This is a genomic window from Pseudoalteromonas lipolytica (assembly GCF_900116435.1).
In the GTDB taxonomy this organism is placed as follows: Bacteria; Pseudomonadota; Gammaproteobacteria; order Enterobacterales; family Alteromonadaceae; genus Pseudoalteromonas; species Pseudoalteromonas lipolytica.
The window spans coordinates 115,344-230,686 of sequence record NZ_FPAZ01000009.1 but is presented as its reverse complement, the minus strand read 5'-3'; the positions used below and the strand labels follow the sequence as shown (position 1 = coordinate 230,686).

Sequence of the window (115,343 nt, the reverse complement as noted above, 5' to 3'; positions counted from 1 at the left end):
TCAAAATGGTTTTCAATGGCATTTTTAGAACTATGTGTTACTAATACAATTTCTTTAATACCCGCAGCAACACATTCATTTACTATGTATTGAATAAGTGGCTTATCAACCAAAGGGAGCATTTCTTTAGGAATCGCTTTGGTCATTGGGAGCATTCTAGTACCAAGGCCCGCTACGGGGATAACTGCTTTCATATTTAGTCCGTTATGTATCTACTTAATCAACAATAATACCAAACTAACAGTACTAATGTAGATACAAGCTGAACACTTAACTTTCAAATGCTTAAAAATAAATCCAAAAATGCTGAATTTTTATACTGTGTTAATTAAATGCTTAATACGTCATTTAAATAAACATAATATTCACATTATAGATTTAAAAAGCATACTCAGCTTTAATTGGTATAGTAAAGAAAGGTTATTAATAGTAATGCCTTAACTGACGATTGCTAAAGAGTTTAATGAAGGTATTAAAGAAGGGGGATTTAGAATGTTTTATATTAATGCCTAACGCTAATTGAGCGCTAGGCATAGTTATGAGCGATTAGTTATTTAAGTTAATCACTTTAGCCGTAGTTTCTGGCTCACGCTTTTGTTGCTTCGCATTCCATACTAAGTCACAAATACCATCGGTTGGGTTAAAGCCGGTTGGCGCGTCTAACAACAACTGGCGAATAGTTTGGTGATCAAAATTATGGCAGGCGATGTCTAATGCTTCTAAAAACACATTTAACTCAGGTAGCGGTAGCATAACCTCGTTCGCTGTCATTATACGCTCGTGTGATGTTTTGCCAACATTATCGCCAATTAATAGCTCTTCAAATAGCTTTTCGCCAGGGCGAAGGCCAGTGCATAAAATTTCAATATCGCCATGCGGATTAGCGTCGTCTTTTACTTCGTAACCCGATAAGCGGACCATTTTAGTAGCAAGGTCTTTAATTTTAACTGACTCACCCATATCGAGAACAAATACATCGCCACCACGCCCCATAGAACCAGCCTGAATAACAAGCTGCGCGGCCTCGGGAATGGTCATAAAAAAGCGTGTTATATCAGGATGAGTTAAGGTTATTGGCCCACCCTCTTTAATTTGCCTGCGAAATAGTGGAACAACAGAGCCGCTTGAGCCAAGCACATTACCAAAGCGCACCATACAAAAACGCGTATTATGTTGCTTACCTTTGTTTTGTGCTAACCCCTGCAATACAAGCTCAGCCATACGCTTAGTTGCCCCCATTACATTGGTAGGGCGTACCGCTTTGTCGGTAGAAATTAACACAAAGGTTTCGACCTTCGCGTTGACCGCTGCTTTTGCAGCATAATAAGTGCCAAATACATTATTACGCACGCCTTCAACCACATTGTGCTCAACTAAAGGTACATGCTTATAAGCAGCTGCGTGATAAACCGTTTGTACACCAAATGCCATCATTACTGTTTCAATACGGTTTATACGTTGTACAGAACCCATAATTGGCACTAGTTTTACATCGAGTTGATTATGATTTATGTATTCAGAAAGCTCTTTTTCAATCGAATATAAACCAAATTCACTAAGTTCAAACAGCACAAGTTTTTTAGGCTGCTGTTTAACTATTTGCCTACATAACTCAGATCCAATAGAGCCACCTGCACCAGTAACCATAACTACTTTACCAGTAATATTGGCTGCCATAAGCTCTGGCTTAGGTGACACTGGGTCGCGGCCAAGTAAGTCTTCTATTTCGACATCTCTGAATTCAGACAGTTTGGCTTTGCCCTCTACTACATCGGCCATACCAGGGATCGACAATACCGTGACAGTTAAAGGCTCTAGCTGGGCTAAAATTTGTTTACGGCGGGCGCGGCTTTCGCTGGGTAACGCAAGCAATACCTTACTTACATTACCTTTATTAACTAGATCGTAAATGCCTTTAAAACATAAAACCGGAATACCCTGAATAATAGAGCCCTGTTTAGATTCGTCGTCGTCTATAAAAGCGCGAACATAATACTCTGGCCCTGTATTAAGTGCTGTAGCTAATTGGCGGCCAGCAGAGCCTGCACCGTAAATAATAATTGATTCTTTACTTGCTGTTGTTAATTTACCGATCATCGCGCGCACTAAAATTCGTGCCCCCCCTACAGTGAGTAAGCATAACCAGGCAAAAATAAACGGCATGGTACGGGGTATGGTAATACCAACAAAAAACGAAATTAACACTAAGGCCGTGGTAGTTATTAAAGTGCCTAACACTATGGCCCATACCGCTTGCGCATTCATGTAGCGTAAAACAGCGCGGTATAAACCTAGATTAATAAAAGCAAATAAAGAGGTTGGTAGTAATAGAGCTAACAGTAGCCAGTTATCGGTGTTATAAAAAGGCGATATGCTGTCAAGGCGCACAATAAGCGCAAGCCAAAAAGCCGAAATAATAAAGAATGAATCAATAAAAAGCGTAATCAAGCGCTTTTTTGCACGCGGTGCATTTAAAACAGAACGAATAAATTTATCCACAACAAGTTCCCTTTTTCGTTTTACTAACACAAGCATACCGCAGTATTGTTAAAACTAACTGACGCGCAGCTTAACAGCTGTTTAAAGATTGTAAATTATACTGAAAAAAAACAGCCAACACCAGAAACTAATACAATATCACTAGTCATTGATTTTTATAAAAATTTGATTTAGACCTTGGGCAAAAAGCCACTTGCACGACATTTATAGTCTAAGCTCTGATTACTATTTAACACGATCACCACTACCACTCCCCGTTACTGTCATTAAAATATATTTAAAATAGTTCGCTATTGTGAGGGTGTCGATCATTTCACGATCCGTTTTTGCGAGCAGTTCGGGTGTAGACATATCAATTTCGTTTACTTGAGCAAGACCTGTAATACCAGGGCGAACAGCATACACATTTTTAGCTTCACGTGCTGCTGTTAGCTCTTCTTGGTTAAATAAACCTGGACGCGGGCCAACCAAGCTCATTTCCCCTTTAAGTACATTCCAAAGTTGTGGTAATTCGTCTAACTTTGTTTTACGTAAAAAACCACCAAAAGGAGTAATAGATGCCGTACTTGCTAAGTGGCTAGCTACAGAGGCTGTATCAACCTTCATTGTTCTAAATTTTACCAGTGTGAATGGTTTTTTATTACGGCCTACACGCTCTTGCATAAAAATAGGTGAGCCGGTATCAAACAGACCAATAACGAATAAAACAATTAAAAAAGGTAATGCAAATAATAAACCAAATAAGGCAAATAAAAAGTCGAGTAAACGTATCATTTATATATCCATTAAGTATTTTTTAAGGCTTTTTCGCGGCAAGTTTAAAGCCATGTTCAACAGAGTATGGCGGAGACCAGTCAAGTGTATTTTTTGTATGTGTTATATCAAGCTGTAATGAGCCAGTGAGTCTATCTATTACATCCTGCTTACCTAACAATTTACCTACTAATTTAAAGCACCAAACTGGCACTGGTAGCGCCAAGTTTGGCTTGCATTGAACCTTTGCCATTAGCGCGACCATTTCTGCCGTTGATAAATCGTGGTCATCACTTACTAAAAACACTTGGTTAGCAGCTCTAGGGTGACTAATACACACTTGTATTAAATCAACTAAATTATAAACCGATACTAAGCTTCGTTTATTATTAATTAACCTAAATGGTAGTGGAAACCCTTTGTTTACCAACTTCATTAATGAAGCAAAATTTGCTTTAACCCCTTCACCATAAACAAGTGGTGGGCGAATTATAACAATCTCCATTCCTGTAAGTTTACCCAGCTCTAACAATTGCTGTTCAGCCTCAGCCTTTGATATACCATAAGGATCCTCAGGAGCAGGCCTATCACCTGCACAAAATGGTGAGCTATTTGTCGTACTTTCACCATTAACTTTTATTGAACTAACAAAAATAAAGCGCTTAACCCCTTCTTTTGCAGCTTGCTTAGCTAAGTTAAGTGTACCTACAGTATTAACTGCTCTAAACTCAATTAAGGGATCCGCTGAAGCATCATTCATTATATGCACACGAGCAGCTATATGGATAACACAATTAACATTTAGAAGTGCTTCGCTATAGTTTGCATTAGTATCAATGTCATGTTTGTAGAAATGACCTAACTCAGATACTTTCCTTCCTACTAAACTAAGTTCATGGTTACTATGTAATTGCATTATTAAATTGCTACCAACAAAGCCTGTATAACCAGTGATAAGTAACTTCAACGCCCACCTCTATAGATTGCAATATGTGTAGCAATAACATCATCGATATTAAAGCTTTCTTCTGCTAACTTTCGACCCGCTTGACCAAGCTTTTCTCTTAAAATATCATCATCTAATAGCTTGAATATTGCCTCCGCAAGATTATTGGAATCTTTAACTTTTACCAATAACCCCGTTTCATTTGGTTCAATAGCATCTCTGCAACCAGGAACATCTGTTGTAATAACAGCTCGGCCACATGCAGCAGCCTCAAGCAAGCTTTTTGGTAATCCTTCTCGATAAGATGGTAAAACCATGATATGTGCCTGAGGTATTACAGATTCAACGTTTTGCGAATATCCCCAATGTTCAATTATTCCACTATCAGTATAAGAAGCTAATTCATCTTCAGTTATTGAATTAGGATTATCAGGATCTAGATCACCAACTAGAACAAACCTCACATCTGCTGATTTTTTTATTATATGTGCAGCTCTGCAAAACTCTATAAGCCCCTTATCTTTAAGCAATCGAGCTAAAAACATAACTGTTTTTATGGTTTTTGGTTCGGGTATATATTTAAACTTATCTAAATCAACCCCTGAGCCTCTTATTAATAAGCTTTGTGAAGGCTGAATAATATTCCCATCAACAAAGATAGACTTATCATTCTCATTTTGAAAAATAACTAGCGTATCTTTTCCTAAAGCAAAACCATATAATTTTTTAATTATAAGCTTTAATAATTTAACTCTCGCAGAATTATCAATAAACACATAACCTAAACCTGAGATCGAAGCTATACGTGATTTTACTTTTAAGAGTCTAGTTATAATACCACCATACACTACACCTTTAATTGTAACTACATGACTAATGTCAGGGTTGACTTCTTTAACTATGTTCCACAACTTTTTAATAGTTGCTAGCTCAGTTAATATACTAGTTCCACTTCTTGATAGAGGAATAGGATGGACATGAATCCCAAGAGACTCTAAATAACTTTGTTTATTAGTGATCCCACATGCTATATGTACTTCATACCCTTTTTTAATGGCTTCAAGAGCTATTGGTAAGCGATGAGATACAAAGAACCAATCAACGTTTACTATATATAATAACCTCATTAAGCGTCCTAGAACTTATCCTGTTAGTTTAGCTATCAAGCTTGTAAAGTAATTTACAAACTAAAACCTCTTATCAATTTAAACATTTATATTGCTATAAACTGCGAGCCACTTTTTAGCAACCGTTCGTAAACTGTACTTTTCTTTTACTCTTAGTCGAGCCATAACGCCTAATTTCTGTCGTTCTTCAACTTCTAAATTTAATGCTTTTTTCAACGATATAGCAAAAAGTTCTGGATCTTCGGTCGGGACTAAAAAACCACACTCACCAATAACCTCCTTAACACCGCCACAATCAGTAGCAACAACTACACGCTCTGTAGCCATAGCTTCAGCAACTACTAGACCAAATCCTTCCCAAGCTGAGGATAAAGCATATACATCCGAAGCATTCATTAAATCAGGGATATCATTTCTAATGCCTAATAGCTTCACATAGCCTGTTAAGTTTAATTTAAAAATTAATTGTTCTATATCTTTTTTAAGGTCACCATCACCAACAATCCAAAGCTCTACATCACTTCTTTCATTACAGATCAATGAAAATGCATGCAAAAGATTGGGGTAATCTTTTGCTTTGTGAAAGCGACCTACTGAAAGTATTAACTTCTTATTCGTTTGCAAAGGCACCCGCGCTGCAGACCTTCTTTCATACGAAAAATAGAACTTATTTATATCAATGCCATTTAAAACAGTAAGCATAGTTCCTTTTTTCGCAGCACCGCGTGCTTCAAAATTATTTACAGCTTTATGGCTTACATTAGTAAATACATCACCCAAAAATGAAGTCGCTCTATAAGCAAACATTCGAGCCTTCCCACCATCGTAACTGCTATGAGATGTGCATACTAATTTTGATTGCTTGGCAAAAATCCTGCTTAATCTACTAAGTATAATTGAATGAAACATATGAGCATGTATAACATCAGGTTTCATTTTTTTGATTAGTTTTATTAAACTAAAAAAACCAAAAATAAATGCGAAGGCATTATTTTTATTGTTTCCTAAATCGATAACATCAAAATTTGGGCTTTTTAGGACAGTTGTTTTTTCGGATAGAAAGTATGCTAATTTTACTGAATGACCTAATTTTGTTAACTCATCTGCAAGATCTACAACCTGCCTCTCAGCTCCTCCAACACCTAACCCTGTAATTATAAATAAAATATTCAAGACAAACCCTTTATGATATTAAATATTAGCTTTAAAATGTAATTTACTGATTCTTGTACATAAAATTAAACATTAACTCTAATTGATTTTCAATTGTGTTTTGTTTTGCGTATTTATAACCTTCGTCTATAAGCTCTTTATAGTTAGTAGGGTTAGCATCAATCCTGAGGATGTTTTCGACAGCAGCCTCGGTATCGTCAACAGGAATTAAAATTCCTGCCTCTTTTAAAATTTCGTTGTTTCCACCGACTCCATCAAAAGCAATAGGTACAATCGAACGACACATCATTTCAGGTAGTGTTTTAGATGTACCTTCCGTATAACTCGGCAAAACAAAATACTTACAAGAACTAACTATATGATTAAACAAATTTCTATCCTTTATATGGCCATGAACTCGAATGTTATCAAGCCCTTTTTCCTTAACCATTAGAGTAAGTTCTTCCATTTTTGGACCATCGCCTAAAAAATGGAAAGTATAATGCTTAAGTTTCTTAGATTCTGCTAAAGAAACTACAAATGAAAAATTTTTAAGCGGCTCTATACGCCCTATAAAACATATTCCTAAATTATCAGATTTATCATAGCTAATTTGAACATCTGAAAAAGAGTGGGTCGTAGAATAAAAAGGGTGACCATTAAAAATAAGATTACTATACTTCCTCATTAAAGCATGACCAGTAAAAACAACTTTCTTATTTTTTATAAGAATACGTTGTATTTTATCTAGATGTTTCAATAAGAAAAACTTACTTGCATGGTTAAATCTAAGGCTTTCAACCCAATCACCTGCCATATAAAAACTATAAGAACCGTCACGTAACAAGTCCTTTACTATAAAATAAATTTGCAAAGTAAATATTGAAGGTATTCTAAATTGTATGTGATAATTATCACCACATAGAAAATATTTCTTAAAAGTTTCTCTAATCTTCTTACTATTTTTTAATATAAGCCTATTGTTTTTACTGTAAACAGGAAAGCCTTGATATTTAACACCATTCAATTCATAATCTTCTGGACTTGATGCTGATGAATAATAAGTTACACTATCATTATATAGCGTATACTTTTTCAGTATTTCATTAAGAGCGTTATTTCTACACCCAGCAAAAGGAACAACCTCAGGCTCTCCAACGACTACAAGTTTAGTTTTCATAAATAAAATCCGGCAAATCCAATACCATTTGTAATATTACAATTCAAAGTTATAAAAAATCATATAAACGTTAACAATATAAACTAAGCGCCATCCCGCTTAAAAAAGAGTTCCTTGAGCCTAAATATACTTTTTCTAGCCATAAAAATAACCAAGAGCATAAGAGCACAGTATAATATAAAGCTAGCATATTGGGAATACATTCTATTTACAAAGAGGAAGTAAAAAACAACAAAGACTTCTAAAAAAATACTTTTCTTTAAGTCAATAACTAAGAACCTCTCAATATAAAGTTCAAAAATAACAACTCTAAAAGCTGTAACAAATAAAATTCCATATAATGCCACTTCTAAGTCACCAATAACGAATACACTAATACTTGTAACAACTAAACTTACAATCACTGTTAAAAAGTTAACTTTTAATAGAACCTTTTCTTTTCTTAAAACTTTCAAATATGTATTAACAAGTAATGACATTTTCCCTTCAAATACCACTATTGGAAAAATAATATAAAGATAAATAAGAACATCTTTATAATCGACAAGCCAATATTTTAAAAAACTGGAAACAGGATAATAAAAAAACAAAAAGAATAACAAAAAAACACTCAAAGCATTACGCAAAACTTTATAAATAGCATTTAATTTTGAGCTATCTACTCTTCTTAAGAATGGAAAAAGCACTAACCCGATCGAATTTATAAAAATCATTACAAAGCCAGTAATGCTCAACATTAATGATATTTTACCAAAAACTACAACAGACCAAGCTACCTCTATAGCTAACCTGACATTCCCAATAATCATCTTGCTGGCTATGTTAGATAACATAAGCTTCACACCTACTTTTGCGTTCAATACCAATTGACCTAAAGCATGCTTTAAATCAAAATCATTGAAGCCTCTAAAGACTATATCTTTACAGTAATAAGATGCCAAAAATAAAGACAAAAACTTAGAAGTTAAATCAGCATAAATGAAAAACTGAAAGTTCTCGAAATTAAAAATTAATAATAAAAATACTGAAATAAGGAATGAAGTTCTATCAAAAATAGTAATTACTGAGTACTCTTTAATTCTGTAAGTGGCCTGTAGCGTAAAAAGAAGCATATATCTAGTATTAACAACAACCATACAAATTAAGGTCATATATATAATGAATTTCTTTTCATGCTCAAAATCGCTGAAAGTAAAAAAAATTAAAGATAAAAAAGCTAATATCAATTGAAACACAAACAACAAATAATATTGAGAAAAAAATGATTTTTTATCTATGGAACAATAATCAACTCCTCCTACTCGCAGATATAGCCCATCATTAATTCCGAAGTGCATAAAACCGACAAACATTGTGTAAAAAATATAAAGCTGAAAATAACCATAATCAGCCACCCCAATATATTTTGGTATTACCAATATTACAAAAACAGAAATCAACAAAGATATTAAATTTGAAAAAATAACAAAAGCAAAATTCTTCATTAATTGAGCATATTTATAAAACACGTTCTAAGGCCTTAACCGTATGTATCAATTATATTTTTTACATTAAAGAAAGGAACAATGATATCTTCAACGTGTTCCCCAACAAAAAATGTGTAGTAAAAAAGAAGGAACTGAATAAGAAAAGACCCAAAAATCAAAAAATAAAACCTGTGACTTTTAAGGCTGGAATTCACTATTAAATAAGATAAAAAAACAAAATTTATCATCATAATCCCTCGCCCCAATCTAAAAAATTGTAAATTAAACATATAAAGAGGGAAATATATAAACGATATTAGATTAACTATTAACATTAATTCAACCGTATTCTTAAAGTGAATACTATCAGATTCTTTTCTCATATTATTTAGATACAGCACAATAGACAAACTTAATACATGAGCCATAACTGGATATAAAAAGCCAAACCTAACCTTACTGGCACCATACTGACTTAATCTATCGCTGTTTTCCGTTGCAAGCTCCATCAAAGACTTAATAAAACCTAAATTATTTCCAAACATAAAGATAAATATACAACTGAACAAAGTAACTACTGCAACACATTTAACTATTAGTCTTTTATTCTTGAAGGATATTAGTAACAAAGGAAGATACGCAAACATACTCACATGTATAGTTGAAGCAGCCAGTACAAAACATACAAAAACTATCTTTCGGGTTTTGATTTCTGAAAAAGCCAAATAATAAAAACCAGTTATAACAAGACAAAAGGCCAGATAACTTCTTATTTGCTCTGTATCTATAAAAATAAAAAACAAACAATAAAAAAGAAGAAAAAGATAGCTAGCTCTAACAGAAAGCTTATTTACAACTTTATCCACAAGGAAAATAGCTAAAAATGAAGTTATATAGCGAAACTCTATATAATCAAGACTAAATACATGGCCTATTCTTTGCAGTAGGTCATACCCTTCCTCGTAACTTCCTTCCCCAACTAAAAATGGGGCATTTATATACCTAAAGTAATAATTATAAGTATCGGGAGTCTCAGGAGCCCGCCCTATTAAGTATGCGATTAAAACTAGCAAAAGTATTTTAAATAGTGGAATCTGCTTTTCAATAACAGAACCAATTATGCACATAAAAATACATATAAAATATATAAATTCAATCATAAATCATAAATCAAGCCGTATTGAAATATATTAAAAATCATCTGTTTCACATGAAAAACCTTGCTAGCCAAGCATCAAAATCATATTTATTAACAAGCTCTTTTGGTAGAGGCTTATAAGGAGAATTAATAAACTCGTTTATATTAGAAACTTCATCGTGTTCAAGGATAAATATATTCTCTTTCCTATAAAAATCCCTTTCTATAATACTCTTGTCATTCGTTATTAACTTACGCTCATAAAAAATAGATTCTAAAGGCCTCAAGGTCAAACCTGACTGGTTCTGAGAAACAACATCCAGTATCGCTCTTGACTGCAATATCTTATGAACAACGTCATCATAACTCATCCTATCCTGATAGATATCGTTTTTAACTTTAACTTTAGCTGTATTAGTAATATTAAAAAAAACTCTAGCCCCAGCTGAAATAAACGATTCTTTTGCTTTTATTAAGTAATCAAGCCTACCCTTGTCACCTCCTACAAAGAAGATATCGTTATCAAGCCTTTTATTTAGCGCAGCAAAATGACAGTTAGAAAAATAATATTGAGTATTATGGGGAATATTATATTCTTCAGAGTCTTTTTCATCAAAAGTCCATACTTCGCAATTCAAATGACTGAAAGCATCAAGAGCAATTGTTTTTATAATAGGGTTCCAATACCAGACTATTACCCTAGCATCAGGATGCTCTTTGTTAATAAAAGCAACAACTGGGGGAGTCAACTTCGATGCATGTATTATAATTGTATTATATTTTTTTAACTTTTTGACCCATTTCGAATTAAGCCATGGCCTGATAGTTATTACAGGAAACTTTATAATTAAACGTCGAAAGGCTTTTAGTATTTTTGAGTGATTCTTATAAACCTGACTTACATCAACTCCTCTCTTTTCTGCATTTTGTGCATGAAACTCTCTATCATTTAACCACAAAAAAAGAATTTTGCTTTTTTCCACTTTGACCTCAGCGCGTTATGCTTTCAAAAAAACTTTATACCAAGGCATCGCTTTACTGATTCCTTTAAGGATTGGATACTCAGGCGAGTAGCCTAATTTATTTTCTGCTTTTTTTATGTCTGCCTGAGAGTGCCGTACGTCTCCAGCCCTAAAATCGCGATATATTGGTTCTTTCGTCGAGTCAAAATCACACTCTTTTAGTGCATTCTGTATAGCTACATATAAATCATTAAGGGTGGTTCGGTCACCCACTGCGACATTATAAACGTCATCTTTTGCTCCATCCGGAGCTGTTGCAGCCAAAATATTCATTTGCACTGTATTTTCGATAAAACAAAAGTCGCGGCTTGTTTCACCATCACCATTAATATATACATCATCGCCTTTAATCATCGCTGCAGTCCACTTAGGTATAACCGCTGCATAGGCACCATCAGGATCTTGACGCTGACCAAATACATTAAAATAGCGTAATCCTATTGTTTTAAAACCATAAGTGCGGGCATATACACCGGCATAAAGCTCATTTACATATTTAGTTACTGCGTATGGTGATAAAGGGTTACCAATATTTTCTTCAACCTTTGGTAACGCTGGGTGGTCACCATAAGTAGAGCTACTTGCTGCATAGGTAAAGCTTTTAACATTCGCTTCTTTTGCTGCTTGCAGCATATTTAAAAAGCCTGTGATATTTGCTGCATTAGTTGTAATTGGGTCTGCAATCGATCGCGGAACAGAACCTAACGCAGCTTGATGCAATACATAGTCAACATTATGAGCTAAGGCTCTTTCGCAATCTTGATAGTTACGAATATCACCTTCAATAAATTTGAAATTTGCCCAGTGTTCAGCTGAAACTAAACCTTGCACTTCATCCAAGTTATGCTGATGGCCCGTTGCAAAGTTATCTAGCCCTATTACTGTTTGGTTTAGTTTTAGTAAATGTTCTAATAAGTTTGAGCCAATAAAACCTGCAACACCAGTTACTAGCCATATTTTTGGTGAAGTGCGTAATTCTGTTTTGATTTGTTCGTAACGAGTCATAAAAATCCTTTGAAAACTGGCATTTAAATTCAGGTAAAACTGGGGCTAACGCCCCAGAAATTAGATTATAAATTAAATAGCTTTTATAAACGCATATCTACACTTTGCTTAGGAAGTACATATTTCAAGTCGTAAAGCACATGTTGCTCTTTACCTAACGCTCTAATTTTTTCTGCACCCATCTCTTTAAATTCGTTATGCCCAACAGCCAGCACTATTGCATCATAATAATTTTGCTTATGCTCAGCGGTAAGCGATAAGCTATATTCGTGCTCAGCTTCTTCGTTAGAGCACCAAGGGTCTACAATATCTACATTAATGTTGTACTCTTTAAGCTCGCTTACAATATCTACGACCTTTGTATTACGTAGGTCTGGGCAGTTCTCTTTAAATGTTAAGCCCATAACTAATACGTTAGCGCCTTCTACTTGAATACGCTTCTTAAGCATTTTTTTAACGAGTTCTGATACTACATGTTTGCCCATGCCATCATTTAAACGACGGCCTGCTAAAATCATTTCTGGGTGATAACCTACACTTTGCGCTTTATGGGTTAAGTAATACGGGTCTACTCCGATGCAGTGCCCCCCCACTAAACCAGGGCGGAAAGGTAAAAAGTTCCATTTAGTACCAGCTGCTTCTAATACTTCGAGTGTATCAATGCCAAGCTTATTAAAAATAATTGATAACTCATTAATTAAAGCAATGTTTACATCGCGCTGAGTATTTTCAATAACTTTAGCCGCTTCAGCCACTTTAATTGAACTAGCTTTATGTGTGCCCGCTGTAATTATTGATTTATAAAGCTGATCAACCAACTCAGCAATTTCAGGAGTTGAGCCACTTGTAACTTTTAAAATATTTGTAACACGGTGCTCTTTATCACCCGGGTTTATGCGCTCTGGTGAGTAACCTGCAAAAAAGTCTGTATTAAAAGCTAAACCAGATACTTGCTCTACCACAGGTAAACATACTTCTTCTGTGGCTCCAGGGTAAACAGTAGACTCATAAATGATAATGTCGCCTTTTTTAACTACTTTACCCAACATTTCACTTGCTTTAATAAGCGGAGTTAAATCTGGCTGTTTATGTTCATCAATAGGTGTTGGTACTGTAACAATATACACATTGCACGATTCTAAATCGGATACAGTATATGAATACTTTAAATTTTTAGACTCTTTTAACTCTGTGTCACTTACTTCAAGCGTAGCATCATGCCCTGCCACTAATTGTGCAACGCGATTTTGATTAATATCAAAACCTAATGTTTGGTATTTTTTACCGAACTCTACCGCTAAAGGTAGACCAACATACCCTAAACCTATTATGCCAATTTTTAGGTCCGTTAATGAATCGTGCATTTAAAAACTCTCTTTAATCTATTTAAAATTAGAAATATTATTAAGTTAGAAAAATAACTAAGACAACATTGAGCTCAAATACTCACGCCAATGTACTCCATTATCACCTTTCAACATCAAACTAAACACCGGTCGCTTGGCAGGGGTTGGGTAATTACTTGCTGGGATCGGCTTTATTGGTATTTTTTTCTCTAATTTACCTGCATCATAGGCTATTTCTTGTATTGCCACAGCAAAGTCATACCAACTTGCTACACCTAAATCACTATAGTGATAAATCGGCTCCAAGCTTTCCAGCACAGCGAGCTGCCATAAAAATCGCGCAAGGCCTCTCGCGTTTGTAGGGCACCCTATTTGGTCGCTCACTACATTTAACTCATCCTTTTCTGCCATTAAACGCAGCATTGTTTTTACAAAGTTATTACCGTGACTCGAATAAACCCAAGATGTACGAACAATTGCTGAATTTTCAGGGCAATACTTCGCAATAGCTTGCTCACCTGCCAATTTAGATGCACCATAAACATTGATCGGGTTTGCTTTATCGCTCACTGTATATGGCTTGTTTTTACTACCATCAAACACAAAGTCCGTCGATATATGAATGAAACGGATGCTATGTTTATGTGCTGCTTTTGCTAAATACTCAACAGCTGTCGCATTTATTAGATAGGCGTTATCTTTATCTGATTCTGCTTTATCTACCGCTGTATACGCCGCGGCATTTATAATAACCGCAGGTTGAAACGTACTTATTACCGCTTCAATGCTATTTGGGTTAGTAATATCAATATTTTCGCGGCCAAAAGCCTTCGCATGTATATGACTAGGGCAAGTTTGCTGTAGCTCCCATGCAACTTGCCCATTTTTACCAATAATAAGTACTTTCATTAATTATTGCCTAAACGCTCACGCTGGTAAGAGCCATCTTGCACATTTTGACACCATGCTTGGTTCTCTAAATACCATTTAATGGTTTTTAAAATACCGGATTCAAACGTTTCTTCTGGTTGCCAGCCTAACTCTTTATTAATTTTAGTTGCATCAATTGCGTAACGAACATCATGTCCTGGGCGGTCTTTTACAAATGAAATGAGTTCTTTAAAGTCATTTAAATTTGCAGGCTTTTCTTGGATTAATTCATTAAGGTGATTACAAATAGTCGTGACTACCTCAATATTTTGTTTTTCATTAAAACCACCTATGTTATAAGTTTCACCCAACTTACCTTCAGTAACCACTTTATAAAGTGCACGGGCATGGTCTTCAACATATAACCAATCGCGTACTTGCTTACCATCGCCATATACAGGCAATTGCTTACCTTCTAAAGCATTCAAAATAATTAATGGAATCAACTTTTCAGGAAAGTGGTATGGACCATAGTTATTTGAACAGTTAGTTATAACAACCGGTAATTGATAGGTTCGATGCCAGGCTCTAACTAAATGATCCGAAGCAGCTTTTGAAGCCGAATAAGGCGAGCTTGGTTCATAAGATGTTTCTTCTGTGAAAAGGCCTGTTTCACCTAGGTCACCATAAACTTCATCTGTCGAGATGTGGTGAAAGCGAAATTGTGCCTTCTTGTCATTTCCTAATCCAGCGTAATAACTGCGAGCAGCTTCAAGCAATTCGTATGTTCCTACTACATTCGTTTGGATAAACTCACCCGGACCATCTATAGAACGGTCTACATGACTTTCTGCTGCCAAGTGCATTATAAAGTCAGGCTGGTATTTCGCAAAAATAGAGTTAACATGTTCGCGATCACAAATATCACCTTGTATGAAATTATAACGAGTACTACTTTCTATTGAGTTTAAAGATTCGAGATTGCCCGCATACGTTAACTTATCGAAATTAACGACTGTATGTTCGGTTTCTTCAATTAAAAAGCGCACTAGCGCTGAACCAATGAAGCCAGCACCACCTGTGACAAAAATTGTTTTATTCATTTTACGATTTCTCTTATAAGGCTGGGGCATTCGCGAGTAATAAACCAGCTTGATCTTTTGCCGACAATAAAGGCGCTTTACCATCAACCAATGGCCACTCAATATTCAAGGCTGGATCACTCCAAATAACACTCTGTTCAAATTGGGGAGCGTAATAATCGGTGCATTTATACACAAACTCAGCACTTTCACTGGTTACATAAAAACCATGCGCAAACCCTGCTGGCACCCATAATTGGCGTTTATTATCACTGTTCAATAAAACACCAATGTGATGCCCAAATGTTGGGCTATTTTTACGCATATCAACTGCAACGTCATAAACCTCACCTTGAGTCACTCGAACTAACTTACCTTGGGTTTGCTCTGTTTGGTAATGCAAGCCACGCAATATGCCTTGCGCTGATTTACTGTGGTTATCTTGTACAAATGTGACATCAGCGACTGATTCTCTAAACCAATCCTCTCGGAACGTTTCTAAAAAAAAACCACGCTCATCACCAAAAACTTTAGGCTCTAAAATTTTCACATCGGGAATAGCTGTATCAATAATATTCATTAAAACACCTTTTGCGAAAGTAAATTTAGCAAATACTCACCATAACCACTTTTGCGCAAGGGTTCTGCTAACTCACGTAATTGTTCAGCACTTATATACCCCATACGATAAGCAACTTCTTCTGGACAATTCACTTTTAGACCCTGCCGTTTTTCGATAGTTTCGATGAATTGAGCTGCTTGAAGGAGGCTGTCATGTGTACCCGTATCAAGCCACGCAGTACCACGGCCCATAATCTCAACATTTAATGTTCCTGCTTTTAAATACTGCTCGATAACATCTGTAATTTCTAATTCACCACGAAGCGAGGGCTTAACATTCTTTGCATATTCAACTACTTTATTGTCAAAAAAATACAAACCAGGCACAGCGTAGTTCGATTTAGGTTGCGTGGGTTTCTCTTCAATAGAAATAGCTTTACCTTCGTCGTTGAATTCAACAACACCATAAGCTGTAGGGTTAGCAACATGGTAGCCAAATACAGTACCACCAACTTCTCGAGAGGCTGCATTTGTTAGTGACTTAACTAAATCATGGCCATAAAAAAGGTTATCACCTAAGACTAGAGCAACATTGCTATCACCAATAAACTCTTCGCCCAATAAAAATGCTTGAGCAAGACCATCAGGTGAAGGCTGTGCTACATATTCAATATTAATACCCCACTCTCGGCCATCACCTAGTAACTCTTTAAAACGACTTTGCTCTGCAGGTGTGGTAATTATCAAAACATCTTGAACACCTGCATTCATAAGTGTAGCGATTGGATAGTACACCATGGGTTTGTCATAAACAGGCATTAACTGTTTACTTACTACTTTTGTTAGTGGGTATAAGCGGGTGCCGCTTCCACCCGCCAAGATAATTCCTTTAGTCATTTAAATACCATACTTTTCAATTTATATTAGAGGGCGAAAATACTATTAATCAACAAACCTAAAGCCTACCCTCTAATAAACTTTATATATTAAAAAACTTTTAAGCATTAGCTAAACTAGCATTTATATATTTCGCTTCAGAAATTCCGTTCAAGTATTTTCATCCAAATCAGAAAATGCTGTTTAACTATTGTATCGCGACATAAAACGCTATTACTTAGTTACCCGACTTATACTCATAGTTGTAATAACCATAGTAACCGTAGGCATTACTGGCTTTACGTAATACGCCGTTAAATACTACGCCTTTTACGTCGATACCATTTTGCTCAAAGCGGTTACGGGTTAGCTCTATTTCGCGCAAGTGGTTTTGGCCAAAACGAGTCACCAATAAAGTACTGCCTGCATGAGCACTGACTATTGCAGGGTCTGTTACCGCTAAAATAGGTGGCGTGTCTATAATTACAATGTCGTATTTACTACTTACCTCTGCCACCAGCTTACTAAAGTTAGTGTGCATTAACAGCTCAGATGGGTTAGGCGGTATTTGCCCACGGGTTATTACATCTAGCCCCTCAACCTGTGACTGCTTTGTTACTTGGTCTAAATTTAAACGGCCCGATAAGTAATCGCTTAAACCGTTATCCCATTGCATATCAAACTGTGTTTGTAAGTAACCTTTACGCATATCGGCATCAATAATGAGTACCTTTTTATTGCTTTGTGCCAATACTGTTGCCAAGTTAACCGATATAAACGATTTACCTACACCTGGGCTCGGGCCCGAAATTGCAATAATATTGTTTTTAGCTTCCATCATCGCAAAGTGTAAGCTGGTGCGTAAGCTACGCAGTGCCTCTATCGAGAGGTCGGCTGGGTTATCTACCGCCAAAATCGACTTCGCTTTTGCTCGGCCTTTACGCGCGCGGCTAAAGCCAGTAAGTTTATCTTGATAGTCTGAGTAAGGTACGCTTGCATACACAGGCAGGCCTATGCTTTCTATTTCGCTTGGGTCTTCGACCCCTTTATTAATCGCTTTTTGTATTAATACAATTGCAACGGCCAGCATGCCGCCTAGCATGGTTGCCATAACGACAATAAGCGCTTTTTTAGGTTTTACTGGCTTAGAGCGATTAACCTCAGCCGTGTCGATTATTCTTACATTACCCACAGTGCCTGCACGTACAATATCGAGCTCTTGCGTTTTGCCCAGTAGCATGGTGTAAATTTGGTTGCTTACTTCAACATCGCGCTTTAAACGTAATAACTCTTGCTGGGTTGAAGGTAGGTTTGTTACTTCGCCAGTTAGGCTTTGTTTCTGTTTTTCTACCGCAGCAATTTGCTCTATTACGCCTTGGTAGGTTGGGTGGTCTTTTTTAAACTTACGGCCAAGTTCTAAACGCTTAAGCTCGAGCTCTTGCAGTTTTGTTTCAAGCTCAACTATTTGCTCAAGTACACCTTGGGTCTCTAGGGTAATATTGACTGACTTTTGCTTTATTTGGTAATCGTTAAAGCGTTGTTCTGCAAACTCAAGCTGCTTTTTAACCTCAGGCAGTTGTACCTCTAAAAACTCCAGTGATTTTTGTGCCTCGGCGCTGTTTCGGTCGATATTGCGGCGAACATAAATAGCCGCTACTTTATCGAGTACTCTTTCGGCATAACTTGCATTTTCACTTTGTAAACTAAGGTTAATAATGCCCGAGTCTTTGCCTTTTTCGCTTGCGCCAATCGCTGCTTGTAAATCTAAAATGGTATTTAAACGGTCGCGTTTAGTAATTAAAAACTCCGTACCCGGGCGTGCATTAATGCTGCGTATTGTTAGGCTAACAATACCATTACTTAGCTCTTTACCTACAGCACCTGTTAGCAATGTGTCGCCATCGGCATTTTGTAGCTCAACTCGGTTATTTTGTGTTGCAACAATAATAAACTCTTGCCCAATATTATAGCTGGGTACATCGAACCTAAATACATCGATACTTTCGCCGCCCCATGCGTAACTGCTGGCACCAAAGCTTGGCTCGGCTAATTGGCCTGGGGTCTGTGGCTTAAAGCTTCTAAATGCTTTATTACCAATAAACGGGAAAAGCTTTGGTTCAACCACTACATCAAGATTTAGCGAGTCAACCGCCTCACCAATCACCGAGCGCGATTTAAGTAGCTCTATTTCGGTTACTGCTGCCGAGGTGCTTTCGAACATACCGCTCATGTCGTCAAAGCCCGGTACCGAGGCACTGCTGTCTTCAACTTGTATCATTGCACTTGCTTGGTAAACAGGCGCGGCATACAACGCATAAATAACTCCAGCTACCATAAATAGTGTGGTTATTAATACAATGAAATATTTACGATCGATTAATGCGCCTAACAGCGCCATTAAATCTATTTCTTGCGAATTTTGTGTGTTAGTACTACCTGATTTATTACTACCAGACAGAGTTGTAGGCTGAGCATTCATTAATGCAGGTTTCCTTATAAATACTTTTGCCAAGCGCTGCAGGCGCTATCGATTAGGTCATACACATGTTTAAATGCTTCTTCGCTTTGGCGATAAGGATCTGGGATCTCTTTATCACCAATCCATTTACCTAGCAAAAAGGTTTTGCCTCTGGCTTGTGGATAACGTGAACATAAATCATCTAGGTGGCGTTGTTCCATGACTAAAATAACACTGTTTTGCATAACCAGCGACGAGCTAATTTGTCTGCCAGCATGAGCCGCCATATTAATACCGTGCTCAAGCGTTATTTTTTGTGCCATTGCATCGGCTGGTTTACCTTCAAGTGCAGTTAAGCCAGCCGAACAAACAGCAATATTTTTACCGTGTAACTTACTTTTAAGTACATACTCTGCGGTTGGGCTACGGCAAATATTGCCTGCACACACCACTAAAACTGAGTCAAACATACTTATTAATACCTTTATTAATTTGCTGTAATGTCATCAAACTGTTCAACCGTTGAGATTGATGGTAACAACAAGCTTATTACGCGGTTCCAACGAGCTAATGGTGCAGCTGTAACGTATACAATGTCGTGTGGTTGCAGCTCAAATTGCTCGGCAAGCACTAACGCAGCAACATTTTTTGCATGAAGCTGGTATACATCAGCAATAATGCCGTCGGTTTCGAGGTTACGTTTACGAAGTACAAAAATACCGTTTGCATCGGCTGTTGCTTCGCGTATGCCGCCTGTGTCACTTAATGCTTGGGCTAAATTTAAGCCATAGCGATCAACATTAACAGTGCCCGCTTTTTGTACATCGCCCATTACGTATACTTTTTGTTTGTCGTCGCGTGCAACATGCACAATGTCGCCATGCTGTAACAAGCGATTTTGAGAAATATCACCGTGCGCATAAAAGTCGTCTAGCTGAATTTCTTCGGTTTTATTACCACGAGTAAACGTTACAGTGCGCCAGTCGGCACGCTCAGTTAAACCACCCGCTTGGTTTAGCGCATCGACTAATGTAAGCGGTATTTCGGTTACTGGGTATACGCCTGGTTTTGCAACTTCACCGGTTACATAGGCTTTTTGGCTTCTAAAGCCCACTATTTTCACGTCGACTTGAGGGTCTTCGATTACGCGGCTTAAACGCTTAACGAGGTCTTCACGTACTTGCGAAACCGTGCGACCAGCGGCTTGAATATTTGGTGCATAGGCATAGGTAATCGTGCCATCGGCTTGAACTCTAAAGCCATCGAATTCAGCAGTACGTTGCACTGCAGCAGGTATTGTAAGCTCAGGGTGATCCCACACACCAATTGTAAGCACATCGCCCACACCTAGCTTGTACTCATAATCATTTAAATCAACACCGGCTAAACTGTTTGGTTGTTTAACTTTTTTATGATTTGCTTTTTGTTGATTTATTAATGAAGAATCAATAATTTGAATATTGACCTTTTCGAGATCTTTTTCTAAATTTTCAACTTGGTCACCAGACTCTATTCCTTCATAGTGACTACCTGGAATAATCGTACAACCACTCACTGTGATGATAGACAAAGTTGCTACCAATACTTTTATATTGAACGCCATTCTTCTTCCCAAAAGATTGTTGTATTAGATTAACACTTGCTAATTTAAGCTGGCTAATTAAAGCATGACGGCTTGTTATGCGCAAGTTAACAGCTCTTTAAAACAGTGCTGTTTACGTATTTTTACTCGTTCACATGTGAATATGAATGCACCATGAATAATAAATAATCCAAAGTCATTTCTTTGTCTTACTTTTAACAAAAAACGTACTAAATTTTATTTATTTGAAATCATTCGAGATAACATTTTCATGTCGCAACGATTTAATTTATGAGGGCGTATTGCATGGTATAGTTTTTGTAATTCAGTGCTTTTACACTGTCCATTTACTGCGGTACATCCTTTAAACAGGCGAGATTATACATACAAAAGTATGGAAATCAACCCCGTTCCACGGGCTACGTCATGTTGGTAGGGCCATTAAAGAGGCCGCCACTTAATTACTGCATTTAAATTATGACTGTTATTAAGGTCAGCCCGCGCATACCTTTGTGCGGAGAATAAACTTGTAAAGTGTGGTTTATTGATTAAAATGAAGTTAGTACAAAGTGTTATGCATAGATGAGTCAAGGATGACCGCACTAAATTGCTCTTTAAAGTAAGAGCAATTTTCCCCTTACCCTTTTCAAACACCAACAAAACCGCTGTTTGAGTTATTTCTTAATTTTGAAAAAATTTTTTAGCGTGCTCTTTTAAGTTTACTTTTTACTCGTCTCATAAAGGTAAGTACTTTCCATATGTGTGTAAGTAAGTAGGTATAAATTAAAAAAGTGGCAATAAACACAATAAAACTTACTGTTTCGCTAATGTGCTCTAAAAATATACCTAAACAGGTCATCCCAAGAGACATCATCGCAATAAGTAACAGTGTTTGTTTTGGTGAGGCACCGGCACGCATAAAAATATGGTGTAAGTGCTCGCGGTCTGGTTTAAACGGAGAGTCGCCCTTTTTAACTCGACGAATCATAATCGCAGCCATGTCGATTAAGGGTAATGCTATTATCCAAAGAGCAGTTACGGGCGCTAAAGCTGGCGTTTCTGATTGCGTGCCAATACATAACAGCCAAATAATTGTAAAACCGATTAGCATACTGCCTGCATCGCCCATAAATATTTTTTTATATTTTTTAAATGGCCAACTTAAATTAAACATTAAGTATGCCACTATAGCGCCTACATAAAATACACACAGTATGTACCAGTCTACATTGGCTCTATACAGTAATATGGCCAAAGCCGAAAACGCGATAAGTGATAAAAGCCCAACTAAACCATCGATTCCATCAACCATATTAAATGCATTAATACACCCAACAACCGCAATTACCGTAAATACCACTGAAAAGTTACCAAGGCTAACCCCCGTATCACTAAATAAGTGGCCAAGTGATACCAGTTTATAGTCAAGCAAAAAGATCATTGCTAATGCAATGCCTACTTGCACTATAAGCCTAGGCTTTACCGGAATGTCTTTGTAATCATCAATTACGCCAACAAACACCATAAGGCCGGCAAGTACGATATAAGTAAATGTTTCTACTGTTATAGGTAGCAACCAAACGGCACTAATACTGATCCCTAAAAATACGCACACGCCGCCTACTAGCGGAATAGAACCTTCGTGCAATTTACGATGATTGGGTTGGTCAACTAGGCCACATTTAAAGGCAATTGGTTTGGCCAACCAAATAAGTGCGTAGGTCAACAAAAATGCATTAAAAGAAAACAGCAAAAAATCAAATGACATTACTAAAAAAATCCCTTCTGGGTATGGCTATAGCTAAATTTTTACGGCCGAGAATTATATGACAAATTATGTCCCTAAACCAGCTCGACCGTTACTTTTAACACTCTATACGCTTTAATACGAATACTTGAGTTTAGTCACTACCAAATAAGTCTCGTGTGTACACCTTAGGGAGTACATCTTTAAGTTCACTAACAAGTCGATTAGTTATAATTACATCAGACAGCGCTTTAAATTCTGTTAAGTCATTAATAACTTTAGAGTTAAAAAAGTCACTACTGTGCAAAGTAGGTTCAAAAACAATTACCTCAATTCCTTTTGCTTTTATTCGTTTCATTACCCCTTGAATCGCAGAAGCCCTAAAGTTATCTGAGCCCGACTTCATCACCAGTCTATAAATACCCACCACTTTAGGGTTACGCTTTAAAATTGATTCTGCGATGAAGTCTTTACGTGTTGTATTGGCATCCACAATTGCGCGAATCATATTATTTGGCACATTTTTATAATTAGCCAGTAATTGCTTCGTATCTTTAGGTAAGCAATATCCGCCGTAACCAAATGAAGGATTATTGTAATGCGTGCCTATACGAGGGTCTAACCCTACACCTTCAATTATCTGTTTAGAGTCAAGTCCATGACTTTCAGCGTAGCTGTCTAATTCATTAAAATAAGCCACACGCATAGCGAGGTAAGTGTTAGAGAACAATTTGATTGCTTCGGCTTCTGTTGAATTTGTAAAAAGCATATCTATATTTTCCTTTTCTGCACCTTGTGCTAACAAATTAGCGAATACTTTTGCTCTTTCGCTCTGTTCACCCACAATAATACGTGATGGAAATAAGTTGTCGTGCAAGGCTTTGCCTTCTCGCAAAAATTCGGGCGAGAACAGTATATTGTCTGTTTTAAACTTTTCTTTTACCGAGCAGGTATACCCTACAGGTACTGTCGATTTAATAATGATTGTCGCAGTAGGATTAATGTTTAATACATCGCCAATCACTGACTCTACTGTGCTGGTATTAAAGTAGTTTGTTTCGGGGTCGTAGTCAGTGGGGGTTGCAATAATTATAAACTCAGCTTCGTTTAAAGCTTCGTACTTGTCTGTGGTCGCTATAAAATGAAGCTCTTTATGCTGTAAAAATTCTGAAATTTCAGAATCTACAATAGGTGACTGCCTGTTATTTAATAGTCTTACTTTATCTTCATCTATATCTAATGCAACAACGTGATTGTGTTGAGCTAATAACATAGCGTTTGATAAACCAACATATCCCGTACCTACTACAGCAATTTTCATGTAACCCCTTTAATATTAAAATACACCAACATTTTACAAATAGTTTCAAACACCCCAGCAAACACAGTATTAAAAGTTCGCTTTTCAGCGGGTCTTAATAAGTTATTATGACTAAGGTTTGTGCATCAACATACTCAACAGCAAAGGCCATCTGTATCTGTACCTTTAGCAACGCAGCGCACTTTTTATCACATAGCCATAGAAGGTTCTATGATCAAAATGAAAAAACAGCGATATAAGAGTCACTGCGCTTCTTTTTTAGCCACTTAAGTGATTAGTTGCTACTTTTTATATTTAGCCTCTGACTAACTTTTGGCATCGCTTGCGTTTTAAATTTTTTAATTTTATTAACTTTAGTGGTCTTTTAAGGCGAGAACTATCTGAAAGCACTAGGTTATAAAGCATGAAAAATAATAAAAAACTGACAAACATTACACTTTCATTGAACTCTAACCACTCAGTAAGCACACCGATTAAAGAACAGCTTACACTTAGAGCAACAATAATTATTAATGTTTGTAATTTAGAGAAACCGGCTTTTAAAAGTAAATGATGTATATGTTCTCTGTCAGCTTTAAAAGGTGAGCTGCCTTTTTTAATGCGCCTTATAATTATAGAACCCATGTCTATTAATGGAACCGCTACAATCCATAAGGCCGTTACGGGTCTAAAAGTTGCGCTAGGTCCTTGGGTGTTATCAATTAAAAGCCATACGACTGTAAAACCAATAAACATACTGCCAGCATCGCCCATAAATATCTTTCGATACTGTGTTCCAAAAACACCTAAGTTAAAAATTAAATAAGGAAGAATAGCGACAATAACAAGTACAGTGAAAAGATTTTCTTGTTGCTTTAATAATAGTAGAAGTGCAATGGATGACAGCGTACTTATTGCCATACTCCCTAGTAAACCATCAATACCATCAACCATGTTAAACGCATTAATAATCGCGACAATCGCCAAGTATGTTAGTAATATGCCAAATTTACCCAGCTCAACATTGCCAAAAAAAAGTAAATCGCCTAAATCGATGATGTAGTTATCCATTGCTACAATCATAAATGTTGCGACAAGTACCTGAAAGGCCACTCTGGAACGAACGCTTATATCGTGCTTATCATCTACAACACCTAAACAAACCATTAATCCGGCAGAAAACAAATATACAAATAGCTCACTGTCTATTGTTAGCCACATACTGCTAGAGGTTAATACACTGCAAAAAATAGCAACACCACCAATAAGAGGCACATGGCCTATGTGGTTTTTTCTTTCTGACGGTTTGTCGACAAGATCTATTTTTATAGCAACTGGTCGCAATAAGTTTATTGCAAAAAACGAAAAAACAAATGACGAAATTACTGCTAAGAAAAAATCCATATTTCCCCCGCGCTAAGCTAAGTGCTCAGCACTTTACTGTAAACTGACTGAATAGGAACGAACAGGTGCGTATTACGATTTATTATTTTTGTAATTACCTTGAAGTAATATCCCACATACTCCCTTACAAAATTGTTACCTCTTATTGCAAACATGTTTTATTTTGTAAAAAACACAATAGCAATTCAGAGATACATAAAAACTAGCACAATTTGGTTAATAAACCAGCAAAAACATTGCTAATTAGTAAGTTGAAATCGTATGGTTTTATAAATTACTGTTTTTATGATGACTTTACTTTTTATGACATATTTTCTCTCATTAGGTATAATTCTGTCTTTTTATTATTTGGCTTTATAGGCAATGAGCTTAAGCTGCATATCGCCGTCAATTTTGAGCAGAGATCACTGATGTCAAAACCCCTTATCACTATTTACATGCCAACGCATAACCGTGTAGCCAACCTTCAACGCGCTGTAAATAGCGTATTGAAGCAAGATTATAGTAATTGGGAACTCATCATTGTTAATGATGGCTCTAAGGACACCACGAAAGAGTATTTAGATTCTCTGGTAAATTCTGATTCTAGAATTACTGTTTTTCATAATGAATCTGCGCAAGGAGCCTGCGCCGCAAGAAATGTAGCTATCAAGGCTGCAAAAGGTGAGTTTATTACAGGCTTAGATGACGACGATGAATTTACGGCTAACCGCTTATCTTACTTTTTAGAAAATTGGCAAAACGAATATTCGTCACTTTGTACTCCGGTTACTATTTGTAAAGGCCAAGAGAAAACTGATCATAATTATTTTGTTGGCTCTTTATCACTTGATGATCTTCTTGTCGTAAATAAAGTGGGAAATCAGCTATTTTGTGAAACAGAAAAATTACAAGCAATAGGTGGTTTTGATGCTGATTTTAAAGCGTGGCAAGACTACGATACCTGGGTTCGATTCTTTAAAGAATTTGGTAAAGGCCTAAAGCTTCCTAAACCGACTTATTTGCAATACGAAGAGCAAGCAGAGCTAAGTATTACTCGCTCACCTAATCGCCTTATTGGCTTTAAACAGTTTTTAGCGAAACACTCTGCCCTGCTCAGTTCCAAACAAAAAAATGCGATGCGCTGCTGGGAAGCGATTATTGAAGGTCGCTGGGTACCACTTAACTTACTTATACGTTCTCATAAAGATATTTATAAGTATTCAATTTTTCATAACATCAAGAAGATTCTAGGAAAGTAAACTATCATGCACTTAGCTTTCGTACTCGAAGACTTCTCATTAGGTGGCGTGGAGCGCGTTACAGAGCAATTGATTATTGGCTTAAAACACTATCATCAATGCTCTATATCAATAATATGTTTAAGCAAAGATGGGGATTTACTCTCGCGTTACCAATCGCTTGGAGAAATTGCATTGCTTAGCGGCCCCAGAGACTTTGCGGGTTATAAAAAGCTCATAACACAGCTTAATCCTGATTTAGTTATTTTTACTAAAGGTGGTTTATCTCGATTTTCTTTTTTGACCCCCAATCATATTAAGACGGTTGCGGTACAACATGTGCCCATTAACTTACCTCAAGAAAGTAAGCTAAAGAACCTACTACGCAGATTAGCCGCTACTTTTTTATATAGGAATGTTGATAAAGTTGTCTGTGTTTCTGAAGGGATTAAAGAAAACCTAATCGCTTTTAACGTTATAAATGCAAAAGATGCTGTCCGTATTTATAATCCTGTGCTTGATGCAAGTTTACAAACGCGCGCGAAAGAGGCGGTTGAATATCATGACTACTATGTTTGTGTAGGCCGATTGCATTATCAAAAAGGTTATGACTTTTTAGTAAAGATTGTGCTTGAAGCTAAACAACAGTGCCCAGACATTAAAGTCGTTATTTTAGGGGATGGACCCGATAAGCTTTCCTTAACTCATTTAATTGAGAAACATCAACTTAGCGATAATATTATTCTCCACGGCACAACTGATAATCCTTATAAGTATATTGAGCACGCTAAAGCTATTTTACTTCCATCAAGATGGGAGGGACTACCAACCGTGCTCGTTGAAGCTGCTTACTTAAACACACCTATAATTGCTTTCGATTGTCGTTATGGTCCAAAAGAATTGACGAAACACGGCCAAGCAGGTGATCTAATTTCATTTGCTAATACTAGCGAATTCGCTCAGCAGGTGGTTAAATTTGATAAATTTGGCTCTGACAAACCTAGCCCTGATATAAATGATTTTTTCTTGGCCTCTTCAACCGCACATTACTACCGATTATTTGAAGCACTACTATGAATTTAGAACTAAATAAAAAACTGATATCAGGCACCCACTTTACTTCAGTCCAAGATGCTTGTTTCCAGTCAAACCACTCTTCAGTGATCTCATTTTTAAACCCGTTTTCTTACTATGAGGTTGCCAAAGATCACACGTTGATAGAGCAGGTAGATTACTATTTTTCTGATGGCTCGCTTTTATGTAAGTTACATAATTTATTTTTAGATAAAATCACGCGAGCAAGTTTTGACTATAGCTCTATTGCCGCTGACTTTTTACATGCTGTTGAAGCAAGTGGCAAACGTATCGCAGTCATAGGCGCTACCGAACAAGAAAACGCAAAGGCGGTCGAAGTTCTTCAGCAACAATACCCAAAGTTAAATATTGTATTTAATCGCAACGGCTATATTGAAGATAAAGACGCGGTTGTTAATGACTTAAATGAGGCTGGCGCTGAAGTAGTGCTCGTTGGTATGGGAACCCCCTATCAAGAAGCGTTTTCAACTTACATAAAAAACCGTTTATTGGCTCCCGCTGTTATCATTACCTGTGGAGGCTTTTTAACTCAAACATCTATTAAGCCCGACTATTACCATCCACTGGTCAAAAAATTAGGTTTACGATGGTTACAACGCATGGTGATGCATAAACATGTTCGTGAACGTGTTTTAAAACAATACCCAAAGTTTGTATTTAAGTATTTTTTTACAATGCTTGGCTTTAAGCTAAAAAAACAAATATAAAAATAGATAGGTTATATGCGCACTGACAAATGTAACTAAGTGCGCATTTTTATTTTAACTCACTACGAACCCATAAACGGCATTGACAACTAAGTAAAGCAACACATTCAACCCGAACATAAGAAGGTAGCTTTTTTTAGGCAGGCCACTATCACCTCTTCTAAAGAAAAACAGTGCACTTGCCGTCATACAGATTTGCAATGCTGCAACACCAAAAGCAAAAAGACTAATACTGTGTAACTGAGTAAGCAGTAACAATACGCAAATACTTATAGATGAAGATAGGATATTCCACTGAAACTCTATTTTTGTGTTGCCTCTAGCCTGAGCGGTCATGCCTAAAATTGAACCAAACGGGGCTATACAACCAATTATAAACAATGCATATAACAGCGGTATTGATTGCAGGTATTGCTCAAAGAATAATTGGATCGCTACTGTCAGCCCAACTAAAAAGAACAAATAAACCGCACTATTCATGGCCGTAAGCAGACGTACAGAGTTGTTAAAGGTTGAATAAAACGCTTTGCTATCATCCTGTAACTTAGCTAACTTAGGAAAAACTAATCGCGCGATAAGAATTCTAATGAATTTAATCGGTTGCATAAGAAGCTCTTTAGCAAACGAATATAACCCAAGTACCTCTACCCCCATTAACTTACCAATAATTAACTGATCAAGTTGAGCTCTGACTTGATTCAAGATTTGCGATCCCATTTGGAAACTTCCAAATGCAAGCGCTGGCTTAATTATTGTAAAGTCGAGTTGAAACGAAGGGTGCCATGTCTTTTCTGCAAGTATTAAAAACAGTAAATATCGAACAGCATTAACCACTAAGAATGCATACAAATAGGGAAAAATACTCGCAACACCTAGCTTAATAAAAATAAACGTGAACAATAACAAACAGATCTTTGTAAAAATGTCTATTTTTGCCAGTGCTACATTCTTTTCAGATTTAATGAAGTTAGCTTGATATTGTGCGCTCAACCCTAACAAAATAAAATTGAATGCCATTATATATAAGCTTTCAGCTATTTCATGTGCCTCATAAAAGCTTGCCAATGGCGCGGCTAATAAAGCAATTAAGCCGCCCGCGACACCGCCCAAAAACACATTTGTAAAATACAAGGCCGAACTTTCAGAGCGGGTTAAACTTTGCTTATAAATAAAGTAATTAGACAAACCCATGTCTTGAACAAGATAGGCTATCGCTAAAAATACATTGATAATTGCAAGTACACCAATCACTTCAGGATTGGTGTAATATGCCAGCATTGCGAAAACACTAAACTGCACTGCACCCGCAACTGCTGAAGATGCAAGTAACCACACACCTTGCTTTTTAGTGCTCATTTAACTCGACCAAGATATCCAATAAGTCTGTATATAGTTTGGCTTGATCAAAATGCTCTTCAACCTTTGCTTTCGCGGCTGCTCTCATTTTCACAATATCAACTTGACCATTAACGAGGCTTTCTATCGAATCTGTTAACTGGGCTGGTGAGTGCTCTTGAGCCAGTAAGCCACTTTCGTTATGCGTAATTAATTCTGGTATGCCACTATGATATGTAGACACCGTTATTAACCCCATTGCCATCGCTTCCATGAGTGCAACAGGAATGCCTTCCATATCACCATTTTTTGCAACGACTGAAGGTAATAAAAAGACATCTGCTTCATTTAATAACGCAGCAATTTTTTCTTGAGGCTGAAAACCAAGCAATTTAACGCATTCCGACAAGCCTAATGAATCAATTTGACTTACGAGTTGCTCTTTAAGATCGCCATCTCCGACGATTTTATATTCAAAGTCAACACCACGCTGCTTTAGATGATGCATTGCGTCGAGCGCATCTGACAATCCCTTTTTTTCTATAAAGCGCGCAACACTAATTATTTTTAAAGGAGTTGAAATAGGTGTAGCGAGTTCGCGACATTTAAATTGCTCATTATTAATCCCCATACGGTTAACAATGATTTTCTCTGGTGCACACCCCTGCTCAATAAGCCTATTTTTCCAAAGGTCACTGATGGGTAGCATTAACTCACCATTTTTAAAAAGCATTTGGTAATCTTGCTTAAACACATCCAAGATTGCTTTCACTGAAATGTCGGCACCATGAAATACGGTAACTAACTTGCCTTTTAATAAGCCTAACTCGCGCATTTTATTGGCAACAACCCCAGCTGTTCCAAAGTGAGCAATAAATACATCGGAGTCGAGCGTACTTGTTGCGCGTGTAACGATACTAGGCAACAGTAATGATTTACTGTGTATTCCAAATCTCGCTACATTCAACGAAGCTAATTTACGACCAATCCGTTTTGGCCACAGTACATTCGCAATTCTTTTTAAACGCGTTTTTAGAGTGCTATCAGTGACTGACTCATTAGTTAAATAAGTGGTCTTATCAAGTAAATTATAGTCACTTACTGCTTTATGGCTGTTGGTTAAATCGCCTTGACAAATTGCCACCACGCGAACGTCTGCACCACGATTAATCAAACCTATAATTTGATTAATGACGAAGGTTTCTGATGCGACAGGAAACTGATTGAGAAAAAATGTTACTTTAAGCATCGATTTTACTCAAAACTCGGCTAATCATGTCACTTACAACCGCTCTTTCTTTTGCTACTTGTACGTTCATTTTTTCTGTAACGTTGGGCAGATCGAGTAAGATTGCTCTCGCAGTTGATTCTAGTTCGCCATCAAATAACGTTGTCACGTCTTTAGAAAGTTCATGCATTCCAAGTTGAGCCATTATTCCCTTTGACTTATGCTCGTAGTTTAATGCAATAGCTGGTGTTCCAAAGTTCATCGAAATTATTGCGCTATGAAGACGAGTACCAATGGTTAAATCACATAAGCTTAAAAAGCTACCAAGCTCAACATCATTTAACTCATCCATTATTACATGACATTTAGACTGATCTTTGACTCGTTTTTGCACTTTTAGAGCCGTCATACGGTCATCTCGTTGATAACCATCGATACCTGTGCATGTAGAACACAACACTACGTTGTATCCATCTTGAATTAAGTTATCAATTAAATTTGCAAAGTGTTGCTCATACTGTTCTTGAGTGACGCCTAGGCGCTTATCAAATGGTGCTAGCTCTCTTAAAGTAATTGCAATTGTAGGTGCTGACGATGCTAATGCTTTTAAATGCTCAGGAATATTAACAATTTCATTAGGTACAACCCATGCTGTATCAGCCCCTAATGAAACTTTACTCTCTGAGATGCCTGCTTTTTTCATGTATTCTGAACTTAGTGTTTCTCGTAAGGCAAGTTCATCAACGACTGAAAAAACATGATCAGCTAATTTTGAATACTTTTTACTATTGAAGGGCCCTACTGAGTGCCCAATCATAAATAATTTTTTCTTTGCTAATAAAGTGCATAGCGCATGCTCGAATTGTGCAGGGCCATAGAGATCAACAAAGAATGACCCACCAACTTGGATAACCGCATCATATTGCGCTAAAAAGTTAATCTGAGCTTTAATGTGAGCAGGTAAATTTTTATCATCCGCTTTTTTTAATTTATTAGCCAAATGATAACCCAAAAGTCGTCGGCTAAACTTTTTCCATAACTTATCAAAAAAGCCATTGCTCGTTTCATGGTACTGATCGAGTGGATCCATCATTAATGATTGACCCAATAAATAGCTAGAGCTGATAGGGAATCGGCTATAGCTATCTATTTGAATCGTAGGCTTCTGTGAAACTAACTCTGCTATCAGGCCCCTTAAAATTGCCGCATCGCCGCGATTACCACAAGTGTGGTTACCCACGATTAAAACTTTCATTTACTACTCACTTAATTGTTATTGGTGCACTGTATAGCTCTGTCATTGCTTCACTAAACTCATCGACCTCCGATGAGCTATTCACAATTTTAGTTGTGATTAACATTACTAATTCAGTGCGATCCATACTGTCTACTTGGCTTTTGAATAAATTGCCAAGTAATGGAATTTCTTTTAAACCCGGGACCCCATTGTCATAGTTGCTCTTTCTTTCTTGGATTAAACCACCCAAGGCGATAGTTTGCCCATCGGCAGAGAGTACTTCCGTTGAGATAGCCCGGTTTGTAATTTTTGGCGAACTACTTCCACCTAATTCATTTGGTTTAGCGTCACTCACCGACATAGCAACACTCAACGAAATCACACCTCGCGAATTTATCACTGGCGTAATTGCAACATTAACCCCTGTTGAGCGGTACTGTACCGAGTTTGACACTGCATTATTCGAATCTCCAATACTTTCAACTGTCTGAGTTATAATTGGGATCTGATCACCAGACGTTATTGTCGCTGACTCACCATCGCGAACAATAAAGTAAGGACGCGAAAGTACTCGAGCATCATCTCGGCTATCATTCCATTGTAAATCGACTTGCCAGTTACCCGTAATAACTTGCGCAACTAAACTACCTGAGCTACTCAGTGTTGCCGTTGCTCCCTCTGCTTTTGCTGAGGTATTATCATATATCCAGTCAATTCCTGAAGACATTGAATCTCCTAGAGTCACTTCTAAAATTGTGACATCTAGAATCACTTGACCAGGTAATACATCCATTTTCTTTAATAATGACTCAACTAGCCTATATTCATCATTTGTCGTATAAAAAATAAGCGCATTTTGCTGTTTATCAATACTGAATTTAATGGGCCCAGAAGAGGCTGACGTACTCTTATTGCCTTCGGCACTGCTACGCTCTCCTCCATTAGGTTTCTGGCCTAAGAGTAATGTACTAATAGACTCCAGCATATCTTCAGCTTTGGCGTATTTGGGTTTATAAATGAAATATTGACTCTCATCACCTGCTATTGGCACATCTATCTTATTGGCCCAATAGGTGATTCTATCAATTATTTTTTCACTTGCAGCATACGCAACAAACGCATTTATTCGCGGGATTGGAACGAATGATGCGTCACCTTCTTTAGAAATCTGCATCCCATCTTGTTCTAGAAGTTTTTCTATTTGCTCAATGCCTTCTATTGGCGAAATATTTGCAAATTCAATTAATCTAATTTCTCGGCCATATGCTCTTGGTACATCAAGCATATTAACAATTTTTATAGCGCGAATAATTTCTGCACGATCACCTTCTAGAATGATCAGCTTTTGTAGCGAGTTAACAGTTACCTTTGCGGTAGATAACTTACTCATGATACTGGTAATATTTCTGCTACCACTATAAACATACGGCACTATTTGAGTTATAGCCCCACTTGTTTCTGGTATATCAGACTCTTTTGTACCGATACCAATTGCAATAGAGTTTTTTTGCTCGTTCGTCCCCGCGCGTGACAAATATAAAATATTGTCTTTTCTAAGCGTTCTAACGCCACTTTCTTCAAGTGCTTTAATAACGGTTTTATAAAATTCAGTTCGCTCAATTGGCGATGAAATATTAAGGGTTATTCTATCATTAGATGCAGCTAATTGCGGAGAAATTACATAATTTATTGCCAATAGCTCATCAAATACTCGACTAGTAAATTCTTTGATTGAAATTTCATCAGCTGCAAAGGTTACTGGTTCACCTTTTAAACTGGGTGGCTGTTTAGCGTTCTCCATTAGCTTTGTAATGCCACCTAAATCCTGAACTCGAACATTGCTATAACGTGTATCTTCTTGCTGTTCTAGCGGCGTTTGTTCTTGATCTAGTTTTTGTCCAACTGATGACTTTAAAACTGACTTGGTTACGGTTAGCTCTTTGTCTCTTAATTGTTCATTTGTCTGCGCACAACCATATAATAAAGACATACATAGCACTAAATTCAATCCTTTATAGTATTTCGCTATCATTGTGTAACATCCTCTTCATTATTTTGTTTTGTTATAGTCACTAAATGGGGTTTAAACATTTTCAAGCTTATTGTCTGCTCTTGGTTTTTAAGTACAACGCTTGATGAGTGTATTTGTGTTATTTGATATGAATAAAACTGTTCACCCTCAGTGAGATCAACATACGATATTTCATTATCTTCTTGGTATTTCAATCTTACCTTCGCAAGCTCTCCTGATGTGAAAATAGAAATCAAAGATAACGTTATATCGACACTTGAACTTACATCAGCACTATGCTCACTTTTAATTAATTCGTAATCTACACCTAATAATTTGGCAAGATTCTTAACTTCAAACTGCTGAAAATTTGTATCATCAATACTCAAAGAAAAGCTCTCTAAAGGTTTGTTTTCCTCGGGTTTAATATCATCACTTATAAAATTGAATGACCATATCAAGAGTAAAAAAGCACTCGAAGCTAATATATATATATTTCTCATAACTGCTTATACACCCTTAAAAACTCAATATTAGCTCTTACTTTGTTTGGGAGTGCGGGGTCTTGTAATAAAGATACCTGCCTTACTCTATTCCCTACTTTTATATTTTCTAATTCATTAAGTAAGTTCAAAACCGTATTAAGCTCACCAGATACACTTAGCTGACCAGTAAAAACCGAAAAAGTATCATTAATTGCTACTTCCCTGAGAGGTGCTTTGTTATGAACTTCAAGCTCATATCGTGCTATGGCTGTGTCTACAACATTTAACCAAAGCAATGATGGCGCCTGTTTCTCTGTTTGCTTCGGTAAATTTGAGAAAAGAGCAGCCTGATTAGTTAACTTTGCTTGCTCCTCTGTTAGTAATGATTTTGAATCTAGTAACGCTTCTTGCTTGTAAACAAACTTTTTCAAGTTCGAAAGCTCTGCTTTTGATTCTTTTAACCAATCAAACCAAGGAAACAATATAAATTCGAGGAATAATAGAATTCCTATCGCGATTAAGCCAAATTTCTTAATTGAAAATGTTTTCGTTGTCATCGCCATACTACCTCTATGGTAAAGACATCATAGCCTTTATTATTTTTTACCACTGGGCGAGAAAATTTTGCTTCTTTAACTGATGGGGAAGCAATAATTTGCTGTAAAAGGTTTGTTGCAGAGCTTTCTGAATTTCCATACAACTCAACGCCCTGAGTCGTCACTTTTATTCGTTCAAACAGTATCCCTTCAGAATCGATTCCTAAAAGGCTTAATTTGCTAAGTACATTTGGGTTTTTTATCAAAAATTCATTGATATCAGAAAATTCTTTAAACTCGTTATTGAGTGCTTGTCGCTGGTTAATAACTTTATTCACAGCTTCGACATTGTTAACTTTTTTATCTTCGAAATGTTTTAAAGCAACAGCAAAGTAACCACTTATCATCACCGCTAAAACTAATGAAAATGCGAATAACGAAATAAGTAAATTACGGGTCGATAAACGCTCTTTTACTTTTTGCTTAGTCTGCTTTTTAACGAATAAACCCAGCAGGTTAAACCAATTTAGCTCGTCTAACTGAGAAGTGGGACTCGCATGGTTAAGTTTAGCTTGATCTAGTGTCAAAGGAAGCTGCTCTTCTTCATTCTCCTGTAGGGGGAGGATCATTTTTACCTGCTTAGGTATTTGCGACATAACTTCTAATGGCACAACAAAGTAATCAACACTTAGCGAATTGGCTGTTACCTGTTTTAATGACCAAAAAAATTCCCCTTCCATAGGTGGCAGCTGTTTTTTTTCTGCTCTAATAATATTTTTAAGCTGCAATAAGCTTGTATTAGAATAATGACGACTCGCCTTCCAAAATAAGCTTCTATCTAACAAACATACCGAAGCAAGTTTAAGAAAAGGCTTATTTACCGGCAAAGTTTCTAATGTGTGATCACCCTTCAAATAATATTCAAAGTGAAAAAACAAAGAGCTTAAACTTTTACTATTTTCAGTTTTATTATTCATTATTGTAAAATCATCTCGTCTACTATAAAAAATGGACGAAATGAATCCTGCCCTCTCAATATGGTAAATCTTTTCCTTAATGAAACCTGTTCAGCTTTAATATCAACCAAATAGCGGCCACTTGGGTAAGGTGAAGCTTCAGCTCCCTGCTGTGCTGTCGGTTGTGTTGTACTAAACAAAGCATGCAGTGAATTAGGTACATAGTAAGGAACTAGATACTCCTGCCCATAAAAGCTTAAATAGGGCGCAATGCGCTCATAAAGTTGTGTGTCATCCAGAATATAGGCAAGCTCTCTTTTACTTTGTAACACTGAATTAGACGGTAAAAATGGCAGCTCATAATCTCCACGTTCTGCACCCGAAAGGTGTGTTAGGCTGTCTTTATCTTGCCAGTCTATTAACCTATCTAAAATAGCCAATTGCCGATCGTTTGAAACGCCATTTTTTACTAGTAACTGCTTGAAGTCTCGTTCATTAAATGGCATCAATGAGACTAGCCCACTAATATCCTGAACCTGCACAGTATAATTTTCTTGTTTATTGATTTGCCCTGTAAAATTATCTGTAAACTTGTTTTCTGATGCCTGCCCTTGATAAGTTTTATTAGGCCCTAATATAGAAAATTGACTGGTTGTAAAGCTAAATACAAGCTCTGCCTGCGCTGATTCAATAGCTAGCATCGCGTTATTATTATTTTTAACTAAGGCTGCGAGCCTTGCTTTATTTTGACCTTTTCCAGTCATATAGATCATAACAACAGCCATTATTGCAGCCATCATTAGCACCATGATTAACGCGACACCTTGTTGTTTTTTACCCTTGAAAGCCACTCGTCACTCCTTGTTGAAAAGAGGTAGTCTGCGGGATCTTTAGCATTATATTAGACTGATCTTGCAAAATTACCTTGATAAAAAGAGGCATAACTTTCCTTGTTTCGCCATTAAAATTGCTATACCAATTTGGTTTTGGTTTAACATTTATATTTAAGTATTGTGAGTAATAGTTATCGAGCTCTAAATTATCTTTCCAACCAAAATAACTAAATTTAGAGACTTCTCGCGCTGTATAATGAATGCTTTTTTCACATACTGTACTTCGCGGAATGTTTTCTAATGAAAAGCTTCCATAAGCGAACTCACAATACTTCAGCGTTTTATCTATGATAAACAGCTTGGCTATTGCCATTGGCTCGTTGATCAAGATCGGCTGCTCTGTGATAAACATAATTTCTTTTTCAGTGCCTATAAAAAAAGGTTTTAGCTCATTGTTATAGGAAACAAAAAAAGGTTTCATTGTCCTTACTTGATTATTGACTAACTTAATTATAGTTAGCTCTTCAAGTGAACCAGCATCATCAGAATCACCTAACTGTAATAGTGAAAAACGATAAGCCATTACTGACAGCGACATAACCAATGAAAAAATTACCATTGCTATTAGCACTTCAATTAAAGTGAATGCTTTTTGTGACTTACTACCCTTGCCAGAAAACATCTTTAACTCTCAGTAATTCACGATCATTATCCAGTATTACAACGCTATATAAAATGACACGGCCATTTTGCTGATTCTCATTACTTTCTGACTCTGAAGATATAAACCGTACTGGTGGTTTTTCATCTAACACATCAACACGCCACTGATATTCGTGATCATCAAGTGTATAGGTTCCCGTATTTTGTTTTTCATACTGATAACGGTAACTTACTTCATCTTTTATGAGCTCTGCTAGTAATGCACGATCTATCGCTCTTTCTAAACGGCTTTCATGTAATAACATTGAGCGAGATACAAAACTTAATGCACTGATTGCAATGAACAAAATAATTGAAGCTATTAAAACCTCAATTAGAGTCATTCCTTTATTAAACTTCAAGGACTTCATGCTCAGCCTTATCCTTGCCTTTAAACTTAACCGTTATCACATCGAAGTAGGTACTTACATTCACTAAAACCTTTTGATCTTCGAACTTTAATGATGAAAAATCAACTCGCTTCAACGTCTCGACTTGCTCAGTATTTTCTTGTGTTTCAGGGTCTGCTTTCACACTATTCTGTTTTACAATTTCCAAGTGATTTTCGTAAAACCTGAGCTCAAGCGTTTCCCCTTTATAAACACTGTAGTATTTTGCGAATTTGATACTCTCAGCTAATTGGTTTTTCTCACTATAATATTTTGTCTGATCAAATTGTTTCCACATGTCAGGCAGTACAAACGCACTCGCCAGGCCAATTAATACAAGCACGATTAATAGTTCAATCAGAGTAAAACCAGCTTGCTTAGAATGAAACATCATTTATTGACACAATACTTAACAACATAGTGATCACGACAGATCCTACAACTCCACCCATTACTAAAATTAATAATGGCTCTAACATGGCCGTAAACTTACTAAGCCATTGCTCAAAACTAACGCGAGAACGTGTGGCTATCTCTGAAAATGATTCAGCCAATGTTCCACTTTCTTCACCTACAGAAATTAGAGAAATACCGATATCATCAAATAAGTTTAACTTTGCAAGCTCAATACTTAGCTCACTACCAGCTGACACCGCGTCTACTTTACTTTTTAAGCGCTGCCTTAAGACGGGGTTAATAACAGTTTGTGAAGCAAGCGTTAAACCAGCTGATAAACTCACCCCACTTTCTAAAGTTAGTTGTAACGCGGTAGCAAAACGAATCCGATCAGCTTGTTTTATTATCGTTTTAACTAGTGGGAATGACGTCACTTTTTCGATTAACTTTACTTTAAACTCATGTTTTTTTAGTGCTGATAAAATCACTACAATACCAATAAATAAAATTAAAAAGACATAATATTGGTAATTCTGAATCCACTCTGATGCTGAAATTAAAAACTGAGTGTAGCTGGGTATATCTTCTACCGATTCAAACATGGAAGACATACTGGGAATAACAAAATTAAAAATAGCCCAAATGGCGAGTAAACAAACAATAAGAATAAAGCAAGGATAGGTAATCGCTTGTATAACTTTACTTTTCAACTCACTCTGAAAACGCAAGTTTTGAGATAACCTATTAAAAACGATAGGTAAGTTGCCGGTACTTTCACCTATTTTAACCATTTCGACGTACAGCGTTGAGAATGTCTCCGGTCGCTTAGCAAGCGCCAAACTTAATAACTCTCCCTGCTTGATATCGCTGAGCACTAAAGACCAAAGCTTACCCATGGCAGACTTATTGTTAGATTTTGCTAACACGATAAGTGCTTTATCGATCTTCAAGCCATTTCTTAATAAGGTCGCCAATTGACTGGTCGATTGCTCGAGGTCTGAGGTGGTTATTTTGCCTTTTTGAAAACTATTACGCTGCTCGGCAATTTTAACTATCACTCGGTAGTCTTTTTTAAGAGTCTGCATGGCAGACTCTTCGCTATCAGCATACAACTCGCCTTTTACGAGTTCGCCACTTTCAGAATAAGCATGGTACTGATAAAGCTGACTCACCCAGCTACCCTCATAACTTCTTCAATGGTCGTTACGCCTTGCAGTGCTTTTAGCAGACCATCCTGTTTAAGCGAACGCAATTGCTTTTCTGTCATCAACGCATATAAGTTATCGAGTAATTGTTCATTTTTAGCTAAGCGTTTAACGTCATTATCGCATGGTAAATATTCTAAAAAGGCAACGCGACCACTATAACCTGTATGCTCACATTTTTCGCATCCCACGGCTTTATGTAAACCAATAAAGCTTGGTTGATTAATGTCTGCTAAATGATATTTTTCAAACTGGAGAGCTTGCTCATCGTCTGATAATGGTTGCTTACACTCATGGCATAACGTGCGTGCTAAACGTTGCGCCATAATCGAAATCAGGCCTGCATTTAACAGGTACTCTTCAATACCTAAATCCATTAACCTCGTGTATGCCGTTGGTGCATCGTTTGTATGCACAGTGCTAAAAACTAAATGCCCTGTTAGTGCTGATTGAAGTGCAATTTTTGCTGTTTCATTATCACGGATTTCACCAACCATAATAATATCGGGATCTTGGCGAACAATACTGCGTAAACCAGCAGAAAAATCAAAACCGATTTCTGAGTTTACTTGTACTTGGTTTATACCTGGAAGGTGGTATTCAACAGGATCTTCTAAGGTTACTATTTTAACATCCGACTTATTCATTTTATTTAAAAACGAATAAAGTGATGTTGTTTTACCGGAGCCTGTTGGCCCAGTCATTAAAATAACACCCGAAGTACGTTTTAAGTCTTCATTAATAAAATTAATTAGATCTTGTGAGTAGCCCAGTTTGTCTAAATCAAACTTAACGGCATTCTTAATCAGAAATCGCATTACTACGCTTTCGCCAAACCCCAAAGGTAATGTTGAGCAACGTATATCTAGATCCGTTGCTCCTGCTTTCATTTCAATTTTGCCATCTTGAGGTCGGCGTTTTTCCGCAATATCCATTCCTGATAGAATTTTAACTCTTGATATTACAGCTAATTGTAAACTCAGGGGGATAGGATCAGCTTCCTTTAAAATACCATCAATTCTATATCGTGCCCGATAACGGCCATCTATAGGCTCAATATGTAAGTCTGATGCGCCAAGCTTTACACCTTTATTTATTAAACTATTTACAAGGTTGACTGTGGGTGCACCTAACGCGAGTTCTTTAAGCATGGCTACATTATCAGATGAAACGATAAGGTCAGTTTGTTCTGAAGACAGCGCTTTAAACTGCTCTTTTAAAAGCTCAAACTCTTTCTTTGTAATATTGAAGAACTCAACTTCATGCTTTATGAAACGTAAATAGTCAACGCCTTCATTTGAATGAGGGGATGCAAAACCTAACTTTAATTTTTTTTCATTAACTTCAAGCGGTAGCAAGCCACATTCCAATAGAAAGTCACAATTAATAGCTTTCAGGATATCTTGGTCACTTTGTGTTATGGCCAAGGGCCCTTGCCACTTTGTACAGTTCAATAAATGACAGTACAGATCACTCAATTGGTCTTCATCGATCCAACCTGAATTCAATAATAATATGTCTAACTTATCGTTCGTTGTAGTTTGATACTCAAGAGCTTGAGAAAGCCTTTTATTATCAATTAATTGGTTAGCTAAGACATACTCATGAACTTTAGAATTCCACATCTGCATCTTCACCTTCTCCACCTGGCTTACCATCACGTCCATAACTTTTTAAAGTGAACATTTGAGAGTTTTCATCAGCTGATTTTGGTGAATAATAATAATCATTTCCCCAAGGATCTTGAGGTATTTTTTGCGGAAAATATGGACCATCCCACATTTTTTTTGAACTAGATAACAATTCGTTAAGAGTATCTGGATAGTAACCTATATCTAGACGATAAGAATCTAACGCGGTTGCAATAACCTGCATTTGAGCTTTAGCGGTTCCTTCTCTTGCAGAATCAACCTTGCTAAACATTCTAGGAGCAACTATTGACGCTAGTAACCCTAAAATAACCATAACAATCAATAACTCAACAAGTGTAAAACCATAATTTTTGTATTTATACTTCATTCTCAAATCCTTGATAAGAATATAAAAATAATACTTCTTACTTAATCAATCTAGCATAGCTAAAGCTCAATGCAAGTAACTTATTACTGTTCAACTACTTGCTTTACTGCAATCTCAAATTGCTCGATACTTGCTGCACCAGAGACAATTTGGTAGTTCTCTATAACGTCATTTTTACGTTGTCCAATAATGAACGACGGAGTAGATGATAGGCCTAGTTGAGCAGCTTCATTAATAGACTTAGTCACAATACTATGAACATTTTGATCTTTTACGCATCGATCAAAGGCTTCCTGATCCATACTGTTATTGGTGACAATTTCAGTGATGTCGCTTTGCTGCAAAGAGTTCCCTAATTCAAACAATGTTTCTTTTACAGGCTCATATTTGCCTTGCTGATTAGCACACCTGAGCATCACTGCAGCAAAAGGGGCTTTCGGGTGCAAACTTGCTAATGGAAGCTCTCTTGCAAGTACAGCAACTTGATTCGTGTCTACGAATTTTTCTTTAAATGACGGCCAGGTTTCTTGTTGGAATTTTTTACAGAATGGACAATTTAAATCGGTATATTCAATCATAACCAAAGGTGCATCCTGAGAGCCAATCCATATACCATCCGCTGATAATGATATTTGTTCAGGCCTTACTAGCTCACCTAAACCAACTTGAATTGCAATTTGTCTTTGATTTTTTTTAAGTTTTTCGATTTCTGATTTTAAAGAACTTACTTCAGTATTATTTGTTGTTTGACAACCCGTTAATATTGCGGCTGTAAAGAGAAGGGATACAACTTTTTTCATTTAAACTCCTTTTAACTGTAAAAAACCCTCGCCAAGGCGAGGGTTTTTATAACGTACTAACGAATTAGATTATTGGTTCCATTCGTTTTTATCTAGTACAGGCATTACACGGTCGCTACCACCTAATACACGTTGTACAGACACACCGTGAACTAGGTCACGAGGAGCTGTTACAGTGAATGTTAGTGTATGACGACGCTCATTAGATGCAGCATTTGAACCTAATGCACTTTCAGCGTAACCACCATCAGCACCTTCATAGCTCTTCTGGCTAACTGCTTCTTCAATTAGCTTAGGAACAAAGTAAACCACTGAAGATTTAGCCGCTACAGTACCAAGCTTAACAGCAGTTACTTTACGAGTACCATCGTTACCGTCTGCTGACTCACCAAATACATCAACAGTGATTTCAGCTGATTCGTCATGCTCGTTAGTGATACGTACAAAGTTACCATCAGCGTTTACTACGTAAGGTACTTTAAGAACCGCACCATTTACACCGATGTCATGTGTATTTTTGCTTGCTTCACAGTGATCGATATACGCTGTTGTACCAAAATCTAATGTATAGAATGTGTTTACATTGTAGTTGAAGTTCATAACACCAGAAGTAGATGTGTTAGTAACTGCATAGTACAGTTCGTTGTATGCTGCACCATTTAGATTACTTGTTGCTGCTGCTGGATTACTTTCCCCATCAAGAGAAGTTGCAGGAGTGAATACGTCTAGTGCTTCTGTGTTGTAAACAGGAGCAGCTGCTTTAGTTAAACCAAACGAACCAAAAGTAGTACCTGTTTGTACATTTACTTGGTCAGCTAGAGTACCATCTGAAGCTTGACGTGAGTTGTAAATACCCATTTTAACTGTAGAACCAGGCTCAGAATCAGCAACGAATTGTGTTTCTAAGTGATCGTTTGCAGTTAGTGTGATCTTACGATCAAGTGTCGCGCCACGGTTGTAGAAAGCAGTTTTGTAGATTGCTTGAGTTTTAGTTGCAACTAAGCGTTTAGTTGCGTCTGCATCATATACAAACTCTGTACGTGCAACGATAGCTTGGTTTTCTGAGTTTGAACTTTCAGCATTTACATCTACTGCAGCAGTTGTGCCGCCATTAAACGAGTAGAACTGAGATGAAATATCTGCAATTTTTTGCGCTTTTGCTACAGCACCAATGATGTTGTAACCGTTACCACCATCCGTGATAGCTTCGATTGCTGCGATTGTAACAGACTTCGATGTTGAGTCAGTTGTACAATCAGTGTTTGAAATCTTAATACCTACTGGGTCGATTGCTGTTGAATCTGCACCTGTTGAGATTCTAGAGAAAGCTAGACGAGTACCAGCACCAATTGTGATACCTGCTTTAGTTAAGAAAGTAATTGTGCTTTGTCCATCAACCGCACCATCTGATGAAGCAACAGCTTCAAAGTTAGTGTTAGCGCCTGAACCGTCTGCGTCCTTAACTAAGTGAATTTGGTTAGAGTTACCATCGAACATAGCACCCGTTAGAGTTACTTTAAGTTTAGTACCACCAGGGATGTCAGTAGTTGGAATGTATACGATGTGTTGGTCTGTATCAACACCATCAATCGCGTCAAAGTCGATTGATAAATTACCTGTTAATTCATATGCAATGCTTGTTTCATCAATTGCCGCTAACGTAGTATTGCTTGCTCCTGTTCGAGCACCACAAGAGGCACCCTCATAAATAGTATCAAACGCTGAAACAGCTAAGGCATCTGCACCTTTGTAAACCTCAAAGCAGGCTTCTGTACCAGCATAAGCATTACCAGCTAAAACTGCTGTGATAGCAGCAGGGATTAGAGCGATCTTAGAAATACGCTTCATTTTTTGAACTCCTTGTATCCGAAGGACACTTTTAATTTCAGATTAATCTTGCTTTTAGTCCAACGTACTAACAAACAAGTGAATAATTTTTAAAGTAGCCATTCGACACTCCTAATAAAGTAGCATCAACTGCAGGCCTAATCAGTATGATTAGTAAACAAAATTTATTCAAGGTAAATGCAAAAAAAAATTTCACCTTTATTATGAACTTAAAGTGAATAGTAACAAAAAACCAAATATTACACAGAAAAAATCATATAAAACAATAAGTTAAATGAATTGCAACTTTTTCAAGTTGTTAATGGACACTGTCATTTTAAGGATAATGGTGAAAAAGTCACCAGAAAAAACTGGTTATAAACCAACCAAGGAGAGACTAAAAAAAGAACAGAAAATGAAGCTATTTTGAACTTTCAACTGTATGTTTTTTATGCATAATTGTATATTCATATAAAACATATCCAAGTAATAAATAAAATGTAGGTAGGGTTTTAAAGCGATCACTTATTGCCGATGAGAGGCCGAATAGAAGCACTTCGGATGCAATTAAACAAGCAACTGAAAAAGCCATAGGAAAAAGAGGTTTTTGGGCCTTTTTTGACTCTTTGTACACATAAACGCAAATATACAAGGCAGCTAACTTGACCAATAATATTGCCAATAAGCCAACAATCCCCCATTTGATTAAATGGAAACCATAAAACGATTCAATTACTTCAATTTGGGTTGCTAATTCGTCCCGATTTGAGCCTGATGAAAAAGGTGGATTTGCAGCCATATAATCATAAGCTAACTGCATTTCTTTCAATCTATGGCTTGTTGAATCATCAACATTTCCATCTTCACCACCAAATGTGTCCAAAATATAAGATACTTGAACAAATTCTTCGCTAAAAGTGATAACGACAGCAGTTAAAATAATGAATACTGAAGCAATCAAAACGTATGCACTCTTACGCTTTCTTGCGCCAGTTAACCAAAAAGCGAGCCCTAAAATACCAAATGTTGAAAACAATCCGCCACGACTAAAACTTAAAAACATAGCGATAAAAGCAGCAGCAATGATCACCCACTCTTTCATTGAAATTCGCATACGATTTGCAAAAAAACAAAAATAGTAAAATATAAAAATGGATAAATAGAATGAAAAATCAGAAGGGTAACCGTATGTACCAGACCATCGATAGAAGTGTAAAGCCATATCATCGCTTGGACGCCCTTTAAATAGATCAACCAATGGCCACAGAGCAGGTAAATAAACTAATGCTGAAATTAAGATTTGAAAAATAAAAAGCTTTTTAAAAAAAGAAAAAAAGTCTGACCAATCATCTGATTCTAAAGGGTATAAGAAAGGAATCATGATATAGAGTAGGTAGATTATTGGTCTTAAATAATCAGGTAAGTCTTTAAAAGTAAGCTTTTCTGTGAATATTAGCGATAAGCCCGCATAATATAAAATTAATGAGCCTACAATGATAACTGTGTATTTAATTACTCTCTTATCAAACCTAACAGGTTTAACTATAAGTGTTGCTACAACGAATAGAAAAGCAAAAATATGGAGTACTTTCTGCGCATTAGGCGCTCCGAGTGTGTGGGGCAAAACTGGGAATAATGTGATGAATAACCAAATTATTTTATTAATTAATAAATTATTAAATTTCAAGACACTAACCCCAGCGAAGCTACAGATTAATTTTTATTTCGTAATGCAGAAACAATCACTATCATGCATATCAATACTCCACCGATTAAACCACTCACGACTACAATAAGGGCGCGATTAGGTGAAAACTTGCGTTCTGGTACTATTGCAGGATCGACAACTTTAAAAGCAAACTCTTCTTTAACGGTTGCAAGCATTTTTGTTCTATGTTGCTGTTCAATTAGTTGATAGAACATCTTTTTTGTCTCTAACACATTTGTATTAGCCAATGCTTTCTCTAAGTAATTGATACTTTTAACCGCATCAGAGATTTCTTCTGTTCTAATCGCATAATTAATATCTTTAACTATTAGCTCAGTCACTTTTTTAGTAAATTTCGGTGAAAAATGACGAATTGATAGTGTAATTAGCCCCGTTTTTTTATTTACTTCTAATATAAAGTTATCATCAATAAATTTTTCATAAATAAAATTAATAGTCACCGGATTAGGTGAATTTGCATCAAGTCTTTGTAGCTTCTCTTCGTCATAGATAAGTTGATCTTTAACTGGATCATACCCTTGTGCAGCAAACAGTTCTTTCTGTAGAGAGTGTTTTTCAATAAACATGGTAAGAAACTTTCTACTTTGAAAAACCTCTAGATAAAATAAAGACTTGTCGTTTGCAGCTCCACCTAAGCTAACACCTGCTAATGCAGCTAAACCGCCTAGTTGGCTTGTTGCGCCTCCCCCCATCTCTCCTGAGTTTGACGCTGGCGACAGGACGGCTTGCGCTTGATAAATATTAGGCTTTGAAATTGCGATAGCAACACCTAATGCCACAAAAGCAAAACTAACGAATATGATTAGAAGCTTTCGTTTAAATAAATAACTAATCACTTCACCAAGCGTAACGGCTTCATCTTGATTCATCACTTTTTCCATAATAGCAGCTCCTTTAAATACTACTTATCGCTGCCATAGCAACACCAATTTGATAAATAATTTGTGTGCTTGTGCTCCACAATGTAAGTGTGTCAAGTGATGTTGAATCTAGCGGTACAACAATGGTATCGCCAGGTTCTAATAAATTGTTCCGTTCAACCGCAAACCAACTAGATTTAGGTATAACTACAGAGCCATTCGCCTTAATAATATACAGACGGTCTTCATCAGCAAACTCTTTAAAGCCGCCACTTTTTGATACATATTGAGATAAATCTAGTGTTCCTTCATATAAATGTGATGATGGGTAATTAACTTCACCTATCACACTAATTGAGTCTCTTTGTGGCGGTATAATCAATGCGTCACCATCTTGCAGAATCAAGTTTTGTTCACCATTCAATATTTTAGGTAAATCAATAACTAGTCTACCTTTAGCTTCAACCTTTGATAGATCGGCTAATAGCTGTTTTACTTCAGAGTAAGCAACATCATTCCCACCTGGGCGTAAACTCTTTGTTGCTATTTCTCTTTGTAGACTCTCTGTTAATTTTTTTATTTGCAACTGCTCTTGCTTTTTAATCTCATCACGAGTGAATACAGCACCATTGATAGCCGCAAACTCAGTAAATCCACCAGCCCTTTCAATAACACTGATCAAAGATTCACCTCTGGCTATTGTATACAAACCAGGAAATTTAACTTCCCCTCTTAGTGAAACTTGATTTTCTTCACTCCACTTTGGTGTTGCAAGAATGTTTAAAGTATCCTTGCTTGACAAATAGATTGTCGGGGCGTTTAGTTCTGTCTGTAAATTGAAGCTTGCATGTTCAACATCTAATTCAGCGCCTCTTTTATATGACGTTAACTCAGCTTGAGCCATATAAGCAGATTCAACTAATCCCCCAGCAGCATTGACGGCATCGGCGACAGTAAAGTTATCGCCAATTGGGTAGTTTCCAGGGTAACGTACCTTCCCTTTAACTGTAATAATCTTCACTGGCTTGCTTGGTGATGCTTGATAATTTAACTTTTTCAAAATTGCTTGTAACAAGTTAGCACGAGAAAAAGGACTCAAAACCTTATCATTAAGTTCTCTTACTCCACCTATTTGTGACAACCATTTCATATTTTCTTCAGCTATAAACGCCTTGCTTTCTTCTTCTCCATTTAGCTGGCCTAATGCATCAACATTTACAAACGCTTCGAACAGTTGTTGCTCATATAAATGCCAAAGTTTAGATCTGTTCTGAAGCTCTAATTCCTTTTCAGTTAAATCTAGCGAAGCCAGCATTTTATCCTCTTCATCTTTGTATTCATAACGACTAAATACAAAAACTTCATCGCCCGCTTTTAAAGGAATATTGCTTTCTAATAGCTCAGTGAGGCTAAATTGAATAATTGAAATATCACTAAACGCTCCACCACGTAAAATTAAGCCATAATGCTTATCTGCTTGTGGTAGTAAACTAGTTCTAGGATTACCAATAAGTGATAATAAGTCTGGGGCTTTCGATAAGCTGTATTTACCAGGACGAACAACAGCCCCGATAAGAGTCACTTCATTTCTAAATTCATTACTTGACTCTTGAACCGATATTTCATCACCGTCATGTAGCCTAAAATTTGCCAATTCAGTTGGCGAAATTGAAATTAACTTACGGGCCTCATTCGAATACCGAACAATTTTCACTTCATCTTTATATGCTGAGGCTTTTACACCACCAGCCATATCTAAAACATCACTGACAGTCTCGTTTTCTTTAAACTCAAAATAGGCTGGTCTTCTAACAGCACCAACAACTTTCACACGGTTAGTTATGCTAGGAACAAAAACGGTATCACCTGATTTTAGCTCAATGTTACCAACGGTATTCCCTTGCAATAGTAATTCATAAAGATCTAATGTCTGTATCAATTTACCTTTTCTACGCAGTTGAATGTTGCGCAATGACGCTATATCAGTTAAACCTCCACTTTTGTAGAGACTATGAGTAATGGTTGAAAGTGAGTTCAAAGAGTAACTACCCGGAGTAGAAACTTCTCCTAATACCAAGACATTAATACTTTTTAACTCTGCGATAGAGACATAGATCGATGTCCCTATCAGTTCTCTAGAAACCTTTTCTTTCAATAAACCAACTAGATCTGCGAATGTCAGCCCAATAACATCAATTGGTTGTAGTTCAGGAATAGCAATACGACCACTACTATCGACCTCTACTATTTGCTCACTACTTTGTTGACCAAATAAGGTAATTTTAAGCTTATCGCCAATTCCTAATAAATAGTCATCAGGTACTAGGCTTACCTCGGCTTGATTGAATGATGATGTTTGTTGAGAAAAAATATCGTAGCCAAATGGCTGTACTTTATCTACTTTCGGTTTGAAACGCTTTTCCTCATCAGAAAAATAATTTTCTTCAGATTGCGTTTTTTGATTCTTATTAATCGAAGAACCTAACTCACCTTGCTGCTTGGTGGCTTGAGTATTATTGTCAGAACTAGAAATACTGCCTAAGTCAATACCATACTGCTTAGCTAAAAGTACTTGTTGGCTTTTCGGTAGCTTTTTAAATTGTTCTATTTGTTCTTTACTAGGTGTAATTGCAAATGCAGTACTCACACAAAAAAGAGTAAAAAGCATAAACAGGTGTCTAATCGCCATTTTACAATATGTCCTATAAATTCTAATTCTGAGTAAGGGCGGCTATTGTACACTATGTTTATAAATATAAATATAACGGTATGAAGGACTTTTGAAGGGTAAATTGTAAAAAAGTTATAAGAGCCAGAAGCTCTTATAACTACTTAAAACAAAGATTAAAAACTGTAAACCAACGTTAATGACGTTTCAGTATCTGTATTTTCTTTGTCGTCAGCGACATCAGAGTTGTGGGTAATATTGTACGCCACTTTCATTTGCAGTGAACCATTAATTTTAGCAAGAATGGCTGACTCAGAACGTGTTTTGGTGTTGGTATCACCGTACTCCACAGAAACGAGCTGAGTGAAACGCGCACTGTCTGAAATTTGCCAATTGTAGTCAAGTTTACCTAACGCAATTGCTTCACCTTCACGCTCACCCGCAAGTGAGTTACCGTTTTCGTCAACTTCTGTGCTTGTGTCTGGGTATTGGAAGTATTTATAACCTGGACCCACTTCTGCATTTAACCACATATCAGAACGGTCGATTAATCGTAAACCATAACCCGCTGAAACTACGGTCTCATTACGGTAAGCACCAAAGTAATCAGATACGTGCGAACCGTAAATGAATAGGTGTGAGTGCTTTTCGTTTAGCTTGTAGTTACCCTGTGCAGAAAAAGAGTACTTTTCGTTAGTACGCTGTGTTTCTTTAACACCGGCATCATTTTCGATCTCGTCTTCTTTATAAAGACCATCAAGCTTATATTCGTTATTCCAGCTCTCAAGGTTATGTAATACCTTTATGCCACCTTTTAGAGTGGTTGTTTCTGTATTACCGCTGGTTATGATGGCACCTAACTCACTCGTAACGTCCCACGTTTTCGTTTCATCGGCTGCGAATGCGCTAGTTGCAGCAGATGCTGCAACTAGAATTGATAAAGCTTTTAATTTCATTAAAAAATAACCTTTACTACTTTTAATTAGACAATTTAGTCTTCTTTGTGCAAATGAACGTCCATTTGCGGGAATGGAATAGTGATGTTTGCATCATCAAGTGCAATCTTAATGTTTTCCATTAAGTCGAAATATGTTGGCCAATAGTCAGCAGAGTTAACCCATGGACGAACCACAAAGTTTACGCTTGAATCGGCAAGTTCAGATACAGCTACTGTGTATGCAGGATCTTTTAATAAACGCGTTTCTTTGTCTAGTACTGACTTAAGCACTGCTTTTGCTTCTTTAAGATCAGCGTCGTAACCAACACCAATTACTAAGTCGATACGACGTGTAGACTCACGTGAATAGTTAACAATTGCATCGCCCATGATTTTTGAGTTAGGCATTACAATTACTTTATTGTCTGGTGTGCGCATTTCTGTAGAGAAAATTTCAATTTTCTTAACCGTACCCGCTTTACCGCCAGCTTCAACATAGTCACCTGATTTGAACGGACGAAGTAAAATAATTAATACGCCAGAAGCAAAGTTAGATAATGAACCCTGAAGTGCTAAACCAACAGCTAAGCCCGCAGCACCTAAGATAGCAATGAATGATGTTGTCTCGATACCTAGTTGAGATAGAGCCATTAAGATTGTTGCAGCAAAAACGATTGCATAAACAATGCTCGCTACAAATGAACCTACCGCTTTATCTACTTTTTTCTTATCAAATGCTTTTTCAGTTAACCCTTCGCAGAATTTGGCGATGCGGCTACCAATAAAGAAGATAATTAGCGCCAGAACAGCCTGAACGGCGTAATGTATTATTAAATCTGAATTCTCATTGATCCAGTTCATTATTGTATCCATGTTCTCTCCTGAAGTTCATTTTTAGCGTAACGCTGTTGAAATTATATATGATCTTTGGTTAAAAAATCATTAAATAACATGCAGATTAATCAATGAGTGATTGCTTAATTGCAAAAGCGAGAGTCTAGCCCCCGAAACTGAACGCCAGCTGACCAGTGTTAAGTTTCTGAAATTTCTTACTCTTTCAACTTTTTTATCTTTTTTTATATTTAGGGGTTCACAAGCCCACGTTAATTATGTAATATGCGCGCCACACCAAACATGGTGTATCTCAGTGGCGGCTGTAGCTCAGTTGGTAGAGCCCCGGATTGTGATTCCGGTTGTCGTGGGTTCAAGCCCCATCAGTCGCCCCACTCCCCCCTTTTGTATTTCTTTTGTTGTTCCTTTATAGATTTATTCTTAGCCTAGTTATCCTAGCATTATTTTATTTCAATTTTTAGCCTTTGTTTTTAACTCTCTGTTTTTATTCAGCACATCTTATATATTTCACCTTGCTTATTTTTTAACCACAAAGCTATTTAAAAAGTTGCTGCGCAAACGCGCCATGCAAGCATAACGCCTACGGTTTAATCTAAGCGTGAAATTTATCTCGCGCGAATAGGTTATAAGCAACGAGCATCGAAAAGCGAGATGCGAGATGCGAGATGCGAGCTAGTACAGCTAAACCGAGATGGTTGTTTAATGTTGCTGAACAGGTGTGCTTTTTCGGCGTTAAAACGCCTCCTACGTATGTCGTGTGCATCTTTTGTAGGAAGGGCTTTAGCCGTGAAAGGGTTTTAAGCTACGAAGTACGAGCAGCGAGATGCGAGCTAAACCGAGATGGGTGTTTAATGCCGCCGAAAAGGTTTGCTTTTCGGCGTTAAAAACGCCTCCTACGTGTGTCGTGTGCATCTTTGTAGGAGGGGCTATAGTCGTGAATTTTAAAAGACAGGTTGCTGCGCAAACGCGCCATGCAAGCATAACGCCTACGGTTTAATGTAGGCGTGAAATTAGGTTATAAGCGACGAGGTTGTAAGCAACGAGGTACGAGATGCGAATTGCGAGATGCGAGCTAAATCGAGATAGTTGTTTAATGTCGCTGAATAGGTTTGCTTTTCGGCGTTAAAACGCCTCCTACGTGGGTCGTGTGCATTTTTTGTAGGAAGGGCTTTAGTCGTGAAAGGGTTTTAAGCTACGAAGTACGAGCAGCGAGGTGCGAGCTAAATCGAGGTGGGTGTTTAATGTTGCTGAACAGGTTTGCTTTTTCGGCGTTAAAACGCCTCCTACGTGTGTCGTGTGCATCTTTTGTAGGAAGGGCTTTAGCCGTGAATTTTATAAAGAGACGTTGCTGCGCAAACGCGCGATGCAAGCATAACGCCTACGGTTTAAATAAGACAAAAAAATGCCACCTTTCGGTGGCATTACACACGGGATTATTTCTATTTACTAGAAATGCTTTACATCAGTGCAAGGCCGACGATTTACTCGTCTTTACCTCACGCTTTTTAATTACTTCCAACTTTTCATTTTATGCCCTTTTACAGCATAGAAAAGTATGAATAAATAACAAGGCAACATCACAATATAAGCCATTTGTTGCGCCTCGGCACTTTTAACGCCGCCACTTGCAAGGCCCCAAAATAACGGACCAAATGCACCGCCAGCAATACCCATAACAAGCAAGCCCGACCCCACACTGGTAAGCTTACCTAAGCCCGAAAGCGCTAGCGGCCAAACTGCTGGCCAAACAATTGCATTGGCAAAGCCTAGCACAGCAATCAGCAATAAGGTATCAGGAAGTACCGATTTTAGGCCAAGCAATGTAGAAATAACGACCGACTCATTACTGCCTGTTACTATCGCAAGCGTTAACACACACCCTAACAGCGCTGAAATAGTCAGTGCTGCCTGCTGAGACAACACACGTGGAATCAATAAGATACCTAAAAAGTAACCAAGTACCATACAACCCATGGTGTACGATGTCATCACACTGTATTGCTCGACACCCAATGACAGAGCAAAGCTACCAATGGTGTCACCAGCTATTACCTCGACAGCCACATACACAAACAACGCTACAATCCCTAACGCAAGGCTCGGATGTGCCAATGCTTTTTTAACTTGCCCAGGCTGCTGTTCATCAGCATCATCAATTAGTTCAGGTAACGGCATTTTGGTCACTGCGAAGCCAAGTATACCAATAAAAAGTGCCATCCCTAAATACGGTAATATTAAGCCATTGGCCATGGCATCGATGTCAGCTTGGCTGAGCTCTTTACCTATAAACCCTTTAAAATCACTCAGTATGAGTGCGGTAAACACAATCGGGGCTACAACCCCAGCACCTTTATTTAAAATACCCATAACACTTACACGGGCTGCGGCTGATTCCTCGGGGCCAATTCTTACCACATACGGGTTCACCGCTGTTTGTAGTAATGTTTGACCCGCGCCCATAACGAGTTGCGCAAATAAAAACAGTGCAAACACTTGTGTTTTTGCAGCAGGAATAAATAACAATCCTGCAACCATCATGGTTGCCATGCCAAGGGCCATACCATTTTTGTAACCCACTTTACGAATAATCATCGCTGATGGAATCGCAGTGAATGTTACCGCGATATAAAACGAGAAAATAATCAACGACGCCTGAAACGGCGAAAGCTGCAAAACTTGCTGCAGGAAAGGCATTAAAGAGCCATTTAACCAAGTAGCAAAGCCTAAGATAAAAAACAGCGTGGCAACGATAGCCATAGGTATTAGGCTGCTTTGTTTATTCGTTTCTGACATGGTAATTCCCATTCATAGCATTGACTCAATTTATCAACGCCATTTGTTCAAGATGATTATAAATACGTTTGATGAAATATTTATAACACTAACGCAACAAAAATGACAGCGCTGCCATTAAACTGACATCAAATTGTAGTCATAATACGATGCCTTTAGTTAAAAGCAAGATAATAAAAAAGGGCCAAAGGCCCTTTTAGTTTGCTTGTAATCTATTAATTTACATAGGTTATTCGGCTTGTTTGCTGCGAATTTAAACGGCTGCGCAAGGCTACATTCGCACCATTTTCAACACTGATCGGATCAGTATAAAGCTGCCAATTTTTTCCATTATCTAGGCTGTATTCAATGCTTAAATAGTTAAACGCTGTGTTGGCTTTTAACGTCCCATTTTCAATAACAGCTCCCGGCACAGGTAAATGCAAATTGATACCATCTTGCGCCAGCTTTTCGAGCTCTTTTAAACCCACAGCGCTTGAGAATTCAGCCCAGTCTTTCGCTTGCTTTTTGGTATCGACATTTTCGCCTTCCCACTCTGCTTTGTGCCACGCACGTTCTGCAACTGACAAAATACGCGGAAAAATCATCGCTAACACCTGATCTTCAGTGCGGATAGTTTCAGACCACACCTGACCTTGCATACCCAGAATATTTTCAGGTTTCTCAAGCTTAGGTAACGGGCGACCAACCAAGGCTTCTAAATTAACAATTGGCTCGCGAGTACGGGTATAGTCTGCGTTCGCGTATACATCGTCTGGCATGTAGTTAAAGGTTTTTTTAGTATCGGTGTAACGGGTTGCCCAATAATAACCACGCTCTTCTGGGCTGGCTTCATAGGGATGATCGAAATATAAGTGCGTGCCATGTGATAACACCACTTGGTAGCCCGCATTTGCTAACCGATATGCTCTGTCTGCAACGCCCCACTCCCAAATATTATCCCATGTATTAACCGTAAAGGTTTTATTTGGGAATTCATCACGTTTAAATGAATTCTCACGGTCATACATAATGCCGTCTTCCCAAATTCCTGGGGAAATACCGCGCTTTTCTAATAGTGTCGCGACGCGTTGCGTGAAGTATGGTTTAAGATCAGCGGGGCCCGACACGCCATTACTCGGCTCGGCAAATAACGCCTGACAAACAGGTGAGCCAATCCATGAACCAGCCCCCACTTCATCACCACCAATGTGTAGGTTTTTCAGCTGTACGCCCGCTTCGCGGTACATTTGTTGTAATTCATACGTTACTTTATCTAAAAATGCATAGGTTGAATCCATACAGACATTCATCGAATTATCTTTGTAATTTTGTACCGTCATATACACTGAGGTATCTTTCGGATCGGTCAGTAGATACTGTGTTGCAGGACCCATATCCACTTGTTGTATTTCTTGCTTGGCCGAGCCAGTTTTTATATTGTTTTTAGCTGCTTTTTCGGCTTGTTCGAGCATATTATGATAACGTGCCTCCATCGCTTTTATTGATGCACGCGCATGCCCGGGTCCCTCTACTTCAGGGATGATCTGAATATGGCGATCTTTTGCGTATTTTAACAGTTCAACAAATTCTTCGCGTTTTAAGTAACCATTGCCCGAACCTGTTTTAAATGGTCCCGTACCTAGCTGCGTTAATAAACAGGTGCGCTCTTCTAAATCAAAACAACGGTATCCACCTACCTCGGTAAGCTCCGGTAGGCCAGGTATTTCGAGTCGCCAGCCTTCATCTTCAGAAAAATGCCAATGTAGCTTATTCATTTTATAGCGCGCCATTTGCTCAACGAGCTTAAACATGGCTTCTTTACCGTGAAAGTTACGGCCATTATCGTAATGCATACCACGCCAGCCATAGCGAGGTGAGTCTTCTAATTCAAGCTGAGGTAAGCTTGCTGAGCCTTGGGTTGCTGCTGGCATCAAATTAAGCACACTTTGCATCGCATAAAACACACCAGCATTATCACTGCCGACGATGTTAATGACTTCATCATCAATTTCGAGGGTGTAGCTTTCAGCTTTACCGGCATTCAGTGCAGGGTCGACTTTAAGACGAATAAGTTTCTCTTTACCAAGGTTAATATGGTCAGGCTGCGCTTTAAGGCTAATACCATAGTCATCTTGTAAGTCTTGCATAAACACCATTACTTCGTGCTTGAGCTGACCTTGATAACTAATTTGCCAATCATTATTGATAGTTGTTGTACCCCGGTTAAAGTCAACTTTGCGTGGTTTTGGAATAATGCGTTTTAGTGCTTCTTCTTTACTTACAGCAACGTTATCGGCATTGTTTCTTTCAAAGCGTACTTTAGGCGTTGCAAGCACAGATAAATCTTTCGGCTCGTTATAGCGGTATAATTGGTTATCGCGCGTAAACGGCATTACAAATTGTTTAAAGTCTTCGGTATCTGTGTTTGCAAATACCGCTGGCTTATTTTTTCCTGAAACAAAAAATGCACGCGGCATAAAATCGCTGTAAGCAACAACCCATACTTGTGCATCAAAAGGCAGTTCTAGGCTTTCACCCGCTGCTAACCCTTTAAAGCTGCTCGTTGGCACTATACGGTGTAAGTCACCATTAACATGTTCAATATTTAAGCCTGCGACATGTTCGGTCGAAATTTTACGAACAGAATGAATATAAAGCTGCCAATCACTTTCACCCGCAGGCAAAGCCACGTCAGAGCGATTATTAAGCGTAATTTGACCTAAGAACCCCGCGTCTTTATTACGGAAATTATCTTCTACCGAAAATAGTAATTCAGTGTCTTTAGCAAAGTGATTAACCTGTGATTGCGTCAGTGTCGCATGTGCGACTACAGGTGATGCTACCAGTATCGCGGCGAGTATTGACCTCTTAAAATCCATTACTTTCTCCTCGTTTAAGCCCTGAGTTTACGGTATTTATTCCGTAATATTTGTCATTTTTGTTTATTATTCATACCTATCATATAAAAACTAAAATGACAGCGCTATCATTTTATTAAAAATAAGCGGGTAGCTTCATCGTAGGAAGCGTTTTAACGCTAATTTTATTAAATAGATGTTGCTGCGCAAACGCGCCATGCAAGCATAACGCCTACGGTTTGTTGTAGGCGTGAAATTTATTTCGCGCGAAGAGGTTATAAGCGACGAGATGCGAGATAAATAAGCTTCGAGATACGAGTTGCGAGGTGCGAGCTAAATCGAGATGGCTGTTTAATGCCAGTTAATAGGTTTGCTTTTCGGCGTTAAAACGCCTCCTACGTGTATCGTGTGCATCTTTTGTATGAGTGGCTTTAGCCGTGAAAGGGTTATAAGCAACGAGCATCGAAAAGCGAGATACGAGCTAGTACAGCTAAATCGAGATGGTTGTTTAATGCCGCTGAAAAGGTTTGCTTTTCGGCGTTAAAACGCCTCCTACGTGTGTGATGTGCATCTTTTTTAGGAGGGCTTTAGCCGCGAAAGGGTTATAAGCAACGAGCATCGAAAAGCGAGATACGAGCTAATACAGTTATACTGAGAAGGTTGTTTAATGCCAGTTAATAGGTTTGCTTTTCGGCGTTAAAACGCCTCCTACGTGTGTGATGTATGTCACTTGTAGGAGTGGCTTTAGCCGCGAAAGAGTTATAGCAACGAGCATCGAAAAACGAGATGCGAGCTAATACAGTTATACTGAGAAGGCTTTTAATACCGCTGAATAGGTTTGCTTTTCGGCGTTAAAACGCCTCCTACGTGTGTGATGTGCATCTTTTGTAGGAGGGCTTTTTGTAGGAGTGGCTTTAGCCGTGAATTTTAAAAGAGATGTTGCTGCCTAAATGCGCCATGAAAACATAACGCCTACAGTTTGTTGTAGGCGTGAAATTTATTTCGCGCGAAGAGGTTGTAAGCAACGAGGTGCGAGCTAAATCGAGATGGCTGTTTAATACCGCTGAATAGGTTTGCTTTTCGGCGTTAAAACGCCTCCTACGTGTATCGTGTGCATCTTTTGTAGGAGTGGCTTTAGCCGTGAAAGGGTTATAAGCAACGAGCATCGAAAAGCGAGATACGAGCTAATACAGTTATACTGAGAAGGCTGTTTAATACCGCTGAATAGGTTTGCTTTTCGGCGTTAAAACGCCTCCTACGTGTGTGATGTGTATCTTTTGTAGGAGGGGCTTTTTGTAGGAGGGGCTTTAGCCGTGAATGTTATAAAAGAGATGTTGCTGCCTAAATGCGCCATGCAAGCATAACGCCTACAGTTTGTTGTAGGCGTTAAATTTATTTCGCGCGCAGAGGTTAAAGCGGCTTTTAAATCTTCATACAAAGATACTTCTCTTCTAGATACTCATCTAAGCCTTGATGACCACCTTCACGACCCAGGCCCGACTGTTTCACACCACCAAATGGGGCAACTGGGTTTGAGATAAGCCCTTCGTTGATGCCTATCATGCCGTATTCAAGTGCTTCACTTACGCGATAAATTTGCTTGATGTTGTCACTGTAAAAATAAGCAGCTAAGCCATAAGGCACATCATTGGCAAGTTTCAGTACTTCTTGTTCGTTATCAAAGGCAATAATGCTGATTACAGGACCAAACACTTCATCATGGTAAATATCCATCTCTGGGGTGACATCAGTCAAAATGAGTGGCGCTTGAAAACTGCCCTCAAGCTCCTTATTATCGCCAATTAAAGAAGCCCCTTTGTTCACCGCATCTTCGACTAAGCTTTGTACCTTCTCTTTTGCTTTTGGGTAAATTAATGGGCCAATATCCACCCCTTCATCAAGGCCATTGCCTACTTTTAACTCTGCTACTTTGTCAGTGAGTTTTTCAAGCACGGTTTCAAGCACTGAGCGCTCTACAAAAATACGGTTTGCGGCGACACAGGTTTGCCCTGCGTTTCTAAACTTCGCGCCCATGAGCCCTGTAACGGCGTCATCTAAATTGGCATTTTCAAAAATAATAAAGGGAGCATTACCACCGAGCTCCATCGATGTGTTCTTAATTGTAGAAGCACACTGAGCGAGTAATTGCTTACCGACTCCAGTTGAACCTGTGAAAGTAAATTTACGTACGCGCTCAGACTCGGTCATGATTTCGCCGACCATTTTTGCGTTTTCAGAGACCACCACATTTAAGGCACCTTTCACGAAACCGGCTTTATCAGCGAGATATGCAAGTGCAATTGCACACAATGGCGTATGCTCAGAAGGTTTAATAACAAAGCTACAGCCTGCCGCATATGCGGGGGCAACTTTACGCGTGATCATGGCAATCGGGAAATTCCACGGTGTAATACCTGCCACCACACCCACGGGCTGCTTTATTGTTGATAAACGATGCTGACTATCCGTCGCAGGAATACTATCGCCGTAACTGCGTTTGGCTTCTTCGCTAAACCATTTAATAAACCCGGCGCCGTACTCCACTTCACCCAATGCTTCTTTTAAAGGTTTACCTTGCTCTTTGGTCATTAACTCAGCAAGTTGTTGTTTATGCTCAATGACTAAGTCGTACCAACGTCGCAACGTTTCACTGCGCTCAGTCGCCGTTGTTTGCTTTAGTTTGCTAAAGGCTTCGTCGGCACTTTTTATAGCCAGTTCAACCCCGGCTTTATCAATATTAGAGACATGGGTAATAGCCTCTGCGGTTGCGGGATTATCGACACTAAAACGCTGGCTTGTAGAATAAAAGTCACCGTCGATAAATGAATCAGAAAAAACCAAATCAGACATAGAACCTCCAAGTTAAAGACACTAGAAATCAGAAATCTGACGACTATCATCTGAAATCTACTATCTGACAGCTAAAAAACAAAAAACCGCTGTAGAGACCAAGCAACTACAGCGGTTTTTAGGTATTCAAAGCCGTTAAGAATTAATGCTCTTCATTAACGATATTGAGATTATACTTTGGAATTTCAACCACAAGATCTTCATCTTTAATGATTGCTTGGCAACCAAGACGTGACTCTGGTTCAAGTCCCCATGCTTTATCTAACATGTCGTCTTCTAGCTCATCACTTTCGTCTAAAGAGTCAAACCCTTCGCGAATAATTAAATGACATGTCGTACACGCGCATGATTTTTCACAGGCATGTGGGATGCTAATGCCATTTTTAAGCGCAACATCTAATACAGTTTCGCCTGCAGGTGCTTCAATTGCTGCGCCTTCTGGGCATAACTCTTCGTGTGGAAGAAAAATAATTTGTGGCATACCTTACCTCGTTAAACTTCGTCTACTGACTGCCCTTGCAGCGCTTTTTTAATTGATGCGTCCATTCTACGCGCAGCAAACTCGCTACTTGCATTATCTACAGCTTCAATCGCTGCTTTAATTTCTGCCGGTGTTGTGGCACTTTCGCGTACCGCAATAAGTTTAGCAATTTCTGCTTTTAACACACTTAATTCTTGTTCATCAAGCAATTGGCTATCGGTTGCGAGTGAAGCTTCAAGTGCTTCAACAACACGTAATGCTTCAACTTGCTGCTCTTTGAGCATTCGCGCTTCCATGTCGTCTTTGGCATTTGTCATCGACTCTTTCAGCATATTAGCAACTTGGTCATCCGATAAGCCAAATGAAGGTTTTACCTGTATTTCAGCTTGCACACCAGTTGATTTTTCCATTGCTGATACGCTCAATAGACCATCGGCATCAACTTTAAAAGTAACACGAATATGCGCTGCACCTGCCGCCATAGCCGGAATGCCCTTTAAGCTAAATTTAGCCAGCGATCGACAATCATCTACTAATTCACGCTCGCCTTGCAGCACGTGTAATGACATCGCCGTTTGACCATCTTTAAAGGTGGTGAACTCTTGTGCACGTGCCACCGGGATTGTGGTGTTACGTGGAATGATTTTCTCGACCAAACCGCCCATGGTTTCAAGACCAAGCGAAAGTGGTAGTACATCGAGCAATAACATGTCTGAATCGGGCTTATTACCCACTAACACATCTGCTTGCAGTGCAGCACCAAGGGCCACAACACGATCGGGGTCAATTGAGGTCAGTGGTTCTTTATCAAAAAATGCCGCAACTTGAGAGCGTACAATCGGCATGCGGGTAGACCCACCCACCATAACAACTTGCAGTACTTCTTGGTTTTCGATGCCGGCATCTTTTACCGCACGTCGGCACGAGCGAAGCGTTTTCTTTACAAGTCCTAGCGCCAATTCATCAAAGGTTTCGCGCGTTACTTCAACTGTGTAGCTTTGGCCATCAAACTCTAAGCCAACGTTCACTGTTTGGTATTGGCTTAATGCTTCTTTACAGGCTTTTGCTTTATTGATGAATAAACGTAAAACCGATGCCGATAACTCGTTAACACCCGTTTGCTGCTTAAAGTAGTCAACCAGTAATGAGTCGAAATCGTCACCACCTAGGCTCGAATCACCGCCTGTCGCCATGACTTCGAATACCCCTTGATGCAGGCGTAAAATAGAGATATCGAAAGTACCGCCACCCAAGTCATAAACGGCAATAATGCCTTCTTGACCTGAGTCTAGGCCGTAGGCAACTGCCGCCGCTGTTGGCTCGTTGAGTAAGCGTAAAACATTAATACCCGCAAGTTCAGCCGCGTCTTTAGTGCTTTGACGCTGTGCATCATCAAAGTACGCTGGCACAGTGATCACGGCGCCCATAATATCTTGGCCGGCAAAGCTTTCTTCAGCACGTTGTTTTAAGGTTTTTAATATTTCACTTGATGCCGACACCGGGCTGATTGCGCCAGCAACAGTGCTAATGGCAAGTGAGCCATTATGTTCACAAAACTGATACGGTAATTGACCGTAACTTTGCTCAATTTCGGTTTGTGTTTTGCCTAAGAAGCGCTTCACTGAAATGAGTGTATTTGCTGGGTCTTGTGTGGCCGCTGCAGCCGCTTGTTCACCCACTAATATGCTGTCTGCTTGGTACTGAACAACCGACGGCAGCATTGCATTACCTGCAAGGTCTGTTAGTGTGCGAGCTTCGCCACTTTGGACAGTCGCAACAAGTGAATTTGTTGTACCTAGGTCAATACCCACTGCCAATTTGTGCTCATGTGGTGCCGCGCTTTGCCCCGGCTCAGCAATTTGCAATAATGCCATAATGCTCTTTTAAACTCTTAAATAGCTGTTAAGTTACAACTAACGATTAATCATCAAATAAACTGTCTTCAATTCGCTCAAGTTCTTCGCGTAGCTTATAAACAAACTTTAACTTACGAATATTATCCGCCGCTGCCTGCCATTGCTGTTCATCATTGCTTGCTAGCTGATCAGCCAGTTCGCTGCTGTATTGCGTGTCTAACTGTTTAATTTGCGTTTCAAACTGGGCAATTGCTGCATCAGGATCTGCGGCATTTTCAAGCTCTTCGAACTCTTCTCGAAGCTCCATTTGCTGCATTAAGAATAGCGGATCTTGTAATGTTTGTTGTTCAGCACGAATATCAACGCCCAACTCACTAAGCATGTATTCAGCACGCTTTACCGGGTGCTTTAACGTTTGTAATGCATCATTGATTTCAGCCGCGTTTTGCACAGCAAGTAGTTTGTCGCGGCTACTAGCACTGGCATGACGATCTGGATGAACTGCACGTTGCAGCTCGAGGTAGTGTTTATTAATAGTCGCTAAATCAATGTTATAGTCTACTGGAATCGCAAATAACTCAAAGTAACGCATTACATAATCCAACTCGGTAAACAGAAAAAGAACAAAGCCCTACACAGGTAGGGCTTCAAGCAAGGAAAACGTGCTAGCTTAAACGGTAAAGCTTTCGCCGCAACCACACTCATCGGCCTGATTCGGGTTATTAAACTTAAACCCTTCGTTCAAACCTTCTTTAGTGTAATCAAGTTCAGTGCCGTCTATGTACACTAAGCTTTTTGCATCAACGATTACTTTCACACCGCGACATTCAAAAACTTCGTCGCCATCTGCTAACTCATCAACAAATTCAAGAACATAAGCAAGACCTGAACAGCCCGTCGTTTTAATGCCTACGCGAAGGCCAATGCCTTTACCGCGATTTGCTAAAAATGATTCTACGCGGTTTGCTGCCGCATCTGTCAATGTCACTGCCATGAATTTATCTCTTACTTCGCTTGTTTGCTTTTGTAATCAGCAATCGCTGCTTGAATCGCGTCTTCTGCTAAAATTGAACAGTGAATTTTCACTGGTGGTAATTCAAGCTCTGCACTGATATCAGTGTTTTTGATTGTTGAAGCTTCGTCTAATGTTTTACCTTTCACCCACTCTGTTACAAGTGAAGAAGAGGCGATTGCGCTACCACAACCATATGTTTTAAATTTTGCATCTTCAATAACACCTTCTGGTGATACTTTAATTTGCAATTTCATTACGTCACCACACGCAGGTGCACCCACCATACCTGTTGCAACAGATGGATCATTTTTGTCTAAAGAACCCACGTTACGTGGATTTTCAACATGATCGATTACTTTATCACTATAAGCCATAATACTATCCTCACTACCTGCTAGCGGCGGCGATCACTGATTAGTGATGCGCCCACTCAACTGAATCTAAATCAATACCTTCTTGATGCATTTCCCATAAAGGAGACATCTCACGTAAACGGCCAATCGAGTTTTTGATTAGTTCGACGGTATAATCAATCTCTTCTTCAGTCGTAAAGCGGCCAATGCTGAAACGAATTGAGCTGTGTGCTAATTCGTCGTTACGGCCTAACGCACGTAGTACATAAGAAGGCTCTAAGCTTGCTGAGGTACAGGCTGAACCTGATGAAACAGCAATGTCTTTAACAGCCATTAATAACGACTCACCTTCAACAAAGTTGAAGCTGATGTTTACAATACCCGGAACTGACTGACTTGGTTCACCATTGAAGTAAACTTCGTCCATATCAGCCATAATGCCATCAACCAAACGCTTACGAAGTGCGCTGATATGTGCATGGTCTTTTTCGAAATCTTCTTTTGCGATTCTAAATGCCGCACCCATACCCACTAATTGGTGAGTAGCCAGTGTGCCTGAACGCATGCCACGCTCATGACCACCACCGTGCATTTGTGCTTCTAAACGAGCACGTGGCTTACGACGAACATACAATGCGCCAACACCTTTCGGGCCATATACTTTGTGGCCAGAGAACGACATAAAATCAACTTTTAACTGTTGCACGTCGATAAGTACTTTACCTGCACTTTGTGCCGCATCAACGTGGAACATAATTTTGCGCTCACGGCACATTTCGCCGATGGTCGCGATATCTTGGATAACACCTAGCTCGTTGTTAACGTGCATGACACTAACAAGTACCGTGTCATCACGCATAGCGGCTTCAAGCTTTTTAAGGTCAAGTAAACCGTTTTCTTCAACGTCCATGTAGGTTACTTCAAAACCTTGACGCTCTAATTCACGACATGTATCAAGCACTGCTTTGTGCTCTGTTTTAACCGTGATGACGTGCTTGCCTTTCTTTTTATAGAACTGTGCAGCACCTTTAATGGCGAGGTTATTTGATTCTGTAGCACCTGAAGTGAAAACAATTTCACGTGGATCAGCGTTAATCAGATCAGCAATGTCTGTACGCGCTTGATCAACCGCTTCTTCTGCTTGCCAACCAAAACGGTGTGAGCGTGATGCAGGATTACCAAAATTACCGTCCATAGTCAGGCATTGCATCATTTCTTTTGCCACACGTTCATCAACAGGCGTGGTTGCTGCGTAATCTAAATAAATCGGTAACTTCATTTCTCTCTCCGCTTTCGTCAAGCTACAGTTGACAGCTTACTTGAATGTTTTCCAGTTGCTTAATTGCAGTGTTGATGCTGTTATCTTGGCGCGATGCGACTTCTTTCACATCTGATTTTTCTACCAATTCAGCAAGGGTAATACTATTTAAAAAATCTTCGATACGCGCGCTTAAATCTGACCACAATGTATGAGTCAAACAGCGCATGCCACTTTGGCAGCCACCCGTTGCACCATGGCAGCGAGTTGCATCAACAGACTCATCAACGGCATTGATAACATCGCCAACAGAAATTTCATTCGCGCCACGTCCTAATAAATATCCACCACCTGGGCCACGCACAGAAGTCACAAGGCCATTTTTACGTAAACGGGCGAATAATTGTTCGAGGTAAGACAACGAAATTTCTTGTCGCTCAGAAATATCGGCAAGGGGCACTGCACCCACATTTGTATGGAGTGCAACATCCAACATGGCGGTTACTGCGTATCTGCCTTTTGATGTTAACTTCATGGAGCCCCCGATGTTACTGCACGCTAAGGTGTGCAAATTTTAATTACCAGACCAAAATAGTCAAGTATTATCACGTGATAAAAATTGATACTTGCCATTGATAAAACCGAATACCCGACTAAATTGGTCAAGTACTATGTCTATTGTAATTACCTGAGTAATTTAGTCAAGTATTATGCTTATAACCTGTGATTATTTTATAGACTTATTAATTGAAGTCAGAATGCCGCGTAAAATATTCATTTCGGCTTCTTCTGGGCGCGCACGATTAAACAAACGACGTAATTTAGTCATCACCATACCTGGGTGCTGTTTGATGATAAACCCGGTGTCGTTTAATGTTTGCTCTAAATGCTCATAGAACAACTCAGTTTGTTTTGCGTTAGGGTAAGTAACGTCGTCTTGTTCTTGCTGTTTTGGCTGGGTGTTTAAATACGCCATACGTGTTTCATAGCACAGAGTTTGTACTGCCATAGCAAGGTTTAATGAGCTGTATTCTGGGTTCGCAGGAATGCACACATGATAGTTACACTGTTGTAACTCTTCATTGGTTAAACCGCTATTTTCACGACCAAACACGAGTGCAACAGGGCCATTCGCCGCTTCTGCCACTAATTTTTCACCACATTCACGTGGCTCAACCATCGGCCAAGACAAGGTGCGCGAACGAGCACTGGTGCCAATCGTTAAACTACAATCAGCAATCGCATCAGCAAGGGTATCAACAACCACGGCTTTGCCTAAAACATCGGTTGCACCTGCAGCAAGCGCACTGGCATGACTATCAATTTCACATGCAGGGTCAACAAGATAAAGGTTTGATAAGCCCATCGTTTTCATAGCACGTGCTGCTGAGCCAATATTACCAGAATGAGATGTGTTAACTAATACGATACGAATATCATCAAGTGTCATTGCGTTGTTACTTACTGAATGTCAAAAATTGCGCGAATTCTACCATGAAAGCTATTCTGGAGGCTATACAGATCACGCGATCAATCAGTATTGATCACAGATCATGGGCGGTGCTAGGGGTTTTTCTTTTACTAGTACATCCTTATTTTTAGTATCAGATTTATGTATGAAACGCCCCGTATAATTTTTAGCTTTTAAAAATAGTCAGATAGAAATTTAATTTAAAATCAGTTCAGTACAAAAAACAACCAAAAGTATTTCCGCTTTGTTGTTTACTTTGCAGTAAAAACCGCTAGAATACGCCGGCTTAAATATATTCGTTCTTTTACAACCCAAAGGTAATGCTATGCATCCAATGTTAAACATTGCGGTTCGCGCTGCGCGTAACGCAGGCAAAATTTTACTTCGCGCAAGTGAAGACTTATCAAAAGTTGATGTACAACAAAAAGGCACTAACGATTTAGTGACTAACATCGATAAAGAAGCTGAAGCCGCAATCCGTGACACTATTTTAAGATCTTACCCTGATCACTGTATCGTTGGTGAAGAACTAGGTGAGCACAAAGGAAAAGATGCAGATTACCAATGGATTGTTGACCCACTTGATGGCACAACAAACTTCATCAAGGGTATCCCTCATTACGCAGTATCAATCGCACTTAAAGTAAAAGGTCGTTTAGACCAAGCTGTTATCTATGATCCAATTCGTGGTGAATTATTCACAGCGTCTCGCGGTCAAGGCGCACAGCTTAACAGCAAGCGTTTACGTGTATCAAAAACTAACGAGTTAGCAGGTTCTATTCTTGCTACAGGTTTCCCGTTTAAACAAAAGCATCACTTAGACGCATACTCTGAGGCATTCAAAGCTTTATTTATTCACACGGCTGATATTCGTCGTGCAGGTTCTGCTGCTCTAGATATGGCGTATGTTGCAGCTGGCCGTGTTGATGGCTTTTTCGAAATTGGCCTTAAGCCTTGGGATACAGCCGCTGGTGAGCTTTTAGTTAAAGAAGCGGGCGGTATGGTTGTTGATTTCGCAGGCGGTATTAACTACAACCAAAGCGGCAACATTATCTGTGGCGCGCCTAAATTAACACAAGCAATCATTCGTGAAATTCGTCCAGTATTAACTGAGTCACTACTTCGCTAATAACCCATTAGTTCTAACGCGTGATTAGCATGACAAAAAGGAGCTACGGCTCCTTTTTTTGTGGCTGAAAATAGTCATTCTCCAACTTTATTTCTATGGCACTCTTTTCTGTAAACGGCAGACCGGCTAAGTCTTCAGCAAAGTAACTGTTGAACAGCTGATCAAACTCACCTGAGCTTTTCATCGCGTTTAAGCCTATTAATAATACCTCGGCTAGCTCTGGCTTGTTATTGCTAACAAAAAAATAAAAAGCGCTCGGGTAGCTAATATAGACATTGGGCACAATCGCCAGTTGCTCACTATTTATTTGCTTAAGCTCTGAAGTCACCTCGATAAATGAACGCGGGAAGTAATCAACCCGGCCACTTATAACTAAGTTAAACATTGCTTGATAATTCGCCAGTGGCCGAACCGCTAAGCCATTTTGCGCCAATATTTTTGTATCAGGCCAGTCATGACCTTGTATAGCGGTAAACGCCATTAAGTCTTGTTTAGTTTTTACCTCTTTAAACCGCGGTAAAAATTCACGTTTTGTAAGCAGTGCGCGTTTACCGATAAACCCTTTAAATAAAGGGACTGGAACAGCAATCGCTAGATGCTCTCGCTCTGGGCTGGTCATACTCCAATAGACATCGGCTTGGTTTTCGTCGAGCATGAGTAATGTGCGCTGTTGATGAGGGTGCACCAGTACTTCGTTTATAACGGTGGGATACTTTGCGGCACGAAACGCTGCAGCTAACAGCGCGTGTAAATAATGATCGCGCTGATACAAGGGACGTTGCTCTATGGCTAAGTTCACCACATTTTTGGCATCAATAGGCAGGCTGCATCCTAGGCTTAGCACAACAAGGATTGCACTACATAGTCGCTTCATTATTATTATTCTTAACGTGTTTTTTTTAACCTACACTGGCTTAGAGTGAGACACAAGTGAAATTGGCCGAACTCAAATTTTCTTCATAACCCGATTTGCAGGGTGTCATCGCTCGCGACACTTAGCCTCACCACTGCCGGGGCCGGACAACGACGCTTACAAACAAATAAGTGACTCGTTTTAAAGCGTTTGGCCTCTTTTTTCGCATCGGTTGCGAGTGCTGCAACTTGGTGGCTATTAATGCATTGCTCAAGGTCAGGTTTAACGAGACCAATCGACAGCGTTAGCAAAGGTACAAACTGTTTTTTACCTTCGCGGTTACTCGCCCAATACCCACCTTGCGAGATGTGTTCAGGGGTAAAAAAGGCGCGTGATTTTTCTTCAAATTCTGAAATGATCGCATGGCACCTATGCTCTGCATCGTCTTTATCGAATACCACCATAAAATCATCGCCACCAATGTGACCAACAAAGCCTTTGCTTTTGCTACAAACATCAACGATCACTTCAGCTAATAATTTGATCACACTGTCGCCACTGGCGTATCCATATAAATCATTAAATTGCTTAAAGTGATTTAAATCGACATACGCTAACGAAAACGCATAACTGTTGCGCAGCCTTAATTCGATAGCTTCATTTATTGCCACATTACCGGGTAGCATGGTCAATGGATTTGCGTGTTGAGCGTGGCGTATTTTTTCTTCGGTGATGTGTTTGAGAATATTACGCAAAGGTGCCAATCCTAAGTAGTCGCCGTTGCGTGTTATGACGATATGGCGGCGAATATCGAATTCAAATTCGGTGATTTGTTGACTAACCGTATCAAGCAATTCGTTTTCATCAACCACTAGCGGTTGCTTATCCATTAGTGCGGTAACAGGCTGCTTATCATAAAGCGCGTGACCATAAGGAGCTGCAAACACCTCGGTAAGTTGATCCCTGTGTAATAAGCCTACGGGACTATTTTGCTCAAGGACAGCAAGACTGGTGAGTGTTTTATCTTGCTCAAAAATACTGTGCGCATCTTTACAACGGGTATTCGCCTCAATACTGGCATGCTCAACAGCAAGCCAACCGATAGCCATTGATTGTTCAAAGCTGCTGCTGTTGTCTGATGATTCAAGGTGTTTTAAGCAATGCAGATTAATTTGGTAGCTGGGCTGTAAACTCGGTCTTTCTAATAAAAAGCCCTGTGCATGCTGCACTCCTAAACTTTCGAGTAAACGTAACTCTTCTACGCGCTCGATACCTTCGGCAATCACTTGGGTATTCGTGGCTTTAGCCAATACAATGATTGATTTTAGAAACTCTTTTTTCACCACACTTTGGTCACAGTGATCAATAAAGTAGCGGTCAATCTTTACAAACTCAGGGCATAACTCAGACCACTGCTTTAACCCCGAATAACCCGCCCCTAAATCATCAATGGCAATTGAAAAGCCTAATTGACGATAATGCGCGATGGTCTTTAACAGTAAACATCCGTCGTCTACTTTTTCTTGTTCAGTTACTTCAATGACAACGCGATTAGCCGCCAGCCCAAAATGTTCAACTAGGTGTAATGTTTCGCCTTTAGGATGACATGGATCGAGCAGTGTTTTAGGGCTGACATTTAAGAACAACTTACCTTGTAGGTTGAGCTTAACAAAGTTTTCAATGGCTTTACTGCGACACAAAAGCTCAAGTTCTGAAATTTTATTGCAGGCAATTGCAGCAGAAAATAAAGCGCTGGGCATCTCAAGTTCAGAGCTTTTTGGCCCCCGACTTAAAGCCTCGTAACCCAAAATATGTTGATTAGAAACATCAAAGATGGGCTGAAACAGCGTTTTAATGTCACTGTTTTCTAATATTCGCTGTAGTTGTGCACTCACCTTTCACCTAGTTTCTGTCATACAAATAGATGACTAAATTAGCAATCTAGTATGACAATTTTATGGCAAGCGCTGCGCTTCATTCACCTCTTGTTCATTTATTCCCACTAATTCCAATTGCTTAATGCGCGCTAAGCTATCGATCATTTTTAGTTCAGCCTGTTCAATATCAACATGATTCATTTGTTGTTGTGTCGTCATCGCCAAAACGGCTAACGGATTAAGTAACAGCTGTTGTATGTGATAACAGTTAGGCCCTGTAAAATCGGGTAACTCAGGTTGTAAATTAAGGGGCTCATTGTCACTAGAGATTGCCGTAAGCGGTGTGCTTTCAACATATTCAGTAATAGCGTCTAATGTCTGCTTACACTCTGGAAACACCTGATTAAACGCTAAAAATAATCCCTGTGATGAATGAACCAACGACAACAGCATGGATTTAACTTGCTGCGTATCTGACTGCCCTTGCAGTGCTGTCACAACCTGCCACGCCAAACTTTGGTACTCACCTAATTGTTGTTCTGGCGTTATTGTGGGTGGCTTTGGTGCTGACTCAGCTTGCTTGGCAACCTGTTGCTCTTTGCAACCGAGCAGTAAAAAAATAATAAATACATTACTTATTAGATACTTCATAATTTCTTCCATAAAAAAACCGCCCAAACAGGGCGGTTCTTTTTTAAGCATGGCTTATTAAGGCATAGGATCGAGATCCGCACCTTCTTTTTCGATTACTTCTGGAATTAAGTCTTCTTTACTTACACCCATTGCAATCGCCACTGCTGATGCAACATACACAGATGAGTAAGTACCGATAAACACACCAAATAGTAATGCTGTCGCAAAGCCGTGAATAGTTTGACCACCCCATACAAACAACGCAATCAATACTAAAATTGTGGTGATTGATGTTACAAGGGTACGATTCAATGTTTGCGTAAGTGAAATATCAATGATTTCTATGGTGTCATCGATACGCACTTTACGGAAGTTTTCACGAATACGGTCAGATACAACGATGGTATCGTTGAGTGAGTAACCTATCACCGCCAAAATCGCTGCTAAAATCGTTAAGTCAAACTCAAGATCCAGTATTGAGAATAAACCTAATGTGATAATAACATCGTGTAATAGTGCTGATACCGCGCCAACCGCAAAACGCCATTCAAAGCGAAATGCCACGTAGATCAAGATACAAATAAGTGCAGTTAACATGGCCAAGCCACCCTGCTCTTTTAAATCTTCACCTACACTTGGGCCCACAAACTCAATACGGCGCATTTCAACACTTGAATCAGTTTGTTTTAAGGCATCAATGATTTGGTTACCAATGACTTCTGCTTTCACGCCATCACCTTGCGGTGCAAGGCGCACAAGAATTTCTTTACTTGAGCCAAATAGCTGAACAGAGAAATCTTCAAAGCCACTTGCCGTAATTGCTTCACGTACTTTTTTCAGATCTGCAGGTTGTGCAAAGCCAACTTCAACCGCTGTACCACCGGTAAAGTCTAAACCGAAGTTTAAGCCTTTTGTAAAAAACGATACGAAAGAAGCCAAAATCAACAACGTTGATAATGTCATGGCAAACTTGCGGAACTTCATAAACGGGAGTGTTTTACCACCGAGTTTTAAGATTTGCATGCTGACTCCTAAATCGACAACTTATCAATACGCTTACCGCCAATAAACAAGTTGATTACCGCACGGGTACCAACAATGGCTGTAAACATAGAGGTGATAATACCAATCGCAAGTGTCACGGCGAAACCAGCAATTGGACCCGTGCCCACTGCAAACAGAATCACTGCTGCGATTAACGTGGTGATATTTGCATCAAAAATTGTGCTAAATGCGCTGTCGTAACCGAAATGAACGGCTTGTTGCGGACTACGGCCGTCGGCAAGCTCTTCGCGGATACGCTCAAATATAAGCACGTTTGCATCAACGGCCATACCCACGGTCAGTACGATACCTGCAATACCCGGTAAGGTTAATGCCGCACCTGGAATTAATGACATAACACCCACGATTAATACTAAGTTCGCACCAAGGGCAATATTTGCCACCATGCCAAACCCTTTGTAATAAACCAGCATAAATACAAGCACAAATGCAAAGCCTAGTACCACTGCCGTCATACCTGCTTCGATATTTTCTTGACCTAAGCTTGGGCCTACCGTGCGCTCTTCTACAATTTGAATAGGAGCAACAAGTGCACCTGCACGTAGTAATAAGCTCAGATTATGGGCTTCAGCAGGGTTATCAATACCCGTGATTCGGAACGAACGGTCAAGACGTGCTTGAATTGTCGCCACGTTAATCACTTCTTCTACCTTAATTGGAGGAAGTGCTTTACCGTTTTCATCTGTTTTACCCGATGGCTTGTACTCAATGAATACAGTTGCCATACGCTTACCAATCGCGCGCTTAGTGAACGCATTCATTTTTGCGCCACCTTTGCTATCAAGGCTAATGCTTACTTGCGGACGTTGATACTCATCCATTCCTGATTGCGCACCAGTGATGTGGCTACCTTCAAGAATAATGCGTTTTTTTAGTACCACAGGGTAACCGTCACGCGCCATGATCACTTCGGTGCCTGGTGGTACACGCCCTTGTAAGGCTGCACTTGGGTCAGCATCTTCGTCTACTTCACGGAACTCAAGCGTTGCCGTAGCCCCTAAAATTTCTTTGGCACGGGCGGTGTCTTGTACACCAGGAAGCTGTACGATGATACGCTCAGCACCTTGACGCTGAACGTTTGGCTCAGCAACACCGATTTGGTTGATACGGTTACGGATAATCGTTTCGTTTTGCTTGATAGCGTAATCACGAATTTCTTTAAGCTTTTGTTCGCTCATACTGGCGTAAAAAGCGTTATCACTGCTGCTATCATCAATGTACACATTGAGCGGGTAACGGGTTGATAAAAAGCGCTCTGCTGCGTCTTTATCTTCTTCGTTACGCATTTCAACACGTAAACGCTCGCTGCCAGCTACACGACGAATCGTGCGGTAACGCAGCTTTTCTTCACGTAAATCACTTTTAAAATCTTGTTCCATTTGCTCAAGCTGTGTATCAACCGCCGTCGCCATGTCGATTTCCATAGTAAAGTGAACACCACCACTTAAATCCAGACCCAGCTTCATCGGGTTACCACCCAATGCTTTTAACCACTCAGGTTGTGCTGGAGCCATGTTGATGGCAGAGATGTAATCTTCACTAAGGGAATCACGCAGTAGGTCTTGCGCTTTAAGTTGATCTTCAACATTCTTAAAACGTACAAGGATTTGTCCGTCTTCAAGTTTGCTTGATTTAACAGTAACGTTATGTTCTTTGAGGGTCGCATTTACTTTATCGAGTACGCTTAGGTCAGCATCAGTACCTTTAGTGCCCGATACTTGTATGGCCGGGTCACGACCATACAAGTTAGGAGAGGCATATAAAATACCAACGACTAACACAACAAGAACAAGTAAATACTTCCATAATGGAAACTTGTTTAACACGTGTGAGTCCTTATTTTTATTGTTATAGCGACTTCATAGTGCCTTTTGGCAATACTGCAGAAACAGCTGATTTTTGTACTGTTACTTCTGCTTGGTCGTTTAATGAGATAACGATGAAGTCTTTGTCATCAGCGATTTTAGCAATTTTACCAACTAAACCACCTTGCGTAAGCACTTCGTCACCTTTTGCCATCGCGCTCATAAGGGCTTTATGCTCTTTTACACGCTTAGCTTGCGGACGGTAAATTAAGAAATAAAATACCAGACCAAAAATACCCAACATGATTAGCATTTCCATGCCACCACCTGCTGGTGCTGCACCTGCCGCACTTGCGTGCGCGTTTGAGATGAATAAACTCATTACACTTCCTCTTTAATTTTTCTAAAAATTTAATCTGATGTATCTGCAAGCTCTGGCACTTCTTGGCCGCGGCGTGCATAAAAATCTGCAACAAATTCGTCTAGTTTGCCATGACTAATGGCATTACGTAAGCCTTCCATTACACGTTGATAATAACGTAAGTTATGAATCGTGTTTAGACGTGCGCCTAAGATTTCATTACATTTATCAAGATGATGCAAGTACGCACGTGAATAGTTTTTACATGTATGGCAATCACACTCTGGATCAAGTGGACCGGTGTCTGTTTTATGTACTGCGTTACGGATTTTAACAATGCCACCTGTCACGAATAAGTGACCATTACGTGCATTACGGGTTGGCATTACACAGTCGAACATATCGATACCACGACGCACCGCTTCAACCAAGTCTTCTGGTTTACCAACGCCCATTAAGTAACGTGGTTTGTCGGCTGGCATTTTATACGCACAATGATCAAGAATATTGATCATTTCGTTTTTAGGTTCACCCACTGATAAACCGCCCAGTGCATAACCATCAAAACCAATGTCTTCTAGGCCTTTTTGTGATTGTGCACGAAGCTCAGGGTACATACCCCCTTGGATAATACCAAACAGTGCTGCTGGATTATCACCATGGCCTTCTTTTGAACGTTTAGCCCAACGCAGCGAGAGCTCCATTGAGTCTTTGGCTTCTTTTTCAGTGGCAGGATATGGCGTACATTCGTCGAAAATCATCACAATATCAGAGCCTAAGTCGCGCTGAACTTGCATGGCTTTTTCTGGTGAAAGCATGATTTTTTCACCATTCACAGGCGAGCTAAACATGACGCCCTCTTCGGTGATTTTACGCATCGCACCTAAGCTGAATACTTGGAAACCGCCTGAATCAGTTAAGATAGGACGATCCCAATTCATGAAGTCGTGTAAATCACCGTGTTGCTTAATGATTTCTGTGCCAGGACGCAGCATAAGGTGAAAAGTATTACCAAGGCAGATTTGTGCCCCCGTATCTTTTACTTCATCGGGAGTCATCCCTTTTACCGTGCCGTAAGTACCTACTGGCATAAATGCAGGCGTTTCTACAACACCACGCTCAAAAATCAAGCGGCCGCGGCGCGCTTTACCGTCAGTGCGGTCTAATTCAAATTTCATATTATCCTCTAGTGTCGGAAAAACAGTCCAACAAGCTATAATTTAACCGCTCGATTCTAACCTGTTTGCGCATTTATTACTATTAATTGGGCTAAATTCAAAAATAAAAAGCCCGCTAGCTAAACTCTCCCCACGATGCAGAATTCAGCGTTGCACAGAGGCTTCATATCAACGCATAGCTTAGTAAGAATGGCTGAAAATAAAAAACCCAGTGAAATGCTGGGTTTTTTACGGGGTGATATAAAAGATGACTAACGCTTATTTACGCGTTAAGAACATGGCATCACCATAACTGAAAAAGCGATACTGTTGCTCAATCGCTGTGTGATAAGCACCCATAATGTTTTCTTGGCCTGCGAACGCGCTCACCAACATAATCAACGTTGATTCAGGTAAGTGGAAGTTAGTGACCATGGCATCCACCACATTGAACTGATAACCCGGGTAAATAAAGATGTCAGTATCACCAAAGTAAGTATCAAGCTTGCCACCATGTACTTTGGCAGCCGACTCTAAAGAACGTACTGAAGTGGTGCCCACCGCAACAACACGCCCGCCTTTTGCTTTGGTTTCGGCTACGGCTTTTACAACCTCATCAGGAACTTCGATATATTCTGAGTGCATAACATGTTCATCAACTGAATCAACACGCACAGGTTGGAATGTACCCGCACCCACGTGCAAAGTAACAAACGCCATGTTAATGCCTTTGTCTTTTAAAGCCGCCATTAATTTATCGTCAAAGTGAAGCCCTGCTGTTGGTGCTGCAACAGCACCGGGTTTCTCACCATACACCGTTTGATAACGCTCACGATCAGCCTCATTATCTGGGCGGTCTATGTATGGCGGTAATGGCATGTGGCCAATATCGTTTAAGATATCTAATACATTTTCGTCTTTAGCAAACTCAAGTTCAAATAGCTCACCGTGACGCGCTACCATGGTTGCTTCGGCTTTGCCTTCAAGGATAATTTTAGAGCCCGGTTTTGGTGATTTACTCGCACGTACGTGAGCCAGTACACGGTGCTCGTCCAATACGCGCTCAACGAGTACTTCAAGCTTACCACCAGACTCTTTTTGGCCAAACATGCGTGCTGGTATCACTTTCGTGTTGTTAAACACTAATAAGTCATTTTCATTTACCAGAGATAAAATATCACTAAACACTTTGTGTTCAACCTGCCCTGTTGGGCCGTCGAGCGTTAATAAACGACTGCTTGTTCGATCTGCTTTTGGAAAACGAGCAATTAATTCATCAGGAAGGTCAAAGCTAAAATCAGCCACGCGCATAGAGCATATCTCTCATTAATAAAAACGCGCCAAGTTTACTCTGATACGCTTGCCACCTCAAGCAAAGCACCTCGGTTCAAGAACAAACAACCTAACCGTGTAAGCTGGTACAGGCTAATAACCGTTTTTAGGTAAAGTTTGCTTGTAGAATAATAGAAATGTCATTATTCTAACCCATTCACTAAGCATGGGTTCAGTTAAGAGGTAGTAGCGCCATGGCAAAGCAGTTGCAACTGCTAATTTTAAACGCTAGCGTTGCTGAGCGTGAAACAATTAAGTTAACACTCAACAAACTTAATGTTTTTACGTTTATTGAAGCCAACGACTCGCAAGAGGCGTTAAAAATACTTAAAAGCCAGCCGGTGGATATTATTATTACGGGCCTTGAAGTCGGCAAAATTGACGGCTGGCGCTTCTCGCGCATGATTCGCTCGGGGTTATTAAAAACCCCAAAAAATACACCTATACTGCTAACTCCCCCTATTTATTGTGAACGTATCGCTGAAACAACAGCCCGCAGTTATGGTATTGATGCTGTTTTGCCTTTTGAACGCCAAGATATGCTGCCGCAAGTCCTTGCTAATGTCCTGTCGACACACCTAGAAAAAAGCAGCCGCCTTAATTTACTCCTACTTGAAACGAATAACAGCAAAGCAAATAACATCAACGAACAACTCAAACTCAGTTTTGCTGTTACACACACGACATCGACAAAAGCTGCACTGGCGACGTACCTACAACAAAAGTTTGCAATTGTATTGATTGATGCAACTCAATCGCAATCAGATCCCGCAGGCGCGCTGATTAGCGAAATATTGCAGCATAATCCTAAACAAGCCATTGTTACCATCATTGATAACAACGATGCTGATTATGCCGAGCAACTGTTGCTCTCTGGTGTTACCGACTTTATACGCGCCCCTTATGATCAGTCTTTACTGAGCAAAGTATGTGACCATGCCGCACGCCGTGAAGATTTTATGGTGAGTTATGCAGAGTTTGCACAAAAAGTTGAGCAACTAAGCCAAAGCCAAAGCCGCTATAAAGAGCTGTTTTCGGCTCACCAACGTATTTTATTGCATTTAAACACCGTGGTATTGGAGTTTGATCAGCAAGGAAATATTCGCTTTATTAACCCTGCATGGGAAAACCTCACGGGATACGGCATTAAATCAAGTTTATCTAAGTCGTTAACTGATTTTTGTTTGCCTGAGTGTCAGCCCAAGTTACAAGATACGATTCAAAGTATTTTGCACGGGGGGGAGCTACAACAGCAAGTTGAGATACAACTGAGTCATAAAAACGGCAATGCCATTTGGGTTGAATGCCGAATGCAGTTAATAAAAAACAGCCGTAACTCTGCAACGATTACAGCCACTATCGATAACATTCACGAACGCAAGCAAGCTGAGTTACAGCTTCGTCATTTAGCATTGCATGACACGCTAACTGAATTACATAACCGCTATTATTTTGATCAGCAATTGCAACGTATTTGCCAAGCCAAATACACCAATGGCGATATAGAACATGCGCTTATTTATATCGATTTAGATCATTTTAAAATCATCAATGACAGTAAAGGTCATCAACAAGGTGATATTGTGCTTAAAGAAGTCGCTCAACTCTTTACTGCCAATATTAGCGACGAGCACTTAATTTGCCGTATTGGCGGTGATGAATTTGCGGTTATTCTGAAAAACACCAATTTGCTTGATGCCCATTTAGTCGCAGAAAGTATTTGTATGGCCATTGAAAAACACCAATTTCATTCAGAAGGCCAAGAATATTCGATTAGCTGCTCAATTGGCCTAACACAAATTACCGCACAAAATAATGATCCCAACGAATGCCTTAAGCAAGCTGATATTGCGCTGTATGTTGCAAAAAGCTTAGGCCGTAATCTGGTTCATTGTTATTCAAAAGAAGACACTCACCACAATAGCCTACAAGCAGGGTTAGAGTGGGGCCACAGCATTCGCCAAGCACTGCAACACGATGCAATTGAATTACATTACCAACCAATTTGGGACTTTAAACGTGGCCATGTGGCTTACTTTGAAACCTTACTGCGTTTAAAGCTTGATAATGAGCTCATTTACCCGAATCAATTTATTCCCGCATTAGAGTTACTAAACGACACATACCTGATGGACCAATGTGTTATTCGTAATGCGATTAAAAGTGTTGCTGATTTTCCTGAGCTCAACCAAGTGGCTATTAATTTATCGGCACAGTCATTTTTAGATGAACGATTATTACCGCATATAGAATCGAGCCTACAAGAGTATAACGTTGAACCCACGCGTATTATTTTTGAAATAACCGAGTCAGCCAGTATCAATAATTTAGTGGCGACCCGCGCAATGATAGAGCGCCTCAATGGCTTAGGCTGCCATTTCTCGATTGACGACTTTGGCACTGGCTTTAGTACATTTAACTACCTTAAACAGCTGCCAGCACAACATGTAAAAATTGATGGCTCGTTTGTTCGCGATATGTTGAACGACCCTATCGACCTTGCGCTCGTGAAGGCGATAAACGATATTAGCCGCTCTTTAGATAAGCGTTCTGTTGCTGAATACGTTGAAAATAAAGAAATATTTTTAGCACTAAAAGAGATAGGCGTCGATTACGGGCAAGGTTACTTTATTGCACGCCCGATGCCCGTTGAAAAAATTAGCAGTGAGCTTGAAAGAATCTCTAACAATAAACTTTTTAGCTAACAACTGACTAGCTAACCCGCCCCGAATATTGATACATTTTTAAACAATTTTATTAACTTTTTATCTACCATCCTGAGAATACTCATCTATAATTAATTCACGCCAAGAGATAATGTCGCGTATTTATAGTGATAATCTAAAAAAAACATGACATTACCTTTTATATTACACATACTGAAAATAACTTAACATCTATAAGTTCTTGTATTAGCGGTATTTAGGAGAAAAGTGATGACACAACTAATCGTATTGTTACTGATCGTTAATCTAGGGATAGCATATCAATGTTACCGTAATGCGACCTACAAAGGGTACCCGGTAAAAGTATTTACAGGGTTGGGCTTAGTGCCTTATTTTAATCTGGTTGTTTGGGTTTACTTATTGTTTTTACCCAGCTTAAAGCCTTTTTCAATGGATGAAAAGCAGCCCTTATAGGCTGCTTTTTTGGTTAGAAAATCAATTAATTAAAATACATAGCTTGATGCACGTTCGAGTAGTTGCGACGATTTAATATTCCCCACTACACACTGTTTAATATCTGCTTTTTTAAACACTTTAATGTGATCCTTTTTGCTCTGATCGAGTCCGCGAATAACAACACTGACGTGCTCATTGTCGGGTAAGCTTCGTAAACCACTGCCATAATCACACAACGATAATGCAATACTGTTATTTACACTGTTTGTTAGGGCCATCATTTGCTGCTGCTGCTCTTTTGCGCGCGCTTGCTTTTTCTCTGCAAGTTGTTTGCGTAACCTTTGCTGCTTCAATGACAACGTTTGTTGCTCTTTTTCAAGCTCTTTAATAGAGGCTTGTAACTCTTTTTTACGTTGCTCAAGTGCTTGATTTTCAGCTTCCTTATCATGACGACGCTCAAATTCAATATCACGTTTTTCGCGTTCAAGATCACGAATTTCACGGCTAATATCACGCTCTTTCTCAGCCACTTCACGGACTTGCTCTGCACTTTCACGCATCATTTCCATCGCGTGCTGATACGCTTCTTGCGTTTTAACGACCACAGCGTCGCTTATCACCTGCACATGGTCACCAAGAATCTCAATGTCGCTTATTTCATCAAAATTAATATCTGGCATAGGTGGCAAAGGAGCATCAGGCACCGATGCAAAAATAGTTGACCATCGCGACCCCCGCACGTCAAAACTAAACACCACACCTTGGTGCTGTAAATAACTTGCTGACACGTTGCTCACTTTGTTATCCGTATCTTGCTTTAAAGCAGCCGTAAGAATTTTTTCCATAATTCCCACTTCACGTTGAATTTTATCTAACTCATCACTACTTTGTGCAAACACTGGGTTCATTGTTGCTACACCACATAGCAATAACACCGCACTGGCTATCATGTTCTTTGGCATTTTAATACTCCACGTTGTTGGCAACGGTTGGCATGGGTCGGCCATCCACTTGCTCTGCTAAATCATTCAATTGCATACGCAAGTATGCTTGGTCTTGGGCGCGCTGCGTTTTGATATAAGCAAGCACACTGGCAATATCTTCTTGTCGCTCTACACGACCCGTTTTAATCGCTTCTTTCGCTAGCTGATACATATGCTGTTGCTGTATGTCATTTTGTGCTGTTAGCATGTTCTGCAATTGATCTATTTGTTTTTGTTGTGACTCTAATAAACGAGTTTGCTTAGCCACTTGCTCAAGCAACTGTGAGTCTGTTTGTTCTGGGCTGGTTATTAATAACCAGGCACACAATGCGATAGACGCAGCCATCGCCCATAAACCAGAACCAAAATACACAGCCTGCTTGTGCGCTTGTGGCATACAAGAACCACGATCCCAGTCAGGTACTGGTAATTGTTGATAGTTAAGACTATGCTGCTGCCACTTTGTCGCATTTTCCATCATCAAGGCATAGTCAGGATTACTTTCGAGCAATCTAATTTGCTCTTCCGTTAAGCTTTCACCTTCTAGCCATGCTGTAAATAACGACTCTAAATTAGCCATCTACTGCCTCCAAATGCACTTTTAACTTACCTAACGCACTGTATAATCTAGATTTAGCGGTATTAGTTGAAATACCTAACTGCTCTGCAATTTCCTCAAATGTGCAATGCTGAAAAAACTTTAACTCTACAACCAAACGCTGCTCCCACGGCAAATTGTTCATCATACTTTTAAGCTCATTATGCTGTTGAGATTGCTGTTGATTCGCTTCTATTTCACTACGCTCACAGGCTTCTTCGGGTAAAGCATCTAGGCTTTGGTGGTGCTTACGGCGACGATAATACTCAACACTTCGTCTATGCACGATTTGGTAAAGCCAAGTATTAAAGCTGCAATCTCCCCGAAAGCTAGGCAAACTCTTATACACAGAAATAAACACTTCTTGCATTAAGTCCATTGCATCATCAGGGTGACTCAACATTCGCAAACAATAGTTATAGACCTGCGTTTCATGTTGCTTCACTAATTTCAACCATGCCCGTTTATTGCCTTGTTGCGCCTTGGCAATTAATGTGTCGAGTGATTGAAAAAACACGGTAGCCTCGTCATGTTATTTATCTATCGTAAAAAGGGTTAATGTATAAAGTTAGTCGAGGGAAGGAAAAAAATAGTTTGCTTTAATAATAAAAAACCCCAAATTTTTATTTGGGGCTGCAATTTATTCTGCTGATTGGGTATGTAAGCTGCATTGCTTGGCAAGAAACAGCTCTAACTGTTGACTAAACAGCCTAAAATCGCGGATTCGCCCGGTGGTTTTACGCCACACAATACCAATATCTCGGTATGCGTCGCTTTGTGATGGCGTTGCCACCATGTCTTTTTTCTCTAGAATGCCGGCGTTAATCGCCATTTGCGGTAAAAAAGTAACGCCCAGTTGATGCTCAACCATGCTCAGTAACGTATGTAAGCTGGCCGCTTCAAACGGGTTAATGCAACTTGAGCGATTTAAATGGCAAGCACTTAAGGCATGACCTGTCATACAGTGCTCTCGCTCTAGCAGAAACACACTGGCATCGGGCAACAAGTTAAAGTCTTCGACACCTTTCGCTGGCATATAATCTTTATGGTGAACTAAGCTAAAGTGGTCTTTAGCGAGCACTTGGGTGTGAAACTTTTCGGTATCGAACGGCAACGCAAGCAGCGCGATATCAATTTGCCCGTGTTCAAGCTTATCCAGTAACTTTTCGCTGGTATCTTCAACAAGTACTAACTCAAGCTCGGTAAATGTTTGCTTGCAAAAATGATACAACGGCGCCGCGATAAAGCTGGCAATGGTAGGGATCACGCCTAAGGTTAACTTACCACTTAACGGGGTTAAAAAGCTTTTGGTGAGTTCTTTCAAACTTAGCGTATCGTCTATTATTTTACGTGCTTTCTCTACGACCTCTTCACCAATGGCAGTAAACATTAAGCTGCGATTTTCACGCTCGATAAGCTGACAACCTAAGGTTTCTTCTAAATTTTGAATCGCACTGCTTAACGTGGACTGACCAATAAAGCAGGCACTTGCGGCACGACCAAAGTGTTGGTGCTGATGAACGGCGAGTAAATATTGTAGTTGTTTAATACTGGGTAAGTTATTCATACTCTTTTTTACTACCTGCAAATAAAAAGACCCCAATACCTAGGGCATTGAGATCTTTTCAAGCTAAAAGTCTGTTAGTACTTTTTAAACGCCGAAGGCTGTTCTCAGTACGTAGAAAATAACAATAGCAAGGGCTGCGCCAACTGGCAATGTAATTACCCAAGAAACTACAATGTTTCTTACAACACCCATGTTAAGCGCTGCGATACCACGCGCCATACCAACACCTAATACAGCACCTACAAGCGTTTGTGTTGTAGAGATTGGTAAACCCGTGCCTGATGCAATAACAACCGTTGATGCAGCAGCTAGCTCAGCAGCGAAACCACGGCTAGGCGTTAAGTGAGTAATACCTTCACCGATTGTTTTGATTACTTTCTTACCTAAAATAGCAAGGCCAGCAACAATACCCAAACCACCCAGTGGTAGAATCCACCATGCGATAGCGGCTTTCTTAGCAATTTCACCGTTGTGCTCAACAATGTTTACAACAGCAGCTAGTGGACCAATCGCGTTTGCAACATCGTTCGAACCATGGGCGAATGCCATACAGCAAGCTGTTAATACCATTAATACCGCGAACACTTTTTCAACGTTATTAAATTGCATTTTCTTGTCAGCTTTAGGATCAATTTTTAAGCGTGAAATAGCAAACTTACCAATAATACCAACCACGACAGCGATCGCGATAGAAAGTGCGTAACCCTCAACAGCGCCTAGGTTAATACCAATGTGCTTCAAGCCTTTCTTAATCGTAACTAAAGACATAATGAAGCCCGCTAGACCCATATACACAGGGACAAAGCGCTTAGCATTTTTAAGTGGAGCATCGGTATCAAAAATAAGCTTTTGCGCACTCATAAAGATAAGGTAAGCAATAAAGCCTGAAATTGCAGGTGTTACAATCCAACTCCCCACAATGCCCAGTACTTTATTCCATTGGATTGCTTCGCTGCCAACAGCCACTAAAGCAAAACCAATAATCGCACCGATAATTGAGTGAGTAGTCGATACAGGCCAGCCAAGGAAAGAGGCGATTAATAGCCAGCTACCTGCAGCAAATAACGCGGCAATCATGCCTAAGATCATAAGCTCAGGTATATCAATAAATGGCGTGGCGTCGATAATTCCTTTACGAATAGTTGATGTAACCTCACCACCGGCAAGGTAAGCACCTGCGAATTCAAACACCATCGCAATAATAATTGCTTGTTTGATAGTAAGTGCTTTTGAACCTACTGATGTACCCATCGCATTGGCAACGTCATTTGCACCAATACCATAAGCCATGAAGAAACCGACTGCTGCGGCAATTAAAACTAAAAAAGTGCCGTAATTTGCAATGATATCCATTGTGTGAAACCTTTAATTTTTCGTATTTGAACTGATTTTAAATTAACGAGCTAACATCAGCTCAAGACGAGAACCTACGCGCTCTGCAATATCAGCTAGATCGCCGACCCACTCAATGATCTTGTACAAGAACATCACATCAATTGGGTTTAGTTCATTTTCAACGGCGCGCAATTGACGGCGTATTTTGATTTGCATGTCATCCGTGTCTTGTTCGATTGCATCCAATTCAACGAGCATTTTTTCTACTAAAGTCACTTCGCGACCTTTGAAGCCCGTTTCAAGTAGCTCATCTAACTCGTTAATTGCTTTTGATGCTTGTTTTGTCGCATCAACACAACGTGTTACATAAGCAAGAAAATCTTCTTGAATTTCTACCGGAATCGTCATTTCTCGACCAATTACACGACCTGCAATGTCTTTTGCTTTATTCGCAATTTTGTCTTGTTGGGTAACAAGCTCTAACAAATCGGTACGCTCAACTGGCATAAATAAGCCGCGCGGTAGTTGAAGGCGAATGTTACGTTTCATGTCATCCGCTTCACGTTCTAAATTACGAATGTTTAGACGGATTTCCTCCGCTTCTTTCCATTCTTCTTTAAAAACGTGATTAAAGAAAGGGATCAAGGCTTTGCTTGCTTGATGTACTTTCTTAATGTGATCTTCCATAGGCTTAATAGGAGATTTAGCAAAAACCCCTAAAAATGCATTTGTAGGCATAACTGACCCTTTATAAATTAGTATGCTTTGGCAGGTTCGAATTTTACAGCATTGTGTACGATTTTGAACGCTTTTTCTGCCTGACATCACCAATAATAGACAAAGCGGCCTAAAGCCGCTCGGTTTAAAAATGAAAAGTGCTTAAAAATTTACAGCGACTTTTCGATATCTGCTTGAGATGTATGACGAATATCTTTACCGTTCACAAAATAGATAATGTATTCTGCGATATTCTGACAACGGTCGCCAATACGCTCAAGTGAACGAACTGACCACACTAAATCCATAATTTTAGGGATTGAGCGTGGATCTTCCATCATATATGTCATAATTTGACGCGTAATTGCTTCATATTCACGGTCAACTTTTGCATCTTCTTTGTGAACTTCGAAGGCACATTGCACATCCATACGGGCAAATGCATCAAGTACATCATGAAGCATCTTCGACACTTGGCGACCCATATTTTCAATATTAACAAGAAGATCTTGTTGGTCTTTGGTAAATGAATCAAGTGCCACTTTTGCAATGCGCTCTGCTTCGTCACCAATGCGCTCTAAGTCGGCGATTGTTTTCGCAATCGCAATAACTAAACGTAAATCACTGGCAGCAGGCTGACGACGTGCAATAATGCGTGTGCATTCTTCGTCAATATTGACTTCCATGGCGTTTACTTTGTAGTCGTTTTCACGGACTTTTTGCGCCAATTCTGCATCACCTTTACTAACCGCATCAAGCGCACTATTTAACTGCTGCTCAACTAAGCCACCCATGCTAAGTACATGGTTACGAACATTTTCAAGCTCTTCATTAAAGCGACCTGAAATATGCTTATTAATATTATGTTCCATTGTCTACCTCTATAAAATTCGTTTACGTTACCAAGTGTTTTATTCGACTAGCCGTAGCGGCCAGTGATGTAATCTTCTGTTTTCTTTTTACTTGGTGTCGTAAATAAGGTGTTGGTATCTGAATACTCTATCAATTCGCCCATGTACATAAACGCTGTTTGGTCTGATACACGCGCGGCTTGTTGCATGTTATGAGTAACAATAACCACGGTAAACTTATTCTTTAAGTCGTTAATGAGCTCTTCAATAACTAATGTAGAAATTGGATCGAGTGCCGATGTTGGCTCATCTAACAAGAGCACTTCTGGCTCAATCGCAATTGATCGCGCAATCACAAGACGTTGCTGCTGACCACCTGATAGGCCAAATGCACTATCGTGAAGACGATCTTTTACTTCATCCCACAATGCAGCACCACGTAAAGATTGCTCAACGACTTCGTCTAATTTACGCTTTTCTTTAATTCCTTGTAAGCGTAGGCCATAAACAACATTTTCGTAGATTGATTTTGGAAATGGATTCGGACGTTGGAATACCATACCAACATTACGACGCAGTGCGGCAACATCGACACTTTTATCGTAGATGTTATGACCATGTAGTAAAATTTCACCGGTGATACGACAGCTATCAACTAAATCATTCATACGGTTAATACAACGAAGCAGCGTCGATTTACCACACCCCGATGGGCCGATAAACGCTGTTACCTGACCTTTGGGAATCTTCATATTTACGCCGCTAAGCGCTTGTTTATCACCGTAGTATAGATCTAAATCTTTAATCTCTAACGCAGTTTGCTCTGCGGTTAGATTCTCTAAGTCTAGTTTTGCCGCGCTTTTCGCTTGGTTTACGTGTGGTGCAACTGTAATCATCTCTGTCTACCTATAAAAATTCTGTATTAATGCTCTAGAGCTCTAAACTTTTCGCGTAAATGGTTACGAATACCAATCGCGGTGATATTCAGGGCGATAATTACTGAAACCAGTAAGAATGCCGTGGCATATACCAGCGGACGCGCCGCTTCTACGTTCGGGCTTTGGAAACCAACATCATAAATGTGGAAACCTAAGTGCATAAATTTTCTATCTAAATGTACATATGGGAAGTTGCCGTCTAGTGGCAATGTAGGCGCCATTTTAACCACACCCACTAACATAAGTGGCGCAACCTCGCCCGCGGCACGTGCAACCGCTAAAATTAATCCAGTCATAATCGCTGGGCTGGCCATTGGAATAATAATACGCCATAAGGTTTCAGCTTTTGTCGCACCCAGTGCTAATGAACCGTGGCGAACAGTACTTGGAATACGTGATAAACCTTCTTCTGTTGAAACGATAACCACAGGTAAGGTTAAAATCGCAAGGGTCAATGCCGACCATATCACACCTGGCGTACCAAAAACGGGGCTTGGCGATGATTCAGGGTAAAATAATTGGTCAATACTGCCACCCAACATGTAAACGAAGAAACCCAGACCAAATACACCGTAAACAATAGACGGTACACCCGCAAGGTTGATAACGGCGATGCGAATCATCTTCGTGACAGCATTTTTGGCTGCATATTCGTGCAAGTAAATTGCCGCAACCACACCAAATGGTGTCACAATAACGGCCATCAGTAATACCATGAACACGGTACCGAAAATCGCAGGGAATACACCCCCTTCGGTGTTTGCTTCGCGCGGATCGTCTGACACAAACTTACCTAGCTGTACAAAGTAATGACCTAACTTAGCAAAGAACCCCATGTCATTTGGGAACCACACATCAAGCACTTGATAAAGTGGTAATGTAACAACCTCACCGCGCATATCTTTTACGGTTACTTGGTCACGCTTTGCTTCTTTGCGTAGCGCAAAAAGTTGTTTTTCAAGTACCGAGTATTCTTCACGTAGCTCAGCACGGGCAGCTGCCAGCTCTGCAACACGTTCATCGGTAAGTTCATTATCAAGCTGATACGCTTTTTCTTTTAGACGTAAGCGTTCAAGTTCGTAGTTAATGTGACCAATGTCGCCATTTTGCAGATCAAGTGCTTGGTCATTTAACTCAACAGCACGCTCAACAAGATCATAGAGTACGTCTATTTTGTTCTCTGTGATAACTTCGCCGTCTTTAATAACTTGGTCAACATAGCCGTAAAAATTACCATTTTTACTGCGCTCAAATACGGCAAGTTCAGCCGGCGCTGTGCGTGATTTGATATCGGTTTCTAATACCCAACGGAAATCTAAATCAACGTATTCACGGTTACCGGTTTTAATTAATAAACGTTCTAACTGCTCTTTGTCGTAATGAGATAAATCAACGCCTGTTGCCTCAATACGTGACTTTGCAACGAGCTCACGATCATAAACTTCACCAATCACAGTTTGTTTTGCAACTGAGCCTTGTAACTCAAGTTGAATAACTTCTGATGGCCAGAAAAAGCTTAAACCTTTCCAAGCAATCATGGCTAACAAACCAAGAACTGAGATTAAACTGATGCTCACCGCACCACCGGTCATCCAAATCCAAGGAGAACCAGACTTAAACCACTGCTTTACCATGTCGTGTCTCTCCACCTACATTGAACTGTATTTATCACGCAGTTGCTGACGAACAAACTCAGCCACTGTGTTGAAAATAAATGTGAATATGAATAGTACAAACGCTGCTAAGAATAGAATGCGATAATGCGAGCTGCCTACTTCTGACTCTGGCATTTCAACCGCGATATTCGCTGCAAGTGTTCGCATACCTTGGAAAATACTCCAGTCCATAATAGGCGTGTTACCTGTTGCCATAAGTACAATCATTGTTTCACCCACTGCACGGCCAAGACCCATCATCACTGCTGAGAAAATACCTGGGCTTGCAGTAAGAAGAACCACACGTACCAGTGTTTGCCATTGTGTTGCACCGAGTGCCAGTGAACCATTCGATAAATGTTTAGGAACACTGAACACCGCATCTTCTGCAATCGAGAAAATAGTGGGGATAACCGCAAAGCCCATCGCAATACCGACAACGAGCGAGTTACGTTGGTCGAATGTCATGCCTAATTCATTGGTGAGGTACTGACGAACATTACCATCGAATACCCATGATTCAATTGTGCCACTCATCGCAAATGACAACCAACCAATAAACAGCACAACCGGAATCAATAAGATTGAGTGCGAACCTTCAGGCACACGGTGACGAATAGAAGCTGGCAGCTTATTCCAACCAAATGCAGTCAGTAAGATACCAATCGGTAGTAACAGCAGTAAGCCCACAATCGCTGGTAAATGCTCTTCAATTAACGGCGCTAACCAAAGACCGGCTAAGAAACCCAAAATAACGGTCGGTAACGCTTCCATGATTTCAACGGTTGGCTTTACGACTTTACGCAGCTCACTCGACATGAAGTATGCGGTGTAGATAGCCGCAGATAAGGCAATTGGTACCGCAAATAACATCGCGTATAGTGCGGCTTTAATGGTACCGAATGAAATTGGCACTAACGAAAATTTAGACTCAAAATCATCACTCGCTGAAGTTGACTGCCAAATGTATGCAGGTTCAGGGTAACCTTCGTACCAAACCTCTTGCCATAATGCAGACCACGTTACTTCTGGGTGCTCATTATGGATTTCAATCACTTTCAATGCATCATCAGCAAGAATAAGTGCAGCATTTGAACGCGGCGCAATTGCAAAATTATCAATTGGGCCGTCACTGACTTTACCTTGCCACAGCTTTGCTTCACTGGTGGTGTAGTAAATGCCTAGTTCGCCATTGGCACCCGCAGTAAAGAAAGTGCGGCGATAGAATTCAGTGAAAATACTTAACTTTGATTGTTTACTGGTTTCAAACGCGCGAATTTTTTGAAACTCACGGCCTTCGTCGGTATTCACCTCAAACCACTGCGAAACTTCGCCATTATCATTGGCAAGCATCAATGAGTTTGCACCAGCAAGTAATTGCGTAGAAACAAGGTTTGCGTTTTCTTCGTTTGCAGCAAGTACTTGAATAAGCTCTACCTCAGACGGATAGCGCGTATCGTAAACATAAATTTGGTTAGCTGAGCGAATAAAGGTGCGCGTCGTATCTGGCGACATTAATAACTCATCAACACGGCCATCAATATCAAGCTCTGTGCGCTCAACGCTCCATTCAACTTCGCCAGTGAACATGTTCTCTTCAGCTAAAAAGCTGCTAAATAAAACACGTTTATCCGCAGTTAACGCAACCACCGCGGTTTTATCTTCGTAATGGCTAAATGCAAACTTCTTAATAGCAGCGCCTTGCTCATCAACTTCTAACGCCACTTTACCCAGAGGGTAATCTAAACGAGGCGTTAATTGACGCTCATTGTTAGGGAATGTGACCAAAAACTTCGGCACCACAACCATTACAGACCCGTTTTCAAGGCCATAAGCGTATTGCCCTTGAAAAGGAGCAGAGCTTGCAAAACTGCTTACATCACTGGGGAGTTCAGTGTTAAGAGTGGTGATTTTTTTACCGAAGTGTTGTTTTTCAACATTGTAAAAATCAACCGTGCCTTTTTCGCCTAGTAAAAAGGCAACTTCGGTTTGTTCTTCAATACCGAGCCCAACAATTTCTGACGCATTTTGTAGTTTGACACTGTTACGTGTCTCTACTTTTGCTGATTCAAAAATAGGTTGAACAACATAAAGAAGGTAAAAGAAAATTAGTAACAGCGCGACAAGCACCATTACACCACCTGCGGAAATACCCCACTTGGCAAACCGATCTTTAAATAGACGGCTTCTATCCGTATGAAAGGTCGGTTTATTCGGATTGGAAGTCATCAAAACACCCTTAAATCTTAACGTTGGGCGCATTATATTTCACCAAGATGACAGTATTGTTACAAACGTCATATTTCAGTGTAATAAAACAGGTATTTTAGATACGGGGTTTATCCCTAAAACATGACCAAAATACTACCAAAAACAATACTCTAAGAATGCCAAAGGAATTAAGCTAACAATTTGTTATCGCTAATTTTTTATTACTCTATGGAAAAAATTGGACAAACGTTAAATCAGCATTAATACTCAATGTGACTTATTTTTTTCAATAATAAGAATCATCTTAACCTAACGCCTCCTTCCTTTTTTGCATTTTTCAGAGGCTTTTTATAGAGAATTAAATATGAAGCAGTTAGTAATTACTATTTTAGGTCCCGATAAACCGGGCCTCGTCGAAGACATTTCAGCCACGATTTTAAGCCATCATGGCAATTGGTTAACCAGTAACTTAAGTCATTTAGCGGGTCATTTTGCGGGCATTATTGAAGCCGCAGTTCCTGAAGAACACTTGCAAGAATTGCAAGATGCGCTGCACAGCTTACCGCATTTAGAGGTAAGGATTGAGCGCGGCACTGATACCTTACCTGACGTGCCTTCTGAAGAAATTAATTTTGTGATCACCGGTAACGATAGACCAGGCATCGTGCAAGAGCTTGCCAGTGTCATTCGCCACAAAGGCGCTAACATTACGCATCTCAATTCAAAACAACAGAGTGCGCCAAATTGGGGAGTGCCAATTTTTAGCGCGGTGGCCACCGTTGCGCTACCAGTGGGGATGAACAAAGACGAAGTCATCAGTGCGCTTGAATCGATTACCACCGATCTTATTGTTGATATAGAAGATGCTTAATCAACGACTATAAGGGCACAAATAACCCTTGATACCTAACGACGTGTCACATTAGTGACACGTATGTCACATAACCGTCATCTGCATCCTCTATATTCTAACTAGCCAGAAACGTTGGAAAAACAGATGAACGCAAGTCACTCCTCTTCACACGCCGTCACTTACTTTGCCAAAGAGCTTAGTTGGCTGTCTTTTAATGAGCGCGTACTGCAAGAAGCAAAAGACAAGTCGAACCCAATCATCGAACGAATGCGCTTTTTAGGGATTTATTCAAACAACATGGACGAATTTTTCCGTGTGCGTGTCGCCGATGTTAAGCGTCGTATTCTACTTAACAAACTGCCTGACGCGAATTTTGAAGAAGACGAAATACTGTTACAGCAAATACAAAAAAAAGTACTGCAACTGGGTAAGAAATTTAATCAAATTCATAAGGATATTTTAGCCGACTTAAATGAGCACAATATTCATGTTGAATTACCCGAAAAGTTAAGCGAATTTCATTTAAACTGGCTAGAAAAATTCTTTCACGACAGTGTATTGCAACATATTTTACCTATTTTGATCACTGATAAAAAAGACTACTCCGATCAAATTAACGACACAATGACCTACTTTTTTGTCGAAATGAGTACGCAAAAAAGCCATTACGCAATGCTTGAAGTCCCTACCGACCGAGTGCCGCGTTTTATTATTTTGCCGCCAGAGAAAACTCGTCGCCATAAAACCATTGTGATGCTGGATGACATCATCGCTTATTTTATTCGCGATGTGTTTAGCAGCTTTTTTAGTTTTGATGATATTCAGTGCTATGCAATTAAATTAACCCGTGATGCTGAGTACAATCTAGATGATGAGCTTGAAGAAGGGTTGCTCGATAAAATGTCGAAGGGGCTAAAACAGCGGATTTATGCCGAGCCTGTACGCCTTGTTTATGATGAAAGCATGCCCGATGACATGCTCAGTGTCATGAAAAAACGCCTCAATATAAGCCAGCATGATGCGCTTATTCCTGCAGGACGCTATCGCAATTTTAGAGACTTTATCGCCTTTCCGAATGTGGGTCGCCAATACTTAGAAAATAAACCATTGGCGGCGTTAAAAAGTGCTGCATTTAATCAGTTTTCAAGTGTGTTTGACGCGATTTCAGCACACGATATTTTACTCTACTACCCCTATCACACCTTTAATCATTTATTAGAGTTTGTTCGCCAAGCTGCGTTTGACCCTGATGTTACGCAAATTAAAGTAAATATATATCGCGTTGCGAGCCAATCGCGCTTAGTGTCAACGCTGATTAATGCTGCAAAAAATGGTAAGCATGTCACAGTTATGGTTGAGTTAAAGGCGCGCTTTGACGAGCAAAATAATATTGAGTGGGCGAAAACGCTGAGTAATGCTGGGGTTAAAGTTATTTTTGGTATTCCCGCATTAAAAGTGCACAGTAAATTGTGCGTTATTCACCGTAAAGAAAAAAACACCGTCGTGAAGTATGCTCACATTGGGACGGGTAATTTCCATGAAAAAACCGCAAAAATTTATACCGACTTTAGCTTATTCACCAAACACGAGGGGATCACAGAAGAATGTGACAGCGTGTTCAAATTTATTGAAAGTAGCTACCGACCTTTTCATTTTGAACATTTAATGATTTCGCCTGTCAATGCGCGCGAAACGATTATGGCGCTCATTGATGATGAAATCGCCCTCGTAGAGCGTGGAAAACAGGGCCGTATTACCTTAAAAGTGAATAATTTAGTTGATAAGCAGCTTGTCGATCACCTTTATTTTGCTGCAAGACGCGGTGTTAAAATACGTATTATCGTTCGCGGTATGTGCTCATTAGTCCCTACAACCACCAGTGCACATGACAATATTCGTATCATAAGCATTGTTGACCGATTTTTAGAACATCCCAGAGTGATGGTGTTCCATAACAATGGTGATGAAAAAGTCTATATTTCCTCTGCCGATTGGATGACCCGAAATTTAGACCATCGTGTCGAAGTGGCCGTTCCTATTTTTTATGCAAAACTTAAGCAACTCATTATTGATATTCTTGAGCTACAGTTTAAAGACCGAACTAAAGCACGTTTGATCGACAGTGAGCAGAAAAATCACTATGTTCGCCGAGGTAATCGCAAGAAAATTCGCTCGCAAATTGCCATCTACGATCACTTAAAGAAATGGGAAAGTAACTATAATAATGAATGATTATCCTTCAATTGCTGCAGTAGATTTAGGCTCAAACAGTTTTCATTTAGTGGTCGCAAGAGAAGTCGATGGCTCTTTGCAAATACTCCATAAAGAAAAGCAGCGGGTTTATTTAGCAGATGGCTTAGATGATAAAAATCATTTGAGCCAAGCGGCAATCGAACGCGCTTTAGCTATCCTTAAGCAGTTTGCAGCCACATTACAGGACTTTCCACTTGAGAACGTGAAGGTTGCCGCCACGTATACACTAAGACGTGCCAAAAACATTCACTCGTTTTTAACCCAAGCCAGTGACGTTTTTCCATACCCCATTGAGGTCATTTCAGGACAAGAAGAAGCGCGCTTGATATACCAAGGTGTCGCGCATTACATTCATCATGATAATAATCGCTTAGTCATTGATATCGGCGGTGGAAGCACCGAATTAATTATCGGTAAACACTTTAAGCATCGCCTACTTTCAAGCCGAAACATGGGGTGTGTCAGCTATACAAAGCAGTTTTTTGCTGATGGACAAATTAATGCCAAACGCTTCGCGAAAGCACAAATACGCGCAGAGCAAGAGCTTGAAGTTATCTTTGCAAACTACATCAACACAGGTTGGCAGTCTGTCGTGGGGACATCGGGTACAATAAAATCAATTTTAGCAATGATTAATGCAAATGACGCAGAGCAAGAGCTGATTACTCTTGAAAGACTGCATGAGCTTAAAACGCAATTTATTGCCGCTAAACAGATTCAAAGTTTACACATTGAAGGTTTAACACCTGAGCGACAAGAGAGTATTTGTGGTGGGCTCGCGATTTTAATTGCACTCTTTACGCTTTTCGACATCGATGCGATGCAATACAGTGACTTTTCACTGCGTGAAGGGCTCTTGCATGAAATGCAGCAAAAACTCGCACACAAAGATATTCGCACCAATACCATTCATAATTTAAGCGATCGCAATACCATCGATAAAGAACACGCAAACCGCGTATCTAGCACCGCTGAATGGTTATTTGAACACGTTAAAATACCTTGGCAGCTCAGCCATCCCGATTTTTTAAATTTACTTAATTGGGCGGCACAGTTACATGAAATAGGGCTGGGCATAAACTCATCTGGTTTACATAAACACAGTGCTTATATTGTGGCAAATAGTCAGCTTCCGGGCTTTACACAGCAACAGCAAACGCTACTCAGCTGTATGATCCGCTTTTACCGTAAAAAGATTCGTTTAGACCAATTTCCCACTTTACACACAGTGCAACACCATCAAATTTTACAGCTGATCGTGATTTTGCGTCTTGCCGTGCTTTTAAATCAAAAACGCACACCAGATCAAGGCGTGTCGTTAACGGTAACGGCCAAGCAAAATAGCATGTTCTTAAAATTCAACGACACGTGGCTGAAGGAACATACTTTGCTTTTGGCCGATTTACAGCAAGAACAAAAATACCTTAAAAAAGTCGGCTTTTTGCTCGATTTTCATTAATGATACCGCTCTGCTTAATTAGTGGTCTATTTTGAGGCAATAAAACCGCGTTGATAACAAGGCTAAAATGTCGTTATTTAGTTGTTCTCGGCCATTGCTCTTGCATTGCATTGCTCTGCATCCATGCAGTCGTAAATCAGACATTTTTAACGCAGGTAGCAACTGGTTTAATCACCCAAAATGATTAAGTATTATTGCGGATTAATGGTATTACATATCCCTATGACGATTAGCACTTTGCATCATTTGCTTTAAGCCTTGATGCTCAAGTTCGAGTAAGCGCTCAAGCTTTTCAATCGTGTCTTGGGTTTCTGCTCGCGAAACAAGGTACTCGTATAAATCGATCACCTTTTTATGTTGAGTTGATAGGTAAACTTGAATGGCTGTTTCGTCTATTTGCTGATCAGTGCTGATGTCACTGAATGTGATCAGTTCAGGGTTGTCTGCAAAGTATTCATAGCAGTAAGTATCAAGGGTGTTTATTTCGGTAATGGCTTTAAAGCCAACCAAATCTTCGGCGAGCTTTTTCTCATAGTTGAGATAATACTCCACCAGCATTTGATTATGTTCATCCAATAAGTCTTTTACACTATGGAAGTTGGCCGCCATTTGGGTGTGAAATAAAACGGTCCAATCATAAACCTGTTGTATTGTTTTAACTTGCATGTGCATTCCTTATTAAAGTCAATTTAATAAATAAATGCATAAATCAATCCAGATTAAAAACTCTTTTAAATCAATAAATAAACTGTGTTATGTGTAACCTGTACGCAAAAAAAGCGTACAAGTTACACACTGGCTGTAAAATTTATAGGTCTCGTTTACGCCAGATAAAATACAAAGCAGGTAGCACCAGTAAGGTCAGTACCACGGCACTGAACATCCCACCGACCATAGGCGCAGCAATTCGGCTCATTACCTCACTGCCGGTGCCAGTACCGTAAAGCACCGGTAACAAACCAATTATAATAGTGGCTACGGTCATCATCACAGGTCTAACCCTTAATCCTGCACCATTGATGATTGCTTGGCGAAGTTCAACGACACCAAAGTGCTCTGCTTGCTGTTTAGCCTCGAGATAAGCTTGGTTAAGATACACCAGCATGATCACCCCTATTTCTACGGCAACCCCTGCAAGCGCAATAAAACCAACCCCGACAGCAACAGAGAAGTTGAAACCTTCGATATACATCAGCCAAATACCACCAATCATCGCCAGAGGAAGTGTTAGCATGATCATCGCCACTTCAATAAAGCTTCTAAAGTTAAGGTATAACAGCACCACAATGATAGCGAGCGTTAGCGGTAGCACATAACTCAATTTAGCTTTAGCGCGCTCCATGTACTCGTATTGACCTGCCCACGTAATTGAGTAGCCAGCAGGCAACTCTAGCTGCTCATGCAGTGCCTTTTGGGCACGCTCAACATAGCTGCCGATATCACTGCCTTCAATATCAATTAAACTCCAGCCATTGATTCGCGCATTTTCGCTCTTTATCCCCGGAGGACCGTCTTCGATAAAGACATCAGCCACATCAGCCAGTGCAATTCGCTGCCCACTTGCAGTGACAATAGGCAGCAGCTTGAGCTCTTCTGGCGAGTCACGGTAATCTTGTGGATAACGTAAATTAACCGGGTATCGCTCTTGTCCTTCAACCGTTTCGGTTACATTCATACCACCAATTGCAGTCGCCACAACCTGTTGTACATCGGCAATGTTAAGACCATAACGCGCAGCCTTGTCGCGATTGATATCCACTTTAATATAGCGCCCACCCGCTACTCGCTCTGAATACACAGACGCAGTACCTGGTAAGTCTTTTAATATCACTTCAATTTGCTCACCAATTTTCTGTATTTCACTCAGCTTAGGGCCCGCTACTTTAATACCCACTGGCGTTTTAATACCGGTGGCAAGCATATCGATACGCGTTTTAATCGGCATAACCCACGCATTCGTTAAGCCGGGGAACTTCACTAAGCTATCAAGCTCTTTTTTAAGCTTTTCGGTTGTCATTCCCTCACGCCATTGTGATTTAGGCTTTAGCTGAATAAAGGTTTCAATCATGGTGAGTGGCGCAGGATCAGTGGCTGTTTCAGCCCGCCCTACTTTACCAAAGACACTCTCGACTTCTGGCACACTGGCTATAAGTTTATCGGTCTGCTGTAAGAGTTCTCGGGCCTTACCGATTGAAATACCCGGATAGGTTGTGGGCATATACATTAAATCCCCCTCATCAAGCGGAGGGATAAACTCACTGCCAATCTTATTAACCGGATAAAAACCGACTACAGCCAAAATGATAGCCATCACTAGCGTGGTTTTTGGCGCTTTAAGAACCGCATTTAATAACGGTTTATAACTTGCCACAAGTAAACGGTTGACTGGGTTCTTTTGCTCAGAAATAACTTTTCCGCGAATAAAGTAACCCATTAACACCGGCACTAAGGTTATTGCTAAGCCAGCGGAGGCTGCCATGGCATAGGTCTTGGTGTAAGCAAGCGGAGAGAACATACGCCCTTCTTGTGCTTCAAGAATAAACACCGGCATAAAGCTGACAGTAATAATTAATAAACTAAAGAATAATGCAGGGCCCACTTCTGAAGCCGATTCCATCACCACTTGCCAACGGTTTTCGTCGGTTAGTGGTTTTTTTTCCATGTGCTTGTGCATGTTTTCGATCATAACAATCGCGCCATCCGTCATCGCGCCAATCGCAATCGCAATTCCCCCAAGTGACATGATATTGGCATTAATACCTTGCCAATACATAACCACAAATGCGGTTAATATGCCCATTGGTAAAGTAATAATTGCCACAATTGATGACCGAATGTGAAACAAGAACACCACACACACCAAGGCTACAACGATCAATTCTTCAATCAGTTTTGAGGTCAAATTATCCAGCGCTTTGGTGATTAAATTAGAGCGGTCATAGACAGGCACAATTTCAACGCCCTCGGGTAAGCCTTTTTTCAAAGAGTCTAACTTTTCTTTTACCTGTTTAATTGTGGCTTGTGCATTTTCACCAAAGCGCATCACAACAACGCCCCCAGCCACTTCGCCTTCACCATTAAGCTCAGCAATACCGCGGCGCATTTGCGGCCCTAATTTTATATCGGCAACATCGCGAAGCTGCAGCGGTGTGCCGTTGGCATTAGTCCCCAACGGGATAGCCTCTAAATCAGCCACACTTTTAATATAACCGGTGCTTGATACCATGTATTCCGCTTCGGCCATTTCAACAACAGAGGCACCTCGCTCTTGGTTACCTTGCTTAATTGCTGTTTGAATCAGGCTCAGAGGAATGCCATAAGCACGCAGTTTATCGGGGTCTACATTGACTTGGTATTGCTTAACCATGCCACCGACCGATGCAACTTCTGACACCCCTGGTACAGTTTGCAATTCAAACTTTAAAAACCAATCTTGTAAGCTACGTAGCTGACTAATATCGTGCTTTCCTGTTTTATCAACTAATGCATAAAGGTAAATCCAACCGACCCCTGTTGCATCGGGACCAAGCTCTGGTCGAGCTGAGTCCGGTAAGCGAGCACTCACTTGACTTAAATACTCTTGCACCCGACTGCGTGCCCAGTATAAATCGGTGTCTTCATTAAATATGACGTAAACATACGAATCGCCAAAAAATGAAAAGCCCCTGACCGTTTGTGCCCCTGGTACCGAGAGCATAGCGGTGGTAATTGGAAACGTTACTTGGTCTTGCACTACTTGTGGCGCTTGCCCAGGGTAGGATGTTTTAACGATGACCTGTATGTCAGATAAATCAGGTAGCGCATCAACTGGCGTATTCTTCAAAGAAAAAATGCCAAAGCCTGCCAACATGACGGACAGCAGTAATACAAAGAAACGATTACCGACTGACCAGCGAATGACTGCTGCAATCATTTCATCTCTCCTTGCATTGGATGGCTTAAGGTCATGATGTCAAAAATCATAAACTCACCCTCTACCAGCTTAAACGTGAAATGTACTTCGTCATTAGGCTGTAGGTGTGATAAATCGATACGCGGCGAAAAATGAAACTCCACGGTTGCCGCCTCACGGCCCCATTTTGGAATTGCTTCACGGCTGATCACCGCGGTTCTGGCTTTGCGATCAATACTGTTGATCACCCCATTGACCATGGCACTCTCGCTATCAGGCTCTTGCATACGCATAAAGTCAGAGCTTTTGCTTGATTCGGAGTCAATCAAGAATTGTGCTGATGTCACCACGTTATCGTCTTTTAGTAAGCCTGATAAAATTTCAATGTCGTGATTATCACTGCGCCCAATGGTCACAGCGACGGACTTAAAGCGCCCTTCACCTAAATCAACCACCACTCGGTCTTGGCTACCTGTGCGGATCACCGCCTCTTTCGCTATCACTATCTGTGGCTCTGTTGGCTTAGCCGTAATACTGACCTCAGCAAACATATTCGGTTTCAATAAGCCCTCATCATTCACAAACCGGAGGCGCACACGTAATGTACGGTTTTTCTCATCGAGGGTAGGATAAATATAATCAACCTTGCCGTGCCATTGACGGCCCGGTAAATAATCTAAGGTCATTGTTACAGGCAAACCTTTACTGATAAGCCCTGCTTGGCGCTCGAACACTTCAGCTTCAACCCATACTTCTTCAAGGTGAGCAATACTCATCATGGTTGTGCCGGGCTTCACATAAAAGCCTTCTCGAATGTTTAGCTCATCCAGTACACCACTTTGCTTGGCATAAAAGGTGATGTTTTGTCTGACCTTCTGACTTTGCTCTAAGCGCTCAATAAAATCACTCGATACATTTAATGAGGCCAAACGCGCTTTGGCAGCACGAATAAGCACACTATTATTGCGCTTTAGGGCAAGTAGTAACTCTTCTTGTGCATTCACCAACTGTGGAGAATACAAGGTATAGAGTGGTTCACCTTGCTTTACTTGATCACCCGCAGCTTTCACGAACAGCGTTTCAATCCAGCCTTCAACACGTGGATGAATATGCACTAATTGATCTTGGTCGTATTGCACGTAGCCCACGGTATCAACGGTAGTTTGCAGTGACTTAAAACGTACCGGTGCGGTTCTAACACCTAAATTGTTGACAACGGCAGGTGATATTCTAACTGTTCCGGGGCTGTCTTCGGCGCTGTTTTCTTCATACACTGGGACTAACTCCATGCCCATTGGCGACAATCCTGGCTCATCACGTCGGTAGTTGCTATCCATGGGAGCAACCCAATACAGAGGTTTCTTTTCTGCACTTGGCATAGCGGAATGATCAGCAGTAGAAAGCTGATTTACTACGGTTGCCAAAGCGGCACCCACTGCCAAGGCCACTCCTAATTTAACGGTATTATTCATGATGTGCTCCTTGGCTGTGTGCTGCATTAATTTGGCTGTCTTTTGCTGCTGCGTAATAATTTAAACGTGCCAGCGTAATTTGTGTGTCGATATCGATATTTAGGGCATCTATTTTTGCATTTAGCTCACTGATACGAGCACGCATGACTTCTGAAAAGTCCCCATCATCATTGGTATATGCATTTAATGTGGCTTCGGCTTGCTCTGCCATTTGTGGTAAAAGCTGCTCGACATAAAGCGCTCGACGTTGGGCTAGGCGACTTAACTGGCTAAGCTCTTTAAAGTATTGACCTTGCAGTTTTTGTAACGTGATCAGCTTTGTGGTTTTAACTGCTTCAGCACTTGCAATAGCCGCATTAACTTGCTGATCTTGGCGGTTATCTGTAAATAATGGTAAATCAACACTGACCCCTATCGAGAATAAATCGGCGCGCGAACTTCCCATCGGCGTATCATCACGATAACCATAGCCAACATTCATACCAAACTGTGGCTTATAGGCTTCTTTTGCCACTTCGATTTGTGTGCTTTTTGCACGTAAGGCATGCTCAATAGCCACAACAGCAGGGTGCCCCATAAGCACTTCGGTCACGCCTGTTGGTTGCATATTTTGGTATGGCATTAAAGCCGCCACATCACCATTATCACTGCTGACAGGACCACTTAGCATGTCAATTGGCAACCACTGTGCTAAGCGCTTTTTCGCACTATCGAATTGCTGCTCCAGCATCACCAATTTATCTTCTAAGCGTGTAAGCTCTAACTGAGCACGAATGATATCTTGCTGGCGCGTAGTCCCTAAAGAATTTGCATAGCTTGCTTCTGTGATATCAATCAATTGGTTGAATAAGGCTTTATCTTGGTTAATTAATTGGATACTTTGCTGAGCTCGGTAGGCATTTAACCATGCTTCAGTAACAATAGCCTTTACTTGCGCTTGTCGGTCAGCACGTTGCCATGGGTATTGCTCGGCCGATTGCCTTAACGCTTGTTGCTGTAATGCCAAGCTATCACCGCGGCTAAACTGTTGTGATAAACCGACCTTAAATTGCGTCATGCCTTCTTGATCAAAGGCAAAACCATCCGTCGGTAAATTCATTAGCCCTACCGTCAGAACAGGGTCTGGCAAGGTGCCTGCGGCAATACTTTGCGCTTCAATTGCCTCTTGCTGATATTTGTTTGCTTGTAGCCAAGGCTCATGCGTCAGTGCGTATTCAACCACGCCATTCAGTGTTAATGGATTAGACTGAACCATACTGGAAGTCGTTACTAATACACCAAGGCAAAATGCCTTTAAAAATTTGCTGTGAGTCATCACATGCTCCACTAAAATTCTAGAAAGTTAAAAAACAATAGAGTTAGGGGCAGAATGGGTTGTAAAGCAGCGCTTAGCTGAATTTTTGACAGACCTATCCTGCTTAAGCAGTAATAGGTGGGCGATATAAAGAACTTATAGGGTAGCTGCGTTGGCTAACATTAAACAAACGTACTTTTTCAGATTGTTTGTTAGCATTCATCACTGTGCTATTAAGAGGAAGGAGTGAATGCGCAGTACACGCATTAAATGGACACGCACAGTCGGCACTGTCCATGGTATCTTCATGACAACAGTCCATGTCAGACATGTCGTTATCATTGTCCATATCGGCATGATGATTCATAGCCATTGAAGCATGCGGCATGTCGCAGACCATTGACACAGACGCAACTGACTGACTCACAAATGTGAGCAGCATCATGGCTATTAACATATAGCTTGAAAGTCGCGTCATCAACATACCTTAAATATTAATCGTGTAAATTGTAGCCTGAAAATTACGCCAACTACAAGGGTTTCTCTATTTTTATACTGCTACTAGCGGCTATTGCAAATAAACAGTAGCCAGTAAAATACCAAAAACCCACCCCCAGCTCTGCGTGCATTTTTATCAACTCACCCATTTGACCATCGGCATTGCCTGCTAAATAAGCAACGATTAATGCAATGACAAACACATCAACCATACTCCATTTGCTGAGTTGCTGAATAAGTTGACCGAGTAACTGCTTAAATTTATTCACGGGAAGAAAACAATACAGTAACTGCATCAATAATTTTATTGTCGGGATAACAATCGAAAACACCGCAACGAGTACCGCTACTAAGTAGTTTTTATTGTTAGCAAGCTCGTTCACAGTGCCCCAAATACTGCGCGTTTTTTTGTACGCGTCTATTTCGCCTTCAAGCTTATCAAGACCTAACATACTGGAGGCCATCATCAATACGCTGCGCGTATTTCTGTCACCTTCATCTGCTAACATTTCAATGCCTGTTTTAGCTAACTTAGATTTATCTATTTTACCTTCTAACGTGAGAACGGGCTGAGTAACCCCTGGGACAAGTAAAGCGAGGGCAAAAATAATCGTCACAATGGGAAATATTGAACGCATGGTATAAAAACCTTATCCACTAACAGTGCGAACATAATAACCAACTCAATATCATTAGTCTGCAATTGATGACAAGGTCGTCAATACTTCATCTGCGTAAGCACGTGCGCTGTACATTGCTTTAAATACAACGTCCATGTGTGAAGCTGGCCGAATCATGGTTAAAAATGACCGCACGTCTTGCCATTGTTCTTCTTCGATTGCTTTTACAAGTCGCAGGCTAATACCTTGCATACCATTAAAGCTTAACAATGCACTGGAAAGTTCTGCGCCGAGTGAAAACTCTTTTGTAACTCTATCTAATTCCATATCGAGAATGGCATCAAGCACAGACAGCAATCCGACTAAATAACCTTGCTCTGATAGCTCTTTACCACCGGGTTCAAGCATCAGCGCAATAAACTTTGCACGTGTAAGCGCAAGCTTGGTTAATTCTTGTGGTTTATCATTCCCCAATTCACTTAATGCTAAAACACGGACAAACTGACGAATCGCATCTTCACCTAAATAAATAACCGCTTGTGAGATTGATTTTATCGTTTGTTGTGAATTAGGTGAGCGTGCATTTACCAATCTTAAAATACGCGCTGTTAAACCAAGGTCTCGACCAACGCGTTGCTGCACCGCATCAAAGTCAATATCGGGCCTTGCTGTACAGCTTAGTAAATCAAGTACTGCCATTTTCGACGGTTCAACATTACCAAAGCTAAGCACTTCTGGCTTTGCAAAAAAGAAACCTTGAAATAAATCACATCCCGCTTTTTTTAACTGTTTAAAGTCATCATAATTTTCGATGCGTTCAACAATTATGATTGCATCTGGGTAACTGCGTTTTAGCTTTTTGATCATCATATTGGTTTTAATAATAGGATGCTCAACCTCTAACTTGATGAAGTCCATCAAAGGAAGTATGTCTTGCCATTTTTCAGTGCCATCATAATCATCAAGGGCAAAAAAATAGCCCTCTTTTTTGAGCTGTTTAACACGTGTTACAACTTTTGGGATACTTGTCGTTCGCTCAACTATTTCGAGTACTGCACTGCTTGGTTGGAGCAGTCGCGGAAAATCATCAAGAATGGCATCGGTCGATAAATTAATAAACGCAGGTTGGAACCCTGTAAGCTTTTCAAGTCCCATTAACATCAATGCATTAAAAAAGAGTCGCCCGGTGGCTTGACCATCACTGGTTCCTATCGGAAAAACATTATCGCTCGATTCTCTGTATAACAATTCATACGCATACACACTTCTATCAGCATTAAATATTGGCTGCCTGGCTATATACTGAGTCACGTTTTGACTTTTTTTACCTTCCATATTTAACTCTGACATATTACTTCTCACTAAATGTAACTAAAGCCACATTACAATTGTTATAAGTATAGTGAAAGATGTTTTCCTTGCTAAAAAAGAAAAACCCGACCAAACTAAATTTATGAATAACTTTAAACATAGTCCATTGCACTTAATTTTTTCGTTATTTTTCATAATTTTATACGGTGCTATTTTTAGCTCTGCGCATGCGGCATCGCCCCCTGCGTTAAAGTATAATATTACGGCCTCTGGAAGCTATTACCCATACTATATTGATGACGAAAACTCGCCCGGTATCCTGCCAGAAATCATCCAACATGTGCTAAGTCTGTCCAACATTGATGCACAACACATTGAATTGCCAGCCAAACGTACGGTTAAGTATCTTCATTTAGGTCACATCGATTTTGATGTAATCAGTCCTGAATGGCTCAGTGAAAAAGAGCGAGAAAATGACATGTTCCGCTATTCAGATAATTTATTTACCGTCGAAGAATACCTTGTTAGCTTGAGTAAAAATATCAACAAATGGCAAGATTTAGAGGCAATAAAAAAGCACCCTGTTGGCACGGTACTTGGCTATTACTATTATGATGATGAGCGCTTCACGCGCGTTGATTTTCACTCCGAAAAAGAACTGGTTAAAGCATTACAACTCAACAGAATAGAGGTGGCAATTATTGATAAGCTCTCTGCGATATACTGGTCAAACTGGTTCAATATCAATACGCAGCTTGGCGCCCTTCATTCACAAGGTAATTTGAAAATTCGTATCCGAGCAGAACACCAATCGCTCCTCAAGAATATAAATGCAGCTATTGAACAACTTAAAAATAATGGCACGATTGATACCATCATCAATAAATACACAAAAAACATACCCCCACAATAATTAGGGATATTCCGCTTTAGGGCTACATTTGCTATACTGCGCGCTGTTTTTCTTGTTAACTTAAAAGAGCCTCCTATGAGCATTGAACAAGCCCTTATCGAACGCAGTAATAACCAATGTGAACTGTGCGCCGCAACAGAGAATTTATCTGTATACGAAGTCCCTCCTGTCACGGAAGCTCACTCTGATAAATGTATCTATGTCTGTCAGACTTGCAAAGACCAAATCGAAAATAACGCGGAATTAACTGCAACTCACTGGCATTGCCTAAATGACAGCATGTGGAGTCAAACGCCTGCTGTTCAAGTGGTAGCGTATCGTATGTTAAAACGTTTAGCGGCAGATAATGGCTGGGCACAAGATGCTCTAGACATGATTTACCTTGAAGAAGACACGCTAAAGTGGGCGCAAACAGCCCTTGCTGAAGATGATGACATTAAACATATCGACAGTAATGGCGTTGTGCTGCAAGCGGGCGATACAGTAACGCTAATCAAAGATCTCGATGTAAAAGGGAGCAGCCTCGTTGCTAAGCGCGGCACAGCCGTAAGAAATATTGGTTTAACCAGTAACCCTGAACACATTGAAGGACGTGTCGATGGGCAACGTATCGTTATTCTAACAAAATACGTGAAAAAATAATTTCTTATTAAAAATGGGCCTTGCGCCCACTTTGACTCAATTAAGCTATGATTAAGTCAGCGAACTTTATGCTAATACAATAATCTCAGTGTATAACACTAAAACCGCAAGGAAAATATCATGGCTTCGGATACCTTTTCATCTTTAAAACGTGCTTCACTTTGCAGCGTAATGATCTTAGGAAGCAGCTTAGTTCTTACCGGTTGTGGCGAAGACTCTGCCGCGCCTCAAGCAGAGCAATCAACAATGAAAACGCTCAATACGCAAATTACTTATTTAGACCGTAGCATGCTGCCACCAGGCTCTGTATTAAAAGTGCAGTTAGCCGATGTATCAAAAATGGATGCAAAAGCAGACGTGATCAGCGAACAAGAAGTTGCGTTAAAAGGGGCGCCTCCTTATAACGTCGCACTTGAGTATGATGAAAGTAAAATTGCTGATCGCCATCGTTATAGCGTCGGCGCTCGAATCGAAAACCAAGGCAAGCTGTTATACATTAGCACCACTCACAACAACCCGTTTGCTGAAGGTGCTCAGAATGATGTGTATAAAGTGACGGTATCTAAAGTGTCGGCGAAAAAGCCCGATGTAACGTTAACTAATACATATTGGAAAGCTGTCACGATTAACGGTGAACCCGTTAAAGTAAAAACAAAAGAGCCTTTCATTCAATTTAAAGAAGATGGCTCAACGCATGGTTTCCTTGGCTGTAATAGCTTTTCAGGCAGCTATGACGTGAATAATCAATCACTCACCTTCAACCCGTTAGCCAGCACTAAGAAAATGTGTATCGAGCAAATGGATATTGAAGCTGCAATGTCAGCTCTACTCACTGCGACAGCGCAATTTTCAATTAATGGTGAGCAGCTTACGCTATTAGATGGCAGCAGCGAACCCCTTGCTACATTTGCAGCAACCTATATGAATTAATGACAGTTAACACGAAAACGCCCCGCAATTGCGGGGCGTTTTTTATTTATACCCTTTATTAAATAGGCACATTGTTGCAGCATTACTCTTCAACTAATTGCTCACTGCGATAAAAGCCACTACTGTCACTTAATACAGAAACAAGCTCAGGTAAAACCGCGTCCATCGTCTGTTTTAGTTTCCATGGTGGGTTGATCACTATCATGCCTGAGGCCGTCATACCGTGTACCTCAGTATCTGCTTCGGTGGCTAATTCAAATAATTGAATATTACGCATGCCAGATGCGATTAAACCTGCTTCCATTTTATCTATGCGCTCACGATCAACGACCGGATACCAAATCATGTACGTACCCGTTGCAAAGCGTTTGTGCGCTTTAACGAGGGTTTTTACCACCGTGTCATAGTCATCTTTAATTTCGTATGGAGGGTCAATCAGCACACATGCACGACGCGATGGCGGTGGCAGCAGACCAACTAACCCTTGAAAACCATTTTCGCCACGCACACGGATAGAGCGTTTACCTATCATATTCTGCTTAAGTAATGCTAAGTCGCGAGGATGTAACTCAAAAAACCAGCCATTATCTTGGCGACGCAAAAAGTGTTCAGCAATTTTTGGCGAGCCAGGATAGAAATCTAATTCGCCATTCTGGTTAAACGATTTAATCAGCTCAATATATTCAGTTAACGGTGCATGCTCACTCTGGTGCTGCCAAAGCTTTGCTATGCCATCTAAATACTCTTGTGTTTTTTGTGCATCACTGCCCGCTAGTTCAAAAAAGCCCGCCCCCGAATGGGTATCAATATAATCGAGAGGCTTATCTTTAATTGTTTGGTATTTAAGAACTTCAGCTAAAACCAGATGTTTAAGCACATCAGCAGGATTGCCTGCATGAAAAGAGTGTCGGTAACTAAGCATATTTATAAATCGCTAAATGCAGTGCTGCATGAAAAATAGATGAAGATATTGTACATGATAAATAGTGAATAATCCTAAAATCTAAGCGCAGAGTGAACCATAAATGAATAAAAATGCAGCTACGCTGAATTACACCTTAATTTTAAATAAAAATACGCTAAAACAGGCGTAAATGCTGGCATATCAACACACTTTCCTTTACATTTGCATGACAATAATCACAGTTTTATGAGCGCATTTATGAATAACGAAACCCTTTCCCAACTCGAACAACTGATCGACAAATTAATCCACCGAAACAGCGAACTTGAAAGCGAAGTGAAAAGCTTAAAAGATCAAACTGCAAAATTAATAGACGAGAACGAAACGCTTCAACTTGAAGTACTCGATAGCGAAGAAAAACAAAAAGAAGCAAGCAGCACATTAACTGGCCTGCTTGAGAAATTACAAAGCGTACATCAGGCTAGCTAATGAGCAGCCCACAAAGTCAGCGGGTCACCGTAGAGCTACTAGGTAAAGAACATGAGTTCTCTTGCCCACCGGGTCAAGAGAACGCCCTAGTTGCTGCTGCACAACATTTGAATGACTTAGTGGACCAAATGAAACAACGCTCTTCTGTTCGTAATGAACAAAAAGCGTTATTAATGGCTGCGCTGCACTTAAGCCATGAATTGCTCGAAGCACAATCGCAACAAGCAAAACAAGAGCAACAGCATGACTCTTTAATCGATAAACTTAGCCAGTACTTAGACCAAACTCACTCGACTTAATACGCCGTGAGTGGTATTGGTTATATAAAAAGCGCATCTTGCGCTTTTTTTGTTTACAATGCTCAACCTGAATAATAACCGAGCAAATTAGAATGCGCATATATGCTTTATCAATGTGGGCTTTTTTAGCGCTACTAACAGCAAGTTTCTCATCTAAAGCCAAGGTTACATGGCAGACTATCAGCCCTGAGATTCAATTTTTACAACAACAGGCATCGCTGCGCTTTTACGATTCAAACCAGGTCCTTATTGAAGGTAAAACGTGTGCACTTATGTTTGATGCCAGCGGTGATTTTGCCGCGGTTGAGCAACTCGCACAGCGTTTGAAAAAGCGCTTAAAAACACCTTTATGCTACTTGGTAGCGAGTCATTATCATGATGACCACTTGCTGGGTCTTGCAGTGTTACAAGCCACGTTCCCTGATGCAAAATTGATTGTTCATCAGCAACTAGCGAATGAATTCACCCACTATCAAAAAGCCTTAAACGATAAACTTGATGGCTATGAAAAAAGCATAGAACTAAGTTATCAACGTTTAGCAAGCCAACCACAAGAACAACAAACCGTTTGGCGAGAAAAACTATCACTTGCTAAACAACGCCTGTTTCGTTGGCGCGAATTAACACTCAATCCCCCCGCTATCCGTATTGCTAAAGAAACGCATCTCGACCTTGGTGATTACCCGATTACTGTTATGCCGTATCAAGCACACACGCATGGCGACTTAGTATTAACAGCCGATCATGGCCGGGTATTACTTGGTGGAGATATAACCGATTGGTTACCTTACCCAGGGCATGGGCAAATAGATAATTGGCTCGCAGCGTTAACTGAGATTCAACAAAATAGTGCTATCACAACAATTTTACCGGGTCATGGTGCGCAACTAACTCCTGCAGAACTTAATCAGCCGAAAACATTTTTATCTGCTATTTTGACACTTGCAAATGCACAGCCCGAGAAGCCTATTGGTGAGTTAATTCCCCTGTTTCCTGAGCAAATAAAACAAGACTATCACTTTGATGAAGTCGGTCAACGCGCTTTCGTCATGTTTCTAGAAGCTGGACTTAAGCAGGCCAAATCGTCAAAATAGCGCTAAAATAGTAAAGGGATTTTATTACATGGCTTTAATGCGTTTGAAATATTTACTATTGCTGAGTTTTTTTATTGGCCTACAAGGATGCCAAACAACTCAGCAAGATACACAACAAGAGCAACAGGCTCGGCCAGAGATTTTTAGCCATTTCAAGCCTGATTTAAGCTTACAAACACAGCCGACTGAGCAACCTGTTGCTACAGCCGATAAGACTGCTGAACCTGTAAAACTTCAACCTTATAAAGATACGCCACTCGCTAAACCGCGAGCGACTGATTTGTGGCAACACATTGCAAATAATCTATCGTTGGTATTTCAAACCAATAAGCATACGACAGCCCGGATAAAGTGGTACTTAAAGCAACCAGCCTACCTTGAAAAAGTGAACCGACGCGCTGCACCGTATCTTTACCATATCGTCAAACGTGTCGAAAAACAGAATTTACCGATGGAGCTTGCATTACTCCCCTTCGTAGAGAGTGACTTTAGACCCACTATTCAATCATCAGAGCAAGCTGTGGGGATATGGCAGTTAGTTGGGGCAACTGCCTATCACTTTGGCGTGCAGAGCGACCAATGGTACGACGGCCGCCAAGATATTCTCGCCTCAACCGATGCTGCCTTAGCGTACCTCAGTTATTTACACAAACGCTTTGATGGCGATTGGTTACATGCAATCGCGGCCTATAACAGTGGTGAAGGGCGTGTTAAGAAAGCCATCGAGAAGAATAAAAAACTCGGTAAGAAAACCGATTATTGGTCGCTGTCATTACCAAAAGAAACCGCTGAGTATATCCCTAAATTATTAGCACTCAGCCACTTAATCAGACACCCTGAAAAAGGCCTAAAACGCCCAAAACTCGCTAATAAACCGCTCACAACGGAGTTTAATGTCGGCCAGCAATTTGATTTTTCGGTAATTGCGAGTTTATCTGGGATTGGGCGTAGCCAATTACATAAACTAAACCCTGGCTATTTAAAGAATCAAAGCTCTCCTAATGGCCCCCACACGCTGATATTACCAATAGAGCAGCGTACTTTATTACAGAGTAAACTATTTCGTAACAACTTTATTGGCGAGTACACCGTTCAAAAGGACGATACGCTTTATCGCATCGCAAGACGTTTTAATATGCCTATAAGCCAATTAAAAATGCTCAATAATAAAACCTCGAATCTCATTAAAGTGGGTGAGCAATTGCGCCTAAGTAAACCTCAAACGATGCCTGGATCGTTAATAGTTGATTACAATATCAGCCCGTATTTAGAGCAACAAGAAGACGTTGTTTCAACTGTTGCTGTCGATTATCAAGTAAAGCCGGGGGATTCTATTTGGAGCATTAGTCAGCTTTTTGATGTCCCTCATAAAGACGTGGCTATTTGGAATAAACTCAGCGCATCTAGCCTACTAAAACCAGGCACCATACTAACTTTGCATATTCCTCAAGCAAAGCCACCAGCCCCTCAAACATCAGCCAGCGAGGCTATGCTGTCGGGTATTGAAAGCTCTTTGAAAAAGCCTTGATTGCTGTGTCATTGTGGTTAGCGTAAAATCAGTGTTTATATTCTAAGTTTACAAGAGAAAAAACATGCAAATCAGCAAAGACACTGCCGTTGAGTTCCACTACACATTAAGTGAAGCAGGCGAGCAAATTGAATCAAGCAAAGATGGCGAGCCACTTTCATATATCCATGGTACAGAAGGCATGCTACCAGGTCTTGAAAAAGCCCTTGAAGGTAAAAGCGCTGGCGATAGCTTTAGTGTAACACTTGAGCCAAGCGAGTCTTATGGTGAGCGTGTTGATGACCTTATTCAGCGTATTCCACTTAAGCACTTACAAGGTAACACTAAAGTGTGGAAACCGGGTATGACTGCGATTGTTCACTCAAACCAAGGCCGTCATCAAGTGACGATTGTAAAAGTAGGTCGTTTCAATGCAGATTGTGACTTAAACCACCCATTTGCAGGTAAAACACTGACTTTTGACGTTGAAGTACTCAACGTCCGTGAAGCGACACGTGAAGAATTAGCGCACGGTCACGTACATGGTGAAGGCGGTTGTGGTCATAGCCACTAAGGGTAAATAATGACAAACGTTGCTATTGTCACAGGTGGCAGTAAAGGGATTGGTAAGGCTATTGTTGAGCGCTTAGCGCGCGAAGCATACATCGTGTATAACCTTGATATTACACCATCAGAAGGTCACTACCGCTACTGTGATGTCAGTAATGTTGAGCAGGTAAAAGCGGTTATTGCTGATATAGCACAAGAAACAGGCCGTATCGATGCGCTTATTTCTAATGCTGGTCGTCATTTAAGTGCCACCATTGAAGATACTGACGAGGCAACGTTTGATGCTCTTTTTGCGCTCAACGTAAAAGGCGCGTATGCGGCAATTCAAGCAGTTTTACCCAGCATGAAAGCAAAACGGCAAGGTAGTATTGTTTTAATTGCCTCTGATCAAGCGCTTATTGGTAAGCCCAATTCTTTTGCTTACAACGTAACAAAGCATGCACTTGCTTCAATGGCAAAAACAACCGCTCTGGATTATGCCGCATTTAACATTCGCGCTAACGCTATTTGCCCAGGCACCATTGAAACACCTTTATTTCATAATGCAATTGACGCTTACTGCAAGCGAAGCGGTGCCGATAAAACCGCCGTCGTCGCAGAAGAAGCTGCATTACAACCATTAGGGCGCTTAGGTCAACCAGAGGAAGTGGCTGCATTGGTTAATTTTTTAGTTAGCCCTGAGGCAAGCTTTATCACTGGTAGCCTACACAGCATTGATGGTGGGTATACCACGCAATGAGCGACAAGATTATTGACCCCCATGTGCATTTTTTTAACCTCACTGAGGGTCAATACACTTGGTTGCAAGGCGAGAAACCACCTGCGTGGCCTCACCTCGATAAGATCAAAGCTCCTATTAGCATGGCGCAACTAAAATCAGCATGCCCATTTCAATTAGAAGCACTTGTTCATATTGAGGCAGGGTACGATAATAATGACCCTATTAAAGAGCTCAACTGGCTAGCACAGCATTTAAACGGCTACAAATACAAAGCCATTAGTTATAGTCGAATAGACGCTACCTTGAACGAATTTAGTCTGGCGCTTTCGGCATTAACACATTCACACCTTGTGGGTATTCGCGATATTACTGAAGGTAAAGATGCGACTCGTTTACTCGCACCTAATTGCCTTGAAAACTTAGCCTATCTTGCTGCGCAAAACTTGCGATTTGAAGCACAGTTTGAAATTGAAAACCTACACATTACCGAGCAGCTCATAAAATACTGCCATGCCCTTCCCTCATTACGTGTCGTAATTAACCATTTAGGCTTTATATGCGATGAACAACAATGGCTAAACGCGGTTATTAAATTAAGCCGCTGTGATAATATTGCGATTAAGTTCTCAGGCTTAGAGTTCAGCAAACTGGCTGCAAGTAAGCACCAATGGCTGCTTGATACACTGCTGCAATACTTTGGCGAGCAGCGTATTATGTTTGCCAGTAATTTTCCTGTTTGCCAAATAAATACACGCTACGAGACATGCTGGCAGCATTACTTTTCATTGTGTAACCAGCACAGCGTATGGCATCGTCTAAGCTACAAAAACGCCCACGAAATCTATCAAATTGATTAAAAACTAGCTATATTTAGTTAAATAAAAGCGGTTTAGGTTAGTGGTTATGTTTATTTTTTCAAAAGAAGCGGCCATTTTAGGTGCGTGCGTATTTAGTCTTGTTGGGTGTGGCGGCAGTGGGAGTGACAACTCCGATTCAGGCAATCTAGACCCAGCCACCATTACGTGGACACAAGGTGTGTTTGAGCCATCGAGTAAGTTTGATCAACAATGTCAGGCACTCAATGAAAAGCACTGGCTGCGTTCATGGAGCCATGAAACATACCTTTGGTACGATGAAATAATAGACCGTGATCCAGCCCTCACTGATGGGGTTCTCAATTATTTTGCGTTACTAAAAACCGAAAACACCACGGAGTCAGGGGCTAAAAAAGACAACTTTCATTCCAGTTTACCCACCGATGAATGGCGAGCACAAAGCCAGTCGGGACAAACCTTTGGCTATGGCTTTAAAATACGTTTAATAAGTGCCAGCGCCCCACGTCAAGCCATTATAACTTATACCGAACCCAACTCACCCGCGGCAACACAAAACCTAGCGCGTGGTTTTGAAGTGTTAGAAGTGGATGGTGTAGACTTTGTAAATGCCAGCACCCAAGCTGAAGTTGACGTACTCAATGCGGGTCTTTTTCCGTCTGAATCCGGGAAAGTAACGACCTTTGTGTTTAAAGATATCAACACCAGTGAAACCCGCGAAGTCACCATGACAGCCCAAACTATTACGGGACAAGCTGTAGGCAATATTAAAACATTCGCAAATGGAGAAGTCGGTTACTTCCAATTTAATCGCCACAATGCGATTGCAGAAAAGCCCTTATTTGATGCTTTTAATACATTAGCAGCACGTAATGTAAAAGACCTGATTATCGACATGCGATACAACCCCGGTGGTTTCCTACAGATGGCAAGTCAAGTTGCTTATATGATTGCAGGCGCCGAAAATACTGACGGCAAAATTTTCGAAAAGACTATCTTTAACGATCAACACCCAACCTTTAACCCAATCACTGGGGAGCGTTTGGAGCCCGTGCCGTTTACCGATGAATTTGTCGGATTTGCAGAAAACCCAGCAATCAACCCTGGCACACCATTGCCTAGTTTAGACCTAAAACGTGTTTTTGTGTTAACTACAGGCAGTACATGTTCAGCCAGTGAAGCCGTAATTAATGGCTTAAGAGGGGCCAATATTGAGGTCATTCAAATAGGGGAAAATACCTGTGGTAAACCCTATGGTTTTTATCCAACCGATAACTGTGATACGACCTACTTCAGCATTCAATTTACAGGGGTTAACAATAAAGGCTTTGGTGAATATGCCGATGGTTTTGCCCCCCAAAACAGCACTGGCAGTGAGTTTCAACCCGTGCGAGTCCCAGGTTGTGCAGTCGCCGATGACTTTAGCCATCAGCTAGGCGACGAAAATGAAGCATTACTTAGTACTGCTCTGGCATACAGAGCGACTGGCACATGCCCTGTAGCAAGCTCAATGACCAGCAAACAGGGTTTTGCACCAGCGCTGTTCACTGATACACCAAAAGTACAGGACAACCGATCAACAACGCTTATTGAGCAAAACAAAATACTTGAGTATTAGAGGCGTGTATGAACTTTAAAGTAGCCACAGCAATATACTTTGTAACTTTGCTTGGGTGTAGTGCACAAAGCCAAGAGCCGACTCCTAAGCTACAACATGCGGTGTTAACAACACCGCAAAGCACCTTGATTGCACAAGGTATTGCCAGATTAATGCACAGTCAGCCTATTGCAGTCGCCGATGATGCCTTTATCAATAGCAGTATCCTCGTTACTGACAGCATGGGCATCACAGATGCGCAAGGCAATCCAATCATGGGAAAGCAGCTTTCTATGCCCGATCGCTTTGAATTACTCATTAAAGATAAAATGTGCTTTGTTCGTCATTTAGACAGCAAAGCAACAGAGCCACTGCCGCTGGTAAAGTGTAAAGCGGTTAACTAAGCCTCACATATACCTAAACACCTATAAAAAAAGCCCTTACGGGCTTTTTTATTAGCAATCAAATTGATAGCAATATACTTAGAAACGAGCTTCAAAACCTAAACGAACATAACGTGGTGTTTGCCATGTATATGCAGCACC

102 protein-coding genes and 1 tRNA gene (2 of these 103 cut by a window edge) are annotated in these 115,343 nt (G+C 40.0%); 22 read left to right on the top strand and 81 right to left on the bottom strand.

Going from position 1 to position 115,343, the window contains the following annotated elements:
• The 22 genes from galU to wecA (BM378_RS11680) all read right to left on the bottom strand — a co-directional run.
• Positions 1-194, bottom strand: partial view of a UTP--glucose-1-phosphate uridylyltransferase GalU gene (galU, locus tag BM378_RS11785; RefSeq protein WP_074989259.1) — the 5' end (the start) only. It extends 715 nt beyond the left edge of the window; only the first 194 of its 909 coding nucleotides appear in the window; the start codon lies at positions 192-194; its stop codon lies beyond the left edge, outside the window.
• Positions 195-546: 352 nt separating this feature from the next.
• The gene (locus BM378_RS11780) at positions 547-2,499 is read right to left on the bottom strand and encodes a polysaccharide biosynthesis protein (protein ID WP_074989258.1); all 1,953 of its coding nucleotides are present in this window, start codon (positions 2,497-2,499) and stop codon (positions 547-549) included.
• Between the two features lie 225 nt (positions 2,500-2,724).
• The gene (locus tag BM378_RS11775; protein ID WP_074989257.1) at positions 2,725-3,273 is read right to left on the bottom strand and encodes a sugar transferase; all 549 of its coding nucleotides are present in this window, start codon (positions 3,271-3,273) and stop codon (positions 2,725-2,727) included.
• Positions 3,274-3,295: 22 nt separating this feature from the next.
• Positions 3,296-4,219 (bottom strand): UDP-glucose 4-epimerase family protein, encoded by a 924-nt coding sequence (locus BM378_RS11770; RefSeq protein ID WP_074989256.1) that lies wholly within the window; start codon positions 4,217-4,219, stop codon positions 3,296-3,298.
• A complete protein-coding gene (locus BM378_RS11765) occupies positions 4,216-5,325 on the bottom strand; it encodes a glycosyltransferase family 4 protein (protein ID WP_074989255.1) in 1,110 nt (369 codons plus the stop codon). The genes BM378_RS11770 and BM378_RS11765 overlap by 4 nt, the downstream gene beginning before the upstream one ends.
• Positions 5,326-5,403: 78 nt before the next feature.
• Entirely contained in the window at positions 5,404-6,498 is a 1,095-nt protein-coding gene (locus BM378_RS11760; protein WP_074989254.1) for a glycosyltransferase, read from the bottom strand.
• A gap of 43 nt (positions 6,499-6,541) precedes the next feature.
• Positions 6,542-7,657, bottom strand: a complete 1,116-nt coding sequence (locus BM378_RS11755; RefSeq protein ID WP_074989253.1) for a glycosyltransferase — start codon at positions 7,655-7,657, stop codon at positions 6,542-6,544.
• Positions 7,658-7,740: 83 nt separating this feature from the next.
• Positions 7,741-9,165 (bottom strand): MATE family efflux transporter, encoded by a 1,425-nt coding sequence (locus tag BM378_RS11750; RefSeq protein WP_083422912.1) that lies wholly within the window; start codon positions 9,163-9,165, stop codon positions 7,741-7,743.
• An 11-nt stretch (positions 9,166-9,176) separates the two neighbouring features.
• Positions 9,177-10,250, bottom strand: coding sequence for an EpsG family protein (locus tag BM378_RS11745; protein WP_074989252.1), 1,074 nt, complete (start codon positions 10,248-10,250; stop codon positions 9,177-9,179).
• 79 nt (positions 10,251-10,329) lie between these two features.
• Positions 10,330-11,244 (bottom strand): WaaS/CpsH family glycosyltransferase, encoded by a 915-nt coding sequence (locus BM378_RS11740; RefSeq protein WP_074989251.1) that lies wholly within the window; start codon positions 11,242-11,244, stop codon positions 10,330-10,332.
• 15 nt (positions 11,245-11,259) lie between these two features.
• Entirely contained in the window at positions 11,260-12,288 is a 1,029-nt protein-coding gene (locus tag BM378_RS11735) for an NAD-dependent epimerase/dehydratase family protein (protein ID WP_074989250.1), read from the bottom strand.
• 83 nt (positions 12,289-12,371) lie between these two features.
• Positions 12,372-13,652, bottom strand: coding sequence for a Vi polysaccharide biosynthesis UDP-N-acetylglucosamine C-6 dehydrogenase TviB (gene tviB / locus BM378_RS11730; RefSeq protein ID WP_074989249.1), 1,281 nt, complete (start codon positions 13,650-13,652; stop codon positions 12,372-12,374).
• 57 nt (positions 13,653-13,709) lie between these two features.
• On the bottom strand, positions 13,710-14,543 hold the full coding sequence (gene rfbD / locus BM378_RS11725) for a dTDP-4-dehydrorhamnose reductase (protein WP_074989248.1): 834 nt from the start codon (positions 14,541-14,543) through the stop codon (positions 13,710-13,712).
• The gene (rfbB, locus tag BM378_RS11720; protein ID WP_074989247.1) at positions 14,543-15,607 is read right to left on the bottom strand and encodes a dTDP-glucose 4,6-dehydratase; all 1,065 of its coding nucleotides are present in this window, start codon (positions 15,605-15,607) and stop codon (positions 14,543-14,545) included. The genes rfbD and rfbB overlap by 1 nt, the downstream gene beginning before the upstream one ends.
• Before the next feature lie 13 nt (positions 15,608-15,620).
• On the bottom strand, positions 15,621-16,166 hold the full coding sequence (gene rfbC, locus BM378_RS11715) for a dTDP-4-dehydrorhamnose 3,5-epimerase (RefSeq protein WP_074989246.1): 546 nt from the start codon (positions 16,164-16,166) through the stop codon (positions 15,621-15,623).
• Entirely contained in the window at positions 16,166-17,044 is an 879-nt protein-coding gene (rfbA, locus tag BM378_RS11710; protein WP_074989245.1) for a glucose-1-phosphate thymidylyltransferase RfbA, read from the bottom strand. The genes rfbC and rfbA overlap by 1 nt, the downstream gene beginning before the upstream one ends.
• 217 nt (positions 17,045-17,261) lie before the next feature.
• Complete coding sequence (locus BM378_RS11705) at positions 17,262-19,502, bottom strand: polysaccharide biosynthesis tyrosine autokinase (protein ID WP_074989244.1); 2,241 nt, start codon at positions 19,500-19,502, stop codon at positions 17,262-17,264.
• Between the two features lie 14 nt (positions 19,503-19,516).
• A complete protein-coding gene (locus tag BM378_RS11700) occupies positions 19,517-19,951 on the bottom strand; it encodes a low molecular weight protein-tyrosine-phosphatase (protein ID WP_036973259.1) in 435 nt (144 codons plus the stop codon).
• 17 nt (positions 19,952-19,968) lie between these two features.
• The gene (locus tag BM378_RS11695; protein ID WP_074989243.1) at positions 19,969-21,084 is read right to left on the bottom strand and encodes a polysaccharide export protein; all 1,116 of its coding nucleotides are present in this window, start codon (positions 21,082-21,084) and stop codon (positions 19,969-19,971) included.
• 679 nt (positions 21,085-21,763) lie between these two features.
• Complete coding sequence (gene wecA / locus BM378_RS11690) at positions 21,764-22,831, bottom strand: UDP-N-acetylglucosamine--undecaprenyl-phosphate N-acetylglucosaminephosphotransferase (protein ID WP_074989242.1); 1,068 nt, start codon at positions 22,829-22,831, stop codon at positions 21,764-21,766.
• A 133-nt stretch (positions 22,832-22,964) separates the two neighbouring features.
• Positions 22,965-24,131, bottom strand: coding sequence for a nucleotide sugar dehydrogenase (locus tag BM378_RS11685; protein WP_074989241.1), 1,167 nt, complete (start codon positions 24,129-24,131; stop codon positions 22,965-22,967).
• 294 nt (positions 24,132-24,425) lie between these two features.
• On the bottom strand, positions 24,426-25,514 hold the full coding sequence (gene wecA / locus BM378_RS11680) for a UDP-N-acetylglucosamine--undecaprenyl-phosphate N-acetylglucosaminephosphotransferase (protein ID WP_036973263.1): 1,089 nt from the start codon (positions 25,512-25,514) through the stop codon (positions 24,426-24,428).
• 410 nt (positions 25,515-25,924) lie between these two features.
• Here wecA (BM378_RS11680) and BM378_RS11675 point away from each other — a divergent pair, with 410 nt between their 5' ends.
• From BM378_RS11675 to BM378_RS11665, 3 genes are read left to right on the top strand one after another with little or no spacing between them, the layout of a single operon-like run.
• On the top strand, positions 25,925-26,755 hold the full coding sequence (locus BM378_RS11675; protein WP_143104583.1) for a glycosyltransferase: 831 nt from the start codon (positions 25,925-25,927) through the stop codon (positions 26,753-26,755).
• Between the two features lie 6 nt (positions 26,756-26,761).
• Positions 26,762-27,811, top strand: a complete 1,050-nt coding sequence (locus BM378_RS11670) for a glycosyltransferase (protein WP_074989239.1) — start codon at positions 26,762-26,764, stop codon at positions 27,809-27,811.
• On the top strand, positions 27,808-28,536 hold the full coding sequence (locus tag BM378_RS11665; protein ID WP_051501940.1) for a WecB/TagA/CpsF family glycosyltransferase: 729 nt from the start codon (positions 27,808-27,810) through the stop codon (positions 28,534-28,536). Before BM378_RS11670 ends, BM378_RS11665 begins: the two co-directional genes overlap by 4 nt.
• Before the next feature lie 54 nt (positions 28,537-28,590).
• On the opposite strand, the gene BM378_RS11660 is transcribed toward BM378_RS11665, so the two are convergent.
• From BM378_RS11660 to BM378_RS11560, 21 genes are all read right to left on the bottom strand, one after another.
• Positions 28,591-29,892, bottom strand: coding sequence for an oligosaccharide flippase family protein (locus BM378_RS11660; protein ID WP_036973265.1), 1,302 nt, complete (start codon positions 29,890-29,892; stop codon positions 28,591-28,593).
• Positions 29,882-31,120 (bottom strand): glycosyltransferase, encoded by a 1,239-nt coding sequence (locus BM378_RS11655; protein ID WP_036973266.1) that lies wholly within the window; start codon positions 31,118-31,120, stop codon positions 29,882-29,884. The genes BM378_RS11660 and BM378_RS11655 overlap by 11 nt, the downstream gene beginning before the upstream one ends.
• On the bottom strand, positions 31,113-32,354 hold the full coding sequence (wcaK, locus tag BM378_RS11650; RefSeq protein ID WP_074989238.1) for a colanic acid biosynthesis pyruvyl transferase WcaK: 1,242 nt from the start codon (positions 32,352-32,354) through the stop codon (positions 31,113-31,115). The genes BM378_RS11655 and wcaK overlap by 8 nt, the downstream gene beginning before the upstream one ends.
• Before the next feature lie 7 nt (positions 32,355-32,361).
• The gene (locus tag BM378_RS11645) at positions 32,362-34,326 is read right to left on the bottom strand and encodes a secretin GspD/PilQ domain-containing protein (protein WP_074989237.1); all 1,965 of its coding nucleotides are present in this window, start codon (positions 34,324-34,326) and stop codon (positions 32,362-32,364) included.
• A 38-nt stretch (positions 34,327-34,364) separates the two neighbouring features.
• Positions 34,365-34,850, bottom strand: a complete 486-nt coding sequence (locus BM378_RS11640) for a hypothetical protein (RefSeq protein ID WP_036973269.1) — start codon at positions 34,848-34,850, stop codon at positions 34,365-34,367.
• Complete coding sequence (locus BM378_RS11635) at positions 34,847-35,389, bottom strand: hypothetical protein (RefSeq protein WP_141687264.1); 543 nt, start codon at positions 35,387-35,389, stop codon at positions 34,847-34,849. The genes BM378_RS11640 and BM378_RS11635 overlap by 4 nt, the downstream gene beginning before the upstream one ends.
• The gene (locus BM378_RS11630) at positions 35,386-36,345 is read right to left on the bottom strand and encodes a hypothetical protein (RefSeq protein ID WP_036973271.1); all 960 of its coding nucleotides are present in this window, start codon (positions 36,343-36,345) and stop codon (positions 35,386-35,388) included. Before BM378_RS11630 ends, BM378_RS11635 begins: the two co-directional genes overlap by 4 nt.
• Positions 36,345-37,109: a type II secretion system protein GspK gene (locus BM378_RS11625; protein ID WP_177222586.1), complete on the bottom strand. Its 765-nt coding sequence runs from the start codon at positions 37,107-37,109 to the stop codon at positions 36,345-36,347. Before BM378_RS11625 ends, BM378_RS11630 begins: the two co-directional genes overlap by 1 nt.
• A 49-nt stretch (positions 37,110-37,158) precedes the next feature.
• The gene (locus BM378_RS11620) at positions 37,159-37,839 is read right to left on the bottom strand and encodes a type II secretion system protein (protein ID WP_074989236.1); all 681 of its coding nucleotides are present in this window, start codon (positions 37,837-37,839) and stop codon (positions 37,159-37,161) included.
• Complete coding sequence (locus BM378_RS11615) at positions 37,820-38,230, bottom strand: prepilin-type N-terminal cleavage/methylation domain-containing protein (protein ID WP_036973274.1); 411 nt, start codon at positions 38,228-38,230, stop codon at positions 37,820-37,822. The genes BM378_RS11620 and BM378_RS11615 overlap by 20 nt, the downstream gene beginning before the upstream one ends.
• Positions 38,211-38,642 carry a prepilin-type N-terminal cleavage/methylation domain-containing protein gene (locus tag BM378_RS11610; protein ID WP_074989235.1) on the bottom strand — a complete coding sequence of 144 codons (432 nt, stop codon included), beginning with the start codon at positions 38,640-38,642 and terminating at the stop codon, positions 38,211-38,213. The genes BM378_RS11615 and BM378_RS11610 overlap by 20 nt, the downstream gene beginning before the upstream one ends.
• Positions 38,626-39,816, bottom strand: coding sequence for a type II secretion system F family protein (locus BM378_RS11605; protein ID WP_036973276.1), 1,191 nt, complete (start codon positions 39,814-39,816; stop codon positions 38,626-38,628). Before BM378_RS11605 ends, BM378_RS11610 begins: the two co-directional genes overlap by 17 nt.
• On the bottom strand, positions 39,813-41,474 hold the full coding sequence (locus BM378_RS11600) for a GspE/PulE family protein (protein ID WP_074989234.1): 1,662 nt from the start codon (positions 41,472-41,474) through the stop codon (positions 39,813-39,815). The genes BM378_RS11605 and BM378_RS11600 overlap by 4 nt, the downstream gene beginning before the upstream one ends.
• Positions 41,461-41,868: a type II secretion system major pseudopilin GspG gene (gspG, locus tag BM378_RS11595; protein WP_036973278.1), complete on the bottom strand. Its 408-nt coding sequence runs from the start codon at positions 41,866-41,868 to the stop codon at positions 41,461-41,463. Before gspG ends, BM378_RS11600 begins: the two co-directional genes overlap by 14 nt.
• Positions 41,869-41,951: 83 nt before the next feature.
• Entirely contained in the window at positions 41,952-42,668 is a 717-nt protein-coding gene (locus BM378_RS11590) for a DsbA family protein (protein ID WP_065979552.1), read from the bottom strand.
• A 69-nt stretch (positions 42,669-42,737) separates the two neighbouring features.
• A complete protein-coding gene (locus BM378_RS11585; RefSeq protein ID WP_074989233.1) occupies positions 42,738-44,516 on the bottom strand; it encodes a hypothetical protein in 1,779 nt (592 codons plus the stop codon).
• A 400-nt stretch (positions 44,517-44,916) separates the two neighbouring features.
• Entirely contained in the window at positions 44,917-46,182 is a 1,266-nt protein-coding gene (locus BM378_RS11580; protein ID WP_065979554.1) for an O-antigen ligase family protein, read from the bottom strand.
• A 26-nt stretch (positions 46,183-46,208) separates the two neighbouring features.
• Complete coding sequence (locus BM378_RS11575; RefSeq protein ID WP_074989232.1) at positions 46,209-47,105, bottom strand: Wzz/FepE/Etk N-terminal domain-containing protein; 897 nt, start codon at positions 47,103-47,105, stop codon at positions 46,209-46,211.
• Positions 47,106-47,118: 13 nt separating this feature from the next.
• Positions 47,119-49,773: an SLBB domain-containing protein gene (locus BM378_RS11570; RefSeq protein ID WP_074989231.1), complete on the bottom strand. Its 2,655-nt coding sequence runs from the start codon at positions 49,771-49,773 to the stop codon at positions 47,119-47,121.
• Positions 49,774-49,928: 155 nt separating this feature from the next.
• Entirely contained in the window at positions 49,929-50,708 is a 780-nt protein-coding gene (locus BM378_RS11565) for a DUF481 domain-containing protein (protein WP_065979557.1), read from the bottom strand.
• Between the two features lie 35 nt (positions 50,709-50,743).
• Entirely contained in the window at positions 50,744-51,562 is an 819-nt protein-coding gene (locus BM378_RS11560) for a mechanosensitive ion channel family protein (protein ID WP_036973285.1), read from the bottom strand.
• A gap of 277 nt (positions 51,563-51,839) precedes the next feature.
• Here BM378_RS11560 and BM378_RS11555 point away from each other — a divergent pair.
• Positions 51,840-51,915, top strand: a tRNA-His gene (locus BM378_RS11555).
• A gap of 1,135 nt (positions 51,916-53,050) precedes the next feature.
• Here the strand turns inward: BM378_RS11555 and nagP are convergent.
• The 11 genes from nagP to trmJ form a co-directional block, all read right to left on the bottom strand.
• A complete protein-coding gene (gene nagP / locus BM378_RS11545) occupies positions 53,051-54,334 on the bottom strand; it encodes an N-acetylglucosamine MFS transporter NagP (protein WP_405127516.1) in 1,284 nt (427 codons plus the stop codon).
• A 215-nt stretch (positions 54,335-54,549) separates the two neighbouring features.
• Complete coding sequence (locus BM378_RS11540; protein ID WP_074989229.1) at positions 54,550-57,195, bottom strand: beta-N-acetylhexosaminidase; 2,646 nt, start codon at positions 57,193-57,195, stop codon at positions 54,550-54,552.
• Between the two features lie 1,401 nt (positions 57,196-58,596).
• Positions 58,597-60,024, bottom strand: a complete 1,428-nt coding sequence (locus BM378_RS11535) for an NAD-dependent succinate-semialdehyde dehydrogenase (RefSeq protein ID WP_036973287.1) — start codon at positions 60,022-60,024, stop codon at positions 58,597-58,599.
• A 142-nt stretch (positions 60,025-60,166) separates the two neighbouring features.
• On the bottom strand, positions 60,167-60,505 hold the full coding sequence (gene fdx / locus BM378_RS11530) for an ISC system 2Fe-2S type ferredoxin (RefSeq protein ID WP_036973288.1): 339 nt from the start codon (positions 60,503-60,505) through the stop codon (positions 60,167-60,169).
• 11 nt (positions 60,506-60,516) lie between these two features.
• Entirely contained in the window at positions 60,517-62,379 is a 1,863-nt protein-coding gene (gene hscA / locus BM378_RS11525) for a Fe-S protein assembly chaperone HscA (RefSeq protein WP_036973289.1), read from the bottom strand.
• 46 nt (positions 62,380-62,425) lie between these two features.
• Entirely contained in the window at positions 62,426-62,953 is a 528-nt protein-coding gene (gene hscB, locus BM378_RS11520) for a co-chaperone HscB (protein ID WP_074989228.1), read from the bottom strand.
• A gap of 78 nt (positions 62,954-63,031) precedes the next feature.
• The gene (iscA, locus tag BM378_RS11515; RefSeq protein WP_036973291.1) at positions 63,032-63,355 is read right to left on the bottom strand and encodes an iron-sulfur cluster assembly protein IscA; all 324 of its coding nucleotides are present in this window, start codon (positions 63,353-63,355) and stop codon (positions 63,032-63,034) included.
• An 11-nt stretch (positions 63,356-63,366) separates the two neighbouring features.
• Positions 63,367-63,750, bottom strand: a complete 384-nt coding sequence (gene iscU, locus BM378_RS11510) for a Fe-S cluster assembly scaffold IscU (protein WP_036973292.1) — start codon at positions 63,748-63,750, stop codon at positions 63,367-63,369.
• A gap of 40 nt (positions 63,751-63,790) precedes the next feature.
• Positions 63,791-65,008: an IscS subfamily cysteine desulfurase gene (locus BM378_RS11505; protein WP_036973293.1), complete on the bottom strand. Its 1,218-nt coding sequence runs from the start codon at positions 65,006-65,008 to the stop codon at positions 63,791-63,793.
• Positions 65,009-65,030: 22 nt separating this feature from the next.
• Complete coding sequence (gene iscR / locus BM378_RS11500; protein WP_036973294.1) at positions 65,031-65,522, bottom strand: Fe-S cluster assembly transcriptional regulator IscR; 492 nt, start codon at positions 65,520-65,522, stop codon at positions 65,031-65,033.
• Between the two features lie 192 nt (positions 65,523-65,714).
• A complete protein-coding gene (gene trmJ, locus BM378_RS11495) occupies positions 65,715-66,437 on the bottom strand; it encodes a tRNA (cytosine(32)/uridine(32)-2'-O)-methyltransferase TrmJ (RefSeq protein WP_074989227.1) in 723 nt (240 codons plus the stop codon).
• 346 nt (positions 66,438-66,783) lie between these two features.
• On the opposite strand from trmJ, the gene suhB reads away from it, so the two are divergent.
• Positions 66,784-67,587, top strand: a complete 804-nt coding sequence (suhB, locus tag BM378_RS11490) for an inositol-1-monophosphatase (RefSeq protein WP_036973296.1) — start codon at positions 66,784-66,786, stop codon at positions 67,585-67,587.
• A gap of 43 nt (positions 67,588-67,630) precedes the next feature.
• Here the strand turns inward: suhB and BM378_RS11485 are convergent, their stop codons facing one another.
• The 8 genes from BM378_RS11485 to queA all read right to left on the bottom strand — a co-directional run bounded on the left by BM378_RS11485 (position 67,631) and on the right by queA (position 76,649).
• Complete coding sequence (locus tag BM378_RS11485) at positions 67,631-68,461, bottom strand: substrate-binding periplasmic protein (protein WP_074989226.1); 831 nt, start codon at positions 68,459-68,461, stop codon at positions 67,631-67,633.
• An 83-nt stretch (positions 68,462-68,544) separates the two neighbouring features.
• Positions 68,545-70,335 (bottom strand): GGDEF domain-containing protein, encoded by a 1,791-nt coding sequence (locus BM378_RS11480; RefSeq protein ID WP_036973298.1) that lies wholly within the window; start codon positions 70,333-70,335, stop codon positions 68,545-68,547.
• Between the two features lie 60 nt (positions 70,336-70,395).
• Complete coding sequence (locus tag BM378_RS11475) at positions 70,396-70,968, bottom strand: hypothetical protein (protein WP_141687265.1); 573 nt, start codon at positions 70,966-70,968, stop codon at positions 70,396-70,398.
• 57 nt (positions 70,969-71,025) lie between these two features.
• Positions 71,026-71,973: a protein translocase subunit SecF gene (gene secF / locus BM378_RS11470; protein ID WP_036973300.1), complete on the bottom strand. Its 948-nt coding sequence runs from the start codon at positions 71,971-71,973 to the stop codon at positions 71,026-71,028.
• A gap of 8 nt (positions 71,974-71,981) precedes the next feature.
• Positions 71,982-73,841, bottom strand: a complete 1,860-nt coding sequence (secD, locus tag BM378_RS11465) for a protein translocase subunit SecD (protein WP_036973301.1) — start codon at positions 73,839-73,841, stop codon at positions 71,982-71,984.
• Between the two features lie 22 nt (positions 73,842-73,863).
• Positions 73,864-74,202, bottom strand: coding sequence for a preprotein translocase subunit YajC (gene yajC, locus BM378_RS11460; RefSeq protein ID WP_036973302.1), 339 nt, complete (start codon positions 74,200-74,202; stop codon positions 73,864-73,866).
• A 29-nt stretch (positions 74,203-74,231) separates the two neighbouring features.
• Positions 74,232-75,359 carry a tRNA guanosine(34) transglycosylase Tgt gene (gene tgt / locus BM378_RS11455; protein ID WP_036973303.1) on the bottom strand — a complete coding sequence of 376 codons (1,128 nt, stop codon included), beginning with the start codon at positions 75,357-75,359 and terminating at the stop codon, positions 74,232-74,234.
• 258 nt (positions 75,360-75,617) lie between these two features.
• A complete protein-coding gene (queA, locus tag BM378_RS11450) occupies positions 75,618-76,649 on the bottom strand; it encodes a tRNA preQ1(34) S-adenosylmethionine ribosyltransferase-isomerase QueA (protein WP_036973304.1) in 1,032 nt (343 codons plus the stop codon).
• A gap of 215 nt (positions 76,650-76,864) precedes the next feature.
• Between queA and BM378_RS11445 the strand changes: the two genes are divergently transcribed.
• The gene (locus BM378_RS11445) at positions 76,865-79,375 is read left to right on the top strand and encodes a two-component system response regulator (RefSeq protein WP_036973305.1); all 2,511 of its coding nucleotides are present in this window, start codon (positions 76,865-76,867) and stop codon (positions 79,373-79,375) included.
• A 231-nt stretch (positions 79,376-79,606) separates the two neighbouring features.
• Positions 79,607-79,810 carry a hypothetical protein gene (locus tag BM378_RS11440; RefSeq protein ID WP_036973306.1) on the top strand — a complete coding sequence of 68 codons (204 nt, stop codon included), beginning with the start codon at positions 79,607-79,609 and terminating at the stop codon, positions 79,808-79,810.
• Between the two features lie 29 nt (positions 79,811-79,839).
• Here the strand turns inward: BM378_RS11440 and BM378_RS11435 are convergent, their stop codons facing one another.
• From BM378_RS11435 to BM378_RS11390, 10 genes are all read right to left on the bottom strand, one after another.
• A complete protein-coding gene (locus BM378_RS11435) occupies positions 79,840-80,754 on the bottom strand; it encodes a hypothetical protein (protein ID WP_074989225.1) in 915 nt (304 codons plus the stop codon).
• A 1-nt stretch (position 80,755) separates the two neighbouring features.
• Positions 80,756-81,355 (bottom strand): hypothetical protein, encoded by a 600-nt coding sequence (locus tag BM378_RS11430; RefSeq protein ID WP_074989224.1) that lies wholly within the window; start codon positions 81,353-81,355, stop codon positions 80,756-80,758.
• Positions 81,348-81,890 carry an RNA polymerase sigma factor gene (locus tag BM378_RS11425; RefSeq protein WP_074989223.1) on the bottom strand — a complete coding sequence of 181 codons (543 nt, stop codon included), beginning with the start codon at positions 81,888-81,890 and terminating at the stop codon, positions 81,348-81,350. The genes BM378_RS11430 and BM378_RS11425 overlap by 8 nt, the downstream gene beginning before the upstream one ends.
• Before the next feature lie 123 nt (positions 81,891-82,013).
• Positions 82,014-82,940 (bottom strand): hydrogen peroxide-inducible genes activator, encoded by a 927-nt coding sequence (locus BM378_RS11420; protein ID WP_036973310.1) that lies wholly within the window; start codon positions 82,938-82,940, stop codon positions 82,014-82,016.
• 84 nt (positions 82,941-83,024) lie between these two features.
• Positions 83,025-84,293 (bottom strand): inorganic phosphate transporter, encoded by a 1,269-nt coding sequence (locus BM378_RS11415; protein ID WP_036973311.1) that lies wholly within the window; start codon positions 84,291-84,293, stop codon positions 83,025-83,027.
• A 42-nt stretch (positions 84,294-84,335) separates the two neighbouring features.
• The gene (locus BM378_RS11410) at positions 84,336-85,013 is read right to left on the bottom strand and encodes a TIGR00153 family protein (RefSeq protein WP_036973312.1); all 678 of its coding nucleotides are present in this window, start codon (positions 85,011-85,013) and stop codon (positions 84,336-84,338) included.
• Positions 85,014-85,162: 149 nt separating this feature from the next.
• Positions 85,163-85,864 (bottom strand): phosphate signaling complex protein PhoU, encoded by a 702-nt coding sequence (gene phoU / locus BM378_RS11405; RefSeq protein ID WP_036973313.1) that lies wholly within the window; start codon positions 85,862-85,864, stop codon positions 85,163-85,165.
• 47 nt (positions 85,865-85,911) lie between these two features.
• Complete coding sequence (gene pstB, locus BM378_RS11400; protein WP_036973314.1) at positions 85,912-86,739, bottom strand: phosphate ABC transporter ATP-binding protein PstB; 828 nt, start codon at positions 86,737-86,739, stop codon at positions 85,912-85,914.
• Between the two features lie 26 nt (positions 86,740-86,765).
• Positions 86,766-88,415 carry a phosphate ABC transporter permease PstA gene (pstA, locus tag BM378_RS11395; protein ID WP_036973315.1) on the bottom strand — a complete coding sequence of 550 codons (1,650 nt, stop codon included), beginning with the start codon at positions 88,413-88,415 and terminating at the stop codon, positions 86,766-86,768.
• A 15-nt stretch (positions 88,416-88,430) separates the two neighbouring features.
• Positions 88,431-90,665 (bottom strand): ABC transporter permease subunit, encoded by a 2,235-nt coding sequence (locus BM378_RS11390; RefSeq protein ID WP_065979566.1) that lies wholly within the window; start codon positions 90,663-90,665, stop codon positions 88,431-88,433.
• A 346-nt stretch (positions 90,666-91,011) separates the two neighbouring features.
• Here BM378_RS11390 and BM378_RS11385 point away from each other — a divergent pair, with 346 nt between their 5' ends.
• From BM378_RS11385 to ppx, 3 genes are all read left to right on the top strand, one after another.
• A complete protein-coding gene (locus tag BM378_RS11385) occupies positions 91,012-91,518 on the top strand; it encodes a glycine cleavage system transcriptional repressor (protein ID WP_036973316.1) in 507 nt (168 codons plus the stop codon).
• 126 nt (positions 91,519-91,644) lie between these two features.
• A complete protein-coding gene (ppk1, locus tag BM378_RS11380; RefSeq protein ID WP_074989222.1) occupies positions 91,645-93,732 on the top strand; it encodes a polyphosphate kinase 1 in 2,088 nt (695 codons plus the stop codon).
• Positions 93,725-95,212, top strand: a complete 1,488-nt coding sequence (gene ppx / locus BM378_RS11375; RefSeq protein WP_074989221.1) for an exopolyphosphatase — start codon at positions 93,725-93,727, stop codon at positions 95,210-95,212. Before ppk1 ends, ppx begins: the two co-directional genes overlap by 8 nt.
• 210 nt (positions 95,213-95,422) lie before the next feature.
• On the opposite strand, the gene BM378_RS11370 is transcribed toward ppx, so the two are convergent.
• From BM378_RS11370 to BM378_RS11340, 7 genes are all read right to left on the bottom strand, one after another.
• Positions 95,423-95,878 carry a hypothetical protein gene (locus BM378_RS11370; protein WP_036973319.1) on the bottom strand — a complete coding sequence of 152 codons (456 nt, stop codon included), beginning with the start codon at positions 95,876-95,878 and terminating at the stop codon, positions 95,423-95,425.
• A gap of 142 nt (positions 95,879-96,020) precedes the next feature.
• Positions 96,021-99,125: an efflux RND transporter permease subunit gene (locus tag BM378_RS11365; protein WP_074989220.1), complete on the bottom strand. Its 3,105-nt coding sequence runs from the start codon at positions 99,123-99,125 to the stop codon at positions 96,021-96,023.
• Positions 99,122-100,576, bottom strand: coding sequence for an efflux RND transporter periplasmic adaptor subunit (locus BM378_RS11360; protein ID WP_036973321.1), 1,455 nt, complete (start codon positions 100,574-100,576; stop codon positions 99,122-99,124). The genes BM378_RS11365 and BM378_RS11360 overlap by 4 nt, the downstream gene beginning before the upstream one ends.
• Complete coding sequence (locus BM378_RS11355) at positions 100,569-101,831, bottom strand: TolC family protein (RefSeq protein WP_405127518.1); 1,263 nt, start codon at positions 101,829-101,831, stop codon at positions 100,569-100,571. The genes BM378_RS11360 and BM378_RS11355 overlap by 8 nt, the downstream gene beginning before the upstream one ends.
• A gap of 163 nt (positions 101,832-101,994) precedes the next feature.
• Positions 101,995-102,348 (bottom strand): hypothetical protein, encoded by a 354-nt coding sequence (locus BM378_RS11350; protein WP_074989219.1) that lies wholly within the window; start codon positions 102,346-102,348, stop codon positions 101,995-101,997.
• Between the two features lie 52 nt (positions 102,349-102,400).
• Positions 102,401-103,006: a paraquat-inducible protein A gene (locus BM378_RS11345; RefSeq protein ID WP_074989218.1), complete on the bottom strand. Its 606-nt coding sequence runs from the start codon at positions 103,004-103,006 to the stop codon at positions 102,401-102,403.
• Between the two features lie 54 nt (positions 103,007-103,060).
• Positions 103,061-104,338, bottom strand: a complete 1,278-nt coding sequence (locus tag BM378_RS11340; protein WP_074989217.1) for an EAL and HDOD domain-containing protein — start codon at positions 104,336-104,338, stop codon at positions 103,061-103,063.
• A gap of 103 nt (positions 104,339-104,441) precedes the next feature.
• Here BM378_RS11340 and BM378_RS11335 point away from each other — a divergent pair, with 103 nt between their 5' ends.
• From BM378_RS11335 to BM378_RS11325, 3 genes are all read left to right on the top strand, one after another.
• On the top strand, positions 104,442-105,212 hold the full coding sequence (locus tag BM378_RS11335; protein WP_065979580.1) for a substrate-binding periplasmic protein: 771 nt from the start codon (positions 104,442-104,444) through the stop codon (positions 105,210-105,212).
• 75 nt (positions 105,213-105,287) lie between these two features.
• The gene (locus tag BM378_RS11330; RefSeq protein WP_036973325.1) at positions 105,288-105,854 is read left to right on the top strand and encodes a PhnA domain-containing protein; all 567 of its coding nucleotides are present in this window, start codon (positions 105,288-105,290) and stop codon (positions 105,852-105,854) included.
• Between the two features lie 120 nt (positions 105,855-105,974).
• The gene (locus BM378_RS11325; RefSeq protein WP_074989216.1) at positions 105,975-106,784 is read left to right on the top strand and encodes an META domain-containing protein; all 810 of its coding nucleotides are present in this window, start codon (positions 105,975-105,977) and stop codon (positions 106,782-106,784) included.
• Between the two features lie 82 nt (positions 106,785-106,866).
• Here the strand turns inward: BM378_RS11325 and BM378_RS11320 are convergent, their stop codons facing one another.
• Complete coding sequence (locus BM378_RS11320) at positions 106,867-107,706, bottom strand: 23S rRNA (adenine(2030)-N(6))-methyltransferase RlmJ (protein WP_074989215.1); 840 nt, start codon at positions 107,704-107,706, stop codon at positions 106,867-106,869.
• Between the two features lie 240 nt (positions 107,707-107,946).
• Here BM378_RS11320 and BM378_RS11315 point away from each other — a divergent pair, with 240 nt between their 5' ends.
• The 9 genes from BM378_RS11315 to BM378_RS11275 all read left to right on the top strand — a co-directional run bounded on the left by BM378_RS11315 (position 107,947) and on the right by BM378_RS11275 (position 115,202).
• On the top strand, positions 107,947-108,177 hold the full coding sequence (locus BM378_RS11315) for a cell division protein ZapB (RefSeq protein WP_036973328.1): 231 nt from the start codon (positions 107,947-107,949) through the stop codon (positions 108,175-108,177).
• On the top strand, positions 108,177-108,476 hold the full coding sequence (locus tag BM378_RS11310; protein ID WP_065979385.1) for a cell division protein ZapA: 300 nt from the start codon (positions 108,177-108,179) through the stop codon (positions 108,474-108,476). Before BM378_RS11315 ends, BM378_RS11310 begins: the two co-directional genes overlap by 1 nt.
• A 92-nt stretch (positions 108,477-108,568) precedes the next feature.
• A complete protein-coding gene (locus BM378_RS11305) occupies positions 108,569-109,570 on the top strand; it encodes an MBL fold metallo-hydrolase (RefSeq protein WP_143104582.1) in 1,002 nt (333 codons plus the stop codon).
• A 28-nt stretch (positions 109,571-109,598) separates the two neighbouring features.
• Positions 109,599-111,098, top strand: a complete 1,500-nt coding sequence (locus BM378_RS11300; protein WP_176714558.1) for a transglycosylase SLT domain-containing protein — start codon at positions 109,599-109,601, stop codon at positions 111,096-111,098.
• A 64-nt stretch (positions 111,099-111,162) separates the two neighbouring features.
• A complete protein-coding gene (locus tag BM378_RS11295) occupies positions 111,163-111,651 on the top strand; it encodes an FKBP-type peptidyl-prolyl cis-trans isomerase (protein WP_036973331.1) in 489 nt (162 codons plus the stop codon).
• Positions 111,652-111,660: 9 nt separating this feature from the next.
• Positions 111,661-112,386, top strand: coding sequence for an SDR family NAD(P)-dependent oxidoreductase (locus BM378_RS11290; RefSeq protein ID WP_074989213.1), 726 nt, complete (start codon positions 111,661-111,663; stop codon positions 112,384-112,386).
• Entirely contained in the window at positions 112,383-113,225 is an 843-nt protein-coding gene (locus BM378_RS11285; RefSeq protein WP_074989212.1) for an amidohydrolase family protein, read from the top strand. Before BM378_RS11290 ends, BM378_RS11285 begins: the two co-directional genes overlap by 4 nt.
• 46 nt (positions 113,226-113,271) lie before the next feature.
• A complete protein-coding gene (locus tag BM378_RS11280; protein ID WP_074989211.1) occupies positions 113,272-114,819 on the top strand; it encodes a S41 family peptidase in 1,548 nt (515 codons plus the stop codon).
• An 8-nt stretch (positions 114,820-114,827) separates the two neighbouring features.
• Complete coding sequence (locus BM378_RS11275) at positions 114,828-115,202, top strand: hypothetical protein (protein WP_036973335.1); 375 nt, start codon at positions 114,828-114,830, stop codon at positions 115,200-115,202.
• A gap of 78 nt (positions 115,203-115,280) precedes the next feature.
• On the opposite strand, the gene BM378_RS11270 is transcribed toward BM378_RS11275, so the two are convergent.
• Positions 115,281-115,343: the 3' end of a TonB-dependent receptor gene (locus tag BM378_RS11270; protein WP_036973336.1), read on the bottom strand. It continues 2,958 nt past the right edge of the window; only the last 63 of its 3,021 coding nucleotides appear in the window; its start codon lies beyond the right edge, outside the window — the gene reads right to left on this strand; the stop codon is at positions 115,281-115,283.

Excerpts from the sequence above, each read along its gene's own strand:
- BM378_RS11435 (WP_074989225.1), bottom strand. The coding sequence starts at position 80,754 with ATGCCAAAGAACATGATAGCCAGTGCGGTGTTATTGCTATGTGGTGTA.
- fdx (WP_036973288.1), bottom strand. The coding sequence starts at position 60,505 with ATGCCACAAATTATTTTTCTTCCACACGAAGAGTTATGCCCAGAAGGC.
- BM378_RS11390 (WP_065979566.1), bottom strand. The coding sequence starts at position 90,665 with ATGACTTCCAATCCGAATAAACCGACCTTTCATACGGATAGAAGCCGT.
- BM378_RS11275 (WP_036973335.1), top strand. The coding sequence starts at position 114,828 with ATGAACTTTAAAGTAGCCACAGCAATATACTTTGTAACTTTGCTTGGG.
- rfbD (WP_074989248.1), bottom strand. The coding sequence starts at position 14,543 with ATGAAAGTACTTATTATTGGTAAAAATGGGCAAGTTGCATGGGAGCTA.
- pstA (WP_036973315.1), bottom strand. The coding sequence starts at position 88,415 with ATGGTAAAGCAGTGGTTTAAGTCTGGTTCTCCTTGGATTTGGATGACC.
- nagP (WP_405127516.1), bottom strand. The coding sequence starts at position 54,334 with ATGTCAGAAACGAATAAACAAAGCAGCCTAATACCTATGGCTATCGTT.
- BM378_RS11285 (WP_074989212.1), top strand. The coding sequence starts at position 112,383 with ATGAGCGACAAGATTATTGACCCCCATGTGCATTTTTTTAACCTCACT.
- BM378_RS11295 (WP_036973331.1), top strand. The coding sequence starts at position 111,163 with ATGCAAATCAGCAAAGACACTGCCGTTGAGTTCCACTACACATTAAGT.
- BM378_RS11370 (WP_036973319.1), bottom strand. The coding sequence starts at position 95,878 with ATGCAAGTTAAAACAATACAACAGGTTTATGATTGGACCGTTTTATTT.
- BM378_RS11560 (WP_036973285.1), bottom strand. The coding sequence starts at position 51,562 with ATGGATACAATAATGAACTGGATCAATGAGAATTCAGATTTAATAATA.
- rfbC (WP_074989246.1), bottom strand. The coding sequence starts at position 16,166 with ATGAATATTATTGATACAGCTATTCCCGATGTGAAAATTTTAGAGCCT.
- BM378_RS11475 (WP_141687265.1), bottom strand. The coding sequence starts at position 70,968 with ATGAAGTATCTAATAAGTAATGTATTTATTATTTTTTTACTGCTCGGT.
- BM378_RS11340 (WP_074989217.1), bottom strand. The coding sequence starts at position 104,338 with ATGTCAGAGTTAAATATGGAAGGTAAAAAAAGTCAAAACGTGACTCAG.
- secF (WP_036973300.1), bottom strand. The coding sequence starts at position 71,973 with ATGCAAATCTTAAAACTCGGTGGTAAAACACTCCCGTTTATGAAGTTC.
- BM378_RS11505 (WP_036973293.1), bottom strand. The coding sequence starts at position 65,008 with ATGAAGTTACCGATTTATTTAGATTACGCAGCAACCACGCCTGTTGAT.
- BM378_RS11360 (WP_036973321.1), bottom strand. The coding sequence starts at position 100,576 with ATGAATAATACCGTTAAATTAGGAGTGGCCTTGGCAGTGGGTGCCGCT.
- BM378_RS11590 (WP_065979552.1), bottom strand. The coding sequence starts at position 42,668 with ATGAAAAAAGTTGTATCCCTTCTCTTTACAGCCGCAATATTAACGGGT.
- iscA (WP_036973291.1), bottom strand. The coding sequence starts at position 63,355 with ATGGCAGTGACATTGACAGATGCGGCAGCAAACCGCGTAGAATCATTT.
- BM378_RS11320 (WP_074989215.1), bottom strand. The coding sequence starts at position 107,706 with ATGCTTAGTTACCGACACTCTTTTCATGCAGGCAATCCTGCTGATGTG.
- BM378_RS11775 (WP_074989257.1), bottom strand. The coding sequence starts at position 3,273 with ATGATACGTTTACTCGACTTTTTATTTGCCTTATTTGGTTTATTATTT.
- BM378_RS11670 (WP_074989239.1), top strand. The coding sequence starts at position 26,762 with ATGCACTTAGCTTTCGTACTCGAAGACTTCTCATTAGGTGGCGTGGAG.
- ppk1 (WP_074989222.1), top strand. The coding sequence starts at position 91,645 with ATGAACGCAAGTCACTCCTCTTCACACGCCGTCACTTACTTTGCCAAA.
- BM378_RS11695 (WP_074989243.1), bottom strand. The coding sequence starts at position 21,084 with ATGGCGTTCAATATAAAAGTATTGGTAGCAACTTTGTCTATCATCACA.
- BM378_RS11635 (WP_141687264.1), bottom strand. The coding sequence starts at position 35,389 with ATGACAACGAAAACATTTTCAATTAAGAAATTTGGCTTAATCGCGATA.
- BM378_RS11440 (WP_036973306.1), top strand. The coding sequence starts at position 79,607 with ATGACACAACTAATCGTATTGTTACTGATCGTTAATCTAGGGATAGCA.
- BM378_RS11410 (WP_036973312.1), bottom strand. The coding sequence starts at position 85,013 with ATGCCTACAAATGCATTTTTAGGGGTTTTTGCTAAATCTCCTATTAAG.
- BM378_RS11310 (WP_065979385.1), top strand. The coding sequence starts at position 108,177 with ATGAGCAGCCCACAAAGTCAGCGGGTCACCGTAGAGCTACTAGGTAAA.
- wecA (WP_036973263.1), bottom strand. The coding sequence starts at position 25,514 with ATGGATTTTTTCTTAGCAGTAATTTCGTCATTTGTTTTTTCGTTTTTT.
- rfbB (WP_074989247.1), bottom strand. The coding sequence starts at position 15,607 with ATGAATAAAACAATTTTTGTCACAGGTGGTGCTGGCTTCATTGGTTCA.
- tgt (WP_036973303.1), bottom strand. The coding sequence starts at position 75,359 with ATGAAATTTGAATTAGACCGCACTGACGGTAAAGCGCGCCGCGGCCGC.
- queA (WP_036973304.1), bottom strand. The coding sequence starts at position 76,649 with ATGCGCGTGGCTGATTTTAGCTTTGACCTTCCTGATGAATTAATTGCT.
- BM378_RS11485 (WP_074989226.1), bottom strand. The coding sequence starts at position 68,461 with ATGAAGCGACTATGTAGTGCAATCCTTGTTGTGCTAAGCCTAGGATGC.
- BM378_RS11280 (WP_074989211.1), top strand. The coding sequence starts at position 113,272 with ATGTTTATTTTTTCAAAAGAAGCGGCCATTTTAGGTGCGTGCGTATTT.
- BM378_RS11685 (WP_074989241.1), bottom strand. The coding sequence starts at position 24,131 with ATGAAAATTGCTGTAGTAGGTACGGGATATGTTGGTTTATCAAACGCT.
- BM378_RS11535 (WP_036973287.1), bottom strand. The coding sequence starts at position 60,024 with ATGTCTGATTTGGTTTTTTCTGATTCATTTATCGACGGTGACTTTTAT.
- BM378_RS11705 (WP_074989244.1), bottom strand. The coding sequence starts at position 19,502 with ATGAATGCTCAGCCTACAACTCTGTCTGGTAGTAATAAATCAGGTAGT.
- BM378_RS11700 (WP_036973259.1), bottom strand. The coding sequence starts at position 19,951 with ATGTTTGACTCAGTTTTAGTGGTGTGTGCAGGCAATATTTGCCGTAGC.
- wcaK (WP_074989238.1), bottom strand. The coding sequence starts at position 32,354 with ATGAAAGTTTTAATCGTGGGTAACCACACTTGTGGTAATCGCGGCGAT.
- BM378_RS11350 (WP_074989219.1), bottom strand. The coding sequence starts at position 102,348 with ATGACGCGACTTTCAAGCTATATGTTAATAGCCATGATGCTGCTCACA.
- BM378_RS11655 (WP_036973266.1), bottom strand. The coding sequence starts at position 31,120 with ATGCTTAAAGTAACATTTTTTCTCAATCAGTTTCCTGTCGCATCAGAA.
- BM378_RS11305 (WP_143104582.1), top strand. The coding sequence starts at position 108,569 with ATGCGCATATATGCTTTATCAATGTGGGCTTTTTTAGCGCTACTAACA.
- BM378_RS11385 (WP_036973316.1), top strand. The coding sequence starts at position 91,012 with ATGAAGCAGTTAGTAATTACTATTTTAGGTCCCGATAAACCGGGCCTC.
- BM378_RS11420 (WP_036973310.1), bottom strand. The coding sequence starts at position 82,940 with ATGAATAACTTACCCAGTATTAAACAACTACAATATTTACTCGCCGTT.
- hscA (WP_036973289.1), bottom strand. The coding sequence starts at position 62,379 with ATGGCATTATTGCAAATTGCTGAGCCGGGGCAAAGCGCGGCACCACAT.
- BM378_RS11600 (WP_074989234.1), bottom strand. The coding sequence starts at position 41,474 with ATGTGGAATTCTAAAGTTCATGAGTATGTCTTAGCTAACCAATTAATT.
- BM378_RS11755 (WP_074989253.1), bottom strand. The coding sequence starts at position 7,657 with ATGAAAACTAAACTTGTAGTCGTTGGAGAGCCTGAGGTTGTTCCTTTT.
- BM378_RS11625 (WP_177222586.1), bottom strand. The coding sequence starts at position 37,109 with ATGGCTGTTGTTATGATCTATATGACTGGAAAAGGTCAAAATAAAGCA.
- BM378_RS11615 (WP_036973274.1), bottom strand. The coding sequence starts at position 38,230 with ATGAAGTCCTTGAAGTTTAATAAAGGAATGACTCTAATTGAGGTTTTA.
- BM378_RS11355 (WP_405127518.1), bottom strand. The coding sequence starts at position 101,831 with ATGGTTCAGTCTAATCCATTAACACTGAATGGCGTGGTTGAATACGCA.
- BM378_RS11660 (WP_036973265.1), bottom strand. The coding sequence starts at position 29,892 with ATGAGCACTAAAAAGCAAGGTGTGTGGTTACTTGCATCTTCAGCAGTT.
- BM378_RS11330 (WP_036973325.1), top strand. The coding sequence starts at position 105,288 with ATGAGCATTGAACAAGCCCTTATCGAACGCAGTAATAACCAATGTGAA.
- wecA (WP_074989242.1), bottom strand. The coding sequence starts at position 22,831 with ATGTCATTTGATTTTTTGCTGTTTTCTTTTAATGCATTTTTGTTGACC.
- yajC (WP_036973302.1), bottom strand. The coding sequence starts at position 74,202 with ATGAGTTTATTCATCTCAAACGCGCACGCAAGTGCGGCAGGTGCAGCA.
- BM378_RS11335 (WP_065979580.1), top strand. The coding sequence starts at position 104,442 with ATGAATAACTTTAAACATAGTCCATTGCACTTAATTTTTTCGTTATTT.
- BM378_RS11300 (WP_176714558.1), top strand. The coding sequence starts at position 109,599 with ATGGCTTTAATGCGTTTGAAATATTTACTATTGCTGAGTTTTTTTATT.
- BM378_RS11665 (WP_051501940.1), top strand. The coding sequence starts at position 27,808 with ATGAATTTAGAACTAAATAAAAAACTGATATCAGGCACCCACTTTACT.
- BM378_RS11315 (WP_036973328.1), top strand. The coding sequence starts at position 107,947 with ATGAATAACGAAACCCTTTCCCAACTCGAACAACTGATCGACAAATTA.
- BM378_RS11585 (WP_074989233.1), bottom strand. The coding sequence starts at position 44,516 with ATGAAGCGTATTTCTAAGATCGCTCTAATCCCTGCTGCTATCACAGCA.
- trmJ (WP_074989227.1), bottom strand. The coding sequence starts at position 66,437 with ATGACACTTGATGATATTCGTATCGTATTAGTTAACACATCTCATTCT.
- tviB (WP_074989249.1), bottom strand. The coding sequence starts at position 13,652 with ATGCACGATTCATTAACGGACCTAAAAATTGGCATAATAGGTTTAGGG.
- BM378_RS11325 (WP_074989216.1), top strand. The coding sequence starts at position 105,975 with ATGGCTTCGGATACCTTTTCATCTTTAAAACGTGCTTCACTTTGCAGC.
- BM378_RS11290 (WP_074989213.1), top strand. The coding sequence starts at position 111,661 with ATGACAAACGTTGCTATTGTCACAGGTGGCAGTAAAGGGATTGGTAAG.
- iscR (WP_036973294.1), bottom strand. The coding sequence starts at position 65,522 with ATGAAGTTAACATCAAAAGGCAGATACGCAGTAACCGCCATGTTGGAT.
- BM378_RS11745 (WP_074989252.1), bottom strand. The coding sequence starts at position 10,250 with ATGTGCATAATTGGTTCTGTTATTGAAAAGCAGATTCCACTATTTAAA.
- BM378_RS11445 (WP_036973305.1), top strand. The coding sequence starts at position 76,865 with ATGGCAAAGCAGTTGCAACTGCTAATTTTAAACGCTAGCGTTGCTGAG.
- hscB (WP_074989228.1), bottom strand. The coding sequence starts at position 62,953 with ATGCGTTACTTTGAGTTATTTGCGATTCCAGTAGACTATAACATTGAT.
- gspG (WP_036973278.1), bottom strand. The coding sequence starts at position 41,868 with ATGAAGTATAAATACAAAAATTATGGTTTTACACTTGTTGAGTTATTG.
- BM378_RS11630 (WP_036973271.1), bottom strand. The coding sequence starts at position 36,345 with ATGAATAATAAAACTGAAAATAGTAAAAGTTTAAGCTCTTTGTTTTTT.
- BM378_RS11565 (WP_065979557.1), bottom strand. The coding sequence starts at position 50,708 with ATGAAATTAAAAGCTTTATCAATTCTAGTTGCAGCATCTGCTGCAACT.
- BM378_RS11415 (WP_036973311.1), bottom strand. The coding sequence starts at position 84,293 with ATGGATATCATTGCAAATTACGGCACTTTTTTAGTTTTAATTGCCGCA.
- phoU (WP_036973313.1), bottom strand. The coding sequence starts at position 85,864 with ATGGAACATAATATTAATAAGCATATTTCAGGTCGCTTTAATGAAGAG.
- ppx (WP_074989221.1), top strand. The coding sequence starts at position 93,725 with ATGAATGATTATCCTTCAATTGCTGCAGTAGATTTAGGCTCAAACAGT.
- iscU (WP_036973292.1), bottom strand. The coding sequence starts at position 63,750 with ATGGCTTATAGTGATAAAGTAATCGATCATGTTGAAAATCCACGTAAC.
- suhB (WP_036973296.1), top strand. The coding sequence starts at position 66,784 with ATGCATCCAATGTTAAACATTGCGGTTCGCGCTGCGCGTAACGCAGGC.
- BM378_RS11540 (WP_074989229.1), bottom strand. The coding sequence starts at position 57,195 with ATGGATTTTAAGAGGTCAATACTCGCCGCGATACTGGTAGCATCACCT.
- BM378_RS11610 (WP_074989235.1), bottom strand. The coding sequence starts at position 38,642 with ATGATGTTTCATTCTAAGCAAGCTGGTTTTACTCTGATTGAACTATTA.
- BM378_RS11345 (WP_074989218.1), bottom strand. The coding sequence starts at position 103,006 with ATGCGTTCAATATTTCCCATTGTGACGATTATTTTTGCCCTCGCTTTA.
- BM378_RS11735 (WP_074989250.1), bottom strand. The coding sequence starts at position 12,288 with ATGACTCGTTACGAACAAATCAAAACAGAATTACGCACTTCACCAAAA.
- BM378_RS11645 (WP_074989237.1), bottom strand. The coding sequence starts at position 34,326 with ATGTCTTTATTATATGGTTGTGCGCAGACAAATGAACAATTAAGAGAC.
- BM378_RS11575 (WP_074989232.1), bottom strand. The coding sequence starts at position 47,105 with ATGGAAAAAGTGATGAATCAAGATGAAGCCGTTACGCTTGGTGAAGTG.
- BM378_RS11620 (WP_074989236.1), bottom strand. The coding sequence starts at position 37,839 with ATGTTTTCTGGCAAGGGTAGTAAGTCACAAAAAGCATTCACTTTAATT.
- BM378_RS11570 (WP_074989231.1), bottom strand. The coding sequence starts at position 49,773 with ATGGCGATTAGACACCTGTTTATGCTTTTTACTCTTTTTTGTGTGAGT.
- pstB (WP_036973314.1), bottom strand. The coding sequence starts at position 86,739 with ATGATTACAGTTGCACCACACGTAAACCAAGCGAAAAGCGCGGCAAAA.
- BM378_RS11640 (WP_036973269.1), bottom strand. The coding sequence starts at position 34,850 with ATGAGAAATATATATATATTAGCTTCGAGTGCTTTTTTACTCTTGATA.
- BM378_RS11765 (WP_074989255.1), bottom strand. The coding sequence starts at position 5,325 with ATGAGGTTATTATATATAGTAAACGTTGATTGGTTCTTTGTATCTCAT.
- rfbA (WP_074989245.1), bottom strand. The coding sequence starts at position 17,044 with ATGACTAAAGGAATTATCTTGGCGGGTGGAAGCGGCACCCGCTTATAC.
- BM378_RS11365 (WP_074989220.1), bottom strand. The coding sequence starts at position 99,125 with ATGATTGCAGCAGTCATTCGCTGGTCAGTCGGTAATCGTTTCTTTGTA.
- BM378_RS11675 (WP_143104583.1), top strand. The coding sequence starts at position 25,925 with ATGTCAAAACCCCTTATCACTATTTACATGCCAACGCATAACCGTGTA.
- BM378_RS11430 (WP_074989224.1), bottom strand. The coding sequence starts at position 81,355 with ATGGCTAATTTAGAGTCGTTATTTACAGCATGGCTAGAAGGTGAAAGC.